The organism is Rhodococcus sp. BUPNP1 (assembly GCF_002215235.1).
In the GTDB taxonomy this organism is placed as follows: domain Bacteria; phylum Actinomycetota; class Actinomycetes; order Mycobacteriales; family Mycobacteriaceae; genus Rhodococcus.
On sequence record NZ_NERM01000021.1, the window covers coordinates 1 to 84,954 of the forward strand.

Here is an 84,954-nt window from a genome sequence, read left to right on the forward strand (position 1 = left end):
GACTTCACCCGCTGCCCGCTGCTCTACCGCTTCAAGGCCGTCGACCGGCTCACCGCACCCCCGACCCGCGCCCAGGCGCGCGGCACCGTCGTCCACGCCGCCCTCGAAGCGCTGTTCGGCCTCGACGGACCGGCCCGCACCGCCACCGCCGCGCAGACCCTGCTGCCCGACGCCCTGGCCCGGGTCCTCGCCGCCACCCCCGATCTCGGCGTCGACACCGACGACGCGGCCTTCCTCGCCGAGGCCGCCGCGCTGCTGGACACCTACTTCACCGTCGAGGACCCCACCGCCGTCACCACCGACGGCTGCGAACTGCGGGTGGAGACCACCCTCGACGGCGACGTCCCGCTGCGCGGCATCATCGACCGCCTCGATGTCGACGCCACCGGGGCGGTGCACGTCGTCGACTACAAGACCGGCCGCGCCCCCTCGCTGCGCGGCGAGCGGGCGGCGCTGTTCCAGCTGAAGTTCTACGCGCTGATCGTGTGGCGGCAACGCGGCATCGTCCCGGCCTCGCTGCGGCTGCTGTATCTCGGCGACGGACAGGTGCTGCACTACCGGCCCGACCCCGAGGAACTGCGCCGCTTCGAACGGATCGTGCGCGCGATGTGGGCGACGATCCGGCAATTGCGCAGAAGCGGCGACTTCCGCCCCAATCCCGGCCCCGGCTGCCGGTGGTGCGATCATCGGGCATTGTGCCCGGCGTTCGGCGGTACCCCACCGCCGTATCCCCTCGACGGCGTTGCGACGCAGTCGATCCAGCCGACCCGATCGACACCGTCGATCCAGTCGACGCAATCGACACCGTCGATCCAGTCGACACCGGGTGCGCCCCACCGTATCGAGCAGCAGGAGAATCCCGAGTGAGCGACGCCGCCTACTACGTGCCGGTCCCCCGGCCGACCACCCCCACCGGCCCGGTCGACGACGTCGAGATCGCAGTGTTCCGCCCCACCGAACACACCGTCAGCACCTGGGGAGCGCACCTGCAGCACGGCGCCCCACCCTCGGCGCTGCTCGCCCGCGCCATCGAACGGCACCGGCCCCGCCCCGACACCCGCCTGAGCCGGCTCACCGTCGAACTGCTCGGCCCCGTCCCTCTCACCGACCTCGAGGTGCGCACCCACATCGAACGACCCGGTCGCCGCATCGAACTGGTCGTCGCCGAACTGTGGGCCACCGCCCCCGACGGCACCGACCGCGCGGTTGCGCGCGGCACCGGCTGGCGCCTCGAAACCGTCGACCTGCCGCAGGTCGCGCGCACCTCGGAGACCCCGCTGCCCGCCCCCGGCCACTTCGAAGCCAGTGCCCCGCACCCTGCCTGGAAGGGCGGCTACATCGGCACCGTCGACTGGCGCATCATCGTCCCCTTCGGCGCTCCCGGCCTGTCGTCGGCGTGGGTGCGCAGCGAGATCGCCCTCGTCGAAGGCGAAACCCCCAGCGGACTCGACCGGTTGATGAGCGTCGCCGACGTCGCCAACGGTGTCGGATCCAAACTCGACGCCCGCGAGTACACCTTCCTCAACACCGAACTGACCGTGCACCTGTTCCGCGCCCCCGAGTTCCGCGAACAGGACTGGGTGGGGATCGCCGCGGAGATGTCCGTCGGCCCCGACGGGATCGGCACGACCGCCGGTCTGCTCTACGACGAGACCGGCGCGCTCGGCCGCATCACCCAGAACGTGCAGGTGCGGCCCCGCTGATCAGCGGGGCCGCACCAAAAGATCGAAGATGTCGGGATCGATGCGCGTCTATTCGGGGGCGCGCATCGCCCGGCACGAGCGGATGTTCGACGCGAGGATGGCGCGGGCACCGATCTCGGCGAGCCGGTCCATCACCGCGTTGTGGCCCTTGCGCGGCACCATCGCCCGCACCGCCACCGAGTTCTCGTTCGCGAGCGGCGAGATCGTCGGCGACTCGAGACCGGGCGTGACCTCGACGGCCTGCTCGAGCAGGTGCTTGGGGCAGTCGTAGTCGATCATCACGTACTGCTGCGCGAAGACCACACCCTCGAGGCGGGCGATCAGCTGGTTGCGGGCCCGATCCGAGTGATCCGAACCCTCCCGCTCGATCAGCACACCCTCCGAATCGCACAGCGACTCGCCGAAGGCGACGAGATCGTGCTGGCGCAACGTCCGGCCCGAGCCGACCACATCGGCGATCGCGTCGGCGACGCCGAGCTGGATGGAGATCTCCACCGCACCGTCGAGCCGGATCACCTCGGCTTCGATGCCGCGGGTGGCGAGATCACGACGCACCAGATTCGCGTACGAGGTGGCGATGCGCAGACCCTGCAGATCCTCGACCGACCAGTCGCGGCCCTTCGGCGCGGCGTACCGGAAACGCGAGGACCCGAAGCCCAGCGACAGCCGCTCGGTGACCGGAGCCCCCGAATCCATCGCCAGGTCGCGGCCGGTGATCCCCAGATCCAGCTCGCCGGACCCGACGTAGATCGCGATGTCCTTCGGCCGCAGGAAGAAGAACTCGACGTCGTTGACCGGGTCGATGACCGTCAGATCCCGCGAGTCGGTGCGCCGACGGTAGCCGGCCTCCTGCAGGATCTCGGCGGCGGACTCGGACAGCGAACCTTTGTTGGGGACTGCGACGCGCAGCATGACGGAATTGGGTCCTTTCGAACGACGAGCAGAAGCGAGGAAGGGATCTACAGGGCACCTACAGGGCACGGACGGCGGCACCGACACAGCGGGCCACCGGCCGTCACAGATGCTTGTAGACGTCCTCGAGCTTCAGACCCCGCCCCACCATCAGCACCTGCACCCAGTACAGCAGCTGCGAAATCTCCTCGGACAGTTCCTCGTCGGACTGGTACTCGGCGGCGATCCACACCTCACCGGCCTCTTCGAGTACCTTCTTGCCCTGGAAATGCACGCCGGCGTCCAGGGCGGCGACGGTGCCGGAGCCCTCGGGGCGGGTCGCGGCGCGTTCGGACAGCTCGGCGAACAGGGAATCGAAGGTCTTCACAGGGGTCGATTGTTTCATGCCTCGCCACCCGCCCCGCAGCCAGGACACCGACACCCGCTCAGAACTCGAGTTCGCGCCCGCTGACGAACCGCCGCTCCACCCCGCTGATCGGATCGGTGAACTCCAGCGACCGCGCCAGCAACCGCAGCGGATCGGTGAAATCGTCCGCGTCGCGCCGCCGGAACCGCGGATAGAAGTTGTCCCCCACGATCGGCACCCCCAGCCACGCCAGATGCAGCCGCAACTGGTGGGTGCGGCCGGTGCGCGGGAACAACCGGTAGCGAGCCAGCTCCCCACGCCGCTCGACCAGCTCGACGCGGGTCTCCGAATTCGGTTCGCTGGCGAACTGCTCGGCCGTCAGCTCCCCGTGCCGCTTGACGATCCGCGTGCGCACCACCTGCGGGAACGACAGGTCCGGGCGGTAGCCGGCGACCGCCTCGTACACCTTGCGTACCCGCTGCCGCTCGAACAGCTCCTGATAGGGCCGCCGCCACGCCGGATCCGACGTGCACAGCAGCACCCCGGCGGTCATCCGGTCGAGCCGGTGCACCGGCACCAGATGCGGCAGCTCCAGCTCGCGCCGCAACCGCACCACCACCGACTCGCGGATGTGCGCTCCGCGCGGGATCGTCGCCAGGAAATGCGGTTTGTCCACGACCACGAGACCGTCCTCCCGATGGAGCACGTGCACCGGGAACGGCACCGGCACCTCCGGCGCCGGATCGCGGTAGAAGTACACGTACCGCGTCGGCTGATACGGCGTGCGCGCATCGATGCGGCGGCCGTGCTCGTCGACCAGCTCCCCCGCCGCCATGTGCACCGCCCAGTCCTCCTCGGGATGGCCGGCCTGCAGGAACTCGATGATCGTGGCTGCGTCGACGTCGGCGGGCATCCGGATGCGGTCGGGGCCGAGCCCGTCGCGCACCGGCAGCGGTGCAGCACGCACCGGTCTACGCCTCCACGGGGTCCGGGACGCAGCCCTCGCACACCAGGATCAACTCCCGGCCGTGAAGGTCCGGATGGTTCCGGTACCGCGAGGTCGGCATCCCGCACAGGGTGCAGCGGCCGATCACCGTCGCCTCGTCGCTGAACTCGACGTTCATCCGCCCGTCGAAGACGTACAGCGAACCCTCCCACAGGCCCTCGTCGCCGAAGGTCTCGCCGTAGCGGACGATGCCGCCGTCGAGCTGGTAGACCTCCTCGAACCCGCGGTTGCGCATCAACGCCGACAGCACCTCGCAGCGCACCCCACCGGTGCAGTAGGTCACCACCGGGCGGCCCTTGAGATGGTCGTAGCGGCCGCTGTCGAGCTCGGCGACGAAATCGCGGGTCGTGGCCACGTCCGGCACGATCGCATCCCGGAACCGGCCGATCTGCGCCTCGAAGCGGTTGCGGCCGTCGAAGAACACCACCTCGTCGCCGCGCTCGGCGACCAGCTCGTGCACGCCGTGCGGCGACAGGTGGGTGCCGCCGTCGACGATGCCGTGCTCGTCGACCTTCACCTCGTCGGGCACCCCGAAGGTCACGATCTCCGGACGCACCTTCACCGACAGCCGCGGAAAGTCGTCGCCGGTGCCGTCGGACCACTTGATGTCGGTGTCCTTGAACGCCGCATAGCCGCGCAACCCACGTACGTACTTCTTCACGTCGGCGATGTCACCGCCGACGGTGCCGTTGATGCCGTGCTCGGAGATCAGGATCCGCCCGGTCAACCCCAGCGACGACGCCAGGGTGTGCTGCCACAACCGGATCGCCTCCGGGTCGGGCAACGGGGTGAACTTGTAGAACAGCACGATCTTCGGGACCGCCACCTCAGGGCACCCCCGCACCGTGCAGCTCGTGCAGATCCTCGGCGCTCAACCCCTCGAGCGTGGACCGGAACACCCGCCGCTCCGAGCCGGGCACATCCACCAGCGACGGCACCACCAGCACCGTGCACCCGGCCGCATCCGCCGCGGCCGCCCCGGTCGGGGAATCCTCCACCGCCAGGCACTGCGCCGGATCCAGACCGAGCAGCTCCGCCGCCCGCAGGTAGGGCGCCGGATCCGGTTTGCCGGCCGGCACCTCGTCGCCGCACACCGAATGATCGAAATGCGCCCGGCCCAGGGTCTCGAGGGCCACCTCGCACAACGCCCGCTCGGTGTTGGTCACCAGCACCGACCCCAACCCGGCCTCGCGGACGGTGCGCAACGCGGCCTGCGCGCCGGGCCGCCACGTGAGCCCGTCGGCGAACAACCGGCCCATGTACTCGGTCAGCCACGCCGCCGCAGCCGCCGCCTCGTCCGGGGTCGGGTCCAGACCCAACCCGGCGAAGGTGCGCAGCACCGCCAGATCCATCGGTCCCCCGATCGTGGAGATGCGGGTCTCGTCGCTCATCGGCCCACCGAGATGCAACGACAACTCGTGCATCCCGATGTCCCACAAGCGTTCCGATTCGAGCAGGGTGCCGTCCATGTCCCACAGCACCGCCCGCAGCGCACCGGTCTGCACCGCGAGCGGCGCCTCCACCCGATCAGACATTGAAGTACTTCGCCTCCGGGTGGTGCAGCACGAACGCATCGGTGGACTGCTCGGGATGCAACTGCAACTCCTCCGACAGTTCCACCCCGATCCGCTCGGGTTCGAGCAGCTCGACCAGCTTGATGCGGTCCTCGAGATTCGGGCACGCGCCGTAACCGAACGCGAACCGGGCGCCGCGGTAGGCGAGCTTGAAGTACTCGGCGACCTCCTCCGGATCCTCGTCCGCCGCCGTGCCGCCCTCGGCGAACGCCAGCTCCTGCCGCACCCGTCGATGCCAGTACTCGGCCAGCGCCTCGGTCAGCTGCACACCGATGCCGTGCACCTCGAGATAATCGCGGTACGAGTTCGACGCGAACAGCTCGTTCGCGAAGTCCGCGATCGGCTGGCCCATCGTCACCAGCTGGAACGGCCACACATCCACCTGACCCGACGCGAGCGCATCCTCCCGCGACCGCACGAAATCGGCGATGCACAGGAACCGCGAACGCTGCTGCCGCGGGAAGGTGAACCGGTAGCGCTCGGGAGCATCCGGACGCGGCTCGGTCAGCACCACCACGTCGTCACCCTCGGACACCGCCGGGAAGTAGCCGTACACCACCGCCGCGTGCTGCAGGATGCCCTCGGTAGCCAACCGGTCCAGCCAATACCGCAACCGCGGCCGGCCCTCGGTCTCCACGAGCTCCTCGTAGGTCGGGCCGTCGCCGCCGCGCTGCCCACGCAGCCCCCACTGCCCCAGGAACAGCGCGCGCTCGTCGATCAGCGCCGCATAGTCGGCCAGCGGGATGCCCTTGATCACCCGGGTGCCCCAGAACGGCGGCGTCGGCACCGGCAGATCCTTCGCGACATCACTGCGCTCGGGGATCTCCACCGGCGTCTCCGCGGCCTTGCGCTTCTCCGCGATCCGCTTGCTGCGCTCGTGCCGCTCCTTGCGCTCGGCGGCCTTGCGGGCGGCCTCGATCGCCTCCGGGCTGTCCGGCGCCGGACCTTCACCACGCTTCTCGGCCATGACCCGGTCCATCAACGACAGACCCTCGAACGCATCGCGAGCGTAGGAGACCTTGCCCTCGTAGACCTCCGCCAGATCGTTCTCGACGTAGCTGCGGGTCAGCGCCGCACCACCGAGCAACACCGGGAACTGCTCGGCGACCCCGCGAGCGTTGAGCTCCTCGAGGTTCTCCTTCATCACCACCGTCGACTTCACCAGCAGACCCGACATGCCGATCACATCGGCGCGCTTGTCCACCGCCGCATCGAGAATCGTCGCGATCGGCTGCTTGATACCGAGGTTGACCACCTCGTAGCCGTTGTTCGACAGGATGATGTCCACAAGATTCTTGCCGATGTCGTGCACATCGCCCTTGACCGTCGCCAGCACGATCCGGCCCTTGCCCTCGTCGCCGGTCGACTCCATGTGCGGCTCGAGGAACGCCACCGCGGTCTTCATCACCTCGGCGGACTGCAGCACGAACGGCAACTGCATCTGCCCCGACCCGAACAACTCACCGACCGTCTTCATGCCCGACAGCAGCGTGTCGTTGATGATCGCCAGCGGCGGGGTGGTCTTCATCGCCTCGGTCAGATCGTCCTCGAGACCGTTGCGCTCGCCGTCGACGATGCGCCGCTCGAGCCGCTCGAACAGCGGCAACGCCGCCAGCTCCTGCGCCCGCGACTCGCGTGCCGACGCCGCCGACACCCCCTCGAACAGCTCCATCAGCTTCTGCAGCGGGTCGTACCCCTCGCTACGCCGGTCGTACACCAGATCCAGCGCGACCTGCCGCTGCTCCTCCGGGATCCGCGCCATCGGCAGGATCTTCGACGCGTGCACGATCGCCGTGTCCAGCCCCGCCTCGGTGCACTCGTTCAGGAACACCGAGTTCAGCACCTGCCGCGCCGCCGGATTCAGACCGAACGACACATTCGAGATACCGAGGGTGAAGTGCACCTCCGGATGTGCCTCGTGGATGCGGCGGATCGCCTCGATCGTCTCGATCGCATCGCGCCGCACCTCCTCCTGACCCGTCGAGATCGGGAAGGTCAACGCATCGACGATGATGTCCTGCGGCGACAACCCCCACTTGCCGGTCAGATCCGCGATCAGCCGCTCGGCGATGCGCACCTTGTGCTCGGCGGTACGGGCCTGGCCTTCTTCGTCGATCGTCAGCGCGACCACCGCCGCGCCGTGCTCGACGACATGCTCCATGATCCGCTCGAACCGCGAACCCGGGCCGTCACCGTCCTCGTAGTTCACCGAGTTCACCGCGCAGCGGCCACCGAGATGCTCGAGGCCCGCCTTGATCACGTCCGGCTCCGTCGAGTCGATCATGATCGGCAACGTCGACGACGTTGCGAACCGCGACGCCAGCTCCGCCATGTCCGCCGCCCCGTCGCGCCCGACGTAGTCGACGTTCAGATCCAGCATGTGCGCACCGTCGCGGATCTGGTCCTTCGCGATGTCCAGGCACTTCTGCCAATCCGCGGCGAGCATCGCCTCCCGGAACGCCTTCGACCCGTTCGTGTTGGTGCGCTCACCGATCATCAGGATCGACGCGTCCTGCTCGAACGGCACCGAGGTGTACAGCGACGACACACCCGGCTCCGGCTGCGCGGCGCGCGGCGCCGGCTGCACCCCGCGCACCGCCTCCGCGACCTGCCGGATGTGCTCGGGAGTCGTGCCGCAGCAGCCACCGACGAAGGTCAGCCCGTACTCGGAGACGAAACCGGCCAACGCCTCGGCGAGCTCCTCCGGCTGCAGCGGGTACTCGGCGCCGTTCGCGCCCAGCACCGGCAGACCCGCATTCGGCATCACCGACACCGGGATCGTCGCGTGCTGCGACAGGTACCGCAGGTGCTCGCTCATCTCCGCCGGACCGGTCGCGCAGTTCAACCCGATCAGGTCGATGCCGAGCGGCTCGAGGGCGGTCAGCGCGGCACCGATCTCGGAACCGAGCAGCATCGTGCCGGTGGTCTCCACCGTCACGTGGGTGACGATCGGGATCCGACGACCGGCCTGCTCCATCGCCCGCTTGCTACCGATGATCGCGGCCTTCGCCTGCAGCAGGTCCTGGCAGGTCTCCACGAGGATCGCGTCGGCGCCACCGTCGAGCATGCCCAGCGCCGCCTCACCGTAGGCGTCGCGCAGCGCAGCGAACGGTGCGTGGCCGAGGGTGGGCAGCTTCGTACCCGGACCCATCGACCCGATCACCATGCGGGCCATGCCGTCGGCTCCGGGGCCCATCTCGTCGGCGACCTCGCGGGCGAGGCGGGTACCGAGCTCGGACAGCTCACGGATGCGGTCGGCGATGTCGTAGTCGGCGAGGTTGGGCAGGTTGCAGCCGAAGGTGTTCGTCGAGACGACGTCGGCGCCGGCCTCGAAGTACGCCCGGTGGATCCCCCGGATCACATCGGGACGAGATTCGTTGAGGATCTCGTTGCACCCCTCCAAACCGCGGAAGTCGTCGAGCGAGAGATCCGCGGCCTGCAACATGGTGCCCATCGCCCCGTCTCCGATGACAACGCGCTGGGTCAGCGCATCGAGCAGGACAGAATGAAGTGGGGTGGACATGCCCTTCAGACTAGTGGGCGCCCGGATCGGCCCGGGTCGTAGGCTGGACGAGTGAGTACACCCGAGTATCCCGAGACCCCGGACCAGGACGTCCCCGTCCTGCGCGATCCGGTGCTCGTCGCCGCCTTCGAGGGGTGGAACGACGCCGGCGACGCCGCCAGCGGCGCCGTCGAGCACCTCGAGCTGATCTGGGACGCCGAGCCCTTCGCCGAGCTGGACTCCGAGGAGTACTACGACTACCAGGTCAACCGGCCACAGGTCCGTCTCGTCGACGGCGTCACCCGCGAGATCGACTGGCCCACCACCCGACTGTCGCTGTGCTCCCCGCCCGGCAGCGACCGCGACGTCGTCCTGCTGCACGGCATCGAGCCGAGCATGCGCTGGCGCAGCTTCTGCGACGCCATCATCGAACTCGTCGACGAGTTCGAGGTCCACACCGTCGTCCTGCTCGGCGCACTGCTCGCCGACACCCCGCACACCCGCCCGGTCCCGGTGACCGGCACCGCCTACAGCTCCGAGGCCGCCGAACGCTTCAAGCTGCAGACCTCCCGCTACGAAGGACCCACCGGCATCACCGGCGTGCTGCAGGACGCCTTCGTGCGCGCGGGCATCCCCGCGGTGTCGTTCTGGGCGGCGATCCCCCACTACGTGTCCAATCCGCCGAACCCCAAGGCCACCGTGGCGCTGCTGCGCCGCGTCGAGGACGTCCTCGACCTCGAGGTGCCCCTCGGCGAACTTCCCCTCCTCGCCGAGGAATGGGAACAGACCGTCACCGACATGATCGAGGACGACGAGGAGATCGCCGAGTACGTGCGCACCCTCGAGGAGCGCGGCGACGCCGAGGCCGAGGAGGACATCTCCGAGGTCATCGCCAAGATCGACGGTGACGCCCTCGCCGCCGAGTTCGAACGCTATCTGCGGCGACGGGGCCCCGGCGGCTTCAACAGGTGAGGGATCTGCGCGAACCGCTGCAGCGCACGGCGCTGTACGCGGGGGGATTCCTCGGTCCCTTCGGCGGCAGTGTCGTCGTGTCGATGCTGCCGGAGATCGGTGCCGACACCGGTGTGTCCACCGGCACGGCCGCGACGACGGTCACCGCCTATCTCGGTGTGTTCGCCGCCGCGATGCTGTTCTCCGGCACGCTCGGCGCACGGTGGGGACGCGTCCGCACCGTGCGCACCGCCTATCTCGTCTACGCGGCGGTCTCGATCGCCGCGGCGCTGGCGCCGACCTTCTCGGTGCTCATCGGCACCCGCATGCTGCAGGGCGCGGCCAACGCGTTCACCACTCCACTGCTGCTCGCAGCGCTGGCCGTCATCACCCCGAAGGACAGGCTCGGGCGCGCGCTCGGGTTGTTCGGGGCGATGCAGGCCGCCGGCCAGACCGTCGCCCCACTGATCGGCGGTCTCGCCGCCGAGGTGAGCTGGCGATGGGCGTTCGTCGTGCTCGCCGGCGCGGCGCTGCTCCTGGCGCTCGCCGGCCTGCCCGAGTCGGTGCGCGACGACCCGTCCGGTACCACCCGGGTCCGTCTGCGCGACGCGCTGACCCCGCGCGTTCTGCGTATAGGGCTGGTCGCGTTGCTCGGCTGGGGTGCGCTCGGCGGACTCGGGTTCCTCCTCGCCTTCCGGGTCGAGGACGACTTCGGGTTGTCCCCGTCCGAACGCGGCGTGGTACTCACCGTGTTCGGTCTCGCCGGCATCCTCAGTTCCCGGCCGGTCGGGATGCTCATCGACCGCGTCGGTGCCCGCGCGATCGTGCTCATCGGCGCGGTGAGCGGCGCAGCACTGGTCGTGGTCGTCGGTACCGTCCCGTGGCTCGTCGTGCTCGGCGTCGCATGGTTCCTGGCGGGCATCGCTTCGCAGTTCATCCTCGTCGGGGTCAACGCCGCGGTACTCGGCGGGCCGGGCGGCAACCGTGGTGGCGCGGTGTCCGTCGTGCAGGCCTTCCGCTTCGGCGGTGCAGCCTTCTCCCCTCTCCTGCTGACACCGGTGTACGGCGCCGACCCGGTCCTCGCGTTCCTGCTGCCCGCCGCGCTGCTCGGTGTGCTCGTCCCCCTGGCCATGACTCGGCGTCCGGAGGCTTCGGGCCGCTGACGGCGCCCTGCCGTCTTGGCCGTTGTGGTGTTGGTGGAGGTGGCCTCGTTGGAGGGTGATGGGGTCGGGAAGGAGGGAATATTCTGGTTTTCTATGTTTTCCGTATTATTCAGAATATTTCCAAGGGCTTATCGAACCGGTCCTGCAGTTGCCTCAGACCGAGCGTCTCTCCCGGCGTCGCCCACCCGGCGTCCGACCGGTCCACCGCTTGAACGCCACCGAGAAGCTCGACGCATCGGCATAGCCCAGACGGTGCGCCACCCTCTCCACCGGCAGGCCCGCATCCAGCAACTCCCCCGCCATCGCCCCCAGCGTCTCGGCCACGATCGCCCGGTACGAGGTCCCCTCCTCCCCCAACTGCCGCCGGAGGGTGCGCACACTCGCCCCCAGCTCTGCGGCCACCTGGTCCTGCGTGGGGCCCTCGGCGGCCCGGCGCAGCAGCACCTCCCGCACGCGGGCACCGAGCTCGCCGTGATTCTGTCTGCGCTGCAGCAGTTCCGCGCACTCCCGCAGCAGTACGGCGGCGGCCTCCGGGCTCGCGGTCGGCATGGGCCGGTCCAGTACCCGCGCGTCCACCACCACCGCATGCGTCGACGCCGTCGTCTCCACCCGGAAACCCCGGTCGCGGAAGACCGGCGCGACCCGCTCACCGAGCGATTCGGCCACCTCGATGCGACGGACCTCCGACGGCTGCCCCCACAGCGCACCCCAATGGGCGAGGATCCCCGAGACGTCCCGCTCCAGCAGGAAACCCCGCAGCTGCGCCGGCACGTGCCGGTCGTCGAGGCAGAAGCGGACCTCGTCGCCCGCATACTCGAGGGCGGCGCGCGAGAAGGCGAAGGTGAGGTCGAAGAAGCGGGTGCCCACCTCGATGCCGTCGCGCACCGTCGCACAGCTCATGAGGGCGTAACCGAAGATCCCGTGCACCGCCGCCTGGTACCGCAGACCGAGGGCGAACCCTTCCCCGGGCCGGTCGTCGAGCGCCTCCACGAGATTCGCGATCACGGCCAGTTCCAGGTCGTCGGTGATCTCCCCGCCCGGATCGGTGATCTGCTCCTCCCCCAACCCGGTACCCGCCAGCAATGTCTCGGCGTCGAGGCCGCGCTCGCGTCCGAACGACACCATCAGGGCCGCGCTCGTCGCCGCGCGGCGGGAGGTCCAGGGGTTCACGAGGCTCCATCCTCGGCAGCGTGGCCGAAATTCACAAGAACTTGCCGATAGTGGCATGGATCACGGAGAGCTCGGTTCGTAGCGTCGATTTCATCAGCACAGCGAGGAAAGGACGACACGGCATGAGCCTGAACGTGCACGGCAAGAGGGTTGTCATCACCGGTGGAGCGCGCGGCATCGGACAGGCGACGGCCGAAGCCCTCGTCGCGGCCGGCGCGCGCGTGGCCATCGGCGATATCGACAAGGATCTGGTGCAGGACACCGCTGCCCGGATCGGTGCGCGCTTCGGCACCACGGTGCTCGGGTTGCCTCTCGACGTCACCGACCGAGGATCCTTCGACGAATTCCTCAGCCTGGCCCACATGGAGTTCGGCGGGATCGACGTGCTCGTCAACAACGCCGGCATCATGCCCACCGGCGCGTTCCTCGAGGAGACCGACACGGTCACCGACCGGCAGATCGACGTCAACGTCCGCGGCGTGATCCTCGGCTCGAAGCTGGCCGCCGCCCGGTTCACCGAGCAGGGCTACGGACACATCGTCAATCTCGGCTCCGTCGTGGGCATCGAAGGTGCCCCCGGACTCGCGGTGTACTCCGCGACCAAGCACGCCGTGATCGGCCTCGGATCGGTGCTGCGCCAGGAGCTCGCCGGCTCGAACATCGTGGTCTCCACGATCGCCCCGGGCTTCGTGCGCACCGAGTTGATCGCGGGCATGAAGCCGAACGCGCTCATCGAGAAGCTCGCGATGGTCGGCCCCGAGGAGGTCGCCGCCGCGATCGTGCGAGTGATCGCGACAGCCCGTCCCGGCCTGCGGTACGTGCCCCGCACGGCGGGCGCGATCCTCGGAGCGCTGAAGGCGGTGCCGGAGGCGACCCGTCACCGCATCTCCGCCGCGTTCGGTCTCCAGTCGCTCGCACTGAACACCGACGAGACGGCACGTGCCGCCTATCGTCGGCGCACCGAGGCCCCCGACGCGGCAACGGCCGGTGAGGGCCCGGTGGCGAAGGATCCTTCCGGCAGCGCACGCTGATCCGACGCGCGCTGCCGGTCGGGGCTCAGTCTCCGGTCGGCAGCGCGCGCAGCGAGCGCACTGTGGCGTCGACGGCGCGAGCCGCCTCGGCGCCCTTCTTGACGAAGTGCCGCGTGAAGTACTCGACGTGCTCGTCGTGCTCGTGGAAGTGGTGCGGGGTGAGCACAACGGAGAAGACCGGCACATCGGTGTCGAGCTGGACGCGCATCAGGCCGTCGATCACCGCGGTGGCGACGAAGTCGTGCCGGTAGATGCCGCCGTCGACGACCAGTCCGGCCGCGACGATCGCGTCGTAGCGCCCCGTCTTCGCCAGTCGCTGGGCGTGCAGCGGGATCTCGAAGGCGCCGGGGACCTCGAAGAAGTCCAGGGCGTCCTGCGAGACGCCGAGGCGGGTGATCTCGTCGGTGAAGCCTGTACGTGCCTGGTCGACGATGTTGCGGTGCCAGGTCGCCTGAACGAACGCGATGCGCCCGGTGATGTCGGTCATGGTCACGAAACTAGCGCATGCCCCGTCATAGTTTGTGGTGCGGGAGGGGCGCTGTTCCGTCCTATGAGATTTCGTTTATTTCTCTTTTCCGTCATGCACAGAGTGACTACCGTGGTGGATGTGACACAGCCGGCTCCCGCCCCCGAGAACACCGTCGGTCCCCGCCCCGAGCGGTACATCGACATCTACCGCCGCGCCACCGCCCGACTGGAGGCGTGCCTGCCGCTCGGCTGGTCGCTGTCGAGCGACCGCCCCCGCTCCCCCGAGGCACCCACCCGGATGCTCGTCACCGCCCCCGACGGCGACACCGTGTCCTTCTCCGTCGTCGCCTCCCGCGGTGTGCTCTCCGGCGACGTCGCCCGCATCGCCGCCGACCTGTCCGACTCCGACCGCGGCTTCGTGTGCGCCCACTATCTGTCCGATCCGGTGCGGCGCCAGCTCGACCGGCACGGCATCTCCTACGCCGACGCGACCGGCAACCTCTCGCTCGTCGCGAACCGCCCGGCGGTGTGGGTCCGCGACCGCGGCGCCGACGCCGACCCGTGGCGCGGCCCGGGCCGCCCGTCCGGGGTGCTCACCGGCGAACCGTCCGACCGGGTGGTGCGCGCACTCGCCGATCACGTCGGGGAGATCTCCGTCCCCGAGCTGATCAAGCTGTCCGGCGCGTCCACCGGCGCGACCTACCGCGTCGTCGAGGTGCTCGTCGAACGCGAGCTCGTGCGCCGGGTCCCGCGCGGCCCGATCGTCGAGGTGCGCTGGGAACCGATGCTGCGGGCCTGGGCTGCCGAGCGGAAGGTGTGCGCGGTCCGGCGGTTCACCGCCCCCGAGGGCGTCACCGCGACCCGCGCGCGACTGGCCGAACGCATCGACATCCCCTACGCGCTCACCGGCGTCGGCGCCACCGACTACGCGGCCCCGGCGCTGCTCGAGGTCTACGCCGACGACCCCGACGACTTCGCCGACAGTCTCGGTCTGCGCCCGGTCGAGCACGGCGGCGACGTGGTGGTGGCGATTCCCTGGTCGCCGGTGGTCTTCGAACGGATGGACCGCCGCGGCGGACTGCGCCACGCCGCCATCTCACACGTCTACGCCGACCTGCTGGCGGGCCCGTTCCGCAACGACGATGCCGCCGAACACGTCCGCTCCCGACTCACCGCGGACGAGCACTGGCGACGCCCGGTGCGTTGACCGCTGCATCCGGCCGATCCGCCTCCCCGGATCCCCGGCCGAGCATTTCGATCTTTGTGTACGGTGCGAACCATGACGGGTCGCCGCGACGACAGGAGTACCGATCAGATGACCGCGCCGCGCACCGTGGAGGACCTACCGTCGGCACTCGACGGCGCCGCCCTGTCCGACCGTCTCGCGGGCCGCCGGCCCGCGGTCTTCCTCGACTACGACGGCGTGCTCACCCCGATCGTCGCCCGCCCCGAGGACGCGGTGTGGTCGGACACCATGCGCCGCACCGTCCGTGAACTCGCCGACCGCGTGTCGGTGTGCATCGTCACCGGCCGCGACCGCGACGTCGTCCAGCAACTCATGGGTGTCGACGATCTCGTCGTCGCCGGCAGCCACGGTTTCGACATCTGGAGCCCCACCGACGGGCAGATCGCCCACGACGTCCTCGCCGACTTCACCGATCTGATCACCGAGACCACCGAGACCCTGCGCAGCCGCCTGGACGGTCTCGACGGCGTCGGCATCGAACCGAAGCGCGCGTCGGTCGCCGTGCACTACCGGCAGGCCTCCCCCGAGGTGCACGAGCGGGTGGGCGCGATCGTCGAGACGCTGTTGCAGGAGAACCCCGACCGACTCGCCGTGGTGCCGGGAAAGATGGTCTACGAACTCAAACCGGCCGTGGACTGGAACAAGGGCAAGGCGGTCCTGCACCTGATCGAGGTCCTCGGTCTCGCCTCCGACGAGGTCGTGCCGCTCTATCTCGGCGACGACATCACCGACGAGGACGCCTTCCGGGCGTTGCGGGGTCGTGGCATCGGGATCCTCGTCGGCAGCCCCGACGACCCGGAGATGGCCGGGCGCCGCACCGACGCCGAGTTCGTCCTCGCGTCGGTCGACGACGTCGAACGTTTCCTGTCGACTCTGGGCAGGTGACAGCGCTACCGGACAGTTCGTGTCGACTACGACCCGCCAGGAGGTTCGCGTGTACGACCCGGAGTTCACCCTCGACTACGACGGTTTCGATCCCGACGACGAACCCCTGCGCGAAGCCCTGACCTCGACGGGCAACGGCTACTTCTGTTCACGCGGCACGGCCGAGTGGGAGGACATGGGCGAGGTCCACTATCCGGGGACCTACGCGCATCGTTGCTACAACCGCGAGACCACCATCATGGGTGGCAGCCCGGTCCTGAACGAGGATCTGGTCAACCTCCCGAACTGGCTCGTGCTGAAGCTGCGCATCGACGGCGGTGAGGCGATCCGCCTGGCGCAGGTGGAGATCCTCGACTACCGGCACGTCTACGACATCCGCACCGCCACCGTGGTCCGCGAACTGCGGTTCCGGGACCGGCACGGCCGCGAGACGTCGCTGCGCAGCAGACGGTTCGTGAGCATGGAGCATCCGAACCAGGGAGCGCTCGAATGGTCGCTGACCCCGGAGAACTGGTCGGGGCGGGTCGAGATCGTCACCGCCCTCGACGGCCGGGTCTCCAACCGCGCCGTCGCCCGCTACCGCGATCTCGAGGCGCGGCACCTCGATCCGGTCTCGCCGCGCACCTACGGTCCCGAGACGATCGCGCTGAAGGTGCAGATCCGCCAGTCCGACACCTACATCGCCCAGGCCGCACGCACCCGGGTCTTCCGGGAGGGTTCGGGAGGAGCGATGCTCGTCGACCGCGATCTGTACCAGATGGAGGACTACATCCAGCAGGTCCTCTCCTTCGACATCGCCGAAGGCTCGACGGTGCGGATCGAGAAGATGGTGGCGATGTTCACCTCCCGCGACGACGCGATCACCGAACCCCTCGCGTCGGCTGGCCGGCACGTGCTGCGCTATCCGGATTTCGCCGAGGCGTACGAGGAGCACATCGCGGCGTGGGACGAGCTGTGGGACATTTGCGACATCCGGTTGCCGCGGGAGTCGCGCGCCCAGTTGCTGCTGCGCCTGCACGTCTCGCACGTACTGCAGGTCTGCTCACGGCACACCGCGCGCCTCGACGCGGGAGTGCCGGCGCGCGGACTCAACGGCGAGGCCTATCGCGGGCACGTGTTCTGGGACGAGATGTTCGTCTATCCCTTCCTGAACCTGCGGGTCCCGGAGATCACCAAAGGCCTGATCCTCTACCGCTACCGCCGGTTGGGTGAGGCGCAGGCCGCGGCGAGCGAGGCCGGTTACCGCGGCGCGATGTTCCCCTGGCAGAGCGGCAGCGACGGCACCGAGGAGACCCAGACGGTGCATCTGAACCCGATGTCGGGTCAATGGGATCCGGACCTGAGCCGGAACCAGCGTCACGTCAGCGCCGCGATCTTCTACAACGTGTGGCACTACTACCAGGCCACCGACGATGTCGACTTCCTCGCCGACTACGGCGCCGAGATGATGCTCGAGATCGCGCGGTTCTGGGCGTCGATCGCGCACTACAACCCGGATCGGGACCGCTACGAGATCCACGGGGTGATGGGCCCGGACGAGTTCCACGAACGGTATCCGGGAGCCACCGAGGGCGGTGTGCGCAACAACGCGTACACGAACGTGATGGTCGCGTGGATCGCGGCGCGCGCCCTCGATGTCTTCGAGGTGCTGTCGAAGAGCCGGCGCACGGCCCTGCGGGCCCGGTTGCGGGTCACCGACGAGGAACTGCGCACCTGGTCGGAGATGAGCCGGAAGATGTTCGTGCCCTACCACGACGGGGTGATCAGCCAGTTCGAAGGCTACGAGGATCTCGAGGAGCTCGACTGGGAGCACTACCGCACGGAGTACGGCAACATCGGCAGGATGGACCGCATCCTGCGCGCCGAGGGCCGCGATCCGGATGCCTACAAGGTCGCCAAGCAGGCCGACACGGTGATGTTGTTCTTCCTGTTCGACGATGCCGAGTTGCGGCAGGTGTTCGAGCAGCTCGGTTATCCGTTCGGTCGCGACCTCGTGCGCCGCACCGTCGACTACTACGACCAGCGCACGTCGCACGGGTCGACGCTCAGTCACGTGACGTTCGCCGGTGTGCTCGCCACCTTCGATCCGCAGTCGTCGTGGTTGCGGTTCAAGCTCGCGCTCGAGAGCGACGTCAGCGACCTGCAGGGCGGCACCACCAAGGAGGGCATCCACATGGGGGTCATGGGCGGCACCCTCGATCTGGTGCAGCGCTACTACGTCGGTGCCCGTGCGTACGGCGACGTGCTCGTCTTCCGGCCCAAGCTGGTCTCGCACCTCGACGGGGTGTCGTTCTCCATGCGGTACCGCGGCACTCCCCTACGGGTGCGGATCGACGGCGACAAGCTGTCGGTGCGCGCCGAGACCGAGGGCTTCCGGGTGCCGGTGCAGGTCGCGGTGGACGGCGAACTCGTCGAACTCGGCGCCGGCGAGTCGCACGAGTTCCGGCTCGCCGCCGTCCCGGCCTGACCGCGAGGAGAACATCGTGGCCGAGACGCAGTCGCGGTTCCGCGCGGTGATCTTCGATGTCGACGGGGTGCTCGTCGATTCACCGCACGAGACGGCGTGGCGGGAAGCGCTGGCGGAGTTGATGACCGGCGACTGGAGCGACCTGCAACCCGAGACCTCCTGGACCGAGGACGCGTTCACCGCCGAGGTGTACCGGCAGGTGCTGTCGGGCCGGCCGCGGATGGACGGTGCCCGCGCCGCCCTCGAGTACTTCGCGGTGCCCGACGCCGAGCGCCGCGCGGTGGACTACGCCGAGCGCAAGCAGGCCCGATTGCTGCGGTTGATCGACGAGCGCCGGTTCCGCGCCTACGACGACGGGGTGCGCTTCGCCGCGGCCGTGCAGGCGGCGGGCATCGCGGTGGCCGCGGCGTCGTCGTCGAAGAACGCCGGGCTGTTCCTGCGGGCGATTCCCGCCCACGACCGGTCCGGCGAGACACTGCTCGACCGGTTCGACGCCGACCTGTCCGGCCGCCCGGTCGCCCGCGGCAAACCCGATCCGGAACTGTTCCTCACCGCCGCCGACGAACTCGGAGTGCCCGCGCAGGCGTGCGTGGTCGTCGAGGACGCGATCAGCGGGATCCGGGCGGCGAAAGCGGGCGGCATGTGGGCGCTCGGTGTCGCCCGGTTCGACGACACCGCCGACCTCGAGCACGCCGGCGCCGATCTGGTGGTGACCTCCCTCGATGAGGTCGACCTCGACGCGTTCACCGCCGGGCGCCTGACCCGCCGCGGATCCTTGTGACGCTCAGTCGATTCCGACGCCCTGCCAGTGCCAGTCGGTGATCACCGGCATGTCCTCGCCGTGGGTGCGCACGTAGCGGGTGTGCTCGGCGAGGATGTTCTCGAGTTCCTCGCGGGCGTGCCCGGCGATGGGCCGGATCCGCTCGACGCGGTCGAGGACGTCGAGCGCGAGGTGGTAGCGGTCGATGCGGTTGAGCACGCACATGTCGAACGGCGTGGTGGTCGTGCCCTCCTCGATGTAGCCGTGGACGTGGAAGTTCTCGTGGTTGGTGCGCCGGTAGACGAGACGGTGGATCAGCCACGGATAACCGTGGTAGGCGAAAACCACCGGCGTGTCGGTGGTGAACAGCGCGTCGAAGTGCGCATCCGGCAGCCCGTGCGGGTGCGCCCGGTCGTCCTGCAGCCGCATGAGGTCGACGACGTTGACCACCCGGATCCGCAGGTCGGGGAAGCGCCGGTGCAGGATGTCGACAGCCGCGAGGGTCTCCATCGTGGGGATGTCGCCGGCGCAGGCGAGCACCACATCCGGTTCGGCGTCACGGTCGGTCGAGGCCCACTGCCAGATCCCGATGCCCTTGCGGCAGTGGGTCATCGCGTCGTCGATGTCCAGGAACTGCACGGCGGGTTGCTTCCCGGCGACGATCACGTTGATGTACTGGCGGGTGCGCAGGCAATGATCGGCCACCGAGAGCAGGGTGTTGGCGTCCGGCGGCAGGTAGACCCGCGCGACCTCGGGTTTCTTGTTGACGACGTGGTCGATGAATCCGGGGTCCTGGTGCGAGAACCCGTTGTGGTCCTGCCGCCACACGTGTGAGGTGAGCAGGTAGTTCAGCGACGGGACGGGGCGGCGCCAGCGGATCCGGTTCGTGGTGAGCAGCCATTTGGCGTGCTGGTTGACCATCGAGTCGACGATGTGCGCGAAAGCCTCGTAGCTGGAGAACAATCCGTGCCGGCCGGTGAGCAGGTAGCCCTCGAGCCAGCCCTGGCAGGTGTGTTCGGACAGGATCTCCATGACGCGGCCGTCGGGGGCGACCCGGTCGTCACCCGGGTCGATACGTGCGTTCCAGGTGCGGTCGGTGGCGTCGAGGATCGCGTCGAGACGGTTCGAATTGTTCTCGTCGGGCGCGAACACCCGGAAGTTCGTGGCGTTGCGCCGCATGACGTCGCGCAGGAAGGTGCCGAGGATGCGGGTGGCCTCGCCGGTGGCGGTGGCCGGTTCGGGAACATCGACGGCGTAGTCGCGGAAGTCGGGCAGGATCAGGTCGCGCAGTACTGCTCCCCCGTTGGCGTGCGGGTTGGCGCTCATCCGCCGGGTGCCGCGGGGCGCGAGGTCGCGCAGGGCGGCGACGGGAACGCCGTCGTCGTCGAACAACTCCTTCGGCCGGTAGCTGCGCAGCCACTCCTCGAGGAGGCGGCGGTGCTCGTCGTTCCCGCGCGGATCACCGATCGGCACCTGGTGGGCGCGCCAGGTGCCCTCGACCGGGGCGTCATCGACCTCGACCGGGCCGGTCCAGCCCTTCGGGGAGCGCAGCACGATCATCGGCCAGGCCGGTCGGGTCGCGTTTCCGGTGCTGCGGGCGGTCTGCTGGATCTCGGAGATGCGGTCGAGCGCCGCGTCGAGGGCGGCGGCGAAGCGCCGGTGCATGTCGGCGGGATCGTCACCGGCGACGACGATCGGTTCGTGCCCGTAGCCGCGCAGCAGCGAGATCAGTTCGTCCTCGCCGATGCGTGCGAGCACCGTCGGGTTGGCAATCTTGAAGCCGTTGAGGTGCAGGATCGGCAGCACCGCACCGTCGCGGCGCGGGTCGACGAATTTCGTCGAATGCCAGCTGGCGGCCAACGGGCCCGTCTCGGCTTCGCCGTCGCCGACGACCGCGGCGACGATCAGATCGGGATTGTCGAAGGCGGCGCCGTAGGCATGCGAGAGGGAGTAGCCGAGTTCACCGCCCTCGTGGATCGATCCGGGGGTCTCGGGGGCGACGTGGCTGGGAATGCCGCCGGGGAACGAGAACTGGCGGAACAGGCGCCGCATGCCGTCCTCGTCGCGGGAGACGTCCGGGTAGACCTCGCTGTAAGTGCCTTCGAGCCACGCCGCGGCCACCGGTCCGGGTCCGCCGTGACCGGGACCCATGACGTACATCATGTCCAGGTCGCGGGTGGCGATGGCGCGGTTGAGGTGCGCGTAGACGAAGTTCAATCCCGGTGTGGTGCCCCAGTGTCCGAGCAGACGCGGTTTGATGTGTTCGGGCCGCAGCGGTTCGCGCAGCAGCGGATTGTCCATGAGATAGATCTGGCCGACGGACAGATAGTTCGCGGCCCGCCACCACGCGTCGAGGGTGTCGAAGTCCGGATCGCTCGTGGGCCCGGGCTCGGCGGCTGCGTCGGAAGTGGTCTGCGGTGTGCGGAGTGACATCGGGTTCCTCGTCGTCGGCGACCGGGGTGCTCGTTGCAGCGGTACCCATCCGGCGACGGGCTCACTCGCCTCGGCGCCGCACCATCTCGCCGATCCAGGCCGGCGCGTACGGCGACGTGCAACCGGGGGACGTCGGATAGTCCTTCAGCACCTCGAGGCGTTCGCCGATGTCGAGCGCGCGGGCCCGGTGGTCGGGATGTTCGATGCCGATCTGCGCCAGGCACGTGTTCATCGCCCATTGCAATCGTTCGGGGGCGTCGCGCATCCGGGCGTCGATGGTGTCGAGCAGGCCGGACAGGTCGAGTCCGTCGGCGTTCTTGACGACGCGCTCGGCGGTGAGCGCCCATCCCGCGCTCGCGACGACCGGATCGGGATCGGTCATCCACCGACCGCGCAGCTCCTCGGTGTGCGGGTTCTTCTTCACGACGTAGTTGACGAACCAGTCGTGCACCTTCGGGGTGCCGGTCTCGCGGACCATCGCGTCGAGCTCGTCGACGGTGAACGCCTTGGGGCGGCAGATCAGCAGCGCGAGCAGCCGGGCGGCGGTGTCGCCGGTGGCCCAGAGTTGCTGCGCGAGCTCGTGCTGGGTCTTCACCCGCTTGGCGACGGCGCGCAGGGCGGAGAGGTTCACGCCGTGGTCGTCGCCGTGTTTCTCGTTCACCGCGCGGATCTTCGGGTCGTCGAGCGCGGCGAGTTCGGTGAGCAACTCCTCGACGGTCGGAGCGTCCGTTGTCGTCTGTGCCACCGCGATCTCCTGTTCCTGGGTGTCGGTCGCGCCTCAGCCTACGAGCGCCGGGCGACAGCATGTGCCGGTTCCGTCGTCGATTCGGGTGGGTTCGGCCCCGCTGAGCGGGGTCGGATCCACCCGAATCCGCTCACAGGCCGAGTTGGGTCACGGCGTTGCCGACGAGACCGGCGTGGTGGCGGCTGTACAGCGCGACCATCCGTTCGTCCGCGTGCCCGGTCTGCGTCATGATCGTCTGCGTGGTCGCGCCGCCGCGCACCGCCTGGGTGACGAACCCGGCCCGCAGGCTGTGCCCGCCGAGGGTGGCGACGAGGTCGTCGCTGAATCCGGCGCGGCGGGCGCGGCGCTGGATCATCGAGTGCACGGACTGTCCCGACAGCGCGGTCGTCCCCACCGTGCCGCTGTGGTGCACCGGCCGGAACAGGGACCGGTCGCCGTCCTGTGTGCGCCCGGCCGCGAGACCGCGGCAGCAGTGCTCGGCCGGGTCGGCCGCGGCGGTGCCGAGCAGGTCGACGACGGCCTCGCGTCCGGACTCGTCCCACGCGTCGAGCACCTCCCGCCAGCGTCGATAGGCGCATACCGGGCAGGTGTGCGGATCGGACCCGTACGGCAGGGTGACGGTGCGGCCGCGGGCGCTGCGGTCGGTCTTGGAGCGGCGGACCGTCACGTAGAGCCCGTCGGCGCGGTGCGGGACGACATCGGAGACGACGAGGCCGGTGAGCTCCGAGCGGCGCAGCGCCCCAGCCAGCCCCATGAGCAGCAGCGCCGCGTCGCGACGTTCGGCGACGCGTTCGGCCCACCCGGCGTCGGCCGCCTCGGAGCGCATCGCGGTGAGGATGGTGCGGATGTCGTCGGTGAGCAGCGGGGTCCGGCGCGCCGGCGGGGTGGCCCGGTCGCGTCGGATGCCGCGTAGGAGGTCGCGGACCGATTCGTGCCCACCGGGTTTCGGTAGGCCCGCGAGGGCGTGCATCTTGTTGATGGTCGACACCCACCGCGACAGCGTCGACGGCGCGTACGCCCAGCGCCCGTCCGGGCGCACTTCGGCGGCCTTCTCGGTGAGGAACCAGCTCAATTGCTCGGCGGTGGCCGGCATCGGACTGTGCCCGGTGCGTTCGCACCAGCGGGTGAAGATCGTCCAGTCGCCGATCTGGGCGGCGCGAGTGTTCTCCGAGGTCGCCTTCTCCCGCAGCCGCCGCATCGCGGTGGCGACCGTATCCGGGACCGCGGGCACCTCGGGAAGGGGCAGATCCGGGTTGGTCACGGCGTGTTGATCCTCTGGACACGCAGGTCGCGGGCGAGATGGTCGCGCTGTTCGATCACCAGCCGCCGCAGCGCGGCCGGGGCGTCGGTGTGGGCCTCGAGCCAGGTGTCGACGGGTTCGAGGCTGTCGGCCGCGGGGAACAACCCGACGACGATGCGGCGGGCGATCTCGATGCTGCGGCTCGTCCAGGTCTCCTGCAGCACGGCGAAGTAGTCGGTGTCGTAGGCGGAGATCAGGTCGCGGCGCGCCCCGGCGCGGAACCCGGCGATGGTCGCGTCGAGGTGGTCGTTGGTGAGGGTGTGGTCGGCGAGGATCGTCGCCCACGCGTGCGCCTTGACCTCGGCGCGGGGACGGGAGGCGAGTGCGCGCAGGTGCGCGGTGCGTCCCGAGGCGGTGTCGTCGGTGCGCAGTTCCTCGTCGAGGTCGGCCTCGTCGGCGTCGCCGGTGGTGGTCAGCGCCGCCCACCAGCTCCATCGCAGGTCGGGGTCGAGGCGCAGACCCTCCGGCGGTGCGACGGTGCCGCACAGGATCGCTCGCAGGTCGGCGGCGTGCCGGTCGTCGACGCTCGCCGCGACACCGACGGCGCGGGCGAACGCCAACTGGGCGTCGCTGCCGGGTGCGGCGCCGTGCATCCCGTCCCAGACCGCGTCGAGCCAGCGACGCCGCGCGTCGGTGCGCGCCGAGTCGGGCACATAGTGTTCGACGGCCTGGGCGGCGTTGGCGAGCACGGCGGTGAGCAGCGCGATGTCGGCCTCGTGCGGGGCGAACCGGGCGGCCATCGACAGATAGCGGTCGACGGCGAGTTCCCCGTCGCGGGTCGCGTTCCACAGCGCCGACCACAGCAGGCCGCGCGCGAGCGGTTCGCGGACGCGGTCCAAGGAGGACTCGACCGTGTCGAGCGACCGGGCGTCGAGGCGGATCTTCGCGTAGGTGAGGTCGTCGTCGTTGAGCAGCACCAGCGCCGCCTCGGGCAGGTCGACGGGGGTGCGTTCGTCGGCGAGGTCGACCTCGACGCGGTGGGTGCGCACGAGGTCGCCGGAGTCGTCGGGGTCGTAGCAGCCGACGGCGAGGCGATGCGGGCGCGGATCGCTCTGCACGATCTCGTACCCGGTCCCGGAGTCTTCGAGGTGCAGGGTCGACACCCCGGTGGTCTGCAGCCACGCCTGCGCCCAGGACGTCAGGTCGCGGCCGGAGGTGCTCGACAGTTCGACGAGCAGATCGTCGAGGGTGGTGTTGCCGAAGGCGTGCTTGCGGAAGTACCGGCGGGCACCTTCGAAGAAGGCGTCGCGGCCGACATAGGCGACGAGCTGCTTGAGCACGCTCGCGCCCTTGGCGTAGGTGATGCCGTCGAAGTTCAGTTTCGCGGCCTCGAGGTCGACGATGTCGGCGACGATCGGATGCGTCGTGGGCAGCTGGTCCTGCAGATACGCCCAGGCCTTGCGGCGGTTCGCGAAGGCCACCCACGCGTCGGTGAACTTGGTGGCCTCGGCGCTGGTGAAGGCGCCCATGAAGTCGGCGAACGACTCCTTGAGCCACAGGTCGTCCCACCACTTCATGGTCACCAGGTCGCCGAACCACATATGGGCCATCTCGTGGAGGATCGTGTTGGCGCGCCCCTGGTGCTGGGCGGCGGTTGCGGCGCCACGGAAGACGTACGCCTCGGTGAAGGTGACGCAGCCGGGGTTCTCCATCGCGCCGAGGTTGTATTCGGGCACGAACACCTGGTCGTACTTGCCGAACGGATACGGATAGTCGAAGTGCTCGGCATAGAAGTCCATGCCCTGCCGGGTCACCTCGACGATCTCGTCGGCGTCGAGATGCTCGGCGAGCGAGGCGCGGCACAGCACCCCCAGCGGCACCGTCAGCTCGTCGCGGCTCCACGACGCGTCGACCCGGTGGTACGGGCCGGCGACGATCGCGGTGATGTAGGTGGAGATCGGCTGGGTCGGCGCGAACGTCACGGTCTGCGTGTCGTCGCGCTGCACCGTGCGCTCGGCGGCCTCGTTCGAGAGCACCTGCCAGCGGCGCGGGGCGGTGACCACGAAGGTGAACGGCGCCTTGAGATCCGGCTGTTCGAAGCACGCGAACACGCGACGGGCGTCGGCCGGCTCGTACTGGGTGTAGAGATAGGTTTCGCCGTCGACAGGGTCGACGAAGCGGTGCAGCCCCTCCCCCGACCGGCTGTACCGGCCGGTCGCGACGACGGTGACGACGTTGATCTCCTTCAGACCACCGATGGTGATCCGCGCGCCGTCGTAGACGACGGGCACGAGCTCGCCGTTGATCGTCACCGACTCGACGGAGTCGCCGATGAAATCGAGCCAGGCCTCGTCGGTGGAGGCGGTGAATTCGAGCGTCGTGACCGTGGGGAATCCGGTGCGTCGGGCGTCGACGGCACCCCGCAGGTCGAGTTCGACGCGGTAGGAGTGCACGTCGAGTGCGCGGGCGCGCGCGGCGGTTTCGGCACGGGTCAGATTCGCGGAGCTCACGAGTCCCGATCCTGCCATCACGCGCCCGGACTCGACGGGATTAGCGGGTGTCAGGCACCGATCGCTTCGGCTGCCGGCGTGGCGGGGCGTCCGATGAGGCGTTCGAGATCTCCGCTGTCGGTGTCGAGCGCGCCGACGGCGATGCCCGCGTCGGAGTCGGCGAGCACTGCCGTGAACTGTGCGGGCACACCGGTGTTCTCGAGGATCGTGGCGTACTCCTCCTTCGGCAGATCCTTGTAGGTCACGGGTACGCCGACGATGCCGGAGAGGACCTCCGCCAGGTCGGTGTAGGTCAGTCGCTGACCGCCGAGTTCGTAGACGGCACCGGCGTGTCCCTCGGTCGTGAGGACCGCGGCGGCGGCTTCGGCGTAATCCTTGCGGGCCGCTCCGGCGACGCGGCCGGTGCCGGCCGAGCCGAACAGCGCCCCGGTGGCAGCGGCCGCGGTGACCGAGTTGTCGTAGTTCTCCCAGTACCAGCCGTTGCGCAGGAGGGCGTGCTCGATGCCGGAGGCGGCGAGCAGTTCCTCGGTGGCCTTGTGTTCGCCGGCGAGGATCAGCGGGCTCGTCGCCGCGTGCAGGATCGAGGTGTAGGCGATGAACGCGACGCCCGTGGCTTTGGCAGCGTCGATGATGTTGGTGTGCTGGGGCAGTCGCTGCCCCACTTCGCTGCCGGAGACGAGGAGCAGCTTGTCGACACCGGCCAGCGCCTCCCGCACGGCCGCAGCATCGGCGTAGTCCGCAACACGGACCTGCACCCCGTCGGCCGCGAGATCTGCGGCCTTCGCGGCGTCACGCACGACGGCGATGATGTCGCCGGCGGCGATACCGCGGGTGCGGAGAGCGGTGATGGTCAGGCGGCCGAGGTGGCCGGCAGCTCCGGTGACAGCGATGGTCATGGGACTCCTCGAAGTGGTCGAGCGGGATCGGGAACGCCACCATTCCATCACTTACTTTTCGTAAGTGCAACCATTGGAGTCGGTACCCATCGTTCGCATAGCCGCCGTATACTCGGCATTCATGAGCACCGATCGCCTCCCCGAAGCCGACGTCTTCGCGCGCGAGTGCCCGTCGCGTCCGGTGCTGCAGAACATCACCGGGCGTTGGGGTGTGCTGGTGCTGGCGGCCCTCGTCGACGACACGCGCCGGTTCTCGGAACTGCGTCGCCGGGTCGACGGCGTGAGCGAACGCATGCTGTCGCAGACCCTGCAGACCCTCGAACGCGACGGCCTGATCCACCGCGCCGTCCTGGGGACGATCCCTCCGCATGTCGAGTACTCGCTCACCGACCTCGGACGCCGCATCACCGCGCCCCTGCTGACGCTCATCGACGTCGTGGAGGAGTCGATGCCCGAGATCGTCGCCGCGCAGGACGAGTACGACCGCACCCACTGATCCGGCGACGCGAACCACACCCACCGGCATGGATGCGGCTGACAGAATGAAGCGGCCGGTCGCTCCGGCCGATGTCGCCCGCCGGAAGGACATCCACAATGGCGCACATCAATCTCGGTAAGCAGCACCCGGCCGCCTACAAGAACGTTCTGGCGTTGAACAAGGAGGTCGAGGAGGCCGTCTCGCAGGCCGGTCTCGATGCGAAGCTCGCCGAACTGGTGAAGATCCGCACGTCGCAGCTCAACGGATGCGCGTTCTGCCTGCGTATGCATACGCGCGACGCCCTGGAGAAGGGCGAGACCACCGATCGTCTCGCGGTCGTCGCGGCCTGGTGGGAGTCGCAGTACTTCACCGATCAGGAGCGCGCCGCGCTCGCGCTGGCGGAAGAAGTCACACGCCCCATGGAACCCGGTCGTCACGAGTGGGACAACGGTGCACTCAGTGACGAGCAGGTTTCCGCGGTCACGTGGCTTGCGATCGTCATGAACGCGTGGAACCGCATCGCCGTTCGGAGCCACTACCCCGTCGCCCCGTGACCCGCACCGGCCTCACGGGCCCTCTGGTCAGAAGTTGGTGAGGTTCGGGAAGAACAGCACCTGCCCGACGGTGATCCTGTTCGGATCGTCGATGTGATTGGCAGCCGCGATCATCGCGAACATCTCCGCGTTCCCGTAGTGGTCCTCCGCCAGAGCCCGCAGGGTCTCGCCGGCGACCACAGTGTGGTGCCCCACGTCCCTGAGTTCGGGGATCAACAGCGAGCGGCCGACCTGAACGACATTCGGGTCCGCGATGTGGTTGGCCGCCGCGAGCACCGGGAACAGGGTCCCGTCGCCGTAGAAGTGTTGCGCCAATCCCGACAGTGTCTCGCCGGACGCGACGGTATGCCGTCTGGTGATGTACGGGATGAGCAGCTCCTGACCGACAGTGATCTCGTTCGGATCGGTGATGCCGTTCGGAACAGCGATGACGGGGAACAGCGTCGCGTCACCGTAGAACCTTTGCGCCAGCTTCGAGAGGGTGTCGCCTGCGACCACGTCGTATTTCGTAACCATGACCGTGCCTCGGGGTTGTAGAGCGTCCGCGATTCGAATCGAATCGACGAGGATCATGGTGCTCACCATCGGCGGCAGGCACACGCGTAGCGCGCTACCCGAATCTCGTATGAAAGTTCCGTTGACTACGTCGGTGGCAGCAGCTCGAAGACCGGATGGTGACCGGCCTCTGCGACGAATCGTTCCACCGGATCGTTCCTGCTCGCCTCGAAATACCGCCGGGTGGCGGACGCCAGCTCGATGTACCGCCGCAGGACGGGCCCGGCCTCCTCCGCTGACACCTCGCGGATCGAGTAGCGGCGCGTGTCGCGACGCCTGCTGAGCTCGACATCGCCGGCAGCACGCGCGTTGTGCACCCACCCCACCGATCCGTAGGGGGCCACGAGCCAGCGCTTTCCGTGCAGATCGACGACCAGCACGGGGTTGCGGCGGATCTTCCCGGTGCGCCTACCGCGTGTGGCCAGCAGATAGGAGTGCGGCACCAATCCCGCACGAGTAAACGTGCTCATCGCGACGTTCTCGATGTGTCGCCACCGGCTCGGTCGGTAGGTGCGCTCGGGACGGAACGAACTGTCGGTCATGGTCTGCCCTCATGCCCGTCGCGTACGGCACTCGGAACGTGTTCGACAAGGTTGAGGCACCGACGTCCGACGTACCCCGGGCTCCCTGAGCCGGGGCAGTGCGGCCGACATGTCCGCATGTGGCCGGTCGGGCGGCGACCTGTCAGTGCCGGCTGGTGGATTCGTCGGTGACGAGGCGGTACAGCACGTACACCGCGAACCACGCGATGAGCACCGACGCGATCACGAGCGCGATCTCGTAGAAGAGAACCATGTGCTCGATGCTACGACCCGCCGTGGCTACCTGCCTGTTATCGCCGGAACTGTCCGCCGCGCCAGGTCGGCAGGTCGCGCGTTCCGAGTGCCACTTCGAGGGCCGCCTGTCCGGACAGTCGTGTCGAGTCCAGTACCGGCAACGGCGAGTCGTCCGGGGAGACCAGAAGTGGGATCTCGGTGCACACCAGCGCGACCGCGTCGCATCCGGAGTCCGCGAGTCTGCCGATGAGGTCAACGAAGGACGTCCGCGTCTCGTCCGGGAAAATGCCGTGCATCAGTTCGTCGAAGATCGCCGCGTGTACCAGGTTCTGGTCGCCGCCTGTCGGGATGACGGCCTCGATTCCCCGTGCCGCCAGTTCGCGGGGATACAGAGGGCCTTGCATGGTGAACCGCGTTCCCAGGATGCCGACGCGTCGGTGCCCGGCACGCTGCGCTGCGTCGGCCACGATGTCGATCAGGTGCAGCCCGGGAATCGCGAGTGGATCACCGGGTGCTTCGAGCGCGAGGTGGGCCGTATTGTCCGGGCACACGAAGAAGTCGCAGCCGGCCCGGGCCAGACGATCGACGCTGGTGGCAAGCACTGCGCGCACCGCTTCGTAGTCCCCGCGCTCCCATGCGGGCATGCAGTGCTCGAAGGAGATGCAGTCCATCGTGACATCCGGATGCGCCGGGTGCCCGAGACGGTTGCTGTGCTGACACACCTCGCGCCAGCACAGCGAGGCACCTTCCCAGCTGTGGCCCAGGATCCCGACGTGTTTCATCCTTGTACCCCCTCTGTCCTGCGTCTATGGTCGCTCTCCGTGTGACGAGCGGGAGAGCGACCACGACGGTGACGGATCAGGATCCGGACGACGATCCGGTCTCGATCAGCTGCGTGATGACGGCGACGAGAACATCCGCGAGGAACGTTGCTGCAGAGCCCATTCGATTACCTCTTCCTTCGGTGTACAGGTACACGCGCTCGGGCGAGCGCAGACTGCCCAGCGCTGCAATGCCTTTCATTGCATCCGCCGGCTGGGGCAGACAGTAGACAACTCGAGCTCCGCACACTCGGTGACCGGCGCCACAGTCGAGGGGCCCTCCCCTCGGCAGGCGTCCCGGCCCCTCGATCCGAGGGTGCACAATTTTCGACCGTCGCCCCGCATTTGATCGTCATAAGTGGGGATTATGACGATCCGTGCTCCCACTCGATCACGGACGAAAGCGAGCGGTTTCGATGGCGCTAGTAGTTACGAAACCGGAAATGGTACGTTGTTTGGCCAGTTCAGCATGTTTCGTATCGTTTCGTTTCATTACAGTCTGGTTCTGTAATAAAGTAACTAAATGCGGTACGATACCTACGACCTGCGATTTCGGCGCCACGACGAGGACATCCATGACCGACGCACACTCCCCCGCCCTCGAAGCAACCACCGACGAGGACGACCCGAGCAAGCCTCGGGTGGGACGCCCCCGGAAGTACGCCACCGCAGCCGACCGCGTGCGCGCCTATCGCGAACGCGAGCGTGCCAAGAAGGAAGCCGCCGGCATGGCCCCGCCGGTCGTCGAGAGCCCGGACGATGCGGTCTCCGCGCTCACGGCCGCCACCACTGCACTACGCGCGTTGGCCACCAACACCGTCGAGCAGTACTCGGCGATCGCCGAGCGGATCACCACCGCGGTCGACAAGCTCACCGACGCCGAGGCCCTCGAGGCTCAGATGACGCGGTCGGCCGCCGAACTCGCGAAGGTCAAAGCCGACGCCGACGCGAAGATCGTCCGGCTACGCGAACAACTCGCCCAGGCAATCGAGGACCGCGACAACGCCGACGCCGCAGTGGCTGCCGTCGATGCCGAACTCGCCGACGCTCGTACCGCACACACCGAACAGGTGCGCCGACTCGAGGAAGCGCATCACGCCGAGCTGACTCGGCTGAAGGACGAGCACGCCGCAACACTGCAGCGGTGGAAGGACGAATTCGAGGCAGCGACCGCCGAGCACACACGAACTGTCGGCGACCTGCGAGCGACGATCGATCAGCAGGACGAGTCCCTCACCGCACAGCGACGGGAACTCGACGACGCGGCTGCCCAGCGTGAGCGCGCGACCGTCGAGATCACCGATCTGCGAGCCGAGCTCGCGCGCCTGCAGGCCGCGCTCGACCGGGAGGTCGCGACCCGCGAACGCCTCGACACCGAGCTCACCACCGAGCGCGACCGCACCTCCGAGCTACGGAGCCGACTCGAGGAATCGCGCATCACCGCCGCGACGGCCCAGGCGGCCGAGACCGCAGCACGGGCGCGTGGCGACGAACTGCGGGCCGAACTGTCGGCACTGCGCGACGAGATCACCGCCTTGCGCGACGAGACGAGGACGCTTCAGGCGGAGAATCTGACGCTGAAGACCGAATCGACTTCTCTCCGTGCCGAACTGGATGCAGCGAGAACGGCCGAGACGAGCTGAACCGGCCGGCCGATCATCGAGCGCGTGTCCGCGATCGGCGAGCGCGCACTCCGTCGATCACCGCCGACCACGCCAAACGACTTGCCGCAGTCATATTGGAAACGCGAACGGCGTCGCGGGTGAGAAGTGCGTTGGCCAGCACTTTCGTGTGCCGCGACGCCGAACTGGTGTGACCGCTGTCGAACGGCGGGGCGGGGTCGTACTCGATCATCAACTGGATCGCCTTCGCGCGTTCCTCCCCCGCGATCCGGGCCGCGAGCGACAGTGCCAGGTCGATTCCGGCGGAGACGCCGGCGCAGGTGACGACTTTGCCGTCGAAGACCACCCGTTCGTCACCGCACGGAACCGCTCCGAACGCGCGCAACGCCGTCAGCGCTTGCCAGTGCGACGCCGCGCGTCGGCCCTCGAGGAGTCCCGCCGCGGCGAGAATCAGCGCGCCGCCGCATACGGAGACGGTCCACGTCGATGTCCGGTGTGCGCTGCGCAGCCATTCGCGGAGACGGTTGTCCTCGGCGGCGACGGCGATGGCTGTCCCCGACCCGGGTACGAGCACGATGTCCGGGCACGGTGTCTCGTCGAACGTGTGTGTCGCGCCGAGCGCGAGCATTCCGCTGTCGACAACGACCGGTCCGGTCTCGTGCCAGACGAAGCGCACGTCCGCCTCCGGAAGGTACCGGAGCACTTCGTACGGTCCGACGACATCCAGTGCGGTCAGACCCGGGAAGACGACGATGGCGATCTGCACTCCGGCACCCTAGCAGTCTGCGCACGCATGTACTCAGACTTTCGGTGCCGATCTCCGCGGGTAGGGACGAGCGTCAACCGAACTGTTCGAACAGCGAGACGATGATCCCGTCGGGTCCCCGCACGTACGCCATTCGCACACTGTTCTCGTACTCACCGATGCCCCCGACGAGGCCGTATCCCCGCTCGGCGACAGCATCGACGGCAGCGTGGAGATCGCCGACCTCGAACGACACATTGCGGATCCCGAGCTCGTTGGGCATCGCCGTCGGCGAGCCGGGAAGGTGGTCGGGTGCGATGAACCTCGAGAGTTCGAGCCGGGCTCCTCCGTCCGGCGGTCGGAGCATCACGATGTCGCAGTGCGTGCCGGGCAGACCGCAGACGGTCGCGGGAAAGTCGCCCTGCACAGTGCCGGTGCCTTCGACCTCGAAGCCGAGGCCGACGAAGAACGCCGTCGCGGCGTCGAGGTCCGAGACGGTCAGGCCGACATGATCGAAGCGTCGTACGTGTGCCATGGGATCCATCCTTCGATGTTGTCTCGTCCGTTTGCTGCTGGGACGGAGCCGGTGCTCGGATCTCGACATTCCACGGACTCGGCGGGACACCGGATCGTTTCCCACCACCGCATCGATGAGCTACGACGCGCCCACCGCTCTGCGACGCGCAACTCTGATCCAAGCGGCCCTGACAAGCATCAGCAGGCACAGCCCGATGCCCCATCCGATCTCCGACAGCATCACACCCACTCCCGCCTGACCGGTGTCGTCGGTACTGGCCACCACGCTGAAGGCGGTGGTGAATCCTGCCGCCGTGCCGATTGCGGCGGCCAGTCCGCCGCTCACCACCCAGCGGGATCGACGAGCGGAAAGGAGGCACGCCAGCACGGCGGTCACTCCACAGGCGATCACCTGCCAGGTGGGGAACTCGTTCGGTGCGGGCAGGCCGGGGCCTCGGAATTCTCCGTCGTGCTCTGCCGACCAACTCAACCATCCCGCGCAGGACAAGAATCCGAGTGCGAATGCGGTTGCACCGGTCGCCCACAGGCCGCGCCGGCCGAGACCCACGGGTCGATCACCGGTCTGCTCGTGGTCGCTCGTCGGACTCCGGACACCGGCACGCTCCCGCTGCCAGGCAACCCACACCGTGCTCACGCCGATCAGGGTCGGCACGCCCACGAAGATGAGCACGATCCACAGGAATTGAGCCCAGGAGAATTCGAAACCGGCGGCCATAGGCAGACACTATGTCGAGGGGAGGGAAAGTCCGACGCACGGTCGTGATCGGCCTACGGTGCCGGCCCTTCGATCGGCTGCGTCCCCATCCGTACGAGGAGCGCGGTCACTTCGGGTACTTGCGTAGTTCGTTCTTGGCGATCGTGCGCAGGTGCACTTCGTCGGGCCCGTCGTAGATGCGCATGGCGCGGTGCCAGCCGTACATTGCGGCCAGGGGGACGTCGTCGCTCATACCCGCGCCGCCGTGCACCTGGATCGCCCGGTCGATGACCTCGAGGGTCATGCGCGGCACTGCGACCTTCGCGGCGGACACGTACGGGGCGGCGGCCTTGTTGCCGTGTTCGTCGATGGTCTTGGCCGCGAGACGGCACAGCAGCCGGGCCTGTTCGATCGCGACGCGCGATTCGGCGATCTGATGCTGCACGACACCCTGCTCGGCCAGTGTCTTGCCGAAGGCGACACGTCCCTGCGCGCGCGTGGTCATCAATGCCAGGGCTCGTTCGGCGGCGCCGAGTGCGCGCATGCAGTGGTGGATGCGGCCGGGTCCGAGACGTGCCTGCGCCATGGCGAAGCCGCCGCCCTCCTCCCCGAGGAGGTTCTCGGCGGGAACGCGGACGTTGTCGTAGACGACTTCGCAGTGACCGTGCTGGTCGTGTCGTCCGAACACCGGCAGGTCGCGGACGATCGTGACCCCCGGAGTGTCGATCGGCACCAGGATCATGGACTGCTGACGATGGGTGTCGGCACTCGGATCGGTCTTGCCCATGACGATCAGCACCTTGCAGCGAGGATCCGCGGCGCCACTGGTCCACCACTTGCGACCGTTGATGATGTAGCTGTCGCCGTCGCGCTCGATTCTGGTCTCGATGTTGGTGGCATCGGAGCTGGCCACGGCGATCTCGGTCATCGAGAAAGCGGACCGGATCTCGCCGTTCAGCAGTGGGTCGAGCCACTGCTTCTTCTGATCATCGGTGCCGAACAGGTGGAGCAGTTCCATGTTGCCGGTATCGGGAGCCTGCCCATTGGTGGCTTCCGGGGCGAGATGCAGGCTCCAGCCGGTGATTTCGGCGAGTCCGGCGTAGTCGAGCTGCCCGATGCCGGATTCGGACGGCAGGAACAGATTCCACAGGCCCCGCTTGCGGGCCTCCTGCTTGAGGGTCTCGATGACGGGTGGGACGGTGTGGTCGTCGGGACCGACGTTGCGCCGGTAGGCCTCGTATTCGTGTTCGGCGGGGAACACGTGGCTGTGCATGAACTCCACCAGCGCCTGTTCGAGTTCGAGTGCTCTGGGAGACGGTCGAAGATCCAGTGATCCGGTGTTCGTCTGCGCGGTGAGCATGCTGTTGGCTACGTCGGTCATACGGTTTCTCCCTCGAAGGTTCGGTCGGGGACGTCGTGAAACGGGGTCGAGGTTCGGTCAGGGATTGCGGTCGAGGTCTGCGCCTCGGTACTGCATGAGATCGAGGGCGTACTCCACGTAGAGGTTCGCGACTTCTTCCGGGCTCATCCGCCCGCCGGGTCGCCACCAGGTGGGGAGAGCGGTACACATCGAAACCACGGCGCGAGCGGCGTCCTCGGGATTGCGGACCCGGAACGATCCGGCGCGCACGGCGGCCAGCACCTTCTCGTCGACGACCGCTTGTTGCCAGTTCCTCTTGTTGGCGATGATCCGTCGATTCTCCGTTGTAAGAGAACGCATCTCACTGGCACCGATGAAGCCGAGTTCGCGCCGGTGCGTGTGGTACAGCGCCAGGTTCTCGATCAACAATGTGAAGACCGTGACAGGATCTCGGCCGGCCCCTTCGGCGAGTGCGCCGCGCGTGCGCTGCTCCAGATCGTCCATCGTCACCTGATAGATCGTCATCAGGATGTCCTGCTTGCTGGTGAAGTAGTTGTAGATGCCGGGAACCGACAGGCCGCAGCGCTTGGAGATCTCGCGCATGCTCGTGCCGTGGTAACCCACGGCGAGGATCTCCTCGAGCGCGGCCTGGACCACGGGCGCGAGCGGCAACGGCTCGTACTCACGCCACTGCCGGCGCGTTTCGGTCTGTCCGAGGCGGTCTGGCCGGGCCGCAACGAGGGTTTCGGGTTCCACTGCGGGTGCCACAAGTGCCGTCCGACCGGCTTCGAGGATGTCCGCCGGCCGCACTCCGAGTGCGTCGGCGATGCGGTTCAAGCGATCAACGGTCAATCCGGTCTTGTCGTTCTCGATCTGACTCAGCGTGGCCGGGCTGACGTCGATGCGCTGGGCCAGGCCCCGCAGCGTCATGCCGCGCGCAGTCCGTACCTGGCGCAACCCGGCCCCGACCGACGCCGACCTGTCGACCGAAACCGCGCTCACCGACAACTCCTGTGTTTGGAATAACTGAACACTGCCCACCCGGCCCTCGGCCGTTCCGGGCAGCGTATCCATTTGCACGGCTGTCTCGCAGGCCTTTTCAGGAAAATATCGAACCGTTGACGTCGGCAAGTGTGACGTGCACCATAGGCGGCACCGAGCGTGTGCTCGCTCCCGCTGTTTACCCGATGGAGGACAACATGACCGAGGTCGACGCTCCCGCAATGCGCGAACTGCTCGGAGAGAACGCGCCGAGCAATTGGGGCAAGTGGGGACCCGACGACGAGCTGGGTGCACTGAACTACCTCGACGCAGCAGAGGTTCTGCGCGGCGTCCAGCATGTCAAGTCGGGCGAGACCTTCACACTCCAGATCCACATGGGACGCGCCGAGAGCCCCGGCGACCCGCTCTGGCCGGGTCGCGAAGGAATCAAGCGGCAGAACGTGCTCGACGAGAGCTCCTGGGACGGCGACGGGGCTCCGGCCTTCCCGGGTGGCCTGCACTACGCCGACGACACCGCCTTGGTCTTCCTCCAGGGATCGACCCAGTACGACGCACTCGGCCACGTCTGGTACGACGGCAAACTCTGGAACGGTTACGACGCCCGCAGCACCGTCGGAGGAATGGACAAGGCCTCCGTCCTCCCGATCGCGGAGAAGGGCGTCGTCGGTCGCGGCGTCCTCATCGACATGGCCCGCCATCGCGGAAAGCCCTATCTCGACAAAGGTGAAACCTTCGACCACCGCGACCTCGAGGAAGCTGCCACCGCCCAGGGTGTGACCATCGAGCCGCACGACATCCTGATCATCCGCACCGGATGGCTCAAGTACTGGTACGAGCTGAACAACCCCGGACAGTTCTACGACGGATTCTGCGAACCCGGCCTGACCTACTCCCCCGAACTCGTCGAGTGGTTCCAGGACAAGGAGATTCCGAACCTGGTGACCGACACGATCGCCAACGAGGTGACCTACGACCCGCAGAGCGGCGTCGCACTGCCGCTGCACTGCGCGCTGATGCGCAATCTCGGTGTCACGCTGACGGAGATCGCCTGGCTCGACGACCTCGCCGACGCCTGCGCCGCCGACGGCCGATGGAGCTTCCTCTACACCGCCGCGCCACTGAAGATCGTCAACGGCACCGGCGCCCCGGTGAATCCCATCGTCATCCGCTGAGGCGAACCATGACCATCTACGACGACAAGGTGTGGTTGTCGCAGTACGACGCTGCGCAACGGCAACCACGCACGATCGAGTTCGACAATGCCCTGGCGATGTTCCGGGCGACCGTCGACCGCAATCCGGACGCCGACATCATCCGTTACTTCGACGGCCGGATCACTGCAGGCGAACTCGACGAACTGAGCGACGCCTTCGCCGCCGGCATCCTCGACGCCGGGTTCCGTCCGGGGGAACGAGTCGCGATCTACGCACAGAACGTGCCGCAGTTCGTGATCGCCCAGCTCGGAACGTGGAAGGCCGGCGGTATCGCGGTGTCCGCCAACCCGATGTACCGCGAACGCGAACTCGAGGAGATCCTGCGCGACTCCGGTGCCACTGTCCTCGTGGCGCTGCAATCCCTCTACACCGACGTGGCAGCGAAGGTCGTCGAGTCGACCGACGTGCGCACCGTGATCACGACGTCGGAACTGGAGTACCAGAGTGCGAACAGCGGCACCCTCGCCGGCGTCGAACGCATCGAGTGCGCGGGCACGACGGACATGGCGGAGATGCTCGCGGCCTTCCGGGGCCGGACCGTCCCTCCTGCCGAGATCGGCCCCGACACGGTCGCTTTCCTGACGTACACCTCCGGGACCACCGGTCCGCCGAAGGGCGCGATGACCACCCACCGCAACGTGGCGTTCAATGCGCAGACCTACCGGGACTGGATCGACATCGGCCCCGACGACGTCGTCCTCGGCGTCGCACCGCTGTTCCACATCACCGGACTCGTCGGCCACATCGCCCTGTCACTGCTGACCGGTGCACCGCTGGTCCTGATGTACCGCATGGATCCGGCCGACACCATCGACACGATCGAAAAGCAACGCGCCACGTTCACCGTCGGATCGATCACGGTGTTCATCGCGTTGATGAACGCCCCGAACGCGAGCAAGGAGACCCTGGCGAGCCTGACCAAGATCTATTCGGGTGGGGCACCGATCCCACCGAGCACCATCGCGGCGTTCGAGGAACGATTCGGCCACTACATCCACAACATCTACGGCCTCACCGAGACGACCTCCCCGTCGCATGGGGTGCCGCTCGGCAGGCGGGCACCGGTCGACGAGCTGACCGGCGCGACCTCTGTGGGCGTGCCGGTCTACGACACCGTCGTGCGGATCGTCGACGACAACGGCAACGACCTTCCCCCGGGCGAGGTCGGGGAGCTCGTGACGGCGGGACCGCAGGTGGTGGCGGGGTATTGGAACAAGCCGGAGGCCACCGCGAACTCGATCCCGAACGGCGTGCTGCACACCGGCGATGTCGGCTATATGGACAGCGACGGCTGGTTCTACATCATCGATCGCAAGAAGGATCAGATCAACGCCAGTGGCTACAAGGTCTGGCCTCGCGAGGTCGAGGACGTGCTCTACGAACACGACGCCGTTCGCGAAGCTGCGGTGGTCGGTGTGCCCGACGAATACCGCGGCGAGACGGTCAAGGCTTTCGTCAGCCTCCGCCCCGGAGCCACGGTCACGCCCGATGAGCTGATCGCGTTCACGAAGAAGCGACTGGCCGCCTACAAGTGCCCACGCTTCGTCGAGATCATCTCCGACATCCCGAAGACGGCGACGGGTAAATTGCTTCGCCGCGAGCTACGAACGGCGACACCGTCCTGACGGCGGTCGCAGGGTCCCGCGGCCACATGCGCGATCCGTAGGGCGCTGCGACGAAGGCGGGTCTTCTCGGTACAAGAGCTACCGAAGAAGGCCCGCCTTTTCGCGTGCCGGCCGGACGGCACGCATCCCGACCCGCACGTTGCGCCGATCAACCGCGCACGGTCGCCATCAGGGCATCGAGTGACTCGGCGGCGGGGAGCGCCAGCGCGGCTCCGGCGACCGCTGCGGCGCTCTCCGGCGACAACCGGCCTTCGACGTTGAGATCGAACTTCATCGTGAGTTCGTCGTCGGAGAGCGGATTCGCCGGACCACCACGATTGTGGTCGACGCGAGCCTCGTACCAGGAACCGTCCCGGGTACGTACCCGGAGCACCGCCGGGAACTGGTGGGGGTAGATCTCGTCGCAGCGGTCGTCGCTGTAACTCGTGACCAGCCGCGCGAGTTCGAGTGTGCGCGGATCCTTCGCGGCCTCGTCGGTGAAATCGGCATGTCCCACACCGAGCCCCGAGCCGCCGAGCAATGCTCGTGCAACGGTGAACGGGCCTGAGAAGGCCGCGTGGTAACCGGATTCGGGAGCAGCCTTCGAGGCCGGCGGCTCGGCGATCGTGCGCAGTACCGGCTTCGGCACGCCGAGCTGGATTTCCACGATATCGGCCGGGTCCAGGCCGTCGCGGACGAGCGCTCGTGCGGCGTCGATACCGGCGTGGGTGAAGTGGTTACACGGATAGGGCTTGAAGAAGATGCCCGGCAGTTCCCAGTGCTCGCCCAGTCCGTCCAGCACCTTCGCGGTGTCGGCCCGATCGCCACAGAAGGCGTGCAGGAATCCGAAGCGTCCTTCGATCACGGTCGGCGGTCCCGTCAGCCCGGCCCGAGCGAACTCTGCCGAGGTGACACCGGAGTGCGCTGCCCATCCGCAGTGGGTCCGCTTGACCGTGCCGCCGGTGCGGTTGGCTTCGAGCAATCCGGCGCCGAAGCTCGCGGCGATGCCCATGGCGTCCGCGATGCCTTCGGCGTCGAGTCCGTACAGCATCGCTGCGGCGGCAGCCGAACCGACGGCACCGCAGATGGAGGTCGCGTGCTGGCCACGTTCGAAGAACTCGGAGTTGCCGAGTTCCTCGTCGTAGCCGCCCATACCGAGGCGAACCACGATCTCGATACCCACACCCGCGGCGTCGAGAACGGCCGCCCCGGAGGCTCCCATGGCTTCACCCACAGCGAGCGCCGCCGGGATCACCGAGGCCGACGGGTGCAGCACCGACGGCAGGTGGGTGTCATCGGAGTCCATCGAGTGGGCGAGTGTGCCGTTGACCAGCGCGGCAGTGGCCGCCGGGAATCGTTCTCCGGTGCCGATACCGGTGGCCGCGGTTGCGCCGGACCAGTTGCGTGCCACCTCGGTGACGGCGCGAGCGGACGGCTGGTCGTGCGCCGCGAGTGAGTTTCCGAGCAGGTCGAGTACCCGCCGCGCGACGTCCTTGCGCAGTTCCGCGGGCAGTCCCGTGGTGCGGATGTCGGCGGCGAGAGCTGCGAGCCGGCCGACGACCGTTCCGGTCAGATCGTGTCGGGTCTCGGTGCTGGTCACGACGCCACCACCGCGACGGGGCGCACGGGCGAACCGGTACCGCCGGTGATGCGCAGCGGTGCCATGACGAACGTGAACTCGGTCAGGCCGCGGGCGCTGGCATCCTCGAGGTTCAGGTGCTCGATGATGTGGATTCCGTTCTCCACCAGCAATACTCGGTGAACCGGAAGAACGCTGTGTCCCTTGCCCGCCGGGATGTGTTCGAAGGCGGTCGTGTCTGCGCCGGCGGCGGCGATGCCGCTGGCCGCGAGCCACTGGCCCGCACCGACATCGGCACCCGGAACACCGTCCTGCTGTCCGAGGTAGCGCTGCGGATCGTCGAAGTGCCGGGCCCACCCGGTACGGATCAGCACGACATCACCGCGGCGCGGCGTCACACCGGCGGCGTCGGCAGCGTCGCGCAGGTCCTGTTCGGTGACCGCCTGCCCCGCTTCGAGGGAGTCGACGCCGCGGACCCGGGCGACGTCGAGGAGCAGTCCGCGACGAAGCATGAAGGGGATGGATTCGGCGCCGAGCCGGGAGAACTTGCCACCGCGCTGGGCTTCCTCGGCGTCGATGCCGCCGTGCAGCTTGCCCTCGTGGCTGACGTGGGAGAGCGCGTCGACGTGGGTGCCGACGTGTCCGCCGGTCACGATGATTTCGTTCGATGCCGATCCGCCGTCGGGCCGGACCATGTCGCCGTGCCGGCGGATGAGCGTCATCCGGAATCCGGGGTGGTTCGGTGAGCAGGGCATACCGGTCGTGTGGGGATGTCCGAGCTCGACGATGTCGACGTCGGTGTCGACGACCGCATTCAACAGTGCGTCGGGACCGGCGATGGTTTGTTCGGTCATGATGTGGCTCCTCGTACTGTGATGGCCTGGGCTCGGTCGAGTACGACGCGAGCGTTCGCAACGACCGCGGGGTCGATGAATCTGCCGTTCTCGTCGAGAACTGCGGACTCCCCCGCTGCCGAGGACGCGGACGCGTCGTCGACGATGCGCTGCGCGCGCTCTCGTTCCTCGGTCGATGGCGCGTAGGCCTCGTTGACAATGTCGATCTGCTTCGGGTGGACGACGGAGCGTCCGAAGAATCCTTGGATGCGGCCCGCTCGGGACGATTCCGCGAGCCCGTCCAGGTCGTTCACTGCGGTCCAGACACTCTGGATCGGCGACGACAGTCCCGCTGCGCGTGCGGCTGTGACGATCCAGCCGCGCGCCCAGGTCAGTCCGTCGGGTTCGGTACGCAGGTCTGCGGCGAGGTCGGCTTCGCCGAGTGCGATTCCGGTGACGCGGGGATGGCATCGCGCGATCTGCGGTGCGGCGAGCAGGCCCGCAGCGGATTCGATGATCGCGTGGACCGGACAGTCGAACCGATCGGCGGTCGCCGCAACCGTATCGGGATCGTCGGCCTTCGGCAGTCGAACGCCGGCCGGGGTTCGATCGGCGGCCGACAACGCGGCGATCTCGTCGTCGATCCACTGCGATCCGATGGCGTTGAGCCGCAACCAGACGACGCGGTCCGCAGGTGCGCTGAGCACGGCCGCGATGGCGTTGTCGAGCGCGCGTTTCTTCGCATCGACGGGTACTGCGTCCTCGAGGTCGATGACGACGGCATCGGCGTCGCTGGCGAGCGCTTTGTCGATGCGGTCTGCGCGATGGCCCGGAACGTACAACCAGCTGCGGGGCGTCATACCGGTTCTCCCACCGGGGTGTGAACCTGTCGGTATCCGAGCGCGCGCGAAACCCTTTGTGCCGCTTCGACGAGCGCGTCCTCGTAGCGGTCGAATGCTTCGTCGGTCATGCGGTAGCTCGGTCCGCAGACCGACAGCGAGCCGACGACCGTGCCGTCGGCACCGAAGACCGGCGCGGCGATCGAGGCCGCGCCTTCCTGTCGTTCGCCGGTCGATCGGCACACACCTCGCTCACGCGCCTCCTGCAGCACTGCACGCAGCGCGGCCGGATCGGTGATGGTCTTCCCGGTCAGGCGCGTCAATTGCCGGGACAGCACGTCCTCCTGCTCGGACTCCGACAGGTACGCGAGAATGATGCGTCCCGACGACCCGCTGTACAGCTCGAAGCGGCGCCCCAGTTCGACGGTCATCTTGATCTCCTGGGTGCTCTCGACCTGGTCGAGGTAGACGCGCCCGCCCGGCAAGCGGCCGGTCACCGTCGCGGTCTCGCCGGTGGCGCGCTGGAGGTCTTCCAGGGCGCTGCGGGCGACGCGGCGCAACGGAGACACATCCAGCGCACGGGCTCCGAGCGTGGCAGCGGCAGGGCCGAGCAGGTAGCGGCGCGTCGAGGGCTCGTAGAGCAGCAGGCCGCATTCGACGAAGGTCGTGAGGATGCGGTGGGTGACCGCCTTGGAGATCCCGGTGGAGCGGGCGATCTCCGAGACGCCGAGCGCGCTCGAGCGACGACCGAACTCGAGCAGTACTTCCGCGGATCGTGCGGCGGAGGTGGTGCCGCCAGTCGAGGGCTCCATTGTGGCTCCGTTCCCCGGTCGGTTCGGGTGGTGAACACGTTGACAGGTCTGCTGGACATGCTGCCGGAGCGGCACGACCGTTCGAGGCCTTGGAGACTTTGTACCGCTTAGCGAAACGATTGTCCAGACGCATGACGGCGAGTTACATCCAGGTTTCGCAGGCAAATGCGCGCAATTCGCACTTGCGCATCGATTCACCAAGGCGCATAGTGCAGGAGATCACTTTCCGATGTTTCGCTCAGCGGAACACACTTAGGAGGCAGTGGTGACAGGTCAGGATTTCGACCTCGTCGTCGCCGGCGCGGGCGGTGGGCTCGTCGCGGCCCTGCGTGCCGCGGAACTGGGCGCGAACGTTCTGGTCATCGACGCCGACGAACACTTCCAGCGCGGCAACAACACTTCGATGTGCACGGCGATGATCCCTGCCGCGGGGACACGCTGGCAGGATGCGGCCGGTGTCGGGGACGATCCGCGCCGTTTCCTCGACGACATCACCCGCAAGACCGCAGGAACGGCAGATCAGCGAGTCGCTCGGGCACTGACCGAGGTCAGCGGCGCACTGGTCACCTGGTTGGCCGACGTCCAGGGCCTCGACCTCGAGCTCGTCACCGACTTCCGCTATCCGGGACACACCGCCGACCGCTGCCACAGCATTCCCGGCCGGCACGGCTCCCACCTGCTGCGTCACCTGGTGCACCACGCCCAGGCACACCCTCGGATCGAACTGATCGCCCCGATGAGTCTGCGCGAGGTCCACACCGTCGACGGCCGCGTGACCGGAGTAGAGATCGCCACCCCCGACGGAAACACCGAACGGCTCACGACCGGGGCCGTGCTTCTGGCGACGAACGGCTTCGGTGCCGACCGCGACCTGGTCCGGGCCCACATGCCCGAAATCGCGGACGCCCACTACCACGGTGGTCAGTTCAGCCGTGGCGACGCGCTCCGCATCGGTGGGCGACTCGGAGCCGACACCGGTTTCCTCGACGCCTACCAGGGCCACGCTGCGCTTTCGTCGCGCAGTCAGACGCTCGTCGGCTGGGCGACTGTGGTCCACGGCGGTATCGTCGTCGACAGCACCGGCCGACGATTCGCCCCCGAGACCACCGGATACTCGGAATTCGCCGCCCTGCTCGCCGCCCGACCCGGATCTACCGGCTGGATCATCATCGACGAGCACATCGAAGAACTGTGCTGGGCGTTCGACGATTTCCGCACCGTCGCCGAGAGCGGGTCGCTGGTGCGGGCCGCCACGTCCACCGACCTCGCCGACGCCATCGGGGTGCCCGCATCAGCACTCGAGGACGAGCTCACTGCCGCCCACAGCGCCGCGGCCGGACTCGAGCCCGATCGACAAGGACGCACCGATACCCGACACCCCCTGACCGCGCCCTACATCGCGATCGCCGTCAAACCGGCACTGTTCCACACCCAGGGCGGACTCGTCGTCGACGAACACGCCCGCGTACTCGCCCACGGAGCCCCCATTCCCGGCCTGTACGCATCCGGCGGCGCCGCCGTCGGAATCTCCGGTCACGGAGCCGGCGGCTACCTCGCCGGCAACGGTCTGATCACCGCGCTCGGTCTGGCCTATCTCGCCGCCGAGCACGTGAGCAGCACCGTAACCGTCTGAAAACGCACCACCTGTCCCGATACTCCCCAGGAGATGACATGACCAGCTACCTCATCAAGAACGGCACCGTCGTCCGCACCGAGGACACCGCGGCCATGGAAGGCGACATCGCCGACGTCCTCGTCGTCGACGGCAAGATCGCCGCCATCGGCCCCGATCTACAGGCCGACGGTGCCGAGATCGTGGACGCGACCGACAAGCTGGTGTTCCCCGGTGTCGTCGATGCCCATCAGCACTGGGGTATCTACAACCCGCTCTCCGAGGACACCCACACCGAGTCCCGGGCCAGCGCGCAGGGCGGCGTCACCACTGCTCTGACCTACATGCGCACCGGACAGTACTACCTGAACAAGGGTGGCGCGTACGCCGACTTCTTCCCCGAGGTCCTCGACGCCTCCGCCGGGCGCAGCTACATCGACTACGCGTTCCATCTCGCCCCGATGTCCAAGCAGCACATCGGTGAGATCCCCGCGCTCGCGTCGGAACAGGGCGTCACGTCCTTCAAGATCTTCATGTTCTACGGCAGCCACGGCCTGCACGGACGCTCCACCTCGCAGAGCGACTTCCTGATGATCCCCGAGGACGAGCGCTACGACATCGCGCACTTCGAGTTCGTCATGCGAGGCGTCCAGAAAGCCCGCGAGCAGTTCCCCGATCTCGCCCCGCACATCTCGCTGTCGCTGCACTGCGAGACCGCCGAGATCATGAGCGCCTACACCAAGATCGTCGAGCAGGAGGGCAAGCTCAGCGGCCTCGCCGCCTACAGCGCCTCCCGGCCTCAGCACTCCGAAGGCCTGGCCGTGACCATTGCGTCCTTCCTCGCCGACGAGACCGGCCTGCCGAACATCAACCTGCTGCACCTGAGCTCGGCGAAGGCACTGAAGGCCGCCATGAAGATGGCCGAGGCCTTCCCGCATGTGAACTTCCGCCGCGAGGTCACCATCGGCCACCTGCTCACCGACATCGACAACGCCAACGGACTCGGTGCCAAGGTCAACCCGCCGATCCGTCCGCGCGAGGACGTCGAGGCGCTGTGGGAGCACCTGCTCGCCGGCAACATCGACTGGGTCGTCTCCGACCATGCCTGCTGCAAGGACGAGGTCAAGTTCGGTGAGGACCGCGACGACGTGTTCGCCGCCAAGTCCGGCTTCGGCGGAACCGAATACCTCCTTCCCGGCCTGATCAGCGAAGGCCGCAAGCGCGGACTGTCCCTGCGCCGCATCGCGCAGCTGCTCTCCACCAACCCGGCCGACCGTTACGGTCTGCCCGGCAAGGGACGACTCGCCGAGGGCGCCGATGCCGACATCGCGATCGTCGACCCCAACCGAACCTGGACCGTGCACGCGGCGGATTCCGAATCCACCCAGGAATACACGCCGTTCGAGGGATTCGAGCTCACCGCTGCGGTGACCGACACCTTCGTGCGTGGTAACCGGGTCCTGGCCGACGGAGCGGTCACCGGCACGCCCGCCGGCCGTTACCTCGCCCGCCCGTACTGAGGAGACACCCGTTGACCGACGACAAGCTCCCTGCCGGTCCCCTGCGCGGGATCAAGGTCCTCGACGCGTCCACCATCCTTGCCGGGCCGCTCGCCGCACAGATCCTGGGTGACTTCGGCGCCGAGGTCATCAAGATCGAACACCCGGCGAAGCCGGACGGGATGCGCGGGCACGGCCTGGACAAGAACGGCGTCCCGCTCTGGTGGAAGATGGTCAGCCGCAACAAGCAGACCGTCACCCTGAACCTGAGCACACCGGACGGTCAGGAGATCTTCCGCGATCTCGCCGCCGAAGCCGACGTGGTGGTCGAGAACTTCCGACCCGGCACGTTCGAGCGTTGGGGCCTGTCCTATACCGAACTCGCCGAGCGGAATCCCGCACTGATCATGTTGCGGGTCACCGGTTTCGGACAACAAGGACCGTATGCGACACGTCCCGCGTTCGGCACGCTGGTGGAATCGATGAGCGGCTTCGCCCATCTCACCGGCCACCCCGACGGCCCTCCCACCCTGCCGGCATTCGGCCTCGCCGACTCCATCGCCGGAGTCGCCGGGTCCTCGGCGGTGTCGATGGCGTTGTTCGAGCGTGAACGCAACGGCGGTACCGGTCAGGAGATCGACCTCGATCTCCTCACACCGATCATGACCGCCGTCGGCCCCGGCGTGATCTACGCCGATCAGCTGGGCATCGACCAACAGCGCACCGGCAACCGGTCGCAGAACAATGCCCCGCGAAATCTCTACCGCACCAAGGACGACCACTGGGTAGCCGTGTCCACGAGCGCACAGGCGATCGCCGAACGGGTACTGCGCCTGGTAGGGCATCCCGAAGTCATCGACGAAGACTGGTTCGCCACCGGCCGCACCCGCGCCGAGCACGCGGACCTGCTCGACAAGTACGTCGGCGACTGGATCGCCGACCGTACTCGCGACGAGGTCGTCGTCGCCTTCGAGGAGGCCGGCGCCGCTGTGGCACCGGTCTACCGACCCAGTGACCTGCTGACAGATCCGCAAGTCGTCGCGACCGACATGGTCACCACCGTCGACGACGACGACCTCGGCCCCGTGCGCATGCAGAACGTCATGTGGCGCATGGGCCGATCCCCCGGTGCGATCCGCCACACCGGTCGCCCTGCCGGTGCCGATACCGACAGGGTTCTCTCCCACCTCGGGCGCAGTCCCGAGGACATCGACGAACTGCGGGCCCGGGGCGTCATCTGACCCTGCGACTGCGTCATCCGAGGAGTTCGCTATGAAATCGCGTTGGTGGACCATCGCCATCATTCTGGGCCTGGTAATCGTCAACTACATCGATCGCAGTGCCATCTCGTTCGCAGCATCCGATCTGCGCTCCGAGTTCGGGATCACTCCCGGTGAGTACGGCATCATCAGTTCCGCATTCTCGATCGGCTACATGCTCTTCGCCCTGCTCTCGGGACCGCTGGTCGACCGTTACGGTTCCCGGCGCGTGCTCATCGTGGGCATGTTCATCTGGGCCGCCGCCACGGCACTGACCCCGTTCGCCGGCGGGTTCATCGGCCTAATCCTGCTACGCATCCTTCTCGGGGCCGGTGAAGCGCCGTGCTTCCCCGCAGCGACCCGCCTCGTCAGCCGTTGGCTGCCGGCGCAGGAACGAGGGAAGGCGCTGGCTCTGATCGGCGGTGTGGCGGTCTCCGGCAGCCTGCTCGTCGGCGGACCGATCCTCACCCAGCTGATCGCCCTCACCGGCTGGAAGGCAATGTTCTGGATTCTGGCGATCGTCGGAGTCGTGTGGGTCGTGATCGCCTATCCGACGCTGAAGAACTCGCCGAGCGAGGCGAAGTTCGTGTCGAAGGAAGAACTGGACTACATCCGCGCCGGCCAGTTGGACGGTGAGGAGACCGGTCACGAGTCGAGCACCGATTGGGGCGAGATCCTCCGCAACCGCAATCTCTGGCTCGTCGGTCTCGGTTACTTCTCGTGGGGCTTCATGTTCTGGGCCTTCATGTACTGGCTCCCGCAGTACCTCGAGCACGAATTCGGCCTGTCCATCAAGGAAGTCGGCGCATTCTCCGTGGCGCCGTGGGCAGCCGGTGTGGTGGGCGCACTGCTCGGCGGAATCCTCGTCGACCGCGTGTACAAGCGGACACAGAGCATCCGATCGCGATTCATCATCATCGGTGTCGCACTGCTGCTGGCGGGCGCGTCGATCGCACCGATCCTGTTCTTCCGCGGCAACATCGTCGTCGCACTGATCTGCATCTCCGCGGGCGTGGGCTTCGGCTTCATCACCGGCGGTATCTGGTGGGTCGCGTCCATCGATGCCGCCCCCAGCCAGCCCGGCACGGCCGCCGGTTTCGCCGATGCCTGCTTCGCGCTGTCCGGCATCGTCGCTCCGTCGGTCATGGGCTTCAGCGTCGCTCGTACCGGCACCTACGACGGCGGATTCCTGGTCATGACCGCCCTGTGTCTGATCGGTGCTGTCGCGATGCTGTTCTTCACGAAGGAACCGCCGCGGCTGCAGGCATCGGGCGACTCCGTCGACCACCGCGAGGCGGTCAAGCGCGTCTGACAGTGGTCCCCCTGCCGTGCAGGGGCGATCGACGAATCGGACGGTGACGTCCACACAAGAAGGACCGGCCCGAACAATCGGGCCGGTCCTTCGTCGTAGCTCCACGGTGAGTGGAGCAGGTTCAGCCGCGCCACATCACCGACCGGTCTCTACTCTCGCTCGGCGCCCCTGAGCGGGAAGGTGGGCGATCGAGTGACCGATGCCTTACCTCCCGCAGCGGGACCGGGTCGGTGGCGATGCAGGGACAGGATACGTTCCGGATGGGCCTGCCGATCACCGCCGGCTGTGAGCCAGTCCTCCGTCGCCCGATGGGCCCGCTCGATCAACTCGCCGGCATGGCTGAAGTCGATCGGCGACACGGACACCGGGCACAGTGGGGGTAGTACGTGCAGTTCGACCCGTTCGGAGAAGTCGGCAACCTCGAGCAGCAGGCGCTGGTGAGTGAGCAGAGTCAGAGCCTGCACCGCGGTAGCCAGCGCGGTGGTCGGGGGACGCTGCAGGGCACAGGCGTAGCCGGCGGGCAGCACCCACACGTCGTCCGCACCGAGGGCCACTGCTTGAGACAGGGCCGCATCGTCGGCGATACCGCCGTCGACCAGGCTCAGCCCCTCGCGTTGCACGGTGGGCAGAACACCGGGGACGGCGGCACTGGCGAGCACGGCACTGACGGCCTCCCCCGTAGAGAGCAGCACCTCGCGGCCGGTGAGCAGGTCGGTGGCAACCAGGTGCACGGGGATCGCCGCGTCTTCGAGGTCACCGAAGGACAAGTGGGATTCGATGAGCTGACGCAGGTTCCGGTCGGAACACAGCGAGGAACGGAGTCCGGTCACAGTCAGTAGCTGACGTACTGGATCGAGGGGGAAGACGTCCTGTCGGCGCAGATTCCGCCAGATCGCTGCCAGGTCGTCCAGAGCCGGGAGGCCGGTACCGCGGCCGGCGACGTAGGCGGCGTTGAGCGCGCCGGCCGACGTCCCGATCAGCAGATCGGGACGGATGCCTCGTTCGGTGAGCGCATAGAGCATCCCCACCTCTACGGCACCGAGACCGGCGCCACCGCCGAGGACGAAGGCGGTGGTCATCGCCAGGGCGGGTCGTACACGGACGCCAACCGCGCCAGGGTCAGAGCCGCAAGCAGCAGTCCGACGTCACGCAGGGCGACATCATAGAAGCCGGGATAGCTCAGTAGGTTGATCACGATTCCCGCGAGCCAAGCGGCGACGATGTAGGCCGCGTATCGCGGTTTGATCGCGACGGCGATACCGGCGACGATCTCGATCACCCCGACCACCAGCATCACCTGCTGCGCGCCGAGGGGGCCGAAATCGACGATCCACGGCGCCAGGTAGCCCTGCCAGGAGGTGAGCACGTTGGTGAACTTGTCGATGCCCATGACGATCGGGAGCACGGTGAACCCGATGCGGAGCAATACGAATGCCCCGTACGCGGGATCACTTCGGGCGCGGTGCATCACGTCGCCACGTGCAGGTGCAACGGGCGCTGTGGAAGACGAGTGAGCTGCGGGAGTGGTCATCACGGACCCCTTTGTAAAAACAATAGTTTATGTTTTTAGAGTCGCCCCGTAGTCACTATTTGTCAATACTTCTTGGTGTTAGAGTCGGGACATGTCCACTCCCCGGTCTGCCGCGCCGGCGGCGCTGGCAGCGTTGAGCAATCTCGACGATCCGTTGCGGCGCCGGTTGTTCGAGTACGTCGCCGAGAGCGAGGAACCGGTCTCGCGTGAGGAGGTGGCGGCCGCTCTCGATATCGGCCGGACCCTCGCGGCCTATCACCTCGACAAGCTCGCCGACGCCGGCCTGGTCAAGGTCGACTACCAGCGGCCTGCCGGGCGCGGCGGCCCCGGCGCGGGACGCCCGGCGAAGGTCTACACGAGGACGACGACGGAGATGACCATCAGTGTGCCGCCGCGCGACTACGAACTGCTCGCCAGGCTGCTCGTCTCCGCGGTCGAACAGGACACCGACGGAACGGTGCGGGCGGCGGTGGACGAAGCCGCACGCGACGCCGGACGACGAGCGGTCGCCGACTCGGGAGGCGATCTCCTGGAGGCGCTGCGCGGCTGCGGATACCTGCCCCGGGCCGAGGACGACGGCCGCGTCCACCTACGCAACTGCCCCTTCCACCTCGTCGCCCAGGATCATCTGGATGTGGTGTGCGGATTGAACTTACGCCTCATCGAGGGGGTGATCGCCGACAGCGACCATCCCGACGCGCATGCCGAACTGCACCCGCAGCCGGATCGGTGTTGCGTGGTGATCCGGTACGACGCCGGAACCGAACAGGAGCGACCTCGGTAGTAGTCCGACGCCGTCCGGATCACGGTGGACCGGCTATCGCGCTGTGATAACCCGACCTGATGTGCGCACGCATGATCGCTTCCACCCATTCCGGATCGCGATGCGCCATCGCATCGACGATCTCGAGATGATGCAGTGCGCTTCGCATCAACTGGGCTTCCGTGTACACCCGGAACGTTCGCGACGCGACAAGCGGCTTGAGCATGCTCATGGTCATCTCGGCGACTCGCGTGTTCGGGCACTTGGACACGATCGCAGAGTGGAAAGCATTGTTCAGCGCTGCGATCTCGGCGAGATTGGGATCGTCGGACACCTTGGCGTACATGTCCTCCGCCAATCGGCGAAGTTCCGCGATGTCCTCATCGCTCATCGTCTCGGAAGCGAGTTTGGCAGCATACGGCTCCATCACCGAGCGCGCGGCATACATCGCCTCCACCGAGTCCGGAGAATGGTCGACCACCCGGGCGCCCTTGTTGCGTTCGATGGTGATCACGCCGCTGCTCGCGAGAGTCTTGAGCGCTTCGCGCACGGGGGTGCGACTCACTCCGAACCGCTCCGCGAGTTCGATCTCGTTGAGCTTCTCGCCCGGACGGAAGGTGCCGGCCACGATCAGGTCGAAGATCGCATTGCTCAGCTCGGACAACGGCGCACCCCTTGTTGTGTCATCTCAATCCGACCATTGTGCACGAGCCACTTCGTCGCGGGTTCCGCCGCGGGTGACGAAGGAGTACGACCCGATACCGGTGGCCTTCTCGGCGAACCGGACGACGTCGAGATACCGATCGAGGTCGATTCCGGTGCCCACACCGAAGCTGTGCAGCAGGTTGACGACGTCTTCCATGGGTGCGTTGCCCAGAACCGAGTTGTCACCAGGGAACCACATGTCCCCGCCCAGACCGCCGAAGGACGCTTCGATCCAGTCGGCACCGGCAACCAGGCTCGCAAGGGCGTTGACAGGACCGAACCCGTTGCGGTTGTGCAGGTGCACGCCCACCGGCAGGTGGGGTGCGATGGCCTTGCAACGCCGGACGCCGCGTTCGAACTCGACGGGGGTTTCCATGCCGCTGGTACCTGCCAGGTACAGCGAGTCGACACCGGCATCGACCACACGCCGGATCGCGTTCTCCAGCTCGTCGATGCCGACCGGGCCGCGGCAGGTCGCGAAGAATGCGGTGGCGAGGGCGGCGGTGACCTTCTTGCCCGCCGCATGGGCATGACCGACGACCTCGACCAGAGCAGACAACAATTGCTCGGGGGTGGCGTTCTGATTGCGCCGGGCGGTCTCCTCGTCGATGGGTACCACCATCACGATTTCGTCGATGTCCGTCTCGACGGCTCGCAAGGCGCCCTTCAGGTTCGGCACCAGAGCTTTGTAGGTGACACCGGGGGGACGCGGTGCGCCCGCGATGACCTGCTCCGCATCCGCGAACTGCGGGAGCACACGGGGGTGCGCGAAGGACGTGATCTCGAGTGTGGTGAATCCCGCGGCCAACAACCCGTCGAGGATGGCGAGTTTGTCGTCGGTGCCGACGAACGTCGGGACGGCCTGCAGACCGTCGCGCAGTCCGACGTCGACAAGTCGTGCGGCGGAGGGAATTCGATCGCCGAACATCAGATGATTCCGTTCTCGGTGAAGCGAACGATCGCGTCGTCGTCGAATCCACCGAGCCGGGTCAGCACGTCGGTGGTGTGTTCGCCCAGCCGGGGCCCGGGCCAGCGCACGCTTCCGTCGGTGCGGCTCAGGCGCGGGAACGTGTTCTGCATCGGTACGGACCCGAAGACGGGATGTTCGGTCTCGATGATGCTGCGCCGTGCGATGAATTGCTCGTCCTCGAGCATGTCGACGGGACGATAGATCTTGCCGACCGGAACGGCGTGTTCGAGGAGCAGCTCCTCGAGTTCCTTGGACTCGTGCTCGATGGTGAATTCGGCGACGATCCGGTCGAGTTCCTGCTGGCGTTCTCCTCGCGCGCCGTGGGTGCTGAAGCGTTCGTCGGTCGCCAGTTCGGGTTGTCCCATGGCCTGAGCGAGCCGGCCGAACACCGTGTCCTGGTTCGCGGCGATCAGGATCCAGGCACCGTCCTTGGTCGGGTAGACATTGCTCGGCGCCACGTTCGGCAGGATCGCGCCACTGCGCTCGCGCTGATAGTTCGAGATGACCCATTCGGGGACAATCGATTCCATGACACCGAGCACGGCCTCGTAGATCGCGGAATCGACCACCTGACCGCGGCCGCTCCGGGTGCGTTCGTACACCGCGCCGAGGGTGCCGAGCGCAGCGAACAGAGCCGCCAGGGTGTCCCCGATCGAAATACCCATTCGTGAGGGCGGAGTCGAGAGGTCGCCCACCACGTAGCGCAGTCCGCCCATCGCTTCGCCGATCGCCCCGTAGCCCGCCCGGGAGGAGTACGGACCGGTCTGCCCGAAGCCCGACACCCGTGTGAGGACCAGCGCCGGGTTGACGGCCGACAACTCCTCGTAACTCATGCCCCATCGTTCCAGCGTGCCGGGCCGGAAGTTCTCGACCACGATGTCGGATTCGGCGATGAGGCGCTTGGCGATGTCCTGCCCCTCGGGCGTACGCAGGTCGACGGTGACGGATTGCTTGTTGCGTCCGACGACGGACCACCACATGGATTCACCCTGCGGCAGACTGCGGCCCCACACGCGCATCGGATCGCCCGAGCCGGGTTGTTCGAGTTTGATGACCTCGGCGCCGAGATCGCCGAGGATCTGCCCGCAGAAGGGGCCGGCGATGAGTTGCCCCATCTCCACCACCCGGAGTCCCGCAAGGGGTCCCGTGGCGGTAGGGCGGGTGTCGTGGATGTGCTGCGTCATCTGGGAGTTCTCCCCACCAATCGCGTTGTGTATGCATTATGCCCGAATCGACTACAGAAAACCCTAGATGAAGATCTCTGATGTATACAACTGGTTGACTTTCGTGACGGACGACACATAGCCTGCCCCCTGTGCCATTCACAGCCGGCATCCCGCCTCGACGACGGAGGCGTCCGGCCGCGTCGGCCGCACCGCAATCCGAAGGGAGCACGATGACCACCGCTCGCGAGAGTCGGGTCGACGCCCAGCGCGCCGAACCCACACGCAAGCCCGATATGAACGCCACGCTGGGCCTGCCACTGAAATGGTTCGCTCCAGCAGCGCTGCTCGTGGTCGCCTTGACCTTCATATTCACCCCGGCTCCCGGGATGACGAGCGGTTTCGCCATCACGATGGCTATCGGTGGCCTGCTGATGGTGATCGGCAACGCGATACCCGGACTCAACAGGATCGGTGGAGGAGTCATTCTCGCGATCCTGATACCGGCGGTCCTGCACACCTACAATGTGATGCCCGACCACGCAGCCGAAGCCATCGACAACTTCTACAGCCTGTCCCAGTTCGGCGAATTCGTCGTCGCCGCACTGATCGTCGGCAGCATCCTCGGCATGAACAGATCCGTGCTCATCAAGGCAGGCACGCGCATCATCCTGCCCATCGTCGCGACGATCGCCGTGTGCTTCTCTCTGTTCGGCGTGATCGGCTATCTCACCGGTTATGGTGCGGGCAAGATGCTGTTCTTCGTCGTCGGTCCCGTACTCGGCGGCGGTGTCGCGGCCGGCGCCATCCCGATCTCGGAGCTCATCGCCACGAATTCCGGTGGGACATCGGAGCAGTACCTCACCCAACTCGTGCCTGCCGTCGTCGTGGCGAACACGGTATGCATCGTGGTCGCGGGGACCCTGGCATGGCTGGGTCGACGCCGAGCCGATCTCTTCCGCAACTTCAACGGCCAGGGCGAGCTCGCCGACGCCAAGACCGATCTCAGTAAGCCCGAACCGGCGAAGGTCAAGCCTGTCGAGGCCGTCAACAGCACGATCATCGGACTTTTCACCGCCGGAGTGCTCTTCATGGTGTCCGACGCGATCTCCGGGTTCCTGCCGTCGATCCACACCTATGTCTTCCTGATCCTGCTGTGCGCGATCGCCAAGATCTTCCTGCCGATTCCCGACGCGATCGTCGACGCAGCCGACTTGTGGTACCGCATGGTGGCCAACGCTTTCATCCCCGCCATCCTGGTGTCGGTGAGCATCGTGGCCATCGACTTCCATCAGGTGATCTCCCTGCTCGGCGACCCCGTCTACATGCTCTCCACCATCGCGGTCGTGTTCGTGGCCGCACTCGCCGCCGGCTTCATCGGCTGGTTGGTGAAGCTGTACTTCATCGAATCCGCCATCTCCGGTGGGCTGGGGCTCGCGGATTTCGGGTCGAGCGGCGACCTGGCCGTCCTCGGAGCGGCCAATCGCCTGGAGCTGCTCCCCTTCCTGTCCATCTCCTCGCGAATCGGCGGTGGGCTCGTCGTTCTGACGCTCTCCCTGCTCGGGCCGGTACTGCTCTGAGCTAGGCACCGCAGCCACCCCGACCATCCGTCGACACGACCGCACCCCGACACGAGTGGTATATCCGATCCGGATACCGCCTGTGTCGGGGTGCTTCTGCGTATGCATGCCGGTCCTCGGCCCGTTGCCGGAGCACCGATGCCACCGGGGCGGGCTCGCCGTCCGGCCGGGAAGGTCAGGCGGCGTACTCGGGATTCGCGATCACGAGACGAGCTGCAACAGCCTGCCGCACCGCCTCCTCGACGGAGGGTTCCGACATCGTCCGCTTCCCCTCCCGCAGCGCCAGCGCCAACTCGGTTTCGTCGACCACGCCAACCGCGTCGAGCGCAGCCCGATGCTGCGCCCGCAGACGCGCACCGTGTTCTGCTTCCCGAGCGACGATATCGAGAACCTTCGATGCCACTCGCGCCTGATAACGGGTCGGTGCGTCGGTCGCCGGATGGTCGACGACGAAAGCCTTGACCGCACGCGACAACTCCGCAACCGAGGGCATCCCGAACAGATCCTGCCGAGGCTCGTCGGCGAAAGTGATGGTGGCCGGCTCGATGTCCTCGGCCGGTTCCAGCATCTGCAGGAGATCGTGCTCGCATTCGGCGATGCGCCGGCCGATGGCCAGGAGTTCGAGGGCGTTCTCCTCGCCGTGGACGAGAGCGCGGTTGGCCTGGATCCGGCACATCACCGCCCACCTCAGGGTGCCGTAGAGCTCCCACCACCGCACCGCCTCGGGATCCGGCGCAATTCCGCTTTCGTCTTCATAGCCGCGGAACAGTTCGTCGCGGGATCCGAAACCTCCGACGGGCTCGGCGGCACCGAACCTCCAGGTCTTCACGCACAACCAGCCGAGATCCTCCATCGGATCCCCGAGGTGCGTCAGCTCCCAGTCCAGGACGGCCCGGATGCCCGACTCGTCGACGAGCACGTTGCCGTTGCGGAAGTCGCCGTGGACAACGGTGGTGCGCGTGGACGGTGACCGATGATCGTGCAACCAGCGGAACGCAAGTTCGAGGCTAGGCAGCGGTGGCCCTGTCTCGACATACCGGGCGAAGAGCTCGTCGAGTTGATCTCCGGCCGGGAAGTCGGGCAGTGTGTCGATCGGTATCCGGTGGATGCGGGCGAGCGCGCGGCCCAATGCGTAGGAGAGGTTCTTGCGCACCGCGCTGTACCGGTCGTCGCGCAGCAGGCGCTGCGGGAGCGCTTCGCCGGGGACCTTCTCCATGAGGAGATACGCTGCGCCGAGACCCTCGACCCGGTGGCCGTCGCTGTGATCGAGCAGCTCGGGGACGGGAACACCCGCGGTGTGGGCCTCGCGGAGAACAGTCGCTTCGCGGGCCATACGAGCCGGATCCTCGGCCCCGGGCGGGTCGCGTCGCAGGATCAGGTCACGTTCGGCGCCGGCATCTTCGGTGACGGTCAGGAGCCAGGTCTCACGACTCGCGCCGCCCGTCAGACGAGCCAGGTCCGTGAGCGTCCCCCGAACGCCGTCGAGTCCGGAGAGGTGCCTGGTCAGCGCCGCGCGCAGGTCGTCGATGCTCATCACGGATCCTGTCGGTACCCGACAGCGTCGAGAGCGATGTCCTGGTAGCGGGCGGTGACCTCCTGTGCGGTGAGCGGCCCGTCGGGATGGAACCACCCGGCGACAGCGGTGCAGGCACTGACGATGAAGCGCGCGGTGTCCACCGGGGTCTTGGTCGTGAACACCCCGCGGTCCACGCCGTCGACGACGACGCGGTCGAACATGCGTCGCTGCACGTCACGCTTGGTCACCACCACGGCGTAGTGCTGCGGTTCGAGGCTGCGCAATTCACTGTTCCCGAGCAGGCTTTCCCGGGGAGCCTTCGTGTGCTGCCCCACGTGGACGCCGACGATCGCGCGCAGCCGGTCCACGGGATCACTGCCCGCGGCGAGCAGCGCTTCCTCAGTTTCTTCCACGAGGGCGTCGAGCCCTCGGTTGAGGATGAGCGCGAGCAGCTCCTGCTTCGAGCCGAAGTAGTTGTACAGCGAGCCCACCGCCACCCCGGCCTCGGAGGCGATATCGCGCACCGAGGTGCCGTGGTAGCCCTTGGCGGCCATCGTCGCCACCGCGGCGGTGATCAGCGTGGCGGCGACCTTGTCGTCGGTCTCGCGCACGGCGAAGGACATCGCGCGCGGCGGGTTCTTCTCGGTTGAGCGGGGCATGTTCCTCCTGGTGACTCCACCATGAACGATCGCTCACGGTCGCGGAGCTGTCAATCGGATTCGGCAATCTTCGCAAAGCTCATCTACGCCAAAGGCGTTGAAAATCACTCCGGATGTGGTTACGGTCACTCTGAACATTCGTTCATTCGACTTCGTATTCGAGGACCACGCATGAGATCCGATCTTCCGAACGACATGCAGCAACTGCTCGACGACATCGACCACTTCATCGACACCGAGATCGCACCCCTGCAGGCGGAGAACGACAACGAACGCTTCTTCGACCATCGACGCGAATGGGCGCGCACCGACTTCGAAGCCGGCGGCCTCCCCCGCCCCGAATGGCACGAACTGCTCTCGGAGATGCGACGTCGCGCCGACAAGGCCGGTTTCCTCCGCCGTGACCTGCCCACCGAGGTCGGTGGCGCCGACGCGAGCAACTTCGAGATGGCGGTCGTGCGCGAGCACCTCGCGCATCGCGGCCTGGGATTGCACAACGACCTGCAGGATGAATCGTCGATCATCGGAAACTTTCCCAGCTTCCACCTGGTCTGGAAGTTCGGCACCGACGACCAGCGCAGCGAGTTCGCCGAGGCCCTGATCACCGGCGAGCGTTTCCTCGGCTTCGGCCTCACCGAACCCGACCACGGATCGGACGCGACGTGGATGGAGACGACTGCCGTCCGCTCCGGTGGCGATTGGATCATCAACGGCGCCAAGCGGTGGAACACCGGGATGCACATCGCCACTCATGATCTGGTCTTTGCGCGCACCAGCGGCGAACCGGGACAGGCCCGCGGCATCACCGCCTTCCTCGTCCCCGTCGACACGCCCGGGTTCTCCGTCGACCTGTTCCGGTGGACGCTCAACATGCCCACCGACCACGCCGACGTGTCCTTGCGCGACGTCCGGGTACCCGACTCGGCGATCCTCGGCGAGGAAGGTCGCGGACTGGAGATCGCGCAGAACTTCGTGCACGAGAACAGGATCCGACAGGCCGCCTCGAGTCTCGGCGCAGCCCAGTACTGCATCGACGAAGCGGTCTCCTATGCCCGCGATCGCGTGACCTTCGGCCAGCCTCTCGCAGCCCGCCAGGCCATCCAGTGGCCGCTGGTGGAACTGCACACCGACGGCGCGATGCTGCGCGAGCTGATCCGCGTCACCGCACGTGACCTCGACACGCGCTCGCACATGGAGGTCTCCGATCGCGTCTCGATGTGCAACTACCGCGCCAACCGGCTCGTGTGCGATGCCGCCGATCGGGCCATGCAGGTCCACGGCGGCATGGGATACAGCCGTCACCTGCCCTTCGAGCACATCTACCGCCACCATCGCCGCTACCGGATCACCGAGGGTGCCGAGGAGATCCAGATCCGCAAGGTAGCCGGTCACCTGTTCGGATTCACCGGAAAGAAGAAGTGACATGATCGATTCCCTCGCGGCGCACCGCACGCTCGCCCACGGTGAACAGCTCGCCCGCCAGGCACGACAGCGGCCGGAGACTATCGCCCTGAGCTTCGGCGACAGTCACCTCAGCTACCGGCAACTCGACGAACGGGTCAACCGTCTGGCCCGGGCCCTGCAGGCTCGTGGTGTGTCGAAGGGTGATCGTGTCGCAGTCCTGATGCACAACCGGCTCGAGGTGGTCGAATCCTATCTGGCCGTTCTGCGACTCGGGGCGATCGTGGTGCCGGTCAACTTCCGTCTCGTCGCCGCCGAGGTCGAGTACATCCTCTCCGACAGCGGCGCCGAGGTGCTCGTCGTCGACGAACCGATGACGTCGCTCGCCGCAGAACTCACATCCCGGCTCGTGCGGACCGTGCTGGTCGCCGGCGGTGATGCGAGCCGGGTGTCCGAGACCGCGCTGGACTACGAGTCGGTGCTCGATCCGGACGACTCCTCGTTGGACATCGTCGTCGACGACCACGATCCGGCCTTCATCATGTACACCTCCGGGACCACGGGCCGCCCGAAGGGCGCGGTACTCAGCCACCTGAATCTTGCGATGAACACGGTCAATTCGATGATCGAGCACCAGGTGAAGACCGAAGGTGAGGTGTGGTACTCGGGTCTGCCGCTGTTCCACATCGGTGGGCTCAACGGCATCCTGATCTATCTCATGGCCGGCGGACGGTCGATCATCGCGCCCTCGGGCAACTTCGATCCCGTCTCGACGATCGACACCCTCGAGCGGGAGCAGGTCACGTCCTGCTATTTCGTTCCCACGCAGTGGAAGGAACTGTGTGCCGTTCCCGCGGTGCGCGACCGGAAGCTGACTCTGCGCCGCATCATGTGGGGCGCATCCGTCGCTCCGCCCTCGGTGCTCTCGGCGATGGCCGAGACCTTCCCGAACATCCCCACGCTCAACGTGTTCGGGCAGACGGAGATGAGTTCGGTGACCTGCATCCTCCGCGGTGAGGACGCCATCCCCAAGATGGGGTCGGTCGGCACACCGATCGTCAACGTCGAGGCCCGCGTCGTCGACGGCAACGGCAACGACGTGCAGCAGGGTGACGTCGGCGAGATCGTCTATCGCGGACCGACTGTCATGCAGGGTTATTGGAACCGACCCGACGCGACGGAGGAAGCGTTCCGGGGTGGCTGGTTCCACTCGGGTGACCTTGTGCGCCAGGATGAGGACGGCTTCCTCTTCGTCGTCGACCGCGCGAAGGACATGATCATCTCCGGCGGCGAGAACATCTACTGCGCCGAGGTCGAGGCGGTCATCGACCAGCATCCGGGTGTCGCGGAGGTGGCCGTCGTCGGGGCACCGCACCCGAAGTGGGTGGAGACCCCGGTCGCCATCGTCGTGCCCACCGATCCGAACGATCCTCCCTCGGAGGAGGACGTCATCGAGTTCTGCCGCAGCCGGATGGCCTCGTACAAGAAGCCGACCTCGGTGGTCGTCACCGACTCCTTGCCCCGCACCGCGACCGGCAAGGTCCAGAAGTTCCGCTTGCGCGAATCCCTGTCCGCGAACTGATCCCGCTTCACGAACGGAGACACGATCTCATGGGTAGAACCGCTGAAGGCACATTCACCGACCAGACCTGGGCTCCCCCGGTGTTCAGTGTCGACGAGAACGGCAAGGTCATCGGGCTGACGAACGACAACGTCCCGAACAACTGGGGTCGCTGGGGTGACCAGGACCAACGTGGCACCGCGAACTTCATCACCCCCGACGTCGTCCGCGCTGCAGCGGGACTGATCCGATCCGGCAAGTCCATCAGCCTCGCCGTTCCCCTCGACTCCACCGGCCCCGTGCACCCGACGCGCCCCAATGTGGTGCACTTCTTCGGCTACAGCGGCGCCGACTGGACGGTCGGAACCGAACTCGGCCGCGTCGCTCCCGGCTTCCAGGGCGCCGACGACTACATCTTCATGCCGCTGCAGGGCAGCACCCAGTGGGACGGTCTCGCCCATATCTTCAGCTCCGACGCCATGTACAACGGGTTCTGGATGGGCAACGTCGAGGGCGTGGCCGGCGCGAAGAAGTGCGCGATCAGCAACCTCAAGGACTCGTTGACCAGCCGTGGCGTCCTGCTCGATCTGCCGAAGTACCGCGGGGTGGAGCGCTGTGAACCGGGTGTTCCGATCACCGCCGCACAACTGGACGGATGCGCGCAGGCCCAGGGCGTGGAGGTGCGCACCGGAGACATCCTCACCATCCGCACCGGACACGTGCCGTGGTTCTACTCGCTCACCGACAAGAGCGAGTTCTGGGGTGCCGGCGCACCGGGCCTCGGCGCGGATACGGTCGCGTGGATCCATGAGAAGGAGATCGCCGCTTTGGCCGTGGACAACGTCGCGGTCGAGGTGGAACCTGCCGAGGAGGGCGGCGTCTACCCGCTGCACGCACGCCTGATCCGCGATCTCGGACTCACCCTCGGCGAGATCTGGTGGCTCGAAGAACTGGCCGCGGAGTGCGCCCGCGAAGGCCGCTACGAATTCTTCCTCACCGCATCGCCGTTGAACATCACCGGTGGAGCAGGGACGCCGGTGAATCCGACCGCCATCTTCTGACGCTGTCTTCGACTCCTCCGAATCCGGAGCGAACGGCTGCGCCTCTCGCCGACAGAACCTGGCCGGAGGCGCAGCCGTTTTCGTTCCGGGTGTTGCGCCCATCACATACTCGACGTAACCTCGGTCACAACTTGACACACCGTCAAGTAATCTCGACTGGTCGTCCAGCCGCGTTTCCCCACGATTCATTGCCCGACTCGGCTCAGGACGCACGCACACAAAGGACTCCCCCATGGCGTTCACCCTCCCCGACTCGAAGCTCCCCCTCGACCTCGACTTCGACCCGCACCACCTGCGCGAACGCTTCGAGGTGGACAAGAAGAAGCGGATCCGGCCCGACACCCTCGCCCAGTTCCAGGGACTCTCCGACGTGCTCGAGGTCGACGATCACGACCCCTTCGTCGAGCCGATCAATCGCGAACCCGTCACGGAGGAACTCGACGCCCTCGTTCTTGGCGGCGGCTTCGGCGGACTCACCGCCGGCGCCTACCTCACGCAGAACGACATCACGAACTTCCGCATCGTCGAATACGGCGGCGACTTCGGCGGCACCTGGTACTGGAACCGGTACCCCGGTGTGCAGTGCGACATCGAATCGCATATCTACATGCCGCTCCTCGAAGAAACGGGATACGTCCCCACCCAGCGATACGCCGACGGCTCCGAGATCTTCGAACACGCCCAGCGCATCGGACGCCACTACGGCCTCTACGAGCGGACCTACTTCCAGACCCGCGCCACGCAGGCCACCTGGGACGAGGCCGAGCAGCGCTGGGAGGTGACCACCGATCGCGGCGACCGTTTCCTCACCAGATTCCTCCTGCGTTCGAACGGCGCACTGACCAAGCCGCAGCTCCCCAAGGTCCCCGGCATCGGCGACTTCACGGGCAAGATCTTCCACACCAGCCGCTGGGACTACGACTACACCGGCGGATCGCCCGCCGGAAACCTCGAGAACCTGCGCGACAAGCGCGTTGCCGTCGTCGGCACCGGCGCCACCGGCGTCCAGGTCGTCCCCTACCTCGCCGCGGACGCGAAGGAACTCGTCGTGGTCCAGCGGACGCCGAGCGTCGTGCAGCCTCGCAACAACCGGAAGACCGACCCTGCTTGGGCGGCGTCGCTGAAGCCGGGCTGGCAGTACGAGCGGCACGACAATTTCAACGGGATCATCTCCGGCCACGACGTCGAGGGCAACCATGTCGACGACGGCTGGACGCACCTGTTCCCCGCCCTGAAGGGGCAGCATCTGCTCGAGACGCCCATGGCGGAGTTGTCGGCGGCCGATCAGGCCGTCGTCGCCGAGATCGCCGACATGCAGCTGCTCATGAGCGCACACCGTCGGATCGATTCGATCGTCACCGACCCCGCCGTCGCCGACGGGTTGAAGCCGTGGTTCGGATACATGTGCAAGCGGCCCTGTTTCAACGACGAATACCTCGACGCCTTCAACCGTGAGAACGTGACGCTCGCGGCCGCGCCGACGGGCATCGACGGCATCACGGTCGACGGCATCGTCGTCGGCGGCAAGCACTACGAGGTCGACTGCATCGTGTTCGCGACCGGATTCGAAACCGGCTCCGGCCCCGCCGGGATCTACGGCTACGACGTCCTCGGACGCGACGGCCGGTCCATGCAGGAGTACTTCTTCGACGGCGCGAAGACCATGCACGGCTTCTTCACGCATGGCTTCCCCAACTTCGTCGAGCTGGGCATGAGCCAGACCGCCTACTACGTCAATTTCGTGTACATGCTCGACCGGAAGGCCCGGCACGCGGCGCGCCTGATCCGGCACGTGCTGAACGAAGGGATCGGCGCGTTCGAACCGACCGTCGAGGCCGAGTCCTCGTGGGTCGCGAAGGTCCGCGCATCGAACGAACCGCGCGTGGCGTACTGGGCGGCGTGCACGCCCGGCTACTACAACGGTCAGGGCGACGTGTCGAAGGCGGTATTCAACGAGGTCTACAACTCGAGCGAGATCGACTTCTGGAACATGATCGAGGACTGGTGGGAGGCCCGGGAGTTCGAGGGTCTGAGGTTCGAGCCGTCTCGTTCGGCGGTCCCCGTCGAGGTCCAGGCCTGATCCCGTCTCTATCGGGACGTGAAGCGCTGTGCCGTGTGGCCACTGTTCGGTCGTCGACCGCGCAGTGGCCACACGCGCTACCGGCGGCGCACCGGATAGCGCAGGTGGAGAACCCTGTCGCCCTGGATCACCACATCGGGATCCTCCAGCAGGTGCTGCGCGTGGACCGAACCGAAGTAGCGCTTCCCGGATCCGAACACGACGGGCACGACATCCATGCGCACCTCGTCGACCAGGCCGGCGGCAAGCACCTGGCCTCCGACCTCGCCGGCGGCGACCTCGACGGTGCGGTCACCCGCGAGTTCCTGCGCCGTGGTCACGGCCGCGTCGATGCCGTCGACGAAGTGGAACGGCGCCTCGGGGTGCCATCCATCGGGCCTCGGGCGGTGCGAAACGACGACCACGTGGTCGACCCCGGCCGGCGGTTCTCCATCCCAGCCGTCGGTCATGTCGAAGACGTGCCGACCGGCGATCGTCACCCCGATCTCGTCCCAGTACGGCCGGATGTAGTCGTAGGAGGTCCGGGACACCTTCACGAAGCCGCTGTCGTCCAACGGAACGTCGCCGCTGGTCAACCAGTCGAACAGCGGTCCGGGCTGATCGTTCTCGTCCGCGATGAAGCCGTCCACCGAAACCGAGGCGTACATGACCACTTTGCCCATGGAGCCCTCCTTGGCACGCGACGTGCCCGACGCTACCTCCGGAGCAGGTCCTGCCTGCCCCGATCCGACCGCAACGCGACACTAGGATGCGAGCCATGGAGTCGACCAAGTCCCCGTCAGCGGTGAGCCGCGGGGATGCCGGAGCGCGGATACCCGACCAGGACGTCGGGCGACGTCGGCGGATTCCGCGCGGCGAGGTCCAGCGGCAATCCATTCTCGACGCGTTCGAGCGGTGCCTGCGCGAGATTCCGGCCGTGGACATCTCGGTCAAGGACATCACCGAAGCCGCGGGAATCAAGCGACCGAACTTCTACTTCTATTTCGAGTCCAAGGACGAGGTTCTCGGCGAACTGGTCGGCAGAGCATGGGACGACTGGGCAGACAGCATCGGCGGCTACCACCGCCGCGCCGGTGAGTCCCACGCCGACTATTTCGACCGGCTCTTCGGCACGTCCTATCGCGCCTGGGTCGAGCGCGACCGCGTGATGGTCGCCGGCCTGCAGGCGGTCAACTACGACGACAAGCTCAGCGCTCGGTGGACGTCGCTGGTCACCGAGCTCAACGGCCGACTCGCGGCGCAGATGAGCCGGGATGCCGCTGCCGGGGAGATCACCCCACTGTCGGACGACCACGAGGGTCTCGTCGCGACGCTGACCGACATGATCGTCATGGCGTTCTTCAAGGACCGGTCGCTCAGGCCGCCCGAAGCCGAGTCGAGACGGATGCTGGCCAATGTGAAGACGATCTGGCTCGGAACGTGGGGCGCACCGAACCCGCCGTCGCATCGAATCGACTGATACGGCGGCGTGACGTCGTCGTGGGTGCGACCCGCCCCCGCCCTCCTCAACTACCGCAAGGCAATTCGTTCTTCCGGTACCTCTTCACCTTCGTTCCGTCGATCGTTCAGAACAGCCCGATTGCTCGAATGATCAGACCGCCGGCCACCATCAGGGCCACGACCACTGCGATCACGATGGCGACGAGGGCGCCGGCACTGCGGCGCTGTGGCGGTTCGTGCTGCGGACCGCCCACAGAGGTCTCGGCGGGCGGAGTATCTCCGGGCGCCACCCCGCCCCCGGGTTCGAGACCAGGAGTGTTCGCGGGATCGGGGTTCTGCGGGTCGAACTCGGACGCGTCGGGATTCTCGTCAGCCATACTCTCCTGTACCCGATAATCGGCGCGCAACGCCTCGACTTTCTTCTACGCGACGCCGAGCGCGTGGGTTCGCGGGTACAACGCCTGGGACAACGATTCGATGATCCCGGAATCGACGTGGCCACCGATGCGCCCGGATAAGCTGACAACGGCCGAACGATACACCGCTGCAGGCTCCGGGAGCCGGTAACGCCGTTGTTCCCAAGCCTTTTGACCTCGGGAGGAATCATGACCGACCCACAGCAGGATCCGAACAAGGACGAAGGCCAGAAAGGCCCGGCGGACGGCGGCGCAGTCGGCGGCCCGGGCGTTCACGACGGTGGCGCTGACGGCGGTGCCGATGGGGGCGCCGACAGCGGCGGCGACGGCGGAGCCGATGGGGGCGCCGATGGCGGGGCTGACGGAGGAGCCGATGGCGGAGCCGACGGCGGCAGCTGAGTGTGAGGACTCCTCGCACCGCGCCCAGGACTCCGGCGTCGAAACGGACGCCGGAGTCCTGGAAACCCGCCTGATCGACATCGGTCGGGAGAAGTTCGCGTCCGAGATCTGGGGGCGGGCACCACTGCTGACGCGTCGCGCCGGCACATTCACCGACCTGTTCTCCGTCGAGGCAGTCGACGAACTCATCTCGCGCCGAGGACTTCGCACGCCCTTTCTTCGCGTCGCCAAGGACGGGACGACACTGCCGGACTCGTCGTTCACCTCCCCCGGCGGTGTCGGAGCGACCATCTCCGACCAACTCGACGACACGATGCTCTGGCGCCACCTCGCCGACGGTGCCACCCTCGTCCTGCAGGCACTGCACCGCACGTGGGAACCGATCTCGCAGTTCGGCACTGCTCTGAGCGACGAACTCGGACATCCCGTCCAGGTCAACGCGTACATCACTCCACCTCGGAACCAGGGGTTCAGCCACCACTACGACGTCCACGACGTCTTCGTCGTGCAGATCGAGGGAACGAAGAGGTGGGTGATCCACGAGCCCGTCCACCCGGCGCCGCTACGCAATCAGCCCTGGACAGATCACCGCGCCGCTGTCGCCCGAGCCGCGACAGAGCCGGCGTGCATCGACACGGTGCTCGAACCCGGCGACTGCCTCTATCTGCCGCGCGGCTGGATCCATGCCGCCGAGGCCCGAGGGGAAATCTCCATCCACCTCACTGTCGGCATCCACACGTGGACGCGCCACGCACTCGCGGAGCATCTGACCCGAGCAGCACTCGCTGCGCTCGGCGACGATCCCGGGATGCGCGGCGCACTGCCCATAGGACTCGACGACCCGGGCGACGAGATCACTGCTGTCCGTGAGTATCTCATCGCCGCACTGGCCGAGGCGGACGTCACCTCCCTGTTCTACCGTGCCCGGCGGGAGCAGGCACGCCCGGCACCACTGGGGCCGCTCGCCCAATTCGCCGCCGTCCACGATCTCGGCCCCGACACCACGGTGAAACTCCGCAGCGCACTGTATGCGTGTCTGGAAGGTTCGCACCTGGTCACGCGTGTCGGCCGTGTCGCCGTGCGGGACGATGAACTGCCGTCTGTCACGCGCCTGCTCGACGGCGAACCCCACCCGACGAAAAGCCTCGGAATCGACCTGGTCGAGCGGCTGTTGCGCGCAGGGATCCTCGTCCCCGCGGAACCGTGACGGTGCACTGTGGCCTCAGCCGAACGCTTCTTCTGCGCAGACAGTGCCCGACTGCGGGGTGATCCGATAGCCGGCACGACCCCGCGCGGATTCGTCTGGGTCCTCGTCGAATATCGGGGCAGATGGCCGGTGAACGGGTTCGAGGGGCTCGATCTCGACGCCGCGACCAAAACGGCTGTGTTCTCTGCCGCGCAGGCTGCACGCGCACGAATACTGCTGGTCAAGCGTCCGGGCCGTCGTCGCCGCGGTGGGCACGACCAGTGGGCGGTGCTCCGTCGCGAGACCTCGGGCGCGGTGCGTCAGCAATGGGGAACGTGGGATCGCGAGGAGGATCTGACGCAGATCGTCACCGCCCTCGAGACTCCCGGCGACCTCGGCGGCCCCTCGGTCCTCTTGGTCTGCGCTCACGGTCACCACGATCCGTGCTGCGCTGTGCGTGGACGGCCGGTCGCACGCGCTCTGGCCGAACGCTGGCACGACCAGGTCTGGGAATGCTCGCACGTGGGCGGAGACCGGTTCGCAGCCAACGTCGTCGTCGTACCCGACGGTGTCTACTACGGCGGTCTCGACGCCGAATCGTCCGTCCTCACGATCGAGGAACACTTCTTCGACCGGATCCACCACCACCATCTACGCGGCTACACCGATATGTCTCCGCCTCAGCAGGCCGCGCTCGCCGCCACGCTCCGACGCTTCGGTCCGGCCGGGCGCAGTGATTACGTGATCGCCGAGAGTGTGCGCGAGGGTGATCGCTGGCGGGTCCAGCTCGCCGGTCGTGCACCACACCCGGAGCGTGTCGACGTCGAACTGCAAGCCCACCGCACTCCCCCGTGCCGATTGACCTGTCGTGGAGCGCCGACGGGTTCGGTCATGGTCTACGAACCCACCTCCGTCCGCGCGGTGTGAGCGGACGGCCGCACAACCAGCCGCAGGTCGTCACCCCAGCTCTTCCTCCGCCTTCGCCAGAGCCGCGAATTCCTCGTCCGGGGAGTTCGCGACGAGGTGGTGGCGGCTGTAGAGACCGAAGTAGACCATGAACGCCGCGAACGCGGCGAACGTCCACAGAGCTGCGACGGGATCGACGAGGAAGGTGGCCACCACAGCGGCCGCTGCGATCACCAGCGCGAACGACGTCGTGACGACACCGCCGGGCGTGCGGTACGGACGCCGCATCTCGGGTTCGCGCACGCGCAGCACGATGTGGCTGACCATCATGAGTACATAACTCACGGCGGCACCGAAGACCGCCATGTTGAGAAGCATCGCGCCCTCACCGGTCAGCGACAGGACGAAGCCGATCACGCCGGGCACGATCAACGCGAGCATCGGCGCCTTGCGGGAATTCGTCACCGACAGACTCGTCGGCAGGTAGCCGGCGCGGGACAACGCGAAAGTCTGCCGCGAGTACGCGTACATGATGGAGAAGAAGCTGGCGATCAGACCGGCGAGCCCGATGTAGTTGACGACCTTGGCCGCTGTCCCGTCGCCCAGCGCCTCGACGAGCGGGTTACCCGAGGTCGACAACCCCTCGGCGCCCAACGCACCGGTCGCCAGGAACAGCACTGTCGCTCCTGTCACCAGGAGCACCAGCATGCTGGAGATGATGCCGCGGGGCACGTTCTTCTCGGGCTCGCGCGCTTCCTCCGCGGCGAGAGGAACGCCCTCGATCGCCAGGAAGAACCAGATAGCGAACGGGACCGCGGCCCAGATACCGAAATAGCCGAACGGCAGGAAGCCCGAGGCACCGACGGCATCGGTCGGCGCGATGTCCGTGAGATTGTCGGACTCGAACAGACCAACCGCGGAGATCGCGAAGATCACGAGTCCGACAAGTGCGATGGCGGTGATGACGAACATCGCCTTGAGCGCTTCGCCCGCACCGGTGAGGTGGATGCCGATGAAAATGGCGTAGACAGCGAGGTAGATCCACCATCCGTCGGTGATCCCGAAGATGTTCAACGATTCGACATAACTGCCGATGAACGTCGCGATGGCTGCAGGTGCGATCGCGTACTCGATGAGAATGGCCGTGCCCGTGGCGAATCCACCCCAGGGGCCGAGTGCACGGCGGGCGAAGGTGTATCCGCCGCCCGCGGCCGGAAGCGCCGACGACAACTCGGCCATCCCGAGCACCATCGCGAAGTACATGCCCGCGATGACCACGCCGGCGATGAGCAAGCCGCCGAATCCGCCTTCGGCGAGTCCGTTGTTCCATCCCGCGTAGTCACCGGAGATGACGTAACTGACACCGAGTCCCGCCAGGAGCACCCACCCGGCGGTTCCTTTGCGCAATGAACGTTTTTCGAGGTATTCGCTCTTCTCGGCATGGAAGTCGGCGCCGTCGTGATGCTTACGGGTTCCCGAACTCTTCGATGGTTCTACGACTGACATTCCGTCTCCCTGAAGCGATCGGTTCGTACGGCGGCATCACGCCGCCACGGTGGTGGAACGTTGCGCGATCCGCGGCCGGCGTGCATGGGCTACCTCCTGGTCATGGAGAGAATCGCGCAACGAGATGGAGTGCCGTCGTGTAACTCGGATGATCCAGCATCCTCCCGGGCGAACAGGGTGTCTGTTCGTTTCTCGAGTATCGGAGAAGACTGTTGCAACTCCGTTGCGGGCCTGTAATGGAACGCGCGGTTATGTAGCCTGCGGGCGGTCCCCTACCCATCGACGACACGTGGAGGATTCGAGGTGACTGCGCTGCTGCTGGCGGTAGCGATCGTGGCCGTGGCGGCGTTCGGATGGGGCACATCGGTGGTCTACAACGCTCATCGAAGGGTCGTGCGCCGATCCGAAGGTCCGCTCTCTGCCACTGGGCGTACCCGGGTGAAGACAGGGCGCAATGTTGCGGTCGCCGGACTGGTCGTCGGAGCTCCGAGTCTGGCGATCGCGCTCCTGCCGACCATGGACAAGATGGTCGTGGTGATCGTCGTTGCGCTGCTGATGCCCGGCCTGTTCCATCTGACACGCGAGACCCTCGCCTACCCGGTGGGCGAGCACTGAGACTGCGGATACGACCATCGGTTGTCGGTGTCCATGTCCGTGGTAGCGAGAATCGATGCCCACCATCGACCTTCGGTTCGACGACCGAGTGCGATATCGCGTCCGAAAATGCGGTTGCTCGTTCTGGCACTGCTCCCTAGGGTGGCCCGCATGGCATCGGTCAGGCAGGTACAGGTCACGTTCGATTCCACCGAACCCGAGCGACTCGCGCACTTCTGGTGCGCTGTTCTCGGCTACGAGGTGCCCACGCCGCCCGACGGGTTCGCGACATGGACCGACTACGACGCAAGCCTGCCCGCAGAGTCGCAGGGACGCGCGTTCGTGTGCGCCGACCCGACCGGCGCCGGGCCACGGCTGCACTTCCAGCGAGTACCCGAAGAAAAGGTAGTGAAGAACCGGGTACATCTCGACGTCCGCGTCGGGACAGGCTTGGAGGGTGACGAACGCCTGTCTGCTCTGCAAGCCGAATCCGACCGGCTGGTCGAGCTCGGCGCTGCGCAGGTGAAGGTTCTGCATGCCGACGGCATCGACGAGTCCTGCATCGTTATGCAGGACATCGAAGGCAATGAGTTCTGTTTGGACTGAGCCCGTATGCTTCGACGCTCCGTGATCCGACGACCGATCACAGGGAAGTGGTGTGGTCCTCGACGATTTGCTCGGCAACGCGAGCGAGGGCGATATTGAGATCCTGCGACAGCATCCGCAACATGACGAAGGCGCGGGCGGCGTCGACGCCGCAGCGCTGCATCAGAAGACCTTTGGCCTGGCCGATGGTGTCTCGGCTGGCCAACGCCGAGCGCAGATGCAGCTCAGCACGTGCAGCTGTGAGCTCGGCGGCGGCCTGCGCCGCCAGTGCGATGCCCAGTGCCACCGCGGCACCGTCGAAGGCCTGCGGTTTCGATGCGAGCAGGTTCAGCGAACCGGCGATGTCGGTGCGGGTGTGGAGTTGGAAGGACAAGACACTGCCGACCCCGACCATCAGGGCTTCTTCCGTGAACTGCGGCCAGCGCATCTCGGATCGGAGGTCGCTGCTGTAGACCACGCTCGTGAGTCCGGCAGCATCGATACAGGGGCCACCGGCGTCGCGTTGGATCCGACCGAGTTCCCGGGACAACGACGATGTCGCTCCGTGGGCTTCGAAGATGTTCTTGCCGATGAGCACGATGTCGGCGCACTCGACCCCGGCGATCGTGGCGGCCGCAGCCGCGGTCACTGCGCGCAACGCTTCGCCGAGATCGTGCAGTCCGCTCGGTGGTCTTCGTAGATCTCCAAGGGCCTTGATCAAGATCTCGATCGATTCGGCCATGTTGGGAAGCCTCTTCCGCCTGTTTCACGATGCCGCATGTCAAGGCGAAAAAGTGGCGGGCAAGGTGCCCGTACCACCCACGTTACCCGCGATTGCCGGCACGGAGGTGTGAAGAGCACCTTCTGGGTGTTCGGCAGACACCTCTCAGGCATCGGGTGGCCGACCGTGGGTCGGAAGGTCAGAGGGTGTGGCCGAGGATGTGGGTAAGGGCGATGAGAGCGGCGAACCAGATGAGAGTTCCGCCGAGTGTGGCGAAGTCTGTGTACATGAGTGGTCTCGATCGTACGCCGGTTGAAGCATCAACAAAGATGTCCGTGGTCACAGTCCGTCGCGGAGGCGTTCGGCGTCCGCACGCTTGTCCCCACCGGGAATAGATGGGTATCGGGTCGCGTTGTGCTGGGCGGATCGGGTGCGTATTCGTGTCCCCCGGGCTCAACCCATTGCCTTCACGGAAGTTCCGTTCGGCTGGAGCCGTGTTGCGCCTTTCGCCGAGAGGCGACCGAACGCACCCGGTCCCTTGATATTTCGTAAGTCGAGGCGACACATACCGTCACAGGGGTATTCGCTGCCGATGCACTCGCCGAGGATAGTGCCGACCCGCGACGTCGCCCGAAGAACACCGGGTTCAGTCGGCACCCGACCGGGTACCTCCGAGAGGACACAACAGTTCGAGAGACGAGCAAGTGCAGGAGGACATGTGCCCACCAAGTTGACCGCCACCGACCTTCGAGAACTCCTCGATTCGACGCTCGACGACCCCGCACTCGTTCTGGAGGAGGGACGGTTCCGAGTTGTCGGAGGCCAAGAGCTGACCGATCAGAACCGACCGTTTCTCGTGGTCACCAGAGAAGACCTCCGGAAGCAGCTGCCGCAGGATCGGGACTACGACGAGAGCGACCTCGAACTGCAGGCGGGCGTGCTCGACTCGACCGTCGCAAACCTCGGCGGGTGAGTACGGAGCCGACACCGGTCGTCGGGTGATCACCTTGTATCGGCTGCCTACCCGAACAGTCGGTGACACACTCGAAGAATGAGCGAAGAACCCACATCCGCGCCGGTCTGGAATTACCTGATGGACATGGATGGTGTTCTCGTGCACGAGGATCACCTGATTCCCGGTGCCGATGCGTTTCTGACCGAACTCCGCGATACCGGTACGCCGTTCATGGTGCTCACCAACAATTCCATCCGCACGCCCCGAGATCTACGGGCTCGCCTGCTGCTCTCCGGCCTCGACGTTCCGGAGAAGTCGATCTGGACCTCGGCGTTGGCGACAGCGACGTTCCTCGCGAATCAACGTCCCGGCGGCAGTGCCTACGTGGTGGGTGAATCCGGATTGACCACCGCGCTGCATGACATCGGTTACGTCCTCACCGACAGCAACCCGGACTACGTCGTCCTCGGAGAGACACGCACCTATTCCTTCGAGGCGATCACCACCGCGATTCGTCTGGTCGAACGCGGTGCCCGGTTCATTGCGACCAATCCGGATCCGACCGGCCCGTCACGGGAGGGTTCGCTTCCCGCCACCGGCGCCGTTGCGGCGCTGATCACCCGCGCGACCGGCCGCGAACCGTACTTCGTGGGCAAGCCCAATGCCTTGATGATGCGGTCTGCCCTGCGTGCGATCGGTGCGCACTCCGCACACACCCTGATGATCGGCGACCGCATGGACACCGACATCGTCTGCGGCCTCGAAGCCGGCCTGCAGACGCTGCTGGTCCTGACCGGCATCTCGACCCGCGAGTCCGTCGAGCGATTCCCCTATCGTCCGACCCGCGTCATCAACTCCGTCGCGGATCTGGTTGGCTCCACGGCAAATCCGTTCTGATCACGGTATCGATGGGCCGGATTGTCGACGGGATCCGGTGAGGACACCGGTGACGAGCAGCCGGACCGGAGGACCGGTACCGCAGTCGGGCTCCCGGCGTCATTGATTCCCCCGGATGTCCCGACGAAGGACCCTTGCCGTCCGACCGGCGAACTCGTCACAGTGGATGGCAGATCGGTGCCCGAGCCCCACCGTCCGGTCCGGCCGACGGATGCACCGACCCTGCACGACAGGACGGGAGCGCAGATGGACGCGCAACATGTGATCGAGGTACGCGACCTCCACAAGCATTTCGGTCACGTCCACGCACTGGACGGACTCGACCTCGCTGTCGACGCCGGAGAGATCCACGGCTTCCTCGGGCCGAACGGCGCCGGCAAGTCCACGACCTTGCGTGTTCTGCTGGGGATTCTGCGGCCCACCTCCGGACGGGTACGGATGCTCGGACTCGATCCCTGGTCCGAGGCGGTCACCCTGCACCGCGATGTCGCGTACGTGCCGGGCGATGTCACCTTGTGGCCGTCACTGACCGGCGGCGAAACGATCGATCTGCTGGCCCGGCTGCGGAGCGGACTCGACGAACACCGTCGCGACGAGCTGATCGAGCGGTTCGCACTCGATCCTCGTAAGAAGACCCGAAGCTATTCCAAGGGCAACCGGCAGAAGGTCGCGTTGATCTCGGCGTTGTCGTCGCATGCGCGGGTGCTGCTGCTCGACGAACCTACCTCCGGTCTCGACCCGCTGATGGAGCAGGTCTTCCGCGAGTGTGCCCGCGAAGCGGTGGCACGGGGTTCCACCGTCCTGCTGTCGAGCCACATCCTCTCCGAGGTCGAGGCGTTGTGCCACAAGGTCACCATCATTCGTGACGGCCGGACGGTCGATTCCGGTGCGGTCGAGGAAATGCGCCATCTCGGACGCATGTCGATCACCGCCGAGTTGGTCGGTGATCCGGGCGACCTGCGGCGGGTGCCCGGCGTCACGGACGTCGTCTTCGACGGCACGACGCTGCACTGCCGGGTGGACGAGGACGGCCTCGGTGATCTCGTCCGTCTGCTCGGCGCCGCGGGGGTGCGCAGCCTGATCAGCACACCCCCGACGCTCGAGGAACTGTTCCTGCGGCACTACCGGGTGGAGAACGGACCGGAGAACCGGGTCGCCGTCGAGGTCGAGGAGCTGACATGACCACGATTGCGGCCTCTGTTTCCCTCCGCCCCGGCCCGGCACCGGGCAATCTCACCGGTACGACGCAACTGGTGCGGCTGTGTCTGCGTCGCGACAGGATCGTGCTGCCACTGTGGGTCCTCGTCATCGGGGTGCTGTTGCCGATGACCTATGCCGGCAGCATCGAGTCGGTCTACCCCACCGCGGCGGATCTGCAGCGCTTCGCTGTCGCGACCTCGGCCAGCCCGGCTCTGATCGCGATGTACGGGCCGATCTTCGCAGCCACGCCAGGGGCCGTGGCGATCTGGAAGGCCGGTGCGCTGTACACCGCGATCGGGGTCGCGGTGATCCTGACCGTCATCCGGCATACCCGTGCCGAGGAGGAGTCCGGACGATCCGAACTGGTCGATTCGACCGTCGTCGGCCGATACGCCGAACTCACGGCCGCAGTGCTCGTCGCCGCCGGCGCGTCGATCGTCGTCGGAACGTCGTTCGCGCTCGTGCTGTACCTGCACGACCTGCCGGCAGCCGGCTCGATCGGCTTCGGAAGTGCGCTGGCGGCATGCGGTCTGGTGTACACCGGGATCGCGGCGGTCGCCGCACAACTGACCGCCTCGGCACGTCCGGCACGCGGTATCGCGCTCGGAACCCTGGGGGTGTTCTTCGCGTTGCGCGCTGTCGGGGACGCCGGGTCCGGGACGCTGTCGTGGCTGTCCCCGCAGGGCTGGTCGCTGCAACTGCGTCCGTTCGCCGACGAACGTTGGTGGGTGCTGCTGCTGCACGCGGTCGTCACGGTGATCACCGTCGCGGCGGCCTATGTGCTGCTGCACCGCCGTGATCTGGGCAGCGGACTGCTCGCCGAGCGCCCCGGCGCACGGGCCGCCGGGCCGAGTCTGGCCGGACCCCTCGGCCTCGCGTGGCGGATGCACCGAGGTTCCCTGATTGCCTGGAGCATCGCCTTGTTCCTCTACGGATTGCTCTTCGGCAGTGCCGCCCACGGGCTCGGCGCCCAGCTCGGCGACAACGAAGCCACCGACGCCATCATCGCCCGGCTCGGCGGCACCACCGTGCTCGAAGACGCATTCGTGGCGCTGGCACTGACCATGCTCGGTATCGCAGCGTCGGCGTACGCCATCTCCGCCACCTTGCGACTGCACTACGAGGAAACCGCGCACCGCGCCGACTCGATCATCGCCGGCCGGGTCGGTCGACTTCGCTGGGTGCTGAGCCACCTGATGTTCGCAATCCTCGGTCCGGCGGTGGCACTGTTCGCGGCCGGTGTAGCCGTGACGCTCACCTACGGCGCCGCGATCGGAGACGTCGCCGGCACTGCGCCCGGATCGCTCGCCGGTGCTCTGGTGCAGCTTCCCGCGGTCTGGATCTGTGTCGGCGTCACGATGGTGCTGTTCGGGTGGCTACCACGGTTCACACCGGCCGCGTGGGCGGTCTACGTGATGTTTCTGCTGATCTTCAGCATCGGCTCGCTCGCGGAGCTTCCCCAGTGGGCCCTCGATGCCGAACCGTTCGGCCATCTGCCGAAACTGCCCGGCGCCACCTTCACGCCGGTGCCGGTGCTCGGAGAAATACTCCTCGCGGTCGTCCTGGTCGTTGTCGGAGCGATCGGGTTCCGCCGACGCGATCTCACATGACGGTTCGCGTCTCGTTCGGTTCCGGTTCAGGCACCGAGAGCGAAGGCGACCAGAAAGCCCAAGGAAGTGCAGATGGCGACCCACCACCCGCCTTCTCGATAGGCCTCCGGCATCAACGAGTCGGCGATCACTGCGATGGTGGCGCCTCCGGCGAACGCCTGGATCAACGAGATTCCCGCCGACGGCAGAGAGTCGGCGAATGCAGTGGCGATCACGACCACCGCCACCAGCAGAACAGACGTCATACCCCAGATGAGCAGTGCGGCGCGATGCGAAAGGGCCGACCGCATCGACGCCGCACCTGCCACCGACTCGGGGATGTTGCCCACCGCCACCGCCACCAGCAACACGACTCCACCGGCGCCGCCCGCGAGAGTCGTCCCCAGCGCGGCGTTCTCCGGGATGCCGTCGAGCAGCGCGCCGAGCATCAGCGCCCACCCCAGGGCGGCAGGGCCGAGTTTGCTCTCGATCGCGCGGTCGGCGACGACGTAGACGACGGTTCCCAGCATCAGGGCCCCGCCCGCCGCCCACAATCCTCGGTCCGCGAAGGCCGGGGCGAACAGTTCGGTCGAGACCGCCGCCACCATCGCACCGGCACCGAAGGCCATCAATCCCGCGAGCACCGGGCGGGGCAGGTCGTAACGCAGGCCGATCGCAGCTCCGAGGAGCAAGGGCACAGCGGTCCCCATTCCGTACCACAAGGCCGTCAACATCGAACCGATCCCCCGTTTCGACACCGTCCTCTACCCGTTTCGCTCATGTGTACCTCTTCCGTCCCGGCGACCGGATACCCCGGGACGTCATCGCCGACCGACTCGGCGAGATCTTCTACGACGCGGCGATCGACGATTCCGTCGGCGCGGACACGGTTGCCAGGCATAATTTGCTGAATCAGCGAATTTCGGCCCACCCAACGATGAAGGACCGAGTCCGAGCGAAGCATCGTGAAGGGCCGAGTCGACCGGCGAAGGATTCGTGCGCATGGGCCGTGCACCAACTGTTCCTCGCTCCGCTCATCATGTCGGCGCACACTGGCGCGCACTGTCCGAGGTTCGGGGCAGCAGCGAGCGGTTCGTGCCGGCCATGACCGAATCCCTGCCACCTGCTGCGAGACGTTGGATCAACCATGCGGTTGCCGAGGGCACGCCGATGGCCGCAGCCGCACGACTCGAGATGTCCGGGCAGATCAGGCTCGGATCCTGGCGACCGTTCACCGCCGTCCAGCTCCTTGCTCCGACGACGGGATTCGTCTGGGCTGCGACCGCCCGGATCGGCCCGGTGCCTGTGTCCGGGTACGACCGTTTCACCGACGGGAGCGGCGAGATGCGTTGGCGTCTGGCCGGCCTCGTCCCCCTGATGTCCGCCGAAGGCCCGGATGTCAGCGACAGTGCGGGCGGCCGCCTGGCCGGGGAGAGCATCTTCGTGCCTACGTCGTTTCCTCTCGCACGGTGGCGCGGCGACGAATTCGTCGCCTCGGCGACCTGGACGGTGGAGGGTCGGGAGGAGACCGTACGGCTGGACGTCGCCGACGACGGGGCGTTGCGCGGGGTGCGGATGCTGCGGTGGGGCAACCCCGACAATCATGAGTTCGGTCGGTATCCGTTCATCGTCGCGGTCGAGGCCGAGCGCAGGTTCGGTGGCATCACCATCGCCTCGCGGATCCGCGCCAGTTGGGACACTGGCACCGGTGCGGACAGGGAGTTCTTCCGCGCCGAGATCACCACCGCCGACTTCTTCTGACCCCGCGCGACGAATCCGGTGCTGTGGCTACTTCGCGCCGGCGGCGATGGTGCTCACCGTCGCGCGCATGATGTGCCCGACGAACGGCCGGATGAGCCGCCAGTAGCGCGTCATCTTCATGCGGGCCTCCGCGTCCGTGGTCGCTGTGCGGGGTGCACACGGACAGGAAGTCCGGATCGTGCGCAGCGCGGGAGACGGCGGATGTGCGTTCGCGGTAGGCCGGTGCAGGCGGTGTTCGGACCGAACCTGCGGATCGAAAGGACTTCGCGAACCGCACACCGGCCTGTGCCTTCAACCGATGGGCCATCCCGGCAAACGACGCGCCTGCTGCCATTCCTGCTGCCACCGCGCCATCCGATGCCTGGTCATCACGCCGTGGAGCCCGAGTAGCGTGAGCGCGCAGCCGACGACTCCGAGGATGAGAAACGCCAGCGCCGTACCGAGCGCGGCGATCGCGTTCTCGGATCCGGTACGAGGCGCCGACATGTAATTGCCGGCCTCGTCGACCCAGATGCGTACCGTCTCCCCCGCCTCGACACGGGTTCCGAGATCGACCAGGCCGGTGTGTTCAGTGCCCTCCACATCCCACCGAGCGATCATCGGACCGATACGAGACGTATTTTCGGACAGGGGGTCTCGCACGGACATATCTTCTGGATCATTGTCGACAACGATCGCCGGCACCTGCCGTCCACCGGTGATCGCGTGGTGCGATCGTTCGGCCAGCTGCGTATACGAGACGGTTCCGACGGCGGCGGCAATGGGCACGAGCAGCAACACGACTGCCACCATGAGCACAACCGCGAGGGCCTCGATCCGATCACTGCCGCGCATGAGCGGATTCGCGCTCCACGGGCGCAGGCGCCACCACCGAACCGCTACCGAGATTTCGCGACTCATCGCACTCTCCGGGACGTCGTTGTTCGGCCCTCAGTATTGTTCTGTCCCCAGTGTCGGTCGTCGGCAGCTCGTACTGTAGAGCCATTGGTCGCATTCGTGGGCGCAAGGCCTCTACGGAACAGGGCAACGACCGGTAGACCGTTGTTCCTTTCCCCCCCACCTGTGCGACATACACCGAGACCGACCACCGGCAATGCACCGACACGAGTAGCTATCCGTGGTCGGGCATGCGTGTCGTGCCGGGACGGTCGACGCCATCGCGGAATCAGAACGAAGTGCTTACGCAGGGACCTCGGTTGTCGGTTCGGCGCGATCAGGTCTCATACTGGTAGCGGGTCTCGACGTCGGAGAGGTCGACGTATGCGCCAGCGCATCGAGGATTACGCGTTGATCGGGGATCTGCACACTGCCGCGCTGGTAGGCCGCGATGGATCGATCGACTGGTTGTGCCTGCCGCGCTTCGACTCACCTGCCTGCTTCGCGGCGCTGCTCCACGACGACGAGGCGGGCCGATGGTTGCTTGCTCCCGTAGCAGGCGGTGTGTGTACTCACCGGGCGTACCGCCACGACACATTGGTCCTGGAGACCGAGTGGGTCACAGCAACAGGATCGGTGCGGGTCGTCGACTGCATGCCGGTGCGAAGAGAGACCGCCGACGTCGTGCGTGTGGTCCAGGGCGTCACCGGCTCCGTGCGGATGCAGACCGAACTTCGGCTGCGGTTCGATTACGGGCATATCGTCCCGTGGGTACGCCGAGTTCCGGGATGTCTGACCGCCGTTGCCGGCCCGGATGAGGTCTGGCTCCGCACTCCGGTGCCGCTACACGGGCACGATATGCGAACCACAGGACAGTTCGACGTCCATGCGGGGGACGACATTCCGTTCGTGCTCACCTATGGCCTGTCCTATGAGCACGCTCCTCGGCCGCTCGATGCACGCCAGGCGATCGCCGACACGGACAGATACTGGACCGACTGGATCGACTCGTGCGATTACAGCGGGGAGCACACCGACGAGGTACATCGTTCGCTCATCACTCTCGAGGCCCTGACCTACCGCCCGACCGGGGGCATCGTGGCCGCGGCCACCACGTCACTGCCCGAGCAGATCGGCGGCAGCCGTAACTGGGACTATCGATATTGCTGGCTACGCGACGCCGCCTTCACTCTGCAAGCCCTGTTCGGTTGCGGATTCGTCGCCGAGGCCAAGGCGTGGCGCAACTGGCTGGTACGGGCAGTAGCAGGGGACCCCGCGGACCTGCAGATGGTGTACCGACTCGACGGAGCACGGCGAGTGCCGGAATTCGCCCTGCCGTGGTTGTCCGGTTACGACGGTTCCGTACCCGTACGCGTCGGCAATGCCGCCGCTGGACAGTTCCAGCTCGACGTGTGGGGTGAGGTACTCGACTGCCTACATCTGGCCCGTGAGAGCGGTCTGCGCGGCGACCCCGCATGGGACATCGAGGTGGCGTTGCTCGATTTCCTCGAAGGTCACTGGCAGGAGCCCGATAACGGGCTGTGGGAGATACGCGGTCGGCCTCGCCCGTTCGTCCATTCCAAGGTGATGGCCTGGGCAGGGGTGGATCGCGGCGTCCGGGCGGTGGAGCGGTTCGGCCTCCCCGGTCCGGTCGACCGGTGGCGCGCTCTGCGCGAACAGATACATGCCGAGATTCTGCAGAAGGGATTCGATGCACGCCGTGGCACTTTCACCCAGTTCTACGGCAGCCGTGGGGTGGATGCGGCGCTGCTGCTCATACCCCGCACCGGCTTTCTGCCGTGGGACGATCCCCGCGTGGTCGGCACCGTGTCCACCGTCGAGCGTGACCTCGACCGGGACGGATTCTTGCTGCGCTACCGCCCCGAACTCGAACAGGTCGACGGCATCGCCGAACCCGAAGCAACGTTCGTGGCGTGCAGTTTCTGGCTCGCCGACGCATTGTACGGCGCCGGTCGCGTCCAGGACGCTCACAAGCTCTTCGATCGATTGCTGTCAGTGCGCAACGACGTCGGATTGTTCGCCGAAGAGTACGACCCCCAAGCCCGTCGTCAACTCGGCAACGTCCCTCAGGCGTTCAGTCACGTAGCGTTGGTCAACACTGCACGGCATTTGTCCGGGTATCCTGTCGGCACCCATCGGCCCGGCCCGCGTTGACCTCCGGGAGCGTACCAGCGTAAAGATCCGATCCGTGGAGAGTGCGTCCTCCTCGGGCGAACCCTGAGAGGACTCGATCTCCGGTCACTTCGCATCCGCATCCAGTTCGTCGCACTTCTTCGTGCCACGAATGATCTGTTGTCCTGGGTGATTCGTCGATCGCAAGAGTTGCGACGAGAGCGGCAGGAAAGGTTGAGAGCGGTGCGCCCGAGAAGGGCGTCTTTCCTCCGTCCGAGAAGGCAGGGGGCTGCGGGCTGTGCAGATGCCATTTTCGTGGATGTGTCCGAAGTCGTGTCCATATCGGCGTACGTACTCGAATACTGGGTTCATGTCGACTGTCGGCGGCCTTCCTGCGCATGTACTGCTCGCCCATTTCATGATGGTTCTTGCTCCGGTGATCGCGAGCCTGGTCGCAGTGTGTGGAGTGTGGCCTGCTGCTCGACGTCAACTCGTCCGGCCGACCGTCGCTCTCGCGACCGTCGTATCGGTTCTGACTCCGCTCACCACGAAGGCCGGTGAATGGCTCGAAGACCACGTCGATCGATCTGCGGCCGTGGATGTCCAGACCGAACTGGGCGACACGATGGTGTACTTCGCCGCGGTCCTGTTCATCGCCACCCTGGCACTGGTCACCGCCACCCTGGCACTGGTCACCGCCGTCGTCATGGTCGTGCAGGTCTACCGTGTCGGTGGATCGGGTTCACGGGCGGCGTGGGGCGACGTCGCGGCTCACTCGGACGCGGCCCCTCGGACGCGACAACCCCACGTCGACGACGAATATTCGTATACCGCAGGCAGATATGACCTCGTTGGCCGCGGGGTCCGGCCATGACGGGACCAGACGGTGATCCACCGCTCGACTCCGGTTCCGAGCGAGTCCCGGACCCCGACCCGATCGCTGCAGCCGAACGGGCTGCAGCCACGCTGAGCAGCGACCGTTCCCCTCGCGGCACGCTCGGTCCCCGATTTGATCGCCGTTCTCCCTTCTTCACCGGGATGACTGCCGCGGCCGGTGCACTGACCACCGTCGCGGTCGTGCTTGCGGCACGGGCTGTGGAGTCGATCCTGATCCTGATCGGTGTCGCGTTCTTCCTCGCTCTCGGACTCGAACCGCTCGTGCGGTGGGTAACTGCCCGGCGGGTCCCGAGATGGGCGGCGGTCACGGGCGTGTTCGTTGTCGGGGGCGCCGCGCTCACAGCACTGGTGGCTGCGGCTGTTCCACCGTTGACCGAGCAAGCGTCGGCGCTGATCACTGCCGCACCGCACTACTTCGAACAACTCACCGAGCCGACATCGTGGGTCGGGCGTCTCGACGCCCGCTTCGACTTGCAGCACCGGTTGACCCAGTTCTGGGGCGGCGCGGGCACATCGGTGCTGGGAGAAATCGTCACAGCCGGGCAGGCCGTGTTCACCGCCTTGACCGACACCCTCATCGTCACGGTGCTCACGATCTATTTCCTTGCCGATCTACCCCGCCTACGTGCCACCTTGTATCGGTTCGTCCCACACTCCCGGCGCCCCCGGGCGATCCTGCTGGGCGACGAGATCTTCGCGAAGGTCGGCTCGTACGTGCTCGGCAACGTCCTCATCTCCGTGATCGCCGGCGCAGCCACCTTCGTGTGGCTCGTCGCATTCTCCGTGCCCTACGCTCTGCTGTTGGGAGTGTTCGTTGCCGTCCTCGACCTGGTGCCGCTGATCGGTTCGACGATTGCCGGGATCGCGGTGGCGGGGGTGGCGTTGACGGTGTCGGTGCCGGTGTGTGTGGCGACGATCGTGTTCTTCGTCGCCTTCCGACTCGGTGAGGATTATCTGCTCGTACCCAAGATCATCGGACGCTCGGTCGAGGTACCCGCGCTGAGTACCTTGATCGCTGTCCTGATCGGCGGCGCCCTGCTGGGCCTGGTGGGAGCACTGGTGGCGATTCCTTTCGCCGCCGCGGTCCACCTGATCGCACAGGAAGTACTCTTCCCGCGTCTCGACCGCGGCTGATCATCGGCGACGCCGCAAGAACCGGCCTCGTCACTCCCTGCCGGGTGTCTGTGTGCGGTCCCGCCGGTCGGCGGTCCACACCGATTGCAGCATGTGCCAGTCGGCGGGATGCGCGGCGATGCCGGCGGCGAACCGGTCGGCCAGCCTCTGGGTCGTGGCGTGTACGCCGCCTGCGGTATCGATCGGTGCGTCGACGTGGAACCCCCAGCCACCCGAGGTGAACCAGCAGTGCACCGGCAGCAGCGGTGCACCGGTATCGATCGCGAGCTTGGCGGGGCCGGCAGGCATGCAGGCCGGTTCGCCGAAGAAGGTGACCGGAACGCCCACTCCTGTCAGGTCACGCTCACCGAGGAGCCCGACGAACCGTCCCTCCCGGATCCGGGCGGTCAGTTGTTCGAACGGTGGGACGGTGCCGCCGGTGAGCGGGATGATCTCGAAACCCAGGCCTTCACGGAATCGGACGAAGCGGCGGAACAACGATTCCGGTTGCAGCCGCTCGGCGACGACGGTTGGTGTGCCGATCCGTTGTACGATCCACACTCCCGCCAGGTCCCAGTTCCCGCTGTGCGGAAGCGCCAGCACTGCGCCGCGCCCACGTGCGACGGCCTCGTGGATGTGTTCGAGACCGGTGGCCGCGGAGTCGATGGTTTCGGCCAGCCGTACCGGATCCATCGACGGCAACCGGAACGCTTCGCACCAATACCGCGCGTAGGAACGCAGACTCGCACTCACGAGTTCGTCGGGCACCTGATCGGGAGTGGTGGACAAGACCCGGGCGAGGTTGCGGCGTAGTTGGATCGGACCGCCCTTTCGGGCCGCTCGATCCGCGGCCATTTCGAACAGGCGCCTCGCCGGCTTTTCCGGTAGCGCGCATACCGCCCACCAACCGGCGGCGTAGGCGAGATCCCAGGCCCGATCCTTCATGCGCATCGAGTACCCCGAACTCGGAGGTCGACAACGATGACGACGCCGGGGACAGGGCTCGACAGCAGCATGAAACCCATCAGGTGCACGACCGCGACAGCTTCGAGGCGGTGGCGTCCCGTCCGACCTGCCAACAGAAATCCGGCTGCCTGCAGATTCGCTCTGCCGACAGCCGGATTCGGTGTGTTGTATTCGGTGCGCCTACCCCGTGGGCGGGACGGCCGGCGCCTCGCGCGACAGGATCGGAAGCCGCGACGCGAACGGCATCAGCACCACGACGACCAGCGCGACCACCAACACGCCGAGCGCCATGCCCGACAGCACGTCGTGGATGTAGTGCACCCCCACCGTGACCCGGGAGAAGGCAAGCACTGCGGCGAGCGGAGCGACCAGCCAGATCAGACGCGGAGCCGCGAGGACACACGCTGTGGCGAACGACGCCGCGATGACGGAGTGGTTCGACGGCCAGGACCAGTCCCCCACCTCGGGGCATTCCAGCACCGTCTCGATGCCGAGTGCGCGGCACGGCCGCGGCTCCGTCACCACGAGCTTGACGAGTTCGCTCGACAGGTAGGCGCCCACGACACCGATGCCGCCGACGGCGAGGGTGCCGAAGCTGCGTCGATCGTTCCGCCACAGCCACGCCGCGAGCACCCCGGTGAAGGCGACGAGGACGAGCAGTCCTTTGTCGGCGACGAGACCTGCGAGCGGTCCGAGGAAGGATCCCTCGACTGTCTGGGCGACGGACAGGTACAGGCGGTCGCGCATCGGCACCGTCGCCGCCGCGAGAAGAGTCAGCACGAGCGCCACTCCTACAGCAGGAATGAACATCGAGCGGACCAACCGCGGGGATACAGGAGGTGAACTCTCGGTGACGACCATGACCGAATACGCTATCGCGCCACCTCGACCGGCTGCAGACCGGCAGGTAGGGCGGGGTGACGAGGAACCTCGAGCCTGCGCCGCGTCCCGTTCGGGGAGGACCGCCGATCAGCGGATGAACACCCACTGTCCGCCGGTGCACTGCTGCTTCCGCATGTCGGGCGTGAACGTGACGGTGCCCTCCTCCTCGGGTCGGCACGGACCGGACACGGCGCCGCCGCCACCCATCTCGCCGGGCGGGTTGGGCG

Annotated in this window: 79 protein-coding genes; 38 read left to right on the forward strand and 41 right to left on the reverse strand. The window is 67.1% G+C overall.

The window, feature by feature from the left end; all coding sequences use genetic code 11:
• Together B9C99_RS19170 and B9C99_RS19175 are read left to right on the forward strand one after the other, a co-directional pair.
• Window positions 1-867 (forward strand): RecB family exonuclease (locus B9C99_RS19170; protein ID WP_088898959.1); only part of this gene is annotated, 867 nt, incomplete at its 5' end.
• Entirely contained in the window at window positions 864-1,703 is an 840-nt protein-coding gene (locus tag B9C99_RS19175; protein WP_088898960.1) for a thioesterase family protein, read from the forward strand. The genes B9C99_RS19170 and B9C99_RS19175, both read left to right, overlap by 4 nt.
• Before the next feature lie 48 nt (window positions 1,704-1,751).
• Here the strand turns inward: B9C99_RS19175 and hisG are convergent, their stop codons facing one another.
• From hisG to metH, 6 genes are all read right to left on the reverse strand, one after another.
• On the reverse strand, window positions 1,752-2,615 hold the full coding sequence (hisG, locus tag B9C99_RS19180; protein ID WP_088898961.1) for an ATP phosphoribosyltransferase: 864 nt from the start codon (window positions 2,613-2,615) through the stop codon (window positions 1,752-1,754).
• Between the two features lie 103 nt (window positions 2,616-2,718).
• Complete coding sequence (locus B9C99_RS19185; protein WP_170318512.1) at window positions 2,719-3,000, reverse strand: phosphoribosyl-ATP diphosphatase; 282 nt, start codon at window positions 2,998-3,000, stop codon at window positions 2,719-2,721.
• A gap of 40 nt (window positions 3,001-3,040) precedes the next feature.
• Window positions 3,041-3,928 carry a pseudouridine synthase gene (locus tag B9C99_RS19190; RefSeq protein ID WP_088898962.1) on the reverse strand — a complete coding sequence of 296 codons (888 nt, stop codon included), beginning with the start codon at window positions 3,926-3,928 and terminating at the stop codon, window positions 3,041-3,043.
• A 4-nt stretch (window positions 3,929-3,932) separates the two neighbouring features.
• Window positions 3,933-4,793 (reverse strand): rhodanese-related sulfurtransferase, encoded by an 861-nt coding sequence (locus B9C99_RS19195; RefSeq protein ID WP_088898963.1) that lies wholly within the window; start codon window positions 4,791-4,793, stop codon window positions 3,933-3,935.
• A 1-nt stretch (window position 4,794) separates the two neighbouring features.
• Complete coding sequence (locus B9C99_RS19200; protein ID WP_172415009.1) at window positions 4,795-5,502, reverse strand: HAD family phosphatase; 708 nt, start codon at window positions 5,500-5,502, stop codon at window positions 4,795-4,797.
• Window positions 5,495-9,064, reverse strand: a complete 3,570-nt coding sequence (metH, locus tag B9C99_RS19205) for a methionine synthase (RefSeq protein WP_088898965.1) — start codon at window positions 9,062-9,064, stop codon at window positions 5,495-5,497. The genes B9C99_RS19200 and metH overlap by 8 nt, the downstream gene beginning before the upstream one ends.
• 51 nt (window positions 9,065-9,115) lie before the next feature.
• Here metH and B9C99_RS19210 point away from each other — a divergent pair, with 51 nt between their 5' ends.
• Both B9C99_RS19210 and B9C99_RS19215 read left to right on the forward strand, forming a co-directional pair.
• Complete coding sequence (locus tag B9C99_RS19210; protein WP_016690813.1) at window positions 9,116-10,015, forward strand: PAC2 family protein; 900 nt, start codon at window positions 9,116-9,118, stop codon at window positions 10,013-10,015.
• Entirely contained in the window at window positions 10,012-11,157 is a 1,146-nt protein-coding gene (locus B9C99_RS19215; protein ID WP_088898966.1) for an MFS transporter, read from the forward strand. Before B9C99_RS19210 ends, B9C99_RS19215 begins: the two co-directional genes overlap by 4 nt.
• A gap of 153 nt (window positions 11,158-11,310) precedes the next feature.
• On the opposite strand, the gene B9C99_RS19220 is transcribed toward B9C99_RS19215, so the two are convergent.
• Window positions 11,311-12,327, reverse strand: a complete 1,017-nt coding sequence (locus B9C99_RS19220; RefSeq protein ID WP_172415010.1) for an AraC family transcriptional regulator — start codon at window positions 12,325-12,327, stop codon at window positions 11,311-11,313.
• Window positions 12,328-12,449: 122 nt separating this feature from the next.
• Between B9C99_RS19220 and B9C99_RS19225 the strand changes: the two genes are divergently transcribed.
• A complete protein-coding gene (locus tag B9C99_RS19225) occupies window positions 12,450-13,358 on the forward strand; it encodes an SDR family oxidoreductase (RefSeq protein ID WP_088898968.1) in 909 nt (302 codons plus the stop codon).
• Between the two features lie 25 nt (window positions 13,359-13,383).
• On the opposite strand, the gene B9C99_RS19230 is transcribed toward B9C99_RS19225, so the two are convergent.
• On the reverse strand, window positions 13,384-13,845 hold the full coding sequence (locus tag B9C99_RS19230; protein ID WP_088898969.1) for a 6,7-dimethyl-8-ribityllumazine synthase: 462 nt from the start codon (window positions 13,843-13,845) through the stop codon (window positions 13,384-13,386).
• A 120-nt stretch (window positions 13,846-13,965) separates the two neighbouring features.
• Here B9C99_RS19230 and B9C99_RS19235 point away from each other — a divergent pair, with 120 nt between their 5' ends.
• The 4 genes from B9C99_RS19235 (at window position 13,966) to B9C99_RS19250 (ending at window position 19,205) form a co-directional block, all read left to right on the forward strand.
• Entirely contained in the window at window positions 13,966-15,033 is a 1,068-nt protein-coding gene (locus tag B9C99_RS19235) for a helix-turn-helix domain-containing protein (protein ID WP_088898970.1), read from the forward strand.
• 72 nt (window positions 15,034-15,105) lie between these two features.
• On the forward strand, window positions 15,106-15,957 hold the full coding sequence (gene otsB, locus B9C99_RS19240) for a trehalose-phosphatase (protein WP_229564887.1): 852 nt from the start codon (window positions 15,106-15,108) through the stop codon (window positions 15,955-15,957).
• Between the two features lie 49 nt (window positions 15,958-16,006).
• Window positions 16,007-18,424, forward strand: a complete 2,418-nt coding sequence (locus B9C99_RS19245; RefSeq protein WP_172415011.1) for a glycoside hydrolase family 65 protein — start codon at window positions 16,007-16,009, stop codon at window positions 18,422-18,424.
• Between the two features lie 16 nt (window positions 18,425-18,440).
• Window positions 18,441-19,205 (forward strand): HAD family phosphatase, encoded by a 765-nt coding sequence (locus tag B9C99_RS19250; protein ID WP_088898972.1) that lies wholly within the window; start codon window positions 18,441-18,443, stop codon window positions 19,203-19,205.
• Between the two features lie 3 nt (window positions 19,206-19,208).
• Here B9C99_RS19250 and B9C99_RS19255 read toward each other — a convergent pair whose 3' ends face one another.
• From B9C99_RS19255 to B9C99_RS19275, 5 genes are all read right to left on the reverse strand, one after another.
• Complete coding sequence (locus tag B9C99_RS19255; RefSeq protein WP_088898973.1) at window positions 19,209-21,617, reverse strand: phosphoketolase; 2,409 nt, start codon at window positions 21,615-21,617, stop codon at window positions 19,209-19,211.
• 61 nt (window positions 21,618-21,678) lie between these two features.
• Window positions 21,679-22,362 carry a DNA alkylation repair protein gene (locus tag B9C99_RS19260; RefSeq protein ID WP_088898974.1) on the reverse strand — a complete coding sequence of 228 codons (684 nt, stop codon included), beginning with the start codon at window positions 22,360-22,362 and terminating at the stop codon, window positions 21,679-21,681.
• Window positions 22,363-22,492: 130 nt separating this feature from the next.
• Window positions 22,493-23,623 carry a tyrosine-type recombinase/integrase gene (locus B9C99_RS19265; RefSeq protein ID WP_088898975.1) on the reverse strand — a complete coding sequence of 377 codons (1,131 nt, stop codon included), beginning with the start codon at window positions 23,621-23,623 and terminating at the stop codon, window positions 22,493-22,495.
• Window positions 23,620-26,112 (reverse strand): aminopeptidase N, encoded by a 2,493-nt coding sequence (gene pepN, locus B9C99_RS19270; protein ID WP_088899018.1) that lies wholly within the window; start codon window positions 26,110-26,112, stop codon window positions 23,620-23,622. Before pepN ends, B9C99_RS19265 begins: the two co-directional genes overlap by 4 nt.
• Before the next feature lie 50 nt (window positions 26,113-26,162).
• Complete coding sequence (locus tag B9C99_RS19275; protein ID WP_088898976.1) at window positions 26,163-27,008, reverse strand: SDR family oxidoreductase; 846 nt, start codon at window positions 27,006-27,008, stop codon at window positions 26,163-26,165.
• Window positions 27,009-27,129: 121 nt separating this feature from the next.
• Between B9C99_RS19275 and B9C99_RS19280 the strand changes: the two genes are divergently transcribed.
• Both B9C99_RS19280 and B9C99_RS19285 read left to right on the forward strand, forming a co-directional pair.
• Window positions 27,130-27,504, forward strand: coding sequence for a helix-turn-helix domain-containing protein (locus B9C99_RS19280; protein WP_006552145.1), 375 nt, complete (start codon window positions 27,130-27,132; stop codon window positions 27,502-27,504).
• A gap of 98 nt (window positions 27,505-27,602) precedes the next feature.
• Window positions 27,603-28,040 (forward strand): carboxymuconolactone decarboxylase family protein, encoded by a 438-nt coding sequence (locus B9C99_RS19285; protein WP_064255657.1) that lies wholly within the window; start codon window positions 27,603-27,605, stop codon window positions 28,038-28,040.
• Between the two features lie 27 nt (window positions 28,041-28,067).
• On the opposite strand, the gene B9C99_RS19290 is transcribed toward B9C99_RS19285, so the two are convergent.
• From B9C99_RS19290 to B9C99_RS25930, 4 genes are all read right to left on the reverse strand, one after another.
• Window positions 28,068-28,556, reverse strand: coding sequence for a LysM peptidoglycan-binding domain-containing protein (locus B9C99_RS19290; protein WP_088899019.1), 489 nt, complete (start codon window positions 28,554-28,556; stop codon window positions 28,068-28,070).
• A gap of 125 nt (window positions 28,557-28,681) precedes the next feature.
• On the reverse strand, window positions 28,682-29,137 hold the full coding sequence (locus B9C99_RS19295) for a nitroreductase family deazaflavin-dependent oxidoreductase (protein WP_088898977.1): 456 nt from the start codon (window positions 29,135-29,137) through the stop codon (window positions 28,682-28,684).
• Window positions 29,138-29,427: 290 nt separating this feature from the next.
• A complete protein-coding gene (locus B9C99_RS19300; RefSeq protein WP_088898978.1) occupies window positions 29,428-30,153 on the reverse strand; it encodes an aspartate/glutamate racemase family protein in 726 nt (241 codons plus the stop codon).
• A gap of 76 nt (window positions 30,154-30,229) precedes the next feature.
• Window positions 30,230-30,394, reverse strand: coding sequence for a hypothetical protein (locus B9C99_RS25930; protein ID WP_157788833.1), 165 nt, complete (start codon window positions 30,392-30,394; stop codon window positions 30,230-30,232).
• A gap of 373 nt (window positions 30,395-30,767) precedes the next feature.
• Here B9C99_RS25930 and B9C99_RS19305 point away from each other — a divergent pair, with 373 nt between their 5' ends.
• Window positions 30,768-31,835: a hypothetical protein gene (locus tag B9C99_RS19305; protein ID WP_088898979.1), complete on the forward strand. Its 1,068-nt coding sequence runs from the start codon at window positions 30,768-30,770 to the stop codon at window positions 31,833-31,835.
• A gap of 13 nt (window positions 31,836-31,848) precedes the next feature.
• On the opposite strand, the gene B9C99_RS19310 is transcribed toward B9C99_RS19305, so the two are convergent.
• The 5 genes from B9C99_RS19310 to B9C99_RS19330 all read right to left on the reverse strand — a co-directional run bounded on the left by B9C99_RS19310 (window position 31,849) and on the right by B9C99_RS19330 (window position 36,281).
• The gene (locus B9C99_RS19310) at window positions 31,849-32,580 is read right to left on the reverse strand and encodes a DJ-1/PfpI family protein (protein WP_088898980.1); all 732 of its coding nucleotides are present in this window, start codon (window positions 32,578-32,580) and stop codon (window positions 31,849-31,851) included.
• A 73-nt stretch (window positions 32,581-32,653) separates the two neighbouring features.
• Window positions 32,654-33,094 carry a VOC family protein gene (locus B9C99_RS19315; protein WP_088899020.1) on the reverse strand — a complete coding sequence of 147 codons (441 nt, stop codon included), beginning with the start codon at window positions 33,092-33,094 and terminating at the stop codon, window positions 32,654-32,656.
• Window positions 33,095-33,214: 120 nt separating this feature from the next.
• Window positions 33,215-33,811, reverse strand: a complete 597-nt coding sequence (locus B9C99_RS19320; RefSeq protein ID WP_088898981.1) for a hypothetical protein — start codon at window positions 33,809-33,811, stop codon at window positions 33,215-33,217.
• 106 nt (window positions 33,812-33,917) lie between these two features.
• Complete coding sequence (locus B9C99_RS19325) at window positions 33,918-35,171, reverse strand: acyl-CoA dehydrogenase family protein (protein WP_088898982.1); 1,254 nt, start codon at window positions 35,169-35,171, stop codon at window positions 33,918-33,920.
• 57 nt (window positions 35,172-35,228) lie between these two features.
• On the reverse strand, window positions 35,229-36,281 hold the full coding sequence (locus B9C99_RS19330; protein WP_367301601.1) for a helix-turn-helix domain-containing protein: 1,053 nt from the start codon (window positions 36,279-36,281) through the stop codon (window positions 35,229-35,231).
• Window positions 36,282-36,349: 68 nt separating this feature from the next.
• Here B9C99_RS19330 and B9C99_RS19335 point away from each other — a divergent pair, with 68 nt between their 5' ends.
• Entirely contained in the window at window positions 36,350-37,324 is a 975-nt protein-coding gene (locus B9C99_RS19335) for a cyclase family protein (RefSeq protein ID WP_088899022.1), read from the forward strand.
• Window positions 37,325-37,332: 8 nt separating this feature from the next.
• On the forward strand, window positions 37,333-38,991 hold the full coding sequence (locus B9C99_RS19340; protein ID WP_088898983.1) for a class I adenylate-forming enzyme family protein: 1,659 nt from the start codon (window positions 37,333-37,335) through the stop codon (window positions 38,989-38,991).
• A gap of 148 nt (window positions 38,992-39,139) precedes the next feature.
• Here the strand turns inward: B9C99_RS19340 and B9C99_RS19345 are convergent, their stop codons facing one another.
• From B9C99_RS19345 to B9C99_RS19360, 4 genes are read right to left on the reverse strand one after another with little or no spacing between them, the layout of a single operon-like run.
• On the reverse strand, window positions 39,140-40,570 hold the full coding sequence (locus tag B9C99_RS19345; protein ID WP_088898984.1) for an MmgE/PrpD family protein: 1,431 nt from the start codon (window positions 40,568-40,570) through the stop codon (window positions 39,140-39,142).
• The gene (locus B9C99_RS19350; RefSeq protein WP_088898985.1) at window positions 40,567-41,403 is read right to left on the reverse strand and encodes a cyclase family protein; all 837 of its coding nucleotides are present in this window, start codon (window positions 41,401-41,403) and stop codon (window positions 40,567-40,569) included. The genes B9C99_RS19345 and B9C99_RS19350 overlap by 4 nt, the downstream gene beginning before the upstream one ends.
• Window positions 41,400-42,242, reverse strand: a complete 843-nt coding sequence (locus B9C99_RS19355; RefSeq protein ID WP_088898986.1) for a CoA ester lyase — start codon at window positions 42,240-42,242, stop codon at window positions 41,400-41,402. Before B9C99_RS19355 ends, B9C99_RS19350 begins: the two co-directional genes overlap by 4 nt.
• The gene (locus B9C99_RS19360) at window positions 42,239-43,033 is read right to left on the reverse strand and encodes an IclR family transcriptional regulator (protein WP_088898987.1); all 795 of its coding nucleotides are present in this window, start codon (window positions 43,031-43,033) and stop codon (window positions 42,239-42,241) included. Before B9C99_RS19360 ends, B9C99_RS19355 begins: the two co-directional genes overlap by 4 nt.
• A gap of 265 nt (window positions 43,034-43,298) precedes the next feature.
• On the opposite strand from B9C99_RS19360, the gene B9C99_RS19365 reads away from it, so the two are divergent.
• Genes B9C99_RS19365 through B9C99_RS19380 form a run of 4 tightly spaced genes read left to right on the forward strand, consistent with a single transcriptional unit; the run spans window position 43,299 to window position 48,715 of the window.
• On the forward strand, window positions 43,299-44,666 hold the full coding sequence (locus B9C99_RS19365; RefSeq protein WP_088899023.1) for an FAD-binding protein: 1,368 nt from the start codon (window positions 43,299-43,301) through the stop codon (window positions 44,664-44,666).
• 38 nt (window positions 44,667-44,704) lie between these two features.
• Window positions 44,705-46,165 carry a dihydroorotase family protein gene (locus tag B9C99_RS19370; RefSeq protein WP_088898988.1) on the forward strand — a complete coding sequence of 487 codons (1,461 nt, stop codon included), beginning with the start codon at window positions 44,705-44,707 and terminating at the stop codon, window positions 46,163-46,165.
• A gap of 11 nt (window positions 46,166-46,176) precedes the next feature.
• The gene (locus B9C99_RS19375) at window positions 46,177-47,385 is read left to right on the forward strand and encodes a CaiB/BaiF CoA-transferase family protein (RefSeq protein WP_088898989.1); all 1,209 of its coding nucleotides are present in this window, start codon (window positions 46,177-46,179) and stop codon (window positions 47,383-47,385) included.
• Between the two features lie 31 nt (window positions 47,386-47,416).
• Window positions 47,417-48,715: an MFS transporter gene (locus tag B9C99_RS19380; protein ID WP_088898990.1), complete on the forward strand. Its 1,299-nt coding sequence runs from the start codon at window positions 47,417-47,419 to the stop codon at window positions 48,713-48,715.
• Window positions 48,716-48,864: 149 nt separating this feature from the next.
• Here B9C99_RS19380 and B9C99_RS19385 read toward each other — a convergent pair whose 3' ends face one another.
• Both B9C99_RS19385 and B9C99_RS19390 read right to left on the reverse strand, forming a co-directional pair.
• A complete protein-coding gene (locus B9C99_RS19385) occupies window positions 48,865-49,794 on the reverse strand; it encodes a patatin-like phospholipase family protein (protein WP_088898991.1) in 930 nt (309 codons plus the stop codon).
• Window positions 49,791-50,246, reverse strand: a complete 456-nt coding sequence (locus B9C99_RS19390) for a DoxX family membrane protein (RefSeq protein ID WP_088898992.1) — start codon at window positions 50,244-50,246, stop codon at window positions 49,791-49,793. The genes B9C99_RS19385 and B9C99_RS19390 overlap by 4 nt, the downstream gene beginning before the upstream one ends.
• Window positions 50,247-50,337: 91 nt before the next feature.
• On the opposite strand from B9C99_RS19390, the gene B9C99_RS19395 reads away from it, so the two are divergent.
• Window positions 50,338-51,030: a metalloregulator ArsR/SmtB family transcription factor gene (locus B9C99_RS19395; RefSeq protein WP_088898993.1), complete on the forward strand. Its 693-nt coding sequence runs from the start codon at window positions 50,338-50,340 to the stop codon at window positions 51,028-51,030.
• 19 nt (window positions 51,031-51,049) lie between these two features.
• Here B9C99_RS19395 and B9C99_RS19400 read toward each other — a convergent pair whose 3' ends face one another.
• The 3 genes from B9C99_RS19400 to B9C99_RS19410 are packed head-to-tail and all read right to left on the reverse strand — an operon-like array spanning window position 51,050 to window position 53,868.
• Complete coding sequence (locus B9C99_RS19400) at window positions 51,050-51,673, reverse strand: GntR family transcriptional regulator (RefSeq protein ID WP_016690770.1); 624 nt, start codon at window positions 51,671-51,673, stop codon at window positions 51,050-51,052.
• 24 nt (window positions 51,674-51,697) lie between these two features.
• Window positions 51,698-52,642 carry a pyruvate carboxyltransferase gene (locus B9C99_RS19405; protein ID WP_088898994.1) on the reverse strand — a complete coding sequence of 315 codons (945 nt, stop codon included), beginning with the start codon at window positions 52,640-52,642 and terminating at the stop codon, window positions 51,698-51,700.
• On the reverse strand, window positions 52,642-53,868 hold the full coding sequence (locus B9C99_RS19410) for a CaiB/BaiF CoA-transferase family protein (protein WP_088898995.1): 1,227 nt from the start codon (window positions 53,866-53,868) through the stop codon (window positions 52,642-52,644). Before B9C99_RS19410 ends, B9C99_RS19405 begins: the two co-directional genes overlap by 1 nt.
• A 212-nt stretch (window positions 53,869-54,080) precedes the next feature.
• On the opposite strand from B9C99_RS19410, the gene B9C99_RS19415 reads away from it, so the two are divergent.
• On the forward strand, window positions 54,081-55,427 hold the full coding sequence (locus B9C99_RS19415; RefSeq protein ID WP_016690767.1) for a 2-hydroxycarboxylate transporter family protein: 1,347 nt from the start codon (window positions 54,081-54,083) through the stop codon (window positions 55,425-55,427).
• Between the two features lie 175 nt (window positions 55,428-55,602).
• Here B9C99_RS19415 and B9C99_RS19420 read toward each other — a convergent pair whose 3' ends face one another.
• Both B9C99_RS19420 and B9C99_RS19425 read right to left on the reverse strand, forming a co-directional pair.
• On the reverse strand, window positions 55,603-56,961 hold the full coding sequence (locus B9C99_RS19420; RefSeq protein WP_088898996.1) for a phosphotransferase family protein: 1,359 nt from the start codon (window positions 56,959-56,961) through the stop codon (window positions 55,603-55,605).
• A complete protein-coding gene (locus B9C99_RS19425) occupies window positions 56,961-57,602 on the reverse strand; it encodes a TetR/AcrR family transcriptional regulator (RefSeq protein ID WP_016690765.1) in 642 nt (213 codons plus the stop codon). The genes B9C99_RS19420 and B9C99_RS19425 overlap by 1 nt, the downstream gene beginning before the upstream one ends.
• A gap of 171 nt (window positions 57,603-57,773) precedes the next feature.
• Here B9C99_RS19425 and B9C99_RS19430 point away from each other — a divergent pair, with 171 nt between their 5' ends.
• From B9C99_RS19430 to B9C99_RS19445, 4 genes are all read left to right on the forward strand, one after another.
• On the forward strand, window positions 57,774-59,024 hold the full coding sequence (locus B9C99_RS19430) for an acyl-CoA dehydrogenase family protein (protein ID WP_016690764.1): 1,251 nt from the start codon (window positions 57,774-57,776) through the stop codon (window positions 59,022-59,024).
• A gap of 1 nt (window position 59,025) precedes the next feature.
• Window positions 59,026-60,585 carry a long-chain-fatty-acid--CoA ligase gene (locus tag B9C99_RS19435; protein ID WP_016690763.1) on the forward strand — a complete coding sequence of 520 codons (1,560 nt, stop codon included), beginning with the start codon at window positions 59,026-59,028 and terminating at the stop codon, window positions 60,583-60,585.
• 29 nt (window positions 60,586-60,614) lie between these two features.
• The gene (locus B9C99_RS19440; RefSeq protein WP_088898997.1) at window positions 60,615-61,625 is read left to right on the forward strand and encodes a cyclase family protein; all 1,011 of its coding nucleotides are present in this window, start codon (window positions 60,615-60,617) and stop codon (window positions 61,623-61,625) included.
• Window positions 61,626-61,857: 232 nt separating this feature from the next.
• Window positions 61,858-63,705, forward strand: coding sequence for an NAD(P)/FAD-dependent oxidoreductase (locus B9C99_RS19445; protein WP_088898998.1), 1,848 nt, complete (start codon window positions 61,858-61,860; stop codon window positions 63,703-63,705).
• 77 nt (window positions 63,706-63,782) lie between these two features.
• On the opposite strand, the gene B9C99_RS19450 is transcribed toward B9C99_RS19445, so the two are convergent.
• On the reverse strand, window positions 63,783-64,367 hold the full coding sequence (locus tag B9C99_RS19450) for a dihydrofolate reductase family protein (RefSeq protein ID WP_016690760.1): 585 nt from the start codon (window positions 64,365-64,367) through the stop codon (window positions 63,783-63,785).
• A 95-nt stretch (window positions 64,368-64,462) separates the two neighbouring features.
• Between B9C99_RS19450 and B9C99_RS19455 the strand changes: the two genes are divergently transcribed.
• Window positions 64,463-65,164 carry a TetR/AcrR family transcriptional regulator gene (locus tag B9C99_RS19455; protein WP_172415012.1) on the forward strand — a complete coding sequence of 234 codons (702 nt, stop codon included), beginning with the start codon at window positions 64,463-64,465 and terminating at the stop codon, window positions 65,162-65,164.
• Between the two features lie 106 nt (window positions 65,165-65,270).
• Here the strand turns inward: B9C99_RS19455 and B9C99_RS19460 are convergent, their stop codons facing one another.
• Entirely contained in the window at window positions 65,271-65,522 is a 252-nt protein-coding gene (locus B9C99_RS19460; protein WP_060653111.1) for a DUF6480 family protein, read from the reverse strand.
• Between the two features lie 228 nt (window positions 65,523-65,750).
• On the opposite strand from B9C99_RS19460, the gene B9C99_RS19465 reads away from it, so the two are divergent.
• The 3 genes from B9C99_RS19465 to B9C99_RS19475 are packed head-to-tail and all read left to right on the forward strand — an operon-like array spanning window position 65,751 to window position 68,073.
• On the forward strand, window positions 65,751-65,960 hold the full coding sequence (locus tag B9C99_RS19465; RefSeq protein ID WP_088899000.1) for a BatC protein: 210 nt from the start codon (window positions 65,751-65,753) through the stop codon (window positions 65,958-65,960).
• Window positions 65,935-67,167, forward strand: a complete 1,233-nt coding sequence (locus B9C99_RS19470; protein WP_172415013.1) for a cupin domain-containing protein — start codon at window positions 65,935-65,937, stop codon at window positions 67,165-67,167. Before B9C99_RS19465 ends, B9C99_RS19470 begins: the two co-directional genes overlap by 26 nt.
• Window positions 67,168-67,176: 9 nt before the next feature.
• Window positions 67,177-68,073 (forward strand): sucrase ferredoxin, encoded by an 897-nt coding sequence (locus B9C99_RS19475; RefSeq protein WP_088899001.1) that lies wholly within the window; start codon window positions 67,177-67,179, stop codon window positions 68,071-68,073.
• A gap of 30 nt (window positions 68,074-68,103) precedes the next feature.
• On the opposite strand, the gene eat is transcribed toward B9C99_RS19475, so the two are convergent.
• Window positions 68,104-69,558 carry an ethanolamine permease gene (gene eat, locus B9C99_RS19480; protein ID WP_088899002.1) on the reverse strand — a complete coding sequence of 485 codons (1,455 nt, stop codon included), beginning with the start codon at window positions 69,556-69,558 and terminating at the stop codon, window positions 68,104-68,106.
• A gap of 303 nt (window positions 69,559-69,861) precedes the next feature.
• On the opposite strand from eat, the gene B9C99_RS19485 reads away from it, so the two are divergent.
• Complete coding sequence (locus B9C99_RS19485; protein WP_088899003.1) at window positions 69,862-70,173, forward strand: hypothetical protein; 312 nt, start codon at window positions 69,862-69,864, stop codon at window positions 70,171-70,173.
• Window positions 70,174-70,323: 150 nt separating this feature from the next.
• Window positions 70,324-70,758 carry a VOC family protein gene (locus tag B9C99_RS19490; RefSeq protein ID WP_088899004.1) on the forward strand — a complete coding sequence of 145 codons (435 nt, stop codon included), beginning with the start codon at window positions 70,324-70,326 and terminating at the stop codon, window positions 70,756-70,758.
• 37 nt (window positions 70,759-70,795) lie between these two features.
• Here B9C99_RS19490 and B9C99_RS19495 read toward each other — a convergent pair whose 3' ends face one another.
• On the reverse strand, window positions 70,796-71,479 hold the full coding sequence (locus tag B9C99_RS19495) for an ANTAR domain-containing protein (RefSeq protein WP_253250137.1): 684 nt from the start codon (window positions 71,477-71,479) through the stop codon (window positions 70,796-70,798).
• A 697-nt stretch (window positions 71,480-72,176) separates the two neighbouring features.
• Here B9C99_RS19495 and B9C99_RS19500 point away from each other — a divergent pair.
• The 4 genes from B9C99_RS19500 (at window position 72,177) to B9C99_RS19515 (ending at window position 76,120) form a co-directional block, all read left to right on the forward strand.
• The gene (locus tag B9C99_RS19500; protein ID WP_088899005.1) at window positions 72,177-72,431 is read left to right on the forward strand and encodes a hypothetical protein; all 255 of its coding nucleotides are present in this window, start codon (window positions 72,177-72,179) and stop codon (window positions 72,429-72,431) included.
• A 78-nt stretch (window positions 72,432-72,509) separates the two neighbouring features.
• Window positions 72,510-73,310 (forward strand): HAD-IIA family hydrolase, encoded by an 801-nt coding sequence (locus tag B9C99_RS19505; protein WP_088899006.1) that lies wholly within the window; start codon window positions 72,510-72,512, stop codon window positions 73,308-73,310.
• A 246-nt stretch (window positions 73,311-73,556) separates the two neighbouring features.
• Complete coding sequence (locus tag B9C99_RS19510) at window positions 73,557-74,492, forward strand: ABC transporter ATP-binding protein (protein WP_088899007.1); 936 nt, start codon at window positions 73,557-73,559, stop codon at window positions 74,490-74,492.
• A complete protein-coding gene (locus B9C99_RS19515) occupies window positions 74,489-76,120 on the forward strand; it encodes an ABC transporter permease (protein WP_216359311.1) in 1,632 nt (543 codons plus the stop codon). Before B9C99_RS19510 ends, B9C99_RS19515 begins: the two co-directional genes overlap by 4 nt.
• A 26-nt stretch (window positions 76,121-76,146) precedes the next feature.
• Here the strand turns inward: B9C99_RS19515 and B9C99_RS19520 are convergent, their stop codons facing one another.
• Complete coding sequence (locus B9C99_RS19520) at window positions 76,147-76,833, reverse strand: ZIP family metal transporter (RefSeq protein ID WP_088899026.1); 687 nt, start codon at window positions 76,831-76,833, stop codon at window positions 76,147-76,149.
• A 268-nt stretch (window positions 76,834-77,101) separates the two neighbouring features.
• Between B9C99_RS19520 and B9C99_RS19530 the strand changes: the two genes are divergently transcribed.
• Window positions 77,102-77,860, forward strand: coding sequence for a DUF6544 family protein (locus B9C99_RS19530; protein WP_253250138.1), 759 nt, complete (start codon window positions 77,102-77,104; stop codon window positions 77,858-77,860).
• A gap of 291 nt (window positions 77,861-78,151) precedes the next feature.
• Here the strand turns inward: B9C99_RS19530 and B9C99_RS19535 are convergent, their stop codons facing one another.
• Complete coding sequence (locus tag B9C99_RS19535) at window positions 78,152-78,640, reverse strand: hypothetical protein (RefSeq protein ID WP_253250139.1); 489 nt, start codon at window positions 78,638-78,640, stop codon at window positions 78,152-78,154.
• A 480-nt stretch (window positions 78,641-79,120) separates the two neighbouring features.
• Between B9C99_RS19535 and B9C99_RS19540 the strand changes: the two genes are divergently transcribed.
• The 3 genes from B9C99_RS19540 to B9C99_RS19550 all read left to right on the forward strand — a co-directional run bounded on the left by B9C99_RS19540 (window position 79,121) and on the right by B9C99_RS19550 (window position 82,900).
• On the forward strand, window positions 79,121-80,911 hold the full coding sequence (locus B9C99_RS19540) for a glycoside hydrolase family 15 protein (protein WP_088899012.1): 1,791 nt from the start codon (window positions 79,121-79,123) through the stop codon (window positions 80,909-80,911).
• Window positions 80,912-81,239: 328 nt separating this feature from the next.
• Entirely contained in the window at window positions 81,240-81,743 is a 504-nt protein-coding gene (locus B9C99_RS19545; protein ID WP_088899013.1) for a hypothetical protein, read from the forward strand.
• Window positions 81,740-82,900: an AI-2E family transporter gene (locus B9C99_RS19550; protein ID WP_088899014.1), complete on the forward strand. Its 1,161-nt coding sequence runs from the start codon at window positions 81,740-81,742 to the stop codon at window positions 82,898-82,900. The genes B9C99_RS19545 and B9C99_RS19550 overlap by 4 nt, the downstream gene beginning before the upstream one ends.
• 30 nt (window positions 82,901-82,930) lie before the next feature.
• Here the strand turns inward: B9C99_RS19550 and B9C99_RS19555 are convergent, their stop codons facing one another.
• Both B9C99_RS19555 and B9C99_RS19560 read right to left on the reverse strand, forming a co-directional pair.
• A complete protein-coding gene (locus B9C99_RS19555) occupies window positions 82,931-83,830 on the reverse strand; it encodes a phosphatidylinositol mannoside acyltransferase (RefSeq protein ID WP_088899015.1) in 900 nt (299 codons plus the stop codon).
• Between the two features lie 195 nt (window positions 83,831-84,025).
• Window positions 84,026-84,625 (reverse strand): phosphatase PAP2 family protein, encoded by a 600-nt coding sequence (locus B9C99_RS19560; RefSeq protein WP_253250140.1) that lies wholly within the window; start codon window positions 84,623-84,625, stop codon window positions 84,026-84,028.
• Window positions 84,626-84,954 lie beyond the last annotated feature (329 nt).

Coding starts and splice junctions, on each gene's coding strand:
- hisG (WP_088898961.1), bottom strand. CDS start 2,615: ATGCTGCGCGTCGCAGTCCCCAACAAAGGTTCGCTGTCCGAGTCCGCC.
- B9C99_RS19185 (WP_170318512.1), bottom strand. CDS start 3,000: ATGAAACAATCGACCCCTGTGAAGACCTTCGATTCCCTGTTCGCCGAG.
- B9C99_RS19200 (WP_172415009.1), bottom strand. CDS start 5,502: ATGTCTGATCGGGTGGAGGCGCCGCTCGCGGTGCAGACCGGTGCGCTG.
- metH (WP_088898965.1), bottom strand. CDS start 9,064: ATGTCCACCCCACTTCATTCTGTCCTGCTCGATGCGCTGACCCAGCGC.
- B9C99_RS19225 (WP_088898968.1), top strand. CDS start 12,450: ATGAGCCTGAACGTGCACGGCAAGAGGGTTGTCATCACCGGTGGAGCG.
- B9C99_RS19230 (WP_088898969.1), bottom strand. CDS start 13,845: ATGACCGACATCACCGGGCGCATCGCGTTCGTTCAGGCGACCTGGCAC.
- otsB (WP_229564887.1), top strand. CDS start 15,106: ATGACGGGTCGCCGCGACGACAGGAGTACCGATCAGATGACCGCGCCG.
- B9C99_RS19255 (WP_088898973.1), bottom strand. CDS start 21,617: ATGTCACTCCGCACACCGCAGACCACTTCCGACGCAGCCGCCGAGCCC.
- B9C99_RS19275 (WP_088898976.1), bottom strand. CDS start 27,008: ATGACCATCGCTGTCACCGGAGCTGCCGGCCACCTCGGCCGCCTGACC.
- B9C99_RS19280 (WP_006552145.1), top strand. CDS start 27,130: ATGAGCACCGATCGCCTCCCCGAAGCCGACGTCTTCGCGCGCGAGTGC.
- B9C99_RS19285 (WP_064255657.1), top strand. CDS start 27,603: ATGGCGCACATCAATCTCGGTAAGCAGCACCCGGCCGCCTACAAGAAC.
- B9C99_RS19290 (WP_088899019.1), bottom strand. CDS start 28,556: ATGGTTACGAAATACGACGTGGTCGCAGGCGACACCCTCTCGAAGCTG.
- B9C99_RS19295 (WP_088898977.1), bottom strand. CDS start 29,137: ATGACCGACAGTTCGTTCCGTCCCGAGCGCACCTACCGACCGAGCCGG.
- B9C99_RS19300 (WP_088898978.1), bottom strand. CDS start 30,153: ATGAAACACGTCGGGATCCTGGGCCACAGCTGGGAAGGTGCCTCGCTG.
- B9C99_RS25930 (WP_157788833.1), bottom strand. CDS start 30,394: ATGAAAGGCATTGCAGCGCTGGGCAGTCTGCGCTCGCCCGAGCGCGTG.
- B9C99_RS19305 (WP_088898979.1), top strand. CDS start 30,768: ATGACCGACGCACACTCCCCCGCCCTCGAAGCAACCACCGACGAGGAC.
- B9C99_RS19315 (WP_088899020.1), bottom strand. CDS start 33,094: ATGGCACACGTACGACGCTTCGATCATGTCGGCCTGACCGTCTCGGAC.
- B9C99_RS19320 (WP_088898981.1), bottom strand. CDS start 33,811: ATGGCCGCCGGTTTCGAATTCTCCTGGGCTCAATTCCTGTGGATCGTG.
- B9C99_RS19325 (WP_088898982.1), bottom strand. CDS start 35,171: ATGACCGACGTAGCCAACAGCATGCTCACCGCGCAGACGAACACCGGA.
- B9C99_RS19335 (WP_088899022.1), top strand. CDS start 36,350: ATGACCGAGGTCGACGCTCCCGCAATGCGCGAACTGCTCGGAGAGAAC.
- B9C99_RS19340 (WP_088898983.1), top strand. CDS start 37,333: ATGACCATCTACGACGACAAGGTGTGGTTGTCGCAGTACGACGCTGCG.
- B9C99_RS19350 (WP_088898985.1), bottom strand. CDS start 41,403: ATGACCGAACAAACCATCGCCGGTCCCGACGCACTGTTGAATGCGGTC.
- B9C99_RS19355 (WP_088898986.1), bottom strand. CDS start 42,242: ATGACGCCCCGCAGCTGGTTGTACGTTCCGGGCCATCGCGCAGACCGC.
- B9C99_RS19360 (WP_088898987.1), bottom strand. CDS start 43,033: ATGGAGCCCTCGACTGGCGGCACCACCTCCGCCGCACGATCCGCGGAA.
- B9C99_RS19370 (WP_088898988.1), top strand. CDS start 44,705: ATGACCAGCTACCTCATCAAGAACGGCACCGTCGTCCGCACCGAGGAC.
- B9C99_RS19380 (WP_088898990.1), top strand. CDS start 47,417: ATGAAATCGCGTTGGTGGACCATCGCCATCATTCTGGGCCTGGTAATC.
- B9C99_RS19385 (WP_088898991.1), bottom strand. CDS start 49,794: ATGACCACCGCCTTCGTCCTCGGCGGTGGCGCCGGTCTCGGTGCCGTA.
- B9C99_RS19390 (WP_088898992.1), bottom strand. CDS start 50,246: ATGACCACTCCCGCAGCTCACTCGTCTTCCACAGCGCCCGTTGCACCT.
- B9C99_RS19395 (WP_088898993.1), top strand. CDS start 50,338: ATGTCCACTCCCCGGTCTGCCGCGCCGGCGGCGCTGGCAGCGTTGAGC.
- B9C99_RS19405 (WP_088898994.1), bottom strand. CDS start 52,642: ATGTTCGGCGATCGAATTCCCTCCGCCGCACGACTTGTCGACGTCGGA.
- B9C99_RS19410 (WP_088898995.1), bottom strand. CDS start 53,868: ATGACGCAGCACATCCACGACACCCGCCCTACCGCCACGGGACCCCTT.
- B9C99_RS19415 (WP_016690767.1), top strand. CDS start 54,081: ATGACCACCGCTCGCGAGAGTCGGGTCGACGCCCAGCGCGCCGAACCC.
- B9C99_RS19420 (WP_088898996.1), bottom strand. CDS start 56,961: ATGAGCATCGACGACCTGCGCGCGGCGCTGACCAGGCACCTCTCCGGA.
- B9C99_RS19425 (WP_016690765.1), bottom strand. CDS start 57,602: ATGCCCCGCTCAACCGAGAAGAACCCGCCGCGCGCGATGTCCTTCGCC.
- B9C99_RS19430 (WP_016690764.1), top strand. CDS start 57,774: ATGAGATCCGATCTTCCGAACGACATGCAGCAACTGCTCGACGACATC.
- B9C99_RS19435 (WP_016690763.1), top strand. CDS start 59,026: ATGATCGATTCCCTCGCGGCGCACCGCACGCTCGCCCACGGTGAACAG.
- B9C99_RS19440 (WP_088898997.1), top strand. CDS start 60,615: ATGGGTAGAACCGCTGAAGGCACATTCACCGACCAGACCTGGGCTCCC.
- B9C99_RS19445 (WP_088898998.1), top strand. CDS start 61,858: ATGGCGTTCACCCTCCCCGACTCGAAGCTCCCCCTCGACCTCGACTTC.
- B9C99_RS19450 (WP_016690760.1), bottom strand. CDS start 64,367: ATGGGCAAAGTGGTCATGTACGCCTCGGTTTCGGTGGACGGCTTCATC.
- B9C99_RS19455 (WP_172415012.1), top strand. CDS start 64,463: ATGGAGTCGACCAAGTCCCCGTCAGCGGTGAGCCGCGGGGATGCCGGA.
- B9C99_RS19460 (WP_060653111.1), bottom strand. CDS start 65,522: ATGGCTGACGAGAATCCCGACGCGTCCGAGTTCGACCCGCAGAACCCC.
- B9C99_RS19465 (WP_088899000.1), top strand. CDS start 65,751: ATGACCGACCCACAGCAGGATCCGAACAAGGACGAAGGCCAGAAAGGC.
- B9C99_RS19470 (WP_172415013.1), top strand. CDS start 65,935: ATGGCGGAGCCGACGGCGGCAGCTGAGTGTGAGGACTCCTCGCACCGC.
- eat (WP_088899002.1), bottom strand. CDS start 69,558: ATGTCAGTCGTAGAACCATCGAAGAGTTCGGGAACCCGTAAGCATCAC.
- B9C99_RS19490 (WP_088899004.1), top strand. CDS start 70,324: ATGGCATCGGTCAGGCAGGTACAGGTCACGTTCGATTCCACCGAACCC.
- B9C99_RS19495 (WP_253250137.1), bottom strand. CDS start 71,479: ATGGCCGAATCGATCGAGATCTTGATCAAGGCCCTTGGAGATCTACGA.
- B9C99_RS19505 (WP_088899006.1), top strand. CDS start 72,510: ATGAGCGAAGAACCCACATCCGCGCCGGTCTGGAATTACCTGATGGAC.
- B9C99_RS19510 (WP_088899007.1), top strand. CDS start 73,557: ATGGACGCGCAACATGTGATCGAGGTACGCGACCTCCACAAGCATTTC.
- B9C99_RS19515 (WP_216359311.1), top strand. CDS start 74,489: ATGACCACGATTGCGGCCTCTGTTTCCCTCCGCCCCGGCCCGGCACCG.
- B9C99_RS19520 (WP_088899026.1), bottom strand. CDS start 76,833: ATGTTGACGGCCTTGTGGTACGGAATGGGGACCGCTGTGCCCTTGCTC.
- B9C99_RS19530 (WP_253250138.1), top strand. CDS start 77,102: ATGGGCCGTGCACCAACTGTTCCTCGCTCCGCTCATCATGTCGGCGCA.
- B9C99_RS19540 (WP_088899012.1), top strand. CDS start 79,121: ATGCGCCAGCGCATCGAGGATTACGCGTTGATCGGGGATCTGCACACT.
- B9C99_RS19545 (WP_088899013.1), top strand. CDS start 81,240: ATGTCGACTGTCGGCGGCCTTCCTGCGCATGTACTGCTCGCCCATTTC.
- B9C99_RS19550 (WP_088899014.1), top strand. CDS start 81,740: ATGACGGGACCAGACGGTGATCCACCGCTCGACTCCGGTTCCGAGCGA.
- B9C99_RS19555 (WP_088899015.1), bottom strand. CDS start 83,830: ATGCGCATGAAGGATCGGGCCTGGGATCTCGCCTACGCCGCCGGTTGG.